The sequence below is a fragment of the Stenotrophomonas sp. YJH_SMC_138 genome (assembly GCF_059369855.1).
The window spans coordinates 567169-681118 of record NZ_JCAFTB010000001.1 but is presented as its reverse complement, the minus strand read 5'-3'; the positions used below and the strand labels follow the sequence as shown (position 1 = coordinate 681118).

The 113950-nt window shown below is 67.2% G+C and carries 93 protein-coding genes and 2 pseudogenes (2 of these 95 running past the window's edge); 48 read left to right on the top strand and 47 right to left on the bottom strand.

The window, feature by feature from the left end; genetic code table 11:
* Positions 1 to 285 carry the 3' portion of a 2-amino-4-hydroxy-6-hydroxymethyldihydropteridine diphosphokinase gene (gene folK, locus AC5P7I_RS02935; RefSeq protein WP_014648428.1) on the top strand. Its footprint begins 201 nt before the window's first position, so 285 of the gene's 486 nt are visible here — the last part of the coding sequence; its start codon lies beyond the left edge, outside the window; its stop codon occupies positions 283 to 285.
* A gap of 65 nt (positions 286 to 350) precedes the next feature.
* Here the strand turns inward: folK and AC5P7I_RS02930 are convergent, their stop codons facing one another.
* Positions 351 to 1088 (bottom strand): pteridine reductase, encoded by a 738-nt coding sequence (locus tag AC5P7I_RS02930; protein ID WP_014648427.1) that lies wholly within the window; start codon positions 1086 to 1088, stop codon positions 351 to 353.
* 59 nt (positions 1089 to 1147) lie between these two features.
* Between AC5P7I_RS02930 and AC5P7I_RS02925 the strand changes: the two genes are divergently transcribed.
* Together AC5P7I_RS02925 and AC5P7I_RS02920 are read left to right on the top strand one after the other, a co-directional pair.
* Positions 1148 to 2332 (top strand): class I SAM-dependent methyltransferase, encoded by a 1185-nt coding sequence (locus tag AC5P7I_RS02925; RefSeq protein WP_014648426.1) that lies wholly within the window; start codon positions 1148 to 1150, stop codon positions 2330 to 2332.
* Positions 2329 to 2721, top strand: a complete 393-nt coding sequence (locus AC5P7I_RS02920) for a VanZ family protein (RefSeq protein ID WP_032960224.1) — start codon at positions 2329 to 2331, stop codon at positions 2719 to 2721. The genes AC5P7I_RS02925 and AC5P7I_RS02920 overlap by 4 nt, the downstream gene beginning before the upstream one ends.
* 117 nt (positions 2722 to 2838) lie before the next feature.
* On the opposite strand, the gene AC5P7I_RS02915 is transcribed toward AC5P7I_RS02920, so the two are convergent.
* The 3 genes from AC5P7I_RS02915 to AC5P7I_RS02905 form a co-directional block, all read right to left on the bottom strand.
* Positions 2839 to 5196, bottom strand: coding sequence for a beta-N-acetylhexosaminidase (locus tag AC5P7I_RS02915; protein WP_197621285.1), 2358 nt, complete (start codon positions 5194 to 5196; stop codon positions 2839 to 2841).
* A 111-nt stretch (positions 5197 to 5307) separates the two neighbouring features.
* Positions 5308 to 7971, bottom strand: a complete 2664-nt coding sequence (locus AC5P7I_RS02910) for a TonB-dependent receptor (protein ID WP_075076091.1) — start codon at positions 7969 to 7971, stop codon at positions 5308 to 5310.
* Between the two features lie 143 nt (positions 7972 to 8114).
* Positions 8115 to 9134, bottom strand: coding sequence for a glucokinase family protein (locus AC5P7I_RS02905; protein WP_100450617.1), 1020 nt, complete (start codon positions 9132 to 9134; stop codon positions 8115 to 8117).
* Positions 9135 to 9510: 376 nt separating this feature from the next.
* On the opposite strand from AC5P7I_RS02905, the gene AC5P7I_RS02900 reads away from it, so the two are divergent.
* The 6 genes from AC5P7I_RS02900 (at position 9511) to AC5P7I_RS02875 (ending at position 18442) form a co-directional block, all read left to right on the top strand.
* Positions 9511 to 10800: a sugar MFS transporter gene (locus tag AC5P7I_RS02900; RefSeq protein WP_014648421.1), complete on the top strand. Its 1290-nt coding sequence runs from the start codon at positions 9511 to 9513 to the stop codon at positions 10798 to 10800.
* Positions 10801 to 10839: 39 nt separating this feature from the next.
* Positions 10840 to 11907, top strand: a complete 1068-nt coding sequence (locus AC5P7I_RS02895; RefSeq protein ID WP_005411045.1) for a LacI family DNA-binding transcriptional regulator — start codon at positions 10840 to 10842, stop codon at positions 11905 to 11907.
* Between the two features lie 7 nt (positions 11908 to 11914).
* The gene (locus tag AC5P7I_RS02890; protein ID WP_014648419.1) at positions 11915 to 12943 is read left to right on the top strand and encodes an SIS domain-containing protein; all 1029 of its coding nucleotides are present in this window, start codon (positions 11915 to 11917) and stop codon (positions 12941 to 12943) included.
* On the top strand, positions 12943 to 14091 hold the full coding sequence (gene nagA, locus AC5P7I_RS02885; RefSeq protein WP_262088148.1) for an N-acetylglucosamine-6-phosphate deacetylase: 1149 nt from the start codon (positions 12943 to 12945) through the stop codon (positions 14089 to 14091). Before AC5P7I_RS02890 ends, nagA begins: the two co-directional genes overlap by 1 nt.
* Positions 14091 to 15158 carry an acyltransferase family protein gene (locus AC5P7I_RS02880; protein WP_262088147.1) on the top strand — a complete coding sequence of 356 codons (1068 nt, stop codon included), beginning with the start codon at positions 14091 to 14093 and terminating at the stop codon, positions 15156 to 15158. Before nagA ends, AC5P7I_RS02880 begins: the two co-directional genes overlap by 1 nt.
* A 257-nt stretch (positions 15159 to 15415) precedes the next feature.
* Positions 15416 to 18442, top strand: a complete 3027-nt coding sequence (locus AC5P7I_RS02875) for an autotransporter family protein (RefSeq protein ID WP_262088146.1) — start codon at positions 15416 to 15418, stop codon at positions 18440 to 18442.
* Here AC5P7I_RS02875 and AC5P7I_RS02870 read toward each other — a convergent pair.
* Positions 18361 to 18783, bottom strand: a complete 423-nt coding sequence (locus tag AC5P7I_RS02870) for a hypothetical protein (protein ID WP_262088145.1) — start codon at positions 18781 to 18783, stop codon at positions 18361 to 18363. The genes AC5P7I_RS02875 and AC5P7I_RS02870 overlap by 82 nt on opposite strands.
* Positions 18784 to 18814: 31 nt before the next feature.
* Entirely contained in the window at positions 18815 to 19249 is a 435-nt protein-coding gene (locus AC5P7I_RS02865; RefSeq protein ID WP_262088144.1) for a hypothetical protein, read from the bottom strand.
* A 372-nt stretch (positions 19250 to 19621) separates the two neighbouring features.
* Here AC5P7I_RS02865 and AC5P7I_RS02860 point away from each other — a divergent pair, with 372 nt between their 5' ends.
* The 3 genes from AC5P7I_RS02860 to AC5P7I_RS02850 are packed head-to-tail and all read left to right on the top strand — an operon-like array spanning position 19622 to position 21478.
* Positions 19622 to 20662, top strand: coding sequence for a S41 family peptidase (locus AC5P7I_RS02860; protein ID WP_425604956.1), 1041 nt, complete (start codon positions 19622 to 19624; stop codon positions 20660 to 20662).
* On the top strand, positions 20659 to 20994 hold the full coding sequence (locus AC5P7I_RS02855; RefSeq protein WP_262088143.1) for a hypothetical protein: 336 nt from the start codon (positions 20659 to 20661) through the stop codon (positions 20992 to 20994). The genes AC5P7I_RS02860 and AC5P7I_RS02855 overlap by 4 nt, the downstream gene beginning before the upstream one ends.
* Positions 20995 to 21043: 49 nt before the next feature.
* The gene (locus tag AC5P7I_RS02850; protein WP_005419309.1) at positions 21044 to 21478 is read left to right on the top strand and encodes an SseB family protein; all 435 of its coding nucleotides are present in this window, start codon (positions 21044 to 21046) and stop codon (positions 21476 to 21478) included.
* A gap of 79 nt (positions 21479 to 21557) precedes the next feature.
* Here the strand turns inward: AC5P7I_RS02850 and AC5P7I_RS02845 are convergent, their stop codons facing one another.
* Together AC5P7I_RS02845 and AC5P7I_RS02840 are read right to left on the bottom strand one after the other, a co-directional pair.
* Positions 21558 to 22778, bottom strand: a complete 1221-nt coding sequence (locus AC5P7I_RS02845; RefSeq protein ID WP_032957329.1) for a multifunctional CCA addition/repair protein — start codon at positions 22776 to 22778, stop codon at positions 21558 to 21560.
* A 206-nt stretch (positions 22779 to 22984) separates the two neighbouring features.
* Entirely contained in the window at positions 22985 to 24970 is a 1986-nt protein-coding gene (locus tag AC5P7I_RS02840; RefSeq protein ID WP_262088142.1) for a transglycosylase SLT domain-containing protein, read from the bottom strand.
* Positions 24971 to 25121: 151 nt separating this feature from the next.
* Here AC5P7I_RS02840 and AC5P7I_RS02835 point away from each other — a divergent pair, with 151 nt between their 5' ends.
* From AC5P7I_RS02835 to AC5P7I_RS02825, 3 genes are all read left to right on the top strand, one after another.
* Positions 25122 to 25529 (top strand): ExbD/TolR family protein, encoded by a 408-nt coding sequence (locus AC5P7I_RS02835; RefSeq protein ID WP_014648410.1) that lies wholly within the window; start codon positions 25122 to 25124, stop codon positions 25527 to 25529.
* A 104-nt stretch (positions 25530 to 25633) separates the two neighbouring features.
* Positions 25634 to 26008: a biopolymer transporter ExbD gene (locus AC5P7I_RS02830; protein ID WP_262088141.1), complete on the top strand. Its 375-nt coding sequence runs from the start codon at positions 25634 to 25636 to the stop codon at positions 26006 to 26008.
* Positions 26009 to 26279: 271 nt separating this feature from the next.
* Positions 26280 to 29141, top strand: coding sequence for a TonB-dependent receptor plug domain-containing protein (locus tag AC5P7I_RS02825; RefSeq protein WP_014648408.1), 2862 nt, complete (start codon positions 26280 to 26282; stop codon positions 29139 to 29141).
* 133 nt (positions 29142 to 29274) lie between these two features.
* Here AC5P7I_RS02825 and fhuE read toward each other — a convergent pair whose 3' ends face one another.
* From fhuE to AC5P7I_RS02810, 3 genes are all read right to left on the bottom strand, one after another.
* Entirely contained in the window at positions 29275 to 31434 is a 2160-nt protein-coding gene (fhuE, locus tag AC5P7I_RS02820; RefSeq protein ID WP_169412203.1) for a ferric-rhodotorulic acid/ferric-coprogen receptor FhuE, read from the bottom strand.
* A gap of 185 nt (positions 31435 to 31619) precedes the next feature.
* Positions 31620 to 32171: a M23 family metallopeptidase gene (locus AC5P7I_RS02815; protein ID WP_169412200.1), complete on the bottom strand. Its 552-nt coding sequence runs from the start codon at positions 32169 to 32171 to the stop codon at positions 31620 to 31622.
* Positions 32172 to 32248: 77 nt separating this feature from the next.
* A complete protein-coding gene (locus AC5P7I_RS02810; RefSeq protein WP_262088140.1) occupies positions 32249 to 32731 on the bottom strand; it encodes an Lrp/AsnC family transcriptional regulator in 483 nt (160 codons plus the stop codon).
* A gap of 72 nt (positions 32732 to 32803) precedes the next feature.
* On the opposite strand from AC5P7I_RS02810, the gene AC5P7I_RS02805 reads away from it, so the two are divergent.
* The gene (locus tag AC5P7I_RS02805; RefSeq protein ID WP_262088139.1) at positions 32804 to 33673 is read left to right on the top strand and encodes an EamA family transporter; all 870 of its coding nucleotides are present in this window, start codon (positions 32804 to 32806) and stop codon (positions 33671 to 33673) included.
* A 69-nt stretch (positions 33674 to 33742) separates the two neighbouring features.
* On the opposite strand, the gene AC5P7I_RS02800 is transcribed toward AC5P7I_RS02805, so the two are convergent.
* The 4 genes from AC5P7I_RS02800 to AC5P7I_RS02785 all read right to left on the bottom strand — a co-directional run bounded on the left by AC5P7I_RS02800 (position 33743) and on the right by AC5P7I_RS02785 (position 37032).
* Positions 33743 to 34480 (bottom strand): endonuclease/exonuclease/phosphatase family protein, encoded by a 738-nt coding sequence (locus AC5P7I_RS02800; protein ID WP_014648403.1) that lies wholly within the window; start codon positions 34478 to 34480, stop codon positions 33743 to 33745.
* Positions 34481 to 34533: 53 nt separating this feature from the next.
* Positions 34534 to 35367, bottom strand: coding sequence for a thiol:disulfide interchange protein DsbA/DsbL (locus AC5P7I_RS02795; protein WP_014648402.1), 834 nt, complete (start codon positions 35365 to 35367; stop codon positions 34534 to 34536).
* A gap of 107 nt (positions 35368 to 35474) precedes the next feature.
* Positions 35475 to 36125, bottom strand: a complete 651-nt coding sequence (locus AC5P7I_RS02790; protein WP_032960695.1) for a thiol:disulfide interchange protein DsbA/DsbL — start codon at positions 36123 to 36125, stop codon at positions 35475 to 35477.
* Positions 36126 to 36231: 106 nt separating this feature from the next.
* Positions 36232 to 37032, bottom strand: a complete 801-nt coding sequence (locus tag AC5P7I_RS02785) for a c-type cytochrome (RefSeq protein ID WP_014648400.1) — start codon at positions 37030 to 37032, stop codon at positions 36232 to 36234.
* Between the two features lie 156 nt (positions 37033 to 37188).
* Between AC5P7I_RS02785 and yihA the strand changes: the two genes are divergently transcribed.
* Positions 37189 to 37791 (top strand): ribosome biogenesis GTP-binding protein YihA/YsxC, encoded by a 603-nt coding sequence (gene yihA, locus AC5P7I_RS02780; protein ID WP_005411022.1) that lies wholly within the window; start codon positions 37189 to 37191, stop codon positions 37789 to 37791.
* 73 nt (positions 37792 to 37864) lie between these two features.
* On the opposite strand, the gene AC5P7I_RS02775 is transcribed toward yihA, so the two are convergent.
* The 3 genes from AC5P7I_RS02775 to AC5P7I_RS02765 all read right to left on the bottom strand — a co-directional run bounded on the left by AC5P7I_RS02775 (position 37865) and on the right by AC5P7I_RS02765 (position 41055).
* On the bottom strand, positions 37865 to 38836 hold the full coding sequence (locus tag AC5P7I_RS02775; RefSeq protein ID WP_014648399.1) for an MBL fold metallo-hydrolase: 972 nt from the start codon (positions 38834 to 38836) through the stop codon (positions 37865 to 37867).
* Between the two features lie 693 nt (positions 38837 to 39529).
* The gene (locus AC5P7I_RS02770; RefSeq protein ID WP_069117884.1) at positions 39530 to 40354 is read right to left on the bottom strand and encodes a helix-turn-helix transcriptional regulator; all 825 of its coding nucleotides are present in this window, start codon (positions 40352 to 40354) and stop codon (positions 39530 to 39532) included.
* The gene (locus tag AC5P7I_RS02765) at positions 40351 to 41055 is read right to left on the bottom strand and encodes a VIT1/CCC1 transporter family protein (RefSeq protein WP_014648397.1); all 705 of its coding nucleotides are present in this window, start codon (positions 41053 to 41055) and stop codon (positions 40351 to 40353) included. The genes AC5P7I_RS02770 and AC5P7I_RS02765 overlap by 4 nt, the downstream gene beginning before the upstream one ends.
* Positions 41056 to 41207: 152 nt before the next feature.
* Between AC5P7I_RS02765 and AC5P7I_RS02760 the strand changes: the two genes are divergently transcribed.
* Positions 41208 to 42572, top strand: coding sequence for a glutamate--cysteine ligase (locus AC5P7I_RS02760; RefSeq protein ID WP_014648396.1), 1365 nt, complete (start codon positions 41208 to 41210; stop codon positions 42570 to 42572).
* Positions 42573 to 42694: 122 nt separating this feature from the next.
* Here the strand turns inward: AC5P7I_RS02760 and AC5P7I_RS02755 are convergent, their stop codons facing one another.
* The gene (locus tag AC5P7I_RS02755; RefSeq protein WP_014648395.1) at positions 42695 to 43753 is read right to left on the bottom strand and encodes an NAD(P)-dependent alcohol dehydrogenase; all 1059 of its coding nucleotides are present in this window, start codon (positions 43751 to 43753) and stop codon (positions 42695 to 42697) included.
* 107 nt (positions 43754 to 43860) lie between these two features.
* On the opposite strand from AC5P7I_RS02755, the gene AC5P7I_RS02750 reads away from it, so the two are divergent.
* Positions 43861 to 44745: a LysR family transcriptional regulator gene (locus AC5P7I_RS02750; RefSeq protein WP_014648394.1), complete on the top strand. Its 885-nt coding sequence runs from the start codon at positions 43861 to 43863 to the stop codon at positions 44743 to 44745.
* A gap of 115 nt (positions 44746 to 44860) precedes the next feature.
* Here the strand turns inward: AC5P7I_RS02750 and AC5P7I_RS02745 are convergent, their stop codons facing one another.
* Entirely contained in the window at positions 44861 to 45523 is a 663-nt protein-coding gene (locus AC5P7I_RS02745; protein WP_046432486.1) for a TetR/AcrR family transcriptional regulator, read from the bottom strand.
* A gap of 75 nt (positions 45524 to 45598) precedes the next feature.
* Here AC5P7I_RS02745 and AC5P7I_RS02740 point away from each other — a divergent pair, with 75 nt between their 5' ends.
* Positions 45599 to 46294 (top strand): DAPG hydrolase family protein, encoded by a 696-nt coding sequence (locus tag AC5P7I_RS02740; protein ID WP_262088138.1) that lies wholly within the window; start codon positions 45599 to 45601, stop codon positions 46292 to 46294.
* A gap of 12 nt (positions 46295 to 46306) precedes the next feature.
* On the opposite strand, the pseudogene AC5P7I_RS02735 reads toward AC5P7I_RS02740, so the two are convergent.
* Positions 46307 to 46723, bottom strand: a pseudogene (locus tag AC5P7I_RS02735) (VOC family protein).
* A gap of 114 nt (positions 46724 to 46837) precedes the next feature.
* On the opposite strand from AC5P7I_RS02735, the gene AC5P7I_RS02730 reads away from it, so the two are divergent.
* Positions 46838 to 47515 (top strand): SMI1/KNR4 family protein, encoded by a 678-nt coding sequence (locus AC5P7I_RS02730; RefSeq protein ID WP_075076355.1) that lies wholly within the window; start codon positions 46838 to 46840, stop codon positions 47513 to 47515.
* A 112-nt stretch (positions 47516 to 47627) separates the two neighbouring features.
* On the opposite strand, the gene AC5P7I_RS02725 is transcribed toward AC5P7I_RS02730, so the two are convergent.
* On the bottom strand, positions 47628 to 48731 hold the full coding sequence (locus tag AC5P7I_RS02725) for an alkene reductase (RefSeq protein WP_049408792.1): 1104 nt from the start codon (positions 48729 to 48731) through the stop codon (positions 47628 to 47630).
* A gap of 129 nt (positions 48732 to 48860) precedes the next feature.
* Between AC5P7I_RS02725 and AC5P7I_RS02720 the strand changes: the two genes are divergently transcribed.
* Positions 48861 to 49766 (top strand): LysR family transcriptional regulator, encoded by a 906-nt coding sequence (locus tag AC5P7I_RS02720; RefSeq protein ID WP_049408783.1) that lies wholly within the window; start codon positions 48861 to 48863, stop codon positions 49764 to 49766.
* 10 nt (positions 49767 to 49776) lie between these two features.
* Here AC5P7I_RS02720 and AC5P7I_RS02715 read toward each other — a convergent pair.
* A pseudogene (locus AC5P7I_RS02715) lies at positions 49777 to 50196 on the bottom strand (Imm70 family immunity protein).
* A gap of 186 nt (positions 50197 to 50382) precedes the next feature.
* Here AC5P7I_RS02715 and frmR point away from each other — a divergent pair.
* From frmR to AC5P7I_RS02690, 5 genes are all read left to right on the top strand, one after another.
* Entirely contained in the window at positions 50383 to 50658 is a 276-nt protein-coding gene (gene frmR, locus AC5P7I_RS02710) for a formaldehyde-responsive transcriptional repressor FrmR (RefSeq protein WP_005411009.1), read from the top strand.
* 58 nt (positions 50659 to 50716) lie between these two features.
* A complete protein-coding gene (locus AC5P7I_RS02705) occupies positions 50717 to 51826 on the top strand; it encodes an S-(hydroxymethyl)glutathione dehydrogenase/class III alcohol dehydrogenase (RefSeq protein WP_049440659.1) in 1110 nt (369 codons plus the stop codon).
* 8 nt (positions 51827 to 51834) lie between these two features.
* Positions 51835 to 52191, top strand: a complete 357-nt coding sequence (locus AC5P7I_RS02700) for a YqcC family protein (RefSeq protein WP_049440658.1) — start codon at positions 51835 to 51837, stop codon at positions 52189 to 52191.
* Positions 52192 to 52254: 63 nt separating this feature from the next.
* On the top strand, positions 52255 to 53085 hold the full coding sequence (fghA, locus tag AC5P7I_RS02695; protein ID WP_262088137.1) for an S-formylglutathione hydrolase: 831 nt from the start codon (positions 52255 to 52257) through the stop codon (positions 53083 to 53085).
* A 159-nt stretch (positions 53086 to 53244) separates the two neighbouring features.
* A complete protein-coding gene (locus tag AC5P7I_RS02690) occupies positions 53245 to 54690 on the top strand; it encodes a GGDEF domain-containing protein (protein WP_049408786.1) in 1446 nt (481 codons plus the stop codon).
* 39 nt (positions 54691 to 54729) lie between these two features.
* Here AC5P7I_RS02690 and AC5P7I_RS02685 read toward each other — a convergent pair whose 3' ends face one another.
* The gene (locus AC5P7I_RS02685; RefSeq protein WP_164077730.1) at positions 54730 to 55200 is read right to left on the bottom strand and encodes a hypothetical protein; all 471 of its coding nucleotides are present in this window, start codon (positions 55198 to 55200) and stop codon (positions 54730 to 54732) included.
* Positions 55201 to 55205: 5 nt separating this feature from the next.
* Positions 55206 to 55652 carry a universal stress protein gene (locus AC5P7I_RS02680; protein WP_046432504.1) on the bottom strand — a complete coding sequence of 149 codons (447 nt, stop codon included), beginning with the start codon at positions 55650 to 55652 and terminating at the stop codon, positions 55206 to 55208.
* Between the two features lie 141 nt (positions 55653 to 55793).
* Here AC5P7I_RS02680 and AC5P7I_RS02675 point away from each other — a divergent pair, with 141 nt between their 5' ends.
* The 4 genes from AC5P7I_RS02675 (at position 55794) to AC5P7I_RS02660 (ending at position 60906) form a co-directional block, all read left to right on the top strand.
* A complete protein-coding gene (locus tag AC5P7I_RS02675) occupies positions 55794 to 56711 on the top strand; it encodes a LysR family transcriptional regulator (protein WP_014648381.1) in 918 nt (305 codons plus the stop codon).
* A 153-nt stretch (positions 56712 to 56864) separates the two neighbouring features.
* Positions 56865 to 58394, top strand: coding sequence for an MFS transporter (locus tag AC5P7I_RS02670; RefSeq protein ID WP_014648380.1), 1530 nt, complete (start codon positions 56865 to 56867; stop codon positions 58392 to 58394).
* Between the two features lie 20 nt (positions 58395 to 58414).
* Complete coding sequence (locus AC5P7I_RS02665) at positions 58415 to 59497, top strand: HlyD family secretion protein (RefSeq protein ID WP_262088136.1); 1083 nt, start codon at positions 58415 to 58417, stop codon at positions 59495 to 59497.
* Entirely contained in the window at positions 59494 to 60906 is a 1413-nt protein-coding gene (locus tag AC5P7I_RS02660) for an efflux transporter outer membrane subunit (protein ID WP_069117890.1), read from the top strand. Before AC5P7I_RS02665 ends, AC5P7I_RS02660 begins: the two co-directional genes overlap by 4 nt.
* Positions 60907 to 60963: 57 nt before the next feature.
* Here the strand turns inward: AC5P7I_RS02660 and AC5P7I_RS02655 are convergent, their stop codons facing one another.
* The 5 genes from AC5P7I_RS02655 to AC5P7I_RS02635 form a co-directional block, all read right to left on the bottom strand.
* The gene (locus tag AC5P7I_RS02655; RefSeq protein ID WP_005410998.1) at positions 60964 to 61302 is read right to left on the bottom strand and encodes a hypothetical protein; all 339 of its coding nucleotides are present in this window, start codon (positions 61300 to 61302) and stop codon (positions 60964 to 60966) included.
* Positions 61303 to 61379: 77 nt separating this feature from the next.
* Positions 61380 to 62321 (bottom strand): DegV family protein, encoded by a 942-nt coding sequence (locus AC5P7I_RS02650; protein ID WP_262088135.1) that lies wholly within the window; start codon positions 62319 to 62321, stop codon positions 61380 to 61382.
* Positions 62322 to 62416: 95 nt separating this feature from the next.
* A complete protein-coding gene (locus AC5P7I_RS02645) occupies positions 62417 to 63049 on the bottom strand; it encodes a 2-hydroxychromene-2-carboxylate isomerase (protein ID WP_262088134.1) in 633 nt (210 codons plus the stop codon).
* Positions 63050 to 63069: 20 nt separating this feature from the next.
* Positions 63070 to 64332 carry an amidohydrolase family protein gene (locus AC5P7I_RS02640; RefSeq protein ID WP_262088133.1) on the bottom strand — a complete coding sequence of 421 codons (1263 nt, stop codon included), beginning with the start codon at positions 64330 to 64332 and terminating at the stop codon, positions 63070 to 63072.
* The gene (locus tag AC5P7I_RS02635; protein WP_142235187.1) at positions 64332 to 65741 is read right to left on the bottom strand and encodes an amidohydrolase; all 1410 of its coding nucleotides are present in this window, start codon (positions 65739 to 65741) and stop codon (positions 64332 to 64334) included. The genes AC5P7I_RS02640 and AC5P7I_RS02635 overlap by 1 nt, the downstream gene beginning before the upstream one ends.
* Positions 65742 to 65996: 255 nt before the next feature.
* Between AC5P7I_RS02635 and AC5P7I_RS02630 the strand changes: the two genes are divergently transcribed.
* The 3 genes from AC5P7I_RS02630 to AC5P7I_RS02620 all read left to right on the top strand — a co-directional run bounded on the left by AC5P7I_RS02630 (position 65997) and on the right by AC5P7I_RS02620 (position 70860).
* Positions 65997 to 69383: an autotransporter domain-containing protein gene (locus tag AC5P7I_RS02630; RefSeq protein ID WP_262088132.1), complete on the top strand. Its 3387-nt coding sequence runs from the start codon at positions 65997 to 65999 to the stop codon at positions 69381 to 69383.
* Positions 69384 to 69500: 117 nt separating this feature from the next.
* Complete coding sequence (locus tag AC5P7I_RS02625) at positions 69501 to 70277, top strand: AMP nucleosidase (protein ID WP_005419211.1); 777 nt, start codon at positions 69501 to 69503, stop codon at positions 70275 to 70277.
* Positions 70278 to 70320: 43 nt separating this feature from the next.
* Positions 70321 to 70860, top strand: a complete 540-nt coding sequence (locus tag AC5P7I_RS02620) for a DUF924 family protein (RefSeq protein WP_014648372.1) — start codon at positions 70321 to 70323, stop codon at positions 70858 to 70860.
* A 119-nt stretch (positions 70861 to 70979) separates the two neighbouring features.
* Here AC5P7I_RS02620 and grxD read toward each other — a convergent pair whose 3' ends face one another.
* Positions 70980 to 71906 carry a Grx4 family monothiol glutaredoxin gene (gene grxD, locus AC5P7I_RS02615; protein WP_032956577.1) on the bottom strand — a complete coding sequence of 309 codons (927 nt, stop codon included), beginning with the start codon at positions 71904 to 71906 and terminating at the stop codon, positions 70980 to 70982.
* Positions 71907 to 71965: 59 nt separating this feature from the next.
* Between grxD and AC5P7I_RS02610 the strand changes: the two genes are divergently transcribed.
* A complete protein-coding gene (locus tag AC5P7I_RS02610) occupies positions 71966 to 72745 on the top strand; it encodes a polysaccharide deacetylase family protein (RefSeq protein ID WP_032956574.1) in 780 nt (259 codons plus the stop codon).
* A gap of 100 nt (positions 72746 to 72845) precedes the next feature.
* Here AC5P7I_RS02610 and AC5P7I_RS02605 read toward each other — a convergent pair whose 3' ends face one another.
* The 3 genes from AC5P7I_RS02605 to AC5P7I_RS02595 are packed head-to-tail and all read right to left on the bottom strand — an operon-like array spanning position 72846 to position 75465.
* A complete protein-coding gene (locus AC5P7I_RS02605) occupies positions 72846 to 73565 on the bottom strand; it encodes a class I SAM-dependent methyltransferase (protein ID WP_262088131.1) in 720 nt (239 codons plus the stop codon).
* Between the two features lie 4 nt (positions 73566 to 73569).
* The gene (locus tag AC5P7I_RS02600; RefSeq protein ID WP_262088130.1) at positions 73570 to 74187 is read right to left on the bottom strand and encodes an SGNH/GDSL hydrolase family protein; all 618 of its coding nucleotides are present in this window, start codon (positions 74185 to 74187) and stop codon (positions 73570 to 73572) included.
* A gap of 3 nt (positions 74188 to 74190) precedes the next feature.
* A complete protein-coding gene (locus tag AC5P7I_RS02595) occupies positions 74191 to 75465 on the bottom strand; it encodes a pyridoxal phosphate-dependent aminotransferase (RefSeq protein ID WP_142235190.1) in 1275 nt (424 codons plus the stop codon).
* A 114-nt stretch (positions 75466 to 75579) separates the two neighbouring features.
* Between AC5P7I_RS02595 and rsgA the strand changes: the two genes are divergently transcribed.
* Together rsgA and AC5P7I_RS02585 are read left to right on the top strand one after the other, a co-directional pair.
* Entirely contained in the window at positions 75580 to 76689 is a 1110-nt protein-coding gene (rsgA, locus tag AC5P7I_RS02590; RefSeq protein WP_262088159.1) for a ribosome small subunit-dependent GTPase A, read from the top strand.
* Positions 76690 to 76899: 210 nt separating this feature from the next.
* The gene (locus AC5P7I_RS02585; RefSeq protein ID WP_075076345.1) at positions 76900 to 78153 is read left to right on the top strand and encodes a flavohemoglobin expression-modulating QEGLA motif protein; all 1254 of its coding nucleotides are present in this window, start codon (positions 76900 to 76902) and stop codon (positions 78151 to 78153) included.
* Positions 78154 to 78466: 313 nt separating this feature from the next.
* Here the strand turns inward: AC5P7I_RS02585 and AC5P7I_RS02580 are convergent, their stop codons facing one another.
* The 4 genes from AC5P7I_RS02580 to AC5P7I_RS02565 all read right to left on the bottom strand — a co-directional run bounded on the left by AC5P7I_RS02580 (position 78467) and on the right by AC5P7I_RS02565 (position 84300).
* Positions 78467 to 80764, bottom strand: coding sequence for a TonB-dependent receptor (locus AC5P7I_RS02580; RefSeq protein WP_262088129.1), 2298 nt, complete (start codon positions 80762 to 80764; stop codon positions 78467 to 78469).
* A gap of 228 nt (positions 80765 to 80992) precedes the next feature.
* Complete coding sequence (gene phbB, locus AC5P7I_RS02575; RefSeq protein WP_005419193.1) at positions 80993 to 81733, bottom strand: acetoacetyl-CoA reductase; 741 nt, start codon at positions 81731 to 81733, stop codon at positions 80993 to 80995.
* Between the two features lie 24 nt (positions 81734 to 81757).
* On the bottom strand, positions 81758 to 83086 hold the full coding sequence (locus tag AC5P7I_RS02570) for a CitMHS family transporter (RefSeq protein WP_005419191.1): 1329 nt from the start codon (positions 83084 to 83086) through the stop codon (positions 81758 to 81760).
* A gap of 74 nt (positions 83087 to 83160) precedes the next feature.
* Positions 83161 to 84300 (bottom strand): OprO/OprP family phosphate-selective porin, encoded by a 1140-nt coding sequence (locus AC5P7I_RS02565; protein ID WP_032956563.1) that lies wholly within the window; start codon positions 84298 to 84300, stop codon positions 83161 to 83163.
* A gap of 244 nt (positions 84301 to 84544) precedes the next feature.
* On the opposite strand from AC5P7I_RS02565, the gene AC5P7I_RS02560 reads away from it, so the two are divergent.
* From AC5P7I_RS02560 to AC5P7I_RS02545, 4 genes are read left to right on the top strand one after another with little or no spacing between them, the layout of a single operon-like run.
* A complete protein-coding gene (locus AC5P7I_RS02560) occupies positions 84545 to 85234 on the top strand; it encodes a response regulator transcription factor (protein WP_072167605.1) in 690 nt (229 codons plus the stop codon).
* On the top strand, positions 85227 to 86618 hold the full coding sequence (locus tag AC5P7I_RS02555) for a sensor histidine kinase N-terminal domain-containing protein (protein ID WP_262088128.1): 1392 nt from the start codon (positions 85227 to 85229) through the stop codon (positions 86616 to 86618). The genes AC5P7I_RS02560 and AC5P7I_RS02555 overlap by 8 nt, the downstream gene beginning before the upstream one ends.
* Positions 86615 to 87670: an ABC transporter substrate-binding protein gene (locus tag AC5P7I_RS02550; protein ID WP_262088127.1), complete on the top strand. Its 1056-nt coding sequence runs from the start codon at positions 86615 to 86617 to the stop codon at positions 87668 to 87670. Before AC5P7I_RS02555 ends, AC5P7I_RS02550 begins: the two co-directional genes overlap by 4 nt.
* Before the next feature lie 28 nt (positions 87671 to 87698).
* A complete protein-coding gene (locus AC5P7I_RS02545) occupies positions 87699 to 88349 on the top strand; it encodes a response regulator (protein WP_014648360.1) in 651 nt (216 codons plus the stop codon).
* Between the two features lie 637 nt (positions 88350 to 88986).
* On the opposite strand, the gene AC5P7I_RS02540 is transcribed toward AC5P7I_RS02545, so the two are convergent.
* Together AC5P7I_RS02540 and AC5P7I_RS02535 are read right to left on the bottom strand one after the other, a co-directional pair.
* Entirely contained in the window at positions 88987 to 91629 is a 2643-nt protein-coding gene (locus tag AC5P7I_RS02540; protein WP_262088126.1) for a hybrid sensor histidine kinase/response regulator, read from the bottom strand.
* Positions 91630 to 91695: 66 nt separating this feature from the next.
* On the bottom strand, positions 91696 to 92865 hold the full coding sequence (locus AC5P7I_RS02535) for an OprO/OprP family phosphate-selective porin (RefSeq protein WP_032959491.1): 1170 nt from the start codon (positions 92863 to 92865) through the stop codon (positions 91696 to 91698).
* Between the two features lie 332 nt (positions 92866 to 93197).
* Here AC5P7I_RS02535 and AC5P7I_RS02530 point away from each other — a divergent pair, with 332 nt between their 5' ends.
* Both AC5P7I_RS02530 and AC5P7I_RS02525 read left to right on the top strand, forming a co-directional pair.
* On the top strand, positions 93198 to 94541 hold the full coding sequence (locus AC5P7I_RS02530) for a dicarboxylate/amino acid:cation symporter (RefSeq protein ID WP_014648357.1): 1344 nt from the start codon (positions 93198 to 93200) through the stop codon (positions 94539 to 94541).
* Between the two features lie 230 nt (positions 94542 to 94771).
* Positions 94772 to 97063, top strand: a complete 2292-nt coding sequence (locus AC5P7I_RS02525) for an NADP-dependent malic enzyme (protein ID WP_032959490.1) — start codon at positions 94772 to 94774, stop codon at positions 97061 to 97063.
* Positions 97064 to 97594: 531 nt separating this feature from the next.
* On the opposite strand, the gene AC5P7I_RS02520 is transcribed toward AC5P7I_RS02525, so the two are convergent.
* Both AC5P7I_RS02520 and AC5P7I_RS02515 read right to left on the bottom strand, forming a co-directional pair.
* On the bottom strand, positions 97595 to 98338 hold the full coding sequence (locus tag AC5P7I_RS02520; protein WP_032959489.1) for a basic secretory protein-like protein: 744 nt from the start codon (positions 98336 to 98338) through the stop codon (positions 97595 to 97597).
* Positions 98335 to 101679 carry a GH92 family glycosyl hydrolase gene (locus AC5P7I_RS02515; RefSeq protein WP_262088125.1) on the bottom strand — a complete coding sequence of 1115 codons (3345 nt, stop codon included), beginning with the start codon at positions 101677 to 101679 and terminating at the stop codon, positions 98335 to 98337. Before AC5P7I_RS02515 ends, AC5P7I_RS02520 begins: the two co-directional genes overlap by 4 nt.
* Before the next feature lie 420 nt (positions 101680 to 102099).
* Here AC5P7I_RS02515 and AC5P7I_RS02510 point away from each other — a divergent pair, with 420 nt between their 5' ends.
* Genes AC5P7I_RS02510 through AC5P7I_RS02500 form a run of 3 tightly spaced genes read left to right on the top strand, consistent with a single transcriptional unit; the run spans position 102100 to position 104740 of the window.
* On the top strand, positions 102100 to 102297 hold the full coding sequence (locus AC5P7I_RS02510) for a zinc-finger domain-containing protein (RefSeq protein WP_005410967.1): 198 nt from the start codon (positions 102100 to 102102) through the stop codon (positions 102295 to 102297).
* A 15-nt stretch (positions 102298 to 102312) separates the two neighbouring features.
* Positions 102313 to 103428: a glycosyltransferase gene (locus AC5P7I_RS02505; RefSeq protein ID WP_014648352.1), complete on the top strand. Its 1116-nt coding sequence runs from the start codon at positions 102313 to 102315 to the stop codon at positions 103426 to 103428.
* Positions 103409 to 104740: an O-antigen ligase family protein gene (locus AC5P7I_RS02500; RefSeq protein WP_262088124.1), complete on the top strand. Its 1332-nt coding sequence runs from the start codon at positions 103409 to 103411 to the stop codon at positions 104738 to 104740. Before AC5P7I_RS02505 ends, AC5P7I_RS02500 begins: the two co-directional genes overlap by 20 nt.
* 97 nt (positions 104741 to 104837) lie before the next feature.
* On the opposite strand, the gene AC5P7I_RS02495 is transcribed toward AC5P7I_RS02500, so the two are convergent.
* Positions 104838 to 105755, bottom strand: coding sequence for an LpxL/LpxP family Kdo(2)-lipid IV(A) lauroyl/palmitoleoyl acyltransferase (locus AC5P7I_RS02495; RefSeq protein ID WP_014648350.1), 918 nt, complete (start codon positions 105753 to 105755; stop codon positions 104838 to 104840).
* Positions 105756 to 105815: 60 nt separating this feature from the next.
* On the opposite strand from AC5P7I_RS02495, the gene waaA reads away from it, so the two are divergent.
* Together waaA and AC5P7I_RS02485 are read left to right on the top strand one after the other, a co-directional pair.
* Positions 105816 to 107114 carry a lipid IV(A) 3-deoxy-D-manno-octulosonic acid transferase gene (gene waaA, locus AC5P7I_RS02490; protein WP_262088123.1) on the top strand — a complete coding sequence of 433 codons (1299 nt, stop codon included), beginning with the start codon at positions 105816 to 105818 and terminating at the stop codon, positions 107112 to 107114.
* A 223-nt stretch (positions 107115 to 107337) separates the two neighbouring features.
* Positions 107338 to 108582 carry an amino acid transporter gene (locus AC5P7I_RS02485; RefSeq protein ID WP_262088122.1) on the top strand — a complete coding sequence of 415 codons (1245 nt, stop codon included), beginning with the start codon at positions 107338 to 107340 and terminating at the stop codon, positions 108580 to 108582.
* Positions 108583 to 108797: 215 nt separating this feature from the next.
* On the opposite strand, the gene gmtX is transcribed toward AC5P7I_RS02485, so the two are convergent.
* The 4 genes from gmtX to AC5P7I_RS02465 all read right to left on the bottom strand — a co-directional run.
* Complete coding sequence (gmtX, locus tag AC5P7I_RS02480; RefSeq protein WP_262088121.1) at positions 108798 to 109478, bottom strand: gamma-mobile-trio protein GmtX; 681 nt, start codon at positions 109476 to 109478, stop codon at positions 108798 to 108800.
* Positions 109475 to 112072: a gamma-mobile-trio integrase GmtZ gene (gene gmtZ, locus AC5P7I_RS02475; protein ID WP_049417539.1), complete on the bottom strand. Its 2598-nt coding sequence runs from the start codon at positions 112070 to 112072 to the stop codon at positions 109475 to 109477. Before gmtZ ends, gmtX begins: the two co-directional genes overlap by 4 nt.
* Positions 112073 to 112074: 2 nt before the next feature.
* Positions 112075 to 113466 carry a gamma-mobile-trio recombinase GmtY gene (gmtY, locus tag AC5P7I_RS02470; protein ID WP_049417540.1) on the bottom strand — a complete coding sequence of 464 codons (1392 nt, stop codon included), beginning with the start codon at positions 113464 to 113466 and terminating at the stop codon, positions 112075 to 112077.
* A gap of 294 nt (positions 113467 to 113760) precedes the next feature.
* Positions 113761 to 113950, bottom strand: partial view of a TolC family outer membrane protein gene (locus tag AC5P7I_RS02465; protein WP_014648347.1) — the 3' portion only. The gene runs 1169 nt beyond the window's last position; only the last 190 of its 1359 coding nucleotides appear in the window; the start codon falls outside the window, past its right edge — the gene reads right to left on this strand; it ends in the stop codon at positions 113761 to 113763.

Genomic DNA, 113950 nt, shown 5'->3' with positions numbered 1-113950 from the left:
GACTGGCTGCACGCGCTGGAAGACGCGCACGGTCGCGACCGCAGCGGGCCGCGCTTCTCCGACCGGACCCTGGACATCGACGTGGTGTTCTATGGCGACCTGGTGCTGGAAGGCCCGGGGCACCTGCGCATCCCGCGGCCGGAGCTGAAGCACGCGTTCGTGCTGAAGCCGCTGGCCGACATCGCGCCGGGCTTCATCGACCCGGTCAGCGGCCAGGACCTGGCCACGCTGTGGCGCGCGCACCCGCAGTTTGGCGAGGCGTTCGAGGTGGTGGATCTGGAGTGACGGGGTCAGATCCCTTTTCCCGCCGGGAAAAGGGATCTGACCCCGTTGTGGACCCCGGCAACCTTTCAGCTGACCGTACGCCCGCCGTCCACGCGCAGGGTGTGGCCGGTGACGAAGCTGGCCTCGGCCACCAGCCAGTACACCGCCTCGGCGATCTCCTCGACGGTGCCGATCCGCGCCAAAGGCGTGCGTGCCAGCAGCGCTTCGCGGGCGAAATCATCCTTGCCCTGTTCCGGCCACAGGATCGCACCCGGCGCTACTGCATTGACCCGCACCTTTGGCGCCAGCTCCAGCGCCAGCGCGCGCGTTGCCATCTCCAGCGCGGCCTTGGCCATGGTGTAGGCGATGTGGTCACGCATCGGGTCGGTGCCGTGCAGGTCGGTGAGGTTGACGATGCAGCCCTGCTGGCGGCGCAGGTAGGGCGCCGCCGCCTGTGACAGCAGCAGCGGCGCACGTGCATTGACCGCATACAGCGCGTCCATCGCCTCGGCGGTGACCTGGCCGAGCGGGGTGGGGAAGAAGTTGGAGGCGTTGTTGACCAGCGCGTCCAGGCGGCCGAAGTGGGTGACGGCCTGTTCGACCAGATCGGCCAGGGCGTCGGCGTCACGCAGGTCGGCCTGCAGGGCCAGCACGCTGCCCGGGCGCACGTTGTCGAAATCGAACGCAGCCTGCTGCAGCTCGGCGCTGGAGGTGTTGGCGTGCAGCACCACCGACCAGCCACAGGCGTGGAACTGGCGGGCGATGGCCGCACCGATCCGGCGCGCGCTGCCGGTGATCAGGACCACGGGGTGGGTATCGCTCATCGAGGGTCCTCCAAGGCTCGGCTATCCTGTGCACCATTGTCACCGCATTCGAAGACGCCATGCAGCCCACCTTCCCCCTGCCCGAAGCCGATGCCCTGGCCCACAGCGACCAGCTGGCCGCTGCCCTGCGCGCCGAAATCCTTGCGCAGGGCGGGGCAATGCCGTTCTCCCGCTTCATGGAGCTGTGCCTGTACACCCCCGGCTGGGGCTATTACAGCGCCGGCGCCAGCAAATTCGGCGGCAGTGGCGACTTCACCACCGCGCCCGAGCTCGGCAGCCTGTTCGCCGGCAGCGTGGCCAACGCGCTGGCGCCGGTGTTCGCCCAGCTGGGTACGCAGGCGCGGATGCTGGAACTGGGCGGTGGTACCGGCGCCTTCGCCGAAGCGGTGCTGCTGCGCCTGGCCGAGCTGGACGCGCTGCCGTCGCGCTACGCCATCCTCGAACCCAGCGCCGACCTGCGCGAGCGCCAGCAGCAACGGCTGCAGCAGAACCTGCCGGCCGAGCTGGCCGCACGCGTGGACTGGGTCGATCGCCCGTTCGAAGAGGACTGGGAGGGCGTGGTGTTTGCCAACGAAGTGATCGACGCGCTGCCGACGCCGCGCTTCCTGATCCGGGATGGCGAGGTCTACGAGGAAACCGTGGAACTGGACGCCGAAGGCAACTTCATCCGTGGTGCGCAGCCGGCCGACATCCTGCTCAACGGTGCGGTGCGCCACATCGAGCGCTACCTGGAGCGCCCCTTCGCCGAGGGCTACCGTTCCGAGGTGCTGCCGCAGCTGCCGTACTGGTTGCAGGCGGTGGCGGGCGGCCTGCAGCGCGGTGCGATGCTGTTCATCGACTACGGTTACAACCGTGGCGAGTTCTACCAGCACGACCGCGATGAGGGCACCGTACGCGCGTTCTACCGCCACCACGTGCACAACGACGTGCACCGCTGGCCGGGGCTGCAGGACATCACCGCGTCGGTGGATTTCACCGCGATGGCCGAGGCCGGCATGCACGGCGGTTTCGAGCTGGCGGGCTACTGCAGCCAGGCCAGCTTCCTGCTCGGCAACGGCCTGGACCAGGTGCTGTCGCTGGCCGAGGAGCGCACCGATGAAGTCGGCCGTATCCAGCTGCGCGACCAGGTGAAGAAGCTGACCCTGCCGACCGAGATGGGGGAGCGCTTCCAGGCGATCGGCCTGCAGCGCGGCGTCGACTTCGAGCCCGCCTTCGAGCTGGGTGACCTGAGCTGGCGCCTGTGAGCGATGCGCTGCCGCTGATCAAGCCGCTGCGGCGGCCGCGGCTGTGGACCGCACTGTGGTTCAGCGCGGTGTTGCTGGTGATCGTGGTCTGCCTGATCCCACCGCCACCGATTCCGTTGCCGGAAAACGGCGACAAGGGTGAGCACTTCCTCGCCTATTTCATCCTGGCTGGCAGCGCGGTACAGCTGTTCCGGCGCGGACGTCCGCTGCTGTGGGTGGGCGTGGGCCTGGTGCTGATGGGGATCGGCATCGAGTTCGCGCAGGGGGCATTGACCGATGACCGCATGGCCGATCCGATGGACGCGCTGGCCAACACGATCGGCGTGCTGGCCGGCCTGGCTACGGCACTGACCCCGCTGCGCGATCTGCTGCTGCGCTGGCGCGGGTAAAGTTCCTGTAGAGCCGAGCCCATGCTCGGCTTCCTCCCAAAGGCAGCCGAGCATGGGCTCGGCTCTACAGTAGATCCACGCCATGCGTGGATCGATTGCGCCAGGACAGGCTTGGGGTCACTTCCCCAGCGTGACCTCATCCAGCACCCACATCGCCGGGCGCGTGTCGCCGGTGAAGTTGATGCACAGGTCACCGGTGCCCTGGGAGCCCTTCGGCAGCGTCGCACGCAGCGTCACGAAGCCATCGGCATCCGGCGTGGCCGGCAGCGGCACTTCGGCCAGCACCTTGCCGCTGCAGTCGCCGCGACGCACCAGCATCTCGCCATGCGCACGCTTGGCCTTCTCGAAGCGACGCTTGGGCTCGTCGTGGGCCAGCTGGAAGTAGTACGGAATACGCCCCGCGCGGACTTCCACGCTGCCGATGCCGTCCAGCTGTGCCTGTGGCCAGCGCCAGCATGGCTGGAAGATGTCCACGTTGAACACTGCGCGGTTTCCCTCGCGCGGGCCATCGTCTTCCAGGCGCAGCACCAGCCCCTTCTTGCCTACGCAGCTGAGCAGTTCGTCACTGCGGCGGCTGAGCAGCGATTGCGCACTGAAGTCCGCGACCGTCGGCTTCGCCGCCAGCATCTGGCCCTGGTAGAACGCGGCGGCCTGCACCGTGGTCGGCAGCGTACTGGTCAGCGGCTGCTGGTACAGCGGCGACTGCGCCGTCACCGGCTGGCCATCGGTGCTGTAGCGCACCTCATAGCCCAGCGGGTTGGCCAGCGACACGGTCACCGTGTTGGCGGCGCGGTTGTCGGTGTAGTCCACGCCCACTTCGAACGGGGTCTGCGCGTAGGCCAGGCCCCAGGCGCGGTAGCGTTGCAGCTGCGCGGGCAGGCGCGCGAGGAAATCGCGGAAGTCGCGATGCTCCGGCCTGCTCCAGCCGGTCTCGGCCACCGCGGCCAGGCGCGGGAACAGGTTGTGCTGCAGGCGCGCATAGGTGCGCGTGTGTTCGGTGAACATGTTGGCCTGCAGGCCGAGGATGTGCCCGCGCTTGTCAGCGGCCAGCTCGGCCGGCACGGGCTCGAAGTTGTACAGCTTGCCGAGGTTGACCTGGGCCGGGCGGCCCGGCGGTTCGTTCGGCGAGGCCGTCTGCAGGTAATCCAGATAGAGGTAGCCCACGGGCGACATGACCACGTCATGGCCAGCACTGGCCGCGGCCAGGCCACCTTCGGTGCCCTGCCAGGACATCACCGTGGCCTGCGGCGGCAGCCCGCCTTCGAGGATTTCATCCCAGCCGATCAGGCGCCGGTCGTGCTCCTCCAGGAAGGTCTCCAGGCGCTTGATGATGTGGCTCTGCATGGCCATTTCATCCTTGATGCCCAGCGCACGCATGCGCTGCTGGACCTGCCTGGAGGCTTCCCACTGGTCCTTGACCGCCTCGTCGCCGCCGACGTGCACGTACTTGGCCGGGAACAGTTCGATCACTTCCTCCAGTACGTTCTCGAGGAAGGTGACAGTACTGTCTTCCACGTTGAACAGGTTCGGGAACACGCCCCATTCGCTGAGCGGCTTCAGCGGGGTATTGATCGAACCCAGTTCCGGGTACGCGGCAATCGCCGCGGTCGCGTGCCCCGGCACATCGATTTCCGGAATCACCTGGATATGCAGCTTCGCGGCATAGGCAATCACTTCGCGGATCTGGTCCTGCGTGTAGAAGCCGCAATACGGATGCTCCTTGCCAGTGCCCGGATCGGTGCCACCGTCGCCGGCCGGCAGGCGGCAGCTGCCCACTCCGGTCAGCTTCGGATAGCGCTTGATCTCCATGCGCCAACCCTGGTCATCGGTCAGGTGCCAATGGAAGGTGTTGAGCTTGTGCGCGGCCATTGCGTCGAGCACGCGCTTGATCTCGTCCAGGCTCTGGAAATGCCGCGCCGAGTCGAGCATGAAACCGCGCCAGCTGAAGCGTGGCGCGTCCTGGATCTGCACCGCTGGCAGCACGCCGTTGCTGCCGCCGGTGGCGAGCTGGGCGAGGGTGGTTGCGCCGTAGAACAGGCCGGTTTCGTTGCCGGCCTGTACCACTACGCCCTGTGCGGTGCTTTCCAGCGTGTAGCCCTCGCCGCTGTCGCGGAAGGTGGGCACGATCTGGAAGCGGATGCCACCGGTCCTGGCCGCCGCCTTGCCCTTGGCCAGCCCCAGGCGCGGGCCGCCACTGCGCGCCAGCAGGTCGGCGAACTGGCTGGCGACGCGCTGTGCGGCCTCGCCTTCGGCCTGCAGCACGGTATCGGCGCGCACGGTGATGCCGCTGCCCTGGCCAGGCTGCACATTGCTGGGGGCGGGAATCAGCATCAGGCTGCCGGCACGCAGCTGCGGGCCGGGTGCCTCAGCGGCCGGCATGGGGTCGGCGGCAAGTGCCGGCAGTGCCGGCAACAGGGCGAGCAGGCTGCCCAGCAGCACTGCGCTGCGCATCCGGGCGCGGGAAGGCTTGACCATCGGTACGACTCCTTGGAACGGTGCGATGAACGCTATACATGAAAAACGCCGGGCCCGGAATGACCCAGGCCCGGCGTGCGTGCACGACTCGGCGATGTTGCCGCCGCTGGATCAGTACTTGAAGCGGAAGTTGAGGTAGTACTGGCGACCGTTGCTGTAGAACGAGGTCGGGATGGCCGCGGTCTGGTAGTACTTGTAGGTCGGGTTGTTGAGGTTCAGGCCATCCAGGGTGATGCTCAGCCAGTCGGTGGCCTTGTAGCTCAGCGACGCCGACAGCGTGCCGAAGTCATCCTGGTAGTACGGATTGGTGCCCGACAGGCTGATCAGGAACGAGGAACGGCGGGTATAGCTGACGCGGGCGCCAAAGCGCTCGTTCTCGAAGTAGGCACCCACGTTGTAGGTGTTCTTCGAGGTGCCCAGCAGGTTGTGCGAGCCGTCCGACCAGGTGTGCGAGGTGGTGCCGTTGGCGTAGGTGTAATTGGCATTGACGCCGAAGTACTCGCCGATCGGCTGTTCGTAGGCCACTTCCACGCCGGTGACCTTGCCGTCGGCATTGATCGGGGTGGAGATCTGGTAGGTCTCAAGCTGGTTGGTCAGTTCGCTGTACAGCTGGCGCGAGACCACGTCGAAGGCGATGTAGTCCTTCAGGTCCATGTGGTACGCGCCCACCGACAGCAGGCCGCGCGGCATGAAGTACCACTCCAGGTTGGCGTCCAGGTTGGTCGACAGGGTCGGCTTGAGGTTCGGATTGCCACCGCCGCCGGTGCGGTTCAGGTCCGAACCGTACGAGGAGGCACCCAGTGCCGAGTAGTCCGGCAGGGTCTGGGTCTGCGAGGCGGCGACGCGCAGCACCAGCGAGTCGTCCAGGTCGAACTTGATGTTGGCGCTGGGCAATACGCGGTTGCGCTTGTTCTGGAAGGCCAGGCGCTCCCACATGCCGAACAGGCTGCTGACATCGGCATCGGCGGCCTTGCTGACGGCGTTGTAGGTGTCGATGTCCTGCTTGATGTTGACGTAGCGCAGGCCGACGTTGCCGCTCCACCAGTCGCCGCGGAAGTTGGCCTGCACGTAGCCGGCGAAGTTCTTTTCCTTCACCTTCCACTCGGCGCCATAGTTGTGGCGACCGGTCGGGCCATCATTGCCGGCCAGCCAGGTGGAGTTGTTGGTCACCGCGTCCTTCAGCGCGCCCGGGGTGAAGTACCAGAGGTTGCGCGGGAAGGTGCCGCCGATGTCACCGGCAAAGCCGCTGGGATAGTTGGCCGTCGCACCGTTCTTCAGCGCGCTCCAGATGTCACCCGGGGTTGCACCTTCCGGCGACAGCGCTTCGCGCTTGTGGTCGGCGAAACGCAGGCCGAAGTCGATCGAGCTCAGCACGCCGCCATCGTTGAAGTACTGGTTGAAATCGAGCGTGGCCCACTTCTCCTTGTCTTCAGCGGTGACCTGCTGGTTGCCCCAGGTGCCGAAGCTGGTCACGCCGTTGGGCGAGATGTCGCCGCCGACGTTCCAGTCGATCGGCGAGCCATTGCCGTGGGTAGCCCAGCTGGCGCCGCCGCCGTTGGCCAGGGTGACCTCGGCGATGTACTGGCGCGGCGTCTCGCCGGTACCCTTGGTGCTGCCGGCCTGGAACTTGGCGGTCAGGCTGTCGCTGATCTGCCAGTCGGCATCGAAGGTGACATAGCTCGACTTGGCCTTCGACTCGCGGTAGATCATGTCGTACACCGCATAGTCGGTGCCGGGCACGCCCTTGTAGTTGGCGTTGGTCAGCACGCCGTCCTTGACCACATAGCCCGGATCCGGCGCCTGCGACTTGGCGAAGCTGTTGCCGAACATCATGAAGTTGCGGTTGTAGTTGTTCGCCTTAAGCTCGGAGCTGAAACCATTGAGGCCGAGGGTGAGGCTGTCGCTCGGCTTGAACTGCAGCGAGACCAGGCCGCCCTTGCGCTCGCGGGTCTGTTCGAACAGGGTCGAACCCAGCAGGCCCGGAACGTTGACGCCGATCAGGTCCGGATTGGTCTTGGCGACCGGATCGTTTGCGCCGATCTTGAAGAAGCCACCCGGGATTTCCTGCGCTTCACGGCGCAGTTCGCGCTTCTGGCTGAAGCCCTGCACCATCACGCCGAAGGTGCCTTCGTCGTTCTTGTAGTTGAACAGCGCCGAATATTGCGGGTCGTTCGACTTGGCCTGGTCCGAGCGCACCAGGCCGATCGAGCCTTCCGCGGTGAACGGCTTGGAGAATTCCAGTGGCTTGCGGGTGATGATGTTGACGGTACCGGTGGTGCCGCCGTCCTGCAGCTTGGCCTGCGAGGACTTGTTCACTTCCACCGAGCTGACCAGTTCGGACGGCAGCAGCGAGTAGCTGACGCTGCGGCCGACGTTGTTGCCCTGGCTGAGCACGAACCAGTCGGCCGAACCGACGGTGTGGCCGTTGATCAGGGTCTGGGTCAGGCTCGGGCTGGTGCCGCGCAGGCTGACACGGTCGGCTTCGTCGAAACCGCCTTCATCGGCGCTGGACGAGCTGATGTTGACGCCCGGCAGGCGCTGCAGGGTGTCGGCGACGTTGTGCGCCGGCAGCTTGCCCACGTCCTCGGCGGTGACCACTTCCACGCGCGCATTGGCTTCGCGCTTGGTGTCCAGCGATTTTTCCATCGAACCACGGATGCCGGTAACGGTCACGGTGTCCAGGTCGGTGGCGGTCGGGGCAGCCTGCTGCGCGTGCGCACTGAAGGCGATGCAGCTGACGATGGCGGCCGAAAGCAGGGTCTTGCGGGTATTCATGATGTCTCTCCTCATCACTCGATTGGATGCCGGCGGCGGTGTTCGATAACGGTTGCGATGACATGCGCGGGGCGGCGGCGAAGTCCCGTGCGTTGGCGTGCCACGTACTGCGTGCTGCGATTGCGTTGAAGCCTGTTGCGGTGTCAGGCGGCCGACTGCTGCTGCAGGTACCAGCTGGCAGCACCGACCACGCCCAGCTGGCCGTGTTCGACGACCTTCACCGGGATGCGTGCCAGTGCTTCGCCCATCGGCCCCTTCTGCAGGTAGCGTTCGACGAAGGTGCTGGCGTGCAGGTATTCGCGGATCTGCGGCAGGATGCCGCCGGCCAGGTAGACGCCACCGTGGGCACCATAGAACAGGGCCATGTCGCCGATGGTGCTGCCGAGCAGGCCGCAGAACACATCCAGCGCCTGGCGCGCGTGCGCATCGGTGTCGGCCATGGCGGCGGCGGTGACCGCATCGGGGCTGGCCAGCGTCGGTGCCTGCCCCTGCAGCGCGCACACCGCGCGGTACAGGTTCATCAGGCCCGGGCCGGAGATCGCATGCTCGATCGACACGTGCGCGCGGTCGCGCTGCATGTGGCGGACGATGGCCATTTCCAGTTCGGTGCTTGCGGCCAGGGTCGGCTGGCCGGCTTCCGTCGGCAGCACCACCGGGCCGTGCGCAGTGGGGATCCATAGCGCGGCGCCGAGGCCGGTGCCGGGACCGACCACCAGGGTCGGGCCACGCGCAGCGGTGTCCGGCCCGCACAGGTGCAGCACGCCACTGGCGTCCACCTGCGCGGCGGCATAGGCCACCGCTTCGAAGTCATTGACGATGTAGACCCGCTGCAGGCCGACATCGGCCTCCACCTGGCGTGCCGACAGCGGCCACGGCAGGTTGGCGGTGATCACCGTGCCGTCCTCGCGGGCGTAGCCGGCGCTGGCGACCACACAATGCGTGGGCCGCGGGCCTTCGCCGAGGAAGTCGGACAGGATCGCGCTGAGGCCGGCATGGTCGGCGTTGCGGTACTTGCGGTATTCCAGCACCTGCACCGGATGGGCGGTGTCACCGCTGGCCTGGACCCGGGCCACGCGCACATGGGTGCCACCGACGTCCGCGGCCAGGAACGAGGGCGCGACGCGGGACAGGACATGCGACGGGGCGGGGTGGCTGGCGGTCACGCGGGCTCCTGCTGCAGGTGGGGCTGGCCCCGGGATCGGGGGCAGCGATTGGGGCGGAGTCTGTAACCGCGCTGACAACGATGTCAACGAGTTCGTGACACTTTCGTTGTTGCGCCGCAACGAATGCGCCACGTGGTAAACGTTTACATGGCGTGAATGCGGGATTCACGCGGGAACCGTTGTGCCATGGGGCTCAAGCCGCTCAGCGCATTCAGCGTGATGCACGACGACTGCCTTGCGCAGTGCAACATGAGGCGCAGGGGGCGTCGGACGGAAGTTGACAAACCGCCGTTGTCCATCGAAAGAATGTGACAACGTTGTTCCCAGCCACTCTCCGACGCCGCGTTCTGCGGCCGTCGCCGCAGGAGCCCTCCTGATGTCCGCCGTCCCCGCTGCAAGCGCGCGCCCGAACGTGGCCACCTCCATCGCCATCGTCGGCGTGCTGTTCTTCCTGATCGGCTTCTTCACCTGGCTCAACGGCCCGTTGATCACCTTCGTCAAGCTCGCCTTCGAGCTCAGCGAGGTCGGCGCCTTCCTGGTGCTGATGGTGTTCTACCTGTCCTACTTCTTCCTGGCGCTGCCCTCGTCGTGGATCCTGCGCCGTACCGGCATGAAGAAGGGCCTGAGCCTGAGCCTGCTGGTGATGGCCGGTGGCGCGGCACTGTTCGGCGAATTCGCCACCCAGCGCTGGTACCCCGGCGCACTGGGCGGCCTGTTCGTGATTGGCAGCGGCCTGGCCCTGCTGCAGACGGCCATCAACCCGTACATCTCGATCCTTGGGCCGATCGAAACGGCGGCGCGGCGCATCGCGTTGATGGGCATCTGCAACAAGATCGCCGGCATCCTGGCGCCGATCCTGATCGGCACGGTGGTGCTGCATGGCATTGGCGATCTGGACGTGCAGGTGCAGGCGGCCGATGCCGCGACCAAAGCCGTGCTGCTGAACCAGTTCGCCGCCAAGATCCATGCCCCGTACCTGGCCATGGCGGCGCTGCTGGTGGTGTTGGCGGTGGCGATCCTGTTCTCGCCGCTGCCGGAAATCAAATCGTCCGAAGCCAACGCTACGCCGGTGGCCGCCGGTGCGGTCGAGCGCCGCAGCATCTTCCAGTTCCCGCACCTGTGGCTGGGCGTGCTGTGCCTGTTCGTGTACGTGGGCGTGGAAGTGATGGCCGGTGATGCCATCGGCACCTACGGCCATGGCTTCAACCTGCCGCTGGACGAGACCAAGATGTTCACCGCCTTCACCCTGGGCGCGATGCTGGTCGGTTACGTGGTCGGCCTGCTGGTGATTCCGCGGGTGGTGTCGCAGTCGCGCTACCTGACCATTTCGGCGGTGCTGGGCGTGGTGTTCTGCCTGGGCGCGTGGGCAACGCACGGCTATGTGTCGGTGGCCTTCGTGGCCCTGCTGGGCTTTGCCAACGCCATGATGTGGCCGGCCATCTTCCCGCTGGCCATCCGCGGCCTGGGGCGCTTCACCGAAACCGGTTCGGCCCTGCTGGTGATGGGCATCGCCGGTGGCGCGATCATTCCGCAGCTGTTCGCCCTGCTCAAGCAGCACATCGATTTCCAGCTGACCTTCGTGCTGCTGATGGTGCCCTGCTACCTGTACATCCTGTTCTATTCGGTGGTGGGCCACCGCGTGGGCCTGCCGCAGGACCGGAGCTGATCGGCGATGATGGACGGCAGCCAACCCCAGGAAAAACCGATGCGCAGAGCGACCATCAAGGACGTTGCCGAAAAGGCCAAGGTCTCGCTGAAGACGGTATCGCGGGTGATCAACAACGAGCCCTCGGTGATGCAGGCCACCCGCGCGCGGGTGCTGCGTGCCATCGCCGAGCTCGATTACGAACCCGATCCGTCCGCGCGCAACCTGCGCAGCGGCACCACCTTCGTGATCGGGCTGGTCTACGACAACCCGAACCCGTACCACATCATCGGCGTGCAGAACGGCGTGCTCGCCGCCTGCCGCGAGACCGGGTTCGGCCTGCAGATCCATCCCTGCGATTCCAGTTCGCCGCTGCTGGCCGATGAACTGGCTGACTGGGTGCAGCGTTCGCGCCTGGCCGGGCTGGTGCTGACCGCACCGATGTCCGAGCGCCGCGACCTGATCCAGGCGCTGACCGCGCGTGGCATCAAGCTGGTGCGCATCATTGCGGCCACCGAAGATCCGGCCGACGGTGCCTGCGTGTTCGTCGACGACCGCGAGGCCGCCTACGAGATCACCGAACACCTGATCCAGCTGGGGCACCAGCGCATCGGCTTCCTCTGGGGCGGCAGCTCGCACCGCTCCTCGGGCGAACGCTATGCCGGCTATGAGGCCGCGTTGAAGGACTACGGCATGACCGTGGACAAGCACCTGGTGGTGCAGGGCGACTACACCTTCGACGACGGTTTCCGTGGCGCGCGCCGCCTGCTGGCGCTGCGCGAACCGCCTACCGCCATCTTCGGTTCCAACGACGAAATCGCTGCCGGCGTGCTGGCCGCCGCCAAGTCGGCCGGCATGAACGTGCCCTACGACCTGTCCATTGCCGGTTTCGAGGACAGCCCGTTCTCGCGCCAGTCGTGGCCGCCGCTGACCACCGCCAAGCAGGCCACCGAAGACATCGCCCGCCATGCCGCGCGCCTGCTGATCGCGCAGCTGCGCAGCGACGCCTACGACGATGCGCCGGCACCGCTGCACAACCAGGGCTTCGTGCCGCAGCTGGTGGTGCGCGGTTCGACCGCGCCGATGCGCCCGGCCGGCGCACGCCCCCTTCCTTCCGATCCTGCCTGAGCCTGCCATGTCGCTGTCAGACCCCACCGCTACCCTGATGTTCGCCGAGGCCGCTGAAGCGGCCGACGTGGTCGCGCGCCAGTTCTCGCGCAACCACGCCACCCTGGAAACCCTGGCCGCCAGCCTGCGTGCCGCGCCGCCGCCGTTCGTGGTTACCTGTGCACGCGGCAGCTCCGACCACGCCGCCACCTATGGCAAGTACCTGCTGGAAACCCAGCTGGGGCTGGTGGTCGCGTCGGCCTCGCCATCGGTGGGCTCGGTCTACGCCGCACCATTGCAGCTGCGCGGCGCACTGTTCATCGTCATCTCGCAGTCGGGCAAGAGCCCGGACCTGCTGCGCAACGCCGAGGCGGCCAAGGCCGCCGGCGCGCGCGTGATCGCGCTGGTCAACGTCGAGGATTCACCGCTGGCGCAGTTGGCCGACACGGTCATCCCGCTGCATGCCGGCCCCGAGAAGAGCGTTGCAGCGACCAAGAGCTACCTGGCCTCGCTGGCCGCATTGCTGCAGCTGGCCGCGTACTGGAAGCAGGACAGCAGCCTGCGTGCGGCGCTGGACCTGCTGCCGGACGCGATGCGTGAAGCCTGGCAGTGCGACTGGAGCGCGGTGACCGAGGGCCTGGTCGAGGCCACCAACCTGTTCGTGCTCGGCCGCGGCCTGGGCCTGGGTGCGGCGCAGGAAGCGGCGCTGAAGTTCAAGGAAACCTGCAGCCTGCACGCCGAAGCCTACAGCTCGGCTGAAGTGAAGCACGGCCCGATGGCGCTGGTCGGCCGTGGCTTCCCGGTGCTGGCCTTCGCCCAGCCGGACGAGACCGGCGCCGGTACCCGTGCAGTGGTCGATGAATTCACCGCACGTGGTGCGCAGGTGTGGATGGCCGGTGCCGGCGGCAACCTGCCGGTGGCGGCCGCGCCGCATCCGCTGTGCGCACCGCTATTGACCGTGCAGAGCTTCTATCGCGCCATCAATGCGCTGGCGCTGCGCCGTGGCTTCAACCCGGACCTGCCGCCGCATCTGAACAAGGTTACGGAGACGGTGTGATGGCGACGGTGCTGCGCAATGCCCGCATCCTGGCCGGCGATGAGTTCCGCGACGACCTGGCGGTGGTGATCGAGGACGGTCGCATCAGCGCGCTGCTGCCCGATGCCGCGCCGCAGCTGGGCCACGCGGCCGAGCAGGTGGACCTGGGGGGCGGCTGGCTGCTGCCCGGCTTCATCGATGTGCAGGTCAATGGCGGCGGCGGCGCGCTGTTCAACAACACGCCGGACGTGGCGACACTGCGCACCATCGCGCAGGCGCACCGCCGCTTCGGTACCACCGCGATGCTGCCGACGCTGATCAGCGATGACGTGGCGGTGATGCGCGAAGCCATCGGTGCAATGCGCGAGGCCATCACGCAGGGCGTGCCGGGCGTGATCGGCATCCATCTGGAGGGGCCGTACATCGCGCCGGCGCGCAAGGGCACGCACGATGCCAGCAAGTTCCGCGTGCCGGACGAAGCGGAGATTGCGCTGGCCGCATCGCTGGATAACGGCGTGACCCTGCTGACGCTGGCGCCGGAGCGCGTGCCGCTGGAGACCATCCGTGCGCTGGTCGAGCGCGGCGTGATCGTCGCTGCTGGGCACACTGCAGGCACCTACGAAGAGATCCGCGCCGGCCTGGATGCCGGCGTGCGCGGCTTCACCCATCTGTACAACGCGATGTCGCCGCTGCAGGGGCGTGAGCCCGGCGCGGTGGGCGCTGCGCTGGAAGATCGCGACAGCTGGATCGGCATCATCGTCGATGGCGTGCATGTGCACCCGGCCAGCCTGCGCGTGGCGTTGGCGGCCAAGCCGTGCGGTCGCCTGCTGCTGGTGACCGATGCGATGCCGCCGGTTGGAGCCGACGATCCCAGCTACGTGCTGTATGGCGAAACCATCACCGCCATCGATGGCGTGGTGCGCAATGCCGCCGGTTCGTTGGCCGGCTCGGCGCTGGACATGGCCACCGCCGTGCGCAATACCGTGCAGCTGCTCGGCCAACCGCTGGCCGAAGCGGCGCGCATGGCGTCGACCTATCCGGCGCAGTTCCTCAACGTCGACGACCGCCTTGGCCACATCGCCGAGGGCTACCAGGCCGACCTGGTGCTGCTGGACGACGCCCTGCAGGTCCGTGGTACCTGGATTGCCGGACAGTACGAGGCCGCCTGATGAACAGTACGCCGCCACGCCGTCTGGGCTCGATCGATGCCCTGCGCGGCATCACCGTGGCGGCGATGCTGCTGGTCAACAATCCGGGCGACTGGAGTGCGGTGTTCGCGCCGCTGCGTCACTCGGAATGGCATGGCTGCACGCCCACCGACCTGGTGTTCCCGTTCTTCCTGTTCCTGGTGGGTGTGTCGATGGCCTTCAGCGTGGCACCGCGCGCGCTGGATGCCGCTGCACGGCCAGCATTGGCGCGCGGGGTGCTGGAGCGTGCACTGCGCATCCTGCTCGCCGGCGCGTTGCTGCACCTGTTGATCTGGTGGGCGCTGCACACCCATCACTTCCGCATCTGGGGCGTGCTGCAGCGGATTGCGGTATGCGCAGCGTTGGTGGGTGTTCTGGCGGTGTATGCGCGGCCGCGCGTGCAGGTGGGCGTGCTGGTCACGCTGCTGGTGGGCTACACCGTGCTGCTGCTGGGCATCGGTGATCTGGCGCCATGGACCAACCCGGCCAGCCGCCTGGACACCACGCTGTTCGCACCGTGGATCTACCAGTGGCACGCCGATACCGGACTGGGCCATGACCCGGAAGGATTGCTGAGCACGCTGGGTGCGCTGGCCAGTACCGTGCTCGGCCTGATTGCCGGTGGCCTGCTGCGCAACGGTCGTGCGGCGGCATTGGCTGGCCTGGGTGTGGCAACCGCCGTGCTGGGGCTGCTGCTGGCCACGGTGCTGCCGTTGAACAAGCAGCTGTGGACGCCCAGCTACGCGCTGTGGACCGGGGGCCTTGCCGCGCTGGCACTGTGGCTGAGCCACGTGCTGATCGACCAGAAGGGATGGCCCGCACTGGGCCGGCGCTTCGGGGTCAATGCAATTACCGCCTATCTTGGCGCATCGGTGATGTCGGTGGCGCTGATGGCGACCGGCGCGTGGGGCTGGATCTGGCAGCAACTGGCCGCCGCGATGCCGCACGCGCTCGAGCTGGCGTCGATGCTGCAGGCGCTGGCGTTCGTCGCGCTGTGGTGGGGCGTGGCGTGGTGGCTGGACCGGCGGAAGATCTATCTGAAGATCTGACGGCTCCGGGTCGGATCCCTTTCCGCAGGAAAGGGCTCTGACCCAACCCGGGAGGCCACCTCCTCCAGGCATGGGCATGACCCCGCAAAGATGAACGATTTCAGGCACGTAGAGGTGGGGTGATGCCCGATCAGGTTCGCATCTGAACTGTGATGATCGGCACGCAAATTCACCTGTCGAAACGGTTCACCATGGCGCAGACTGAGCCCACAGTACCGCATATCCGCAGTTCCTGATCCCCTATCCAGGAGTGCTGTATGTCCCGTGCCGTCCCGCGCGCAGTGCGTATGCGCCGCCTCACTGTTTCCGTACTGCAGGCCCTGGCTGTTCCCTCCGTCATGCTGTTGACCGCCAGCGCCGCCTGGGCCGGCTGTGACAGCGTCGCCCCCGTCGCCGGCCAGACGGTCACCTGCGATGCCAATGCGCCGAACCCGCAGACCGTTCCCGTCACCGCCGATGGCGCCGCCGGCATCACCGTCACTGTCGCCAGCACGGCGCAGCTGCAGCAAAGCGGTGGCAGCAGCGCGATTTCGCTTGTCGGGGCCGGTGGGCACCTGTTGTCCAACCTGGGCACGATCAGTTCGGTGGGCGGCGTGGCGGTGCAGCTCGGTGGCGGCAGCCGCGTCGAGAACTCGGGCAGCATCAGCACCGGCAACAACACCGCCCTGCAGTTCGTCGGCGCGGGCGACAGCGTGCTGGTCAACCGCGGAACGATCAGCGGGCGCACCGGCGTGCAGTTCGGTGCCGGCAATGATCGCCTGGACATGCAGGCTGGCAGCATCAGCGGCAGTGTGCTGCAGGGCGATGGCAATGATGCGCTGCTGCTGGGCAACGGTACGATCGACAGCGTCGACCAGGGCAGTGGCGATGACCAGATGACCGTCACCGGCGGCACCGTCACCGGCGTGGTGGCGCAGGGCAGTGGCCGCGATGATTTCGTCATGAGTGGCGGCACGGTCGGCGCGCTGCAGCAGGGCGACAACATCGATACCTTCCGCATGAGCGGTGGCCGCATCATCGGTGCGTTCGAGGATGGTGACCAGGCGTGGATGACCGCTGGCCGCATCGGCCGGGTCAACATGAAGCTGGACAAGAACCTGTGGGACCAGTCCGGCGGCACCGTGGACGGCAACGTGGTGACCGGCTTCGATACCGACACCATCATCATCTCGGGTACCGCCTACATCGGCGGCAACATCAGCGTCAGCGGCGGCAACGACAGCGTGACCATCACCGACGGCACCGTGCGCGGGCAGGTACTGCTCAGTACCGGCAACGACACCTTCAACTGGAATGGCGGCGGCATCGTCTACGGCGCGATCGACATGGGGCCGGACAGCGACGTCGCCAACCTCGGCAACCTCAACCAGGGCAACCTGGGGGCGGTGCCGCTGTTCGACGGTGGCGGTGGCATCGACCAGCTCAACTTCCACAACGTCAAGACTGCCGGCGTGGGCCGCTTCCAGAACTGGGAGGCGATCAGCCTGGCCAACAGCACCGAGCTGACCTTTGATGGCGACCTGGTGCTGGGCGACAGCGGAACCGGCACCGGCACGCTCACCGTGGACGACACCAGCACCGTCTACGCGGGCAGTGGCGGCCATGCAGTCCGTCCGTTCAACAGTGGTGCACTGGTGGAGATGGTCAATGCCGGGCGCATCGACCTGACCGGCACCGGCGCAGGCGACGTGTTCACCGTGCGTGGCAACTACCGTGGTGACGGCGGTGGCCTGTACCTGCGTACCGTGCTGGGTGCGGACAATTCCAGCAGCGACCGCCTGGTGATCGATGGCGGAACCGCCACCGGTACCACCGGCATCGGCGTGCTCAATGCCGGCGGCAGCGGCGCCGCCACGCTGGCCGATGGCATCCTGGTGGTGCAGGCCTTGAATGGTGGCCGCACTGCGCCGGGCGCGTTCTCGCTGTTCGCACCGGTTGCAGCCGGTGCCTACGAGTACTTCCTGTTCAAGGGTGGTGTCAGCGCCGGCACCAGCGAGAACTGGTACCTGCGATCGACGCTGGTGACCGGACCAACGCCGGCACCCAACGGCGGCGGCACTGCCACGCCACCGCCCCTGACGCCGCCGGTCGCACCGCCGCCGGCGATCACCCCGGCACCGCCGCCGCCGCCTGAAGGCGCTACCGATCCGAACCTGACCGCCGGCGAGGCCGCGCCGCCACCGCCGCCACCGGAACCGGCGCCGGTGGCGCCGCCCAGCGACCCGGCGGTGCCGGACGTGCCGGTGGCCGGCGGTGCGTTGCCCGGTACCGGCACCCCGCCAACGCCGGGTGCACGCCCGGCCGAAGGCGCGGTGGTGCCGCTGTACCGCGTGGAGACCGCCGCCTACGCCGTGGTGCCACCGCTGCTGCGCGAGACCTCGCTGGCCAGCCTCGGTACCTTCCACGAGCGGCAGGGCGAACAGCGCCTGCTGTACAACCAGGGCATATTCCGCACCGCCTGGGGCCGGTTGGTGGGGCAGAGCAGCGAGATCCACTGGAAGGGTGATGCGCAGCCGGGCTTCGATGGCGATGTGATGGGCCTGCAGGCCGGTCTCGACGTGTGGGCTGCGGCGTCTGACAACCACCGCAACCAGATCGGCGTATTCGTTGGCCGCACCCGCGCGCAGGGCAAGACCACGGGTCTGGCACTGGGCTGGGAGAACGTGCAGGTAGGCCAGAACCGCCTGGATGACAAGCACGTGGGCCTGTACTGGACCTTCACCGATAGCAGTGGGGGTTACATCGACGCCGTGGCGATGCAGAGCCGCTACGACGGCCGCGTGCGTTCCTCGCGTGGGCTCGGCTTCGGCCTGAGCGGCGACGGTACCAGCGTGTCGGTGGAGGCGGGCAAGCCGCTGCTGCACTTCGGGCAGTCCGCATGGTGGCTGGAACCGCAGGTGCAGGTGATCTGGCAGCGCACTTCGCTGGATGACCGTCGCGATGAAGTATCGAGTGTGCGCTTCGACAACGACAACGCCTGGACCGGCCGCATCGGCCTGCGCTTGGCGGGCGATTACCAGTTGGCCGACAACGGCTGGCAGCCGTATTTCAAGCTCAATTACTGGCATGGCCGTTCTGGTGAAGACCGCATCCGTTTCGACGACGACGTGATCATCAATTCGCAGCGCTCACGCGCGCTGGAAGCCGGCGTGGGTGTGGTCGGGCGTTTCAACCGAACGATCAGCGCCTATGCCGTGGCCGACTATACGCGCGAGCTGGGTGGCGACCGCAACGAGAAGCGCCGCATCATCGAAGGCAACATCGGCCTGCGTGCGGACTGGTAGCGCCTAGTGCAGATGGCTGACCCGCTCTGGCAGGTGCCGACCTTGGTCGGCACGAATCGCACCCGCGCCATGACGCTGCTCTGGTAGGTGCCGACCTTGGTCGGCGCGAATCCCACCGACGCCATGACGCTGCTCTGGTAGGTGCCGACCTTGGTCGGCACGAATCCCACCGGCGCCATGACGCTGCTCTGGTAGGTGCCGACCTTGGTCGGCACGAATCCCACCGGCGCCATGACGTTGCTCAGGTAGGTGCCGACCTTGGTCGGCACGAATCCCACCGGCGCCATGACACTGCTCTGGTAGGTGCCGACCTTGGTCGGCACGAATCCCACCGGCGCCATGACCTCCGCGCAGCTGAGCATAGGCTCGGCTCTACAGCAGCGGTGCGCACGCATCCGGTTCCACCAGCGCCCCGGCATGATCGGCCAGCACCACCACCGCATGCAGCAGGCCTTCCTCCACCTGCGGCGGACACTGCGCCTGCGCATCATCCATCTCGCGTGCCGACTGCGCCGCCAACAAGATGCCCCCACACGCAGACACCGCCGCCAGGCAGCGCGTCGCCTCGGCCAGGTGCCGGCCGCGCGCCTCGCTGAGTTGCCGTTCGCGCCACGCCTGGCCGTCGGCCGCGTGGCTGTGAGCGATGCCGCGCAACCGGGCGAAGAACGCCGCCGGCGGCGCCTGTTCGTTGGCTTCGGCGAGTGCGTCTTCCAACGCTTCGGCGACGGCAGTGGACAGCTGCAGGCCGGGAAGTGCAGCGCCGAGCAGGGCCTGCAGGCGTGGGTAGGTGGGGTGGGGCGTGTTCATGGCGGCAACCTCACGAGGCGAGGCCACCTGCGAAGCGCAAGGTGGCGGGCGGTGCGGGTTGGCGTGCCGGTCAAAATCAAAGCGAAAAAGCCGACGGATCACGAGGATCCCCACGCACCGCCCACCATGGGCAAGCCGGTGCATTGTCGCGATTGCCGCTGATGCGGCAAATCGATCGCTTCGATGTTTGATTCGGGACGCCAATCCCGGCCAGCGCAACGTACGTTGGCACAGCCAACTTCGCGCTTTCACTCGAACAACGACATGAGCAAAGTTGTAAATCATGCCCTGCATGGGAGTGCCAAAGCCGACACGCAACGGCGGCGGCAAGCGCGTATGCTGCGGTACTTGCTCACGACGAAGGAACGTCGAATGTCTATTGATCTCCGCGTGATGGCCACTGCACTGGGCGCCCTGTTCTGCACCACCGCACAGGCCGTGGCACCAGACGCCATCGACCTGCCGACAGCACAGGCACAGGTCCAGTTGCTGGACATGCTGGAGAAGGAATCGCTGTACCGCGACCGGGTGGACTGGCGGGCCATCCGCACGCGCCTGAAGGCGGCGCAGAACGACCCGGCTGAGGTCCGCGCAGTGCTCCGGCAGGCCATCGGTCGCAGTTCCGGCGGGCACGGCGCTTGGATCAGCGCAAAGCAGCTGCAGGCGAAGGCAGAACGCTTGGAGCGCGCCAATGGCGCAGCGACAGCGGCTCCGAAAGCAACGACGGCCCTGGCCGGAGCACCGGACCCGCGCATCGGCTGGGTGGAGATCGAGGGCTACGGTGTCATGCAGGGCCCGACGGCGCACCAGCAGATGAAGGAGCGTGCCAAGCGCTGGCAGGCGATCATCGATGACCAGGACAACGGCAGCCGCTGCGGCTGGATTGTCGATCTGCGCGACAACACCGGTGGCAACATGTGGCCGATGCTGCTGGGCGTGGCACCGCTGTTGCGGGTCACGCCCAGCGCCGACGAGAACGTGGGTTCCTTCGCTGCCGCAGATGGTCCGTCGCTCTGGCAGCTGACCTCATCCAGTGTGCGTCTTGGCGATCGCGTGCGGATCGATCTTGGTGGGCCCGGCTATCTGCTCAAACATCCGGGCGCGCCGGTCGCCGTGCTGACCGGCCCGCGCACTGCCAGCTCCGGAGAGGCCACCGTACTTTCCTTCCGCGGCCGGCCGCAGACGCGCAGTTTCGGCCAGCCCACCTCGGGGCTGTCCACCGCTAACGTGATGCGGCCGCTGGCTGATGGCAGCGCGCTGCTGCTGACCACCAGCGTGATGCGGGACCGCAATGATCGTGGCGATGGCCTGAAGATCGAACCCGACCAGCGCGTCGAGGGTGACGCGGCCACTGTGGCCGCCGCCCAGGCCTGGCTGCTGGCCCAGCCCGCCTGCCAGGTCAACCGGACATGATCCTGATCGGCCAACAGGAACGGGTGCTGATCGTCGGCCCCACCGAAGCGCACCACTGCCTGCGCTGCCAGACGGAAACCGAGTTCGCCCCGCAGCTGCGCTACAAGATGGCGCGCATCGACCTGCTGTTCGGCTTCACCTACCAGCGCCGCTACGAGCTGGCCTGCACCCGGTGCGGGCACGGCTGGGTGCTGGATACCGAGACCATGGACCAGCAGCTTGGCGGGGTGCCGATCCCGTGGCGGCACCGCTTCGGCCTGCCGTTGATGCTGGTAGGGGTCGCCGCGCTGGCGGTGGCCGGTTGGATGTGGCGGCACGGATACATCGGTTGAGGACCGGGCCTGTTAAAGTCTGCCCTGCAACCACGTACCGGAACCGACCATGGACCACGACACCCCGTTCGAACCCCTCAACGATCTCGAGGTGCGCCTGCTGCAGGCCCAGGACGGCACGCTGACCGCAGCGCAGTTCCTCGACGGCCTGCTGACCTCGACGGCGTTCGTGCTGCTGGACAAGGCCATTGGTGAGGATGGCGCCTGGGACGAGAGCATCTCGCCGCTGGTGCTGACCAGCGAGAGCGGCGAGCCGATGTTCGCGGTGTTCACCGCGCCCGAGCGCGCTGGCTTGTGGCACGAGCAGCTGCCGCAGTTTGCCCATGCCATGCCGATCGCGGTGCACGCGCTGCTGGCCGGTATCGGCGACGGCGTCGGCCTGGTGCTGAACCCGGGCCTGGACGTGGGCATGGAGATGATTCCCGATGCCGTGGCCCAGCTGAAGCAGCGTGCGGCGGCGATTACCCGTGGGATGGCGCACTGAAGCCAGTGATATAGGGGTGCCGGCCAGCGGCCGGCACTACCCATGGGAGTCGGTGCGCGGCCGCCACGGCGGTTGCGGATCAGCGGGCGGCGGCGATGGCTTTCACCCGCGCCTTGGCCAGCGCTTCGCCGATGGCCGGGCCCTTCAGATGCGTGGTATCCAGATCCCGCGCCTGCACTGACAGCGCCGCTTGGTGCAGGCGCTTGAGCGTTTCGCCCTGGGGGTAGTCGGCGTCCTCGAAGCCGAGCCGGCCGCGCTTGTCGGCCTCGCAGCACAGTGCGATGCGGGCCACGCGTTCCGGCCGGCGCAGCGCATCACAGCGGCCCAGCAGTTCCAGCACGGTGGCATCGCGCAGTTCGTCGATGCGGTGCACGTTCAAGTGCTCGCGACACACCGCTTCGGCCAGCTGCTGGTGTTCGGCGGGAATCTTCAACCGCGCACACAGTGCCTTCAAGGGCTTGATGCCGCGCTGCTCGTGCATGATGTGGCGCGGCCACTCCTCCGGCGGGGTCAGGCCCTTGCCCAGGTCATGGGTAAGCGCGGCAAAGCCGACCAGGTCATCGCCCGGCGCCAGCCTGGCAGCCATGTCGCTGACCATTTCCTGGTGGATGCCGGTATCGACCTCGGGGTGGAACTCAGCACGTTGCGGCACGCCATACAGCGCTTCCAGCTCGGGCAGGATCGGGCCCAGTGCCTGCGCATCGTGCAGCGTGCGCAGGAAGGCGGAGGGCCGTTCACTGACCAGCGCCTTGCGCAGCTCCTGCCAGACGCGCTCGGGCACCAGCGCGTCCAGCTCGCCGCTGGCGGCGACCTCGCGCATCAGCGCCATGGTCTCTTCGGCGACGGTGAAGCCCAGCGGTGCGAAGCGCGCCATGAACCGGGCCGCGCGCAGCACGCGCAATGGATCTTCCACGAACGCGGGGCCGACATGGCGCAGCACGCGTTGCTCGATATCGCGCACACCGCCGTAGGGATCGACCAGCGTGCCGGTGTCTTCGTCGCAGGCAATCGCGTTGATGGTGAAGTCGCGGCGCTGCAGGTCTTCTTCCAGCGTCACTGCCGGGTCGGCATCGACCACGAAGCCGCGGTAGCCACGGCCGGATTTGCGCTCGGTGCGCGCCAGCGCGTATTCCTCAGCGGTCTTCGGGTGCAGGAACACCGGGAAATCGCGGCCGACGGCGGTGAAGCCCTGCGCTTCCATCTGCGCGGGCGTGGCGCCGACCACCACCCAGTCATGGTCGCCGGCAGGTCGCTGCAGCAGGCGGTCACGCACGGCGCCGCCGACAAGATAGATCTTCATGGCTGGAATCATCGCATGCCCGGCGCAGATGCACCGGTAGTGCCGGCCGCTGGCCGGCAACCGCAGTCACCCCGAAGCTGCCGGCCAGCGGCCTGCACTACCGATACAGCGTCCAGCCCGATCCAGGCCAGCAGGCTCATCGTTTCCCTCCCCAGCGAGTGGATGCCGGGGAATGCCGGCCAGCGACCGGCAGTACTGTGTTGCGATCAATCGCCGCCCTGGTCGGCGTTGGCGGCGCAGCTGAAGCGCTTGCGCTTGTCCACCAGGCGGCCCATCAGGCGATCGCTCAGCGGCAGCGCATCACCATTGAGGCGCCAGTCGTAGATCACGCTGAAGGCCAGCACGCGGGCCACGTACTCGCGGGTTTCCTTGTAGCTGATGGTCTCGATCCACAGGTCCGGATCAAAGCCCGGGCGCTGGCTCTGCCAGCGTGCGGTCGGGGTCGGGCCGGCGTTGTACGCGGCGATGGTCACGTAGGGCAGGCCGTCGTACTTGTTCATCAGCTGGCGCAGGTAGGCGGTGCCGATGGCGATGTTGGTGTCCGGGTCGTACAGGCTGTCGGCGCCGCCGTAGCCGGTCAGGCCGATCGACTTGGCCACGCCGGCACCGGTGGCTGGCAGCACCTGCATCAGGCCCATGGCGTTGGCAGGCGAGCGCGCACGCGGGGTGAAGGTGCTCTCGGCGCGGATCTCCGCCGCCACCCAGGCCGGGTCGATTGCGTTGCGTGCCGATTCGCGGCGGATGGTGGCGTCGTGGTGCAGCGGGAAGCGCAGGTCGTACAGGCGCTGCTCCTGCGGCTGCTTGCCGAGCGCGAACACGGCGCGGTCGAACCAGCCGTTGTCCTGCGCCACGCGCACGGCGAGGCGACGCTGGGTGTCATCGAAGCGCGACAGTGCACTGTTCCATTCGGCCACGGCCCAGCCAGCGCGATCGATCTGGTACAACGCCATTGCGCGCTGGATGGCCGGGTCGCGCGCGATCACCGCCTGAGCCTGCGCGCTGTCGTTGGGCTGCCACGGGCACAGCGTGTAGCCCTGCTGCAGCTTGTCGGCGGCGAGGAAGCCGTGGAAGGTCGATGCACGCGCGGCCTCGCGGAACAGCGGCTGCGCCTGCTGGGCCTGGCCGGTCTTCTCCAGCATGCGGCCTTCGAAGTAGCGCCAGCGCGGGTCGCTGCGCTGCTTGCTGCCCATCTTGCGGATGGCGGTCAGCGCCGCGGTCCAGTCGCCGCGGGACATCGCTTCGCGCACGCGCCACTCGTGCAGGCGTTCGTCATAGGCCGACTCCGGCACCGCGTTGAGGCGGCGTGCCGAATCGGGCAGGTAGGACGCCACCGTCCACAGCGCGATCTGGTACAGCACCTGGCCCTGCTGGACGGCACTCAGCCCCAGTGCCTGCGCGTACTGCGGCAGCTGCTGTTCGGTGGCGGCCGGGTCGGCCTTGGCCAGCTTGGCCAGGCCATCGGTGGCGATGCGCCGGCTGCGCTCGTTGCGGGGCCAGTTCAGGGCGCTGGCGTTGGGCTTGTCGACGAAGGCGGCGTAAGTGTTGGCCAGTGCCAGGTCAGTGGCAGGCAGGCCGCGGGCCGCGCTGCGCATCACGGCGGGCTGCTGCGCGTCGGCGGCAGCATCGATCCGTTCCCAGCGCAGGGCGTCGCTCAGGCCGCCTTGTGCCTGCAGCACGGTGAACACCGCATCGCAGCTGTCCGGCAGCGGCTTGCCGTTCTTGCGCCACAGCTCCTGTGCTTCGCTGATCCACTGCGGATCGACCTTGCCGGTCACCTGGCGCGCGGTCAGCTGCGCACAGCGCAGGCCGGCGTTGTCGGTGGGCGCCCAGTTGGCCAGCAGGGTCGGCCAGTCCTGGCGGCGGGCGAGCGAGGGCAGCCACACGCTGCGGAACGTGCTGGCCACGGCCTGGCCCTCATAGCGCTTGAGGAAGGCCTGTGCCTGCGCGGTATCGACGGTGTCGATGTTGCGGCGCAGGTTGGCGTACTCCAGCCAGCCATACGCCGGATGGCGGCTGAGCGCAGCGGCCTGGCCAGGATCGAACTGGCCGCGTTCGGCGGCCGCGATCGCGGCTTTCAACTGCGCGTTCTGGGCATCGAGGGACTGGGCATTGGCGCAGCCGATCAGCAGCGTGGTGGCCAAGGGCAGCAGGGACAGGGCGGTCGAAGAGCGTCGGGTCATGGCATGCAGCATAGCGGGCAGTGGCTGAATTCAGTTTCGCATTGCGTGCACGCAATGCGTGGGCAACGATAGCTGAATGACTCCGCACAGGCCCCTGCCGCAGGCGGGCGCAGGCGTCGTAACGTCGGCCTTGGGCGAACGGCCCGGCTGCATGGAGCGGCACATGGCGTTCAGTAGCGCAGGAAGAAGCGGCCCGCTGGCGGACATCAATGTCACGCCACTGGTGGATGTGATGCTGGTGCTGTTGATCATCTTCATCGTAACCGCGCCGATCGTGGCCCGGCCGATTCCCGTGCAGTTGCCACAGGCCACCGATCGCACGATCGATCGCCCCGAACCGCCGCCGCCGATCGAGCTGCGACTGGATGCGTCGAACCAGCTGAGCTGGGATGGCCAGCCGATGGCGATCGGCGATCTGCAGGGGCGCCTGCAGGCGCAGGCCGGCGAGCATGCCGGCAACCTGCCGGAGCTGCGCATCGCCACCGATCCGGCGGCCGAGTACGAAGGCATGGCGCGGATATTGGCTGCGGCCGAAGCCACTGGCATGGAGCGCATTGCCTTCGTGCGGTGAATTTCGTGCGGTGAGTCCGGCAACGGGCGGCCTGCCATCGGCAGGCCGCTCTTCCTGCGAGGGAACGTGGCATGCGATACGGGACACAGCACGCGGCCTCACTGATGGCCGCCCCCAATCTGGCACCGCTGGTGGATGTGTTGCTGGTGTTGCTGGCGCTGGTGATCACCGCGCTGCCGATGGCGCAGGCGACCGGCCTCCTGGCGCTCCATCAGCGCACCTCGTGCCCACCCTGGCCGGCGTCCTCACCCCAGCCGACCCACCTGCGCATCGACGCGGCGGGGGCGATGTTCTGGAATGGCCAGCCGCTCGACGCTGTCGCGTTGCAGCGGCACCTGGTGCAGGCGCAGCAGATGCCGCAGCAGCATCGCCCCTGGGTGCATCTGGCGACCGCCGACGACACCGACTACGAAGACATGGCACGCGTGCTGCTGGCCGTGAGCCAGCATGGGCTGCGCGTCGACGCGCCCGGTCACTAGCGCCTGCACCGACAAGTCCCCTTGATGAGTTGTGGCGGATCTCGGCGCGCGCTGACGCAGCCGGCATCAAAGTGGAGGGCGGTGAACAGTACCGTCCGGTTCTAAACGGTCCTCATCTGACGTAAATGGCTGTCAATTGCGTCAATTCCGCGTGAAAGAGTGTCGATCATCACGCCGTGATTTTTACCGCTTGTTTACAAAGGAGACGCTGCCGCCATGCAGGGGGGAGCGCGGCAGTCCATGTCCCGACATTCCTTTGGAGAGAGAGCGAATGAAGCACCTGCACCACCGCCCGTTGGCGGTTGCCGTCACGCTGTGCGTGATGGCCTTGGCACCCCTGGGTGCCGCTGCACAATCCACCACCAACCTCGACGCGGTGGAAGTCACCGGTACCCGCATCAAGCGCGCTGAAGTAGAGGGCCAGGTCCCGATCCAGACCCTGACCCGTGGCGACATCGAACGCACCGGCCTGACCTCGATCGGCGAAGTGCTGCAGCAGCTCACCGGTTCCGGCTCTGCGCTCAACGCCAAGTTCAACTCGTCCGGCAACTTCGGTTTCCCGCCCGATGGCAGTGGCGTGGGTGCCGGCTCGGCGCAGGTCGATCTGCGCCACCTGGGTGCCAAGCGCGTGCTGGTGCTGGTCGACGGCATCCGCTGGGTCAATGAATCGTCGGCGTCCGGTGTGGGCTCGGCCACCGACCTCAACACCATTCCGCTGGCGATCGTCGAGCGCATCGAGGTGCTGGAGGACGGTGCTTCGTCGCTGTACGGCTCCGATGCCATCGCCGGCGTGGTCAACATCATCACCCGCCGCGATTTCGATGGTGGGCAGGTGACGCTGAACTACGGCGAGTACAGCAAGGGCGACGGCACGCAGAAGGGCGTGGACCTGGCCTGGGGCAAGAGTGGCGATCGCTTCAGCCTGTTCCTGGGCGCCAGCTGGACCAAGCAGGACCCGGTATTCGCCAAGGATCGCGAGCAGTCGCGCTTCCCCATTCCCGGTACCGGCCTGGCGTTCGGCAGCGGTGGTATTCCGCAGGGCCGTTTCATGTTCACCGACCCGAACACCGGTGCGGTGCAGAACATCGTGCCCAATACCGGCGTGAGCAATCCGCGGTACGACGGCAGTGCCGGCTGCAGCCGCACGGATGACTATCACTGCTTCACCACCGCCGACCGCTTCAACTTCGCCGAATACAACATGGTGCTGACGCCGTCGGAGCGCAAAGGCCTGTTCGGCCAGTTCCGCTTTGACATCACCGACAACGTGCAGTGGTACATCAAGGCGCTGGGCAACCGCCGCGAGTCGACCAACCAGGCCGGCCCCGAGCCGCTGTTCTTCGGCCCCGATGGCGCCACCGGCAATCCGTTGGCCGACAACATCGTGGTCTCGCGCCTGAACCCGTACAACCCGTTCGGCTTCGATCTCGTCTCCGGCGACAACATGAGCCTGATCGGTCGTCGCCCGGTGGAGGGCGGTGCGCGCGTGTTCAAGCAGAAAGTGGACACCACCTACTTCGCCACCGGCCTGGTCGGTGACTTCCATGCCGCCGACCGCAGCTGGTACTGGGACGTCAACGGCATGTACAGCAAGAACAAGGCCGAGCAGACCAACTACGGCAGCTATGACATCTACAAGGTGAACATGGCGCTGGGCGATCCCGCGGTGTGCGCGGCCACGCCTGGCTGCGTGCCGTTGAACATCTTCGGTGGCGCCGGTTCGATCACCCCGGACATGCTGAAGTGGATCCAGCCGGTGGTGCGCGACCGCAGCCAGAACGAACTGAGCCTGTTCACCGCCAACCTGTCCAGCGAGCTGTTCTCGCTGCCGGCCGGTCCGGTGTCCTTCGCCACCGGCTTCGAGTACCGCAAGTACAAGGGCGCCTACCAGCCCGATCCGCTGACGGTGATCGGCCACTACAACGGCGTGCCGTCGCAACCGACCTCCGGTTCCTACGACGTCAACGAGGCCTACCTGGAGTTGAGCGTGCCGATCTTCGCCGACTCCTCGTTCGGCAAGAAGCTGGACCTGAGCCTGGCCGGCCGCTATTCGGACTACTCCACCTTCGGCGGCGAGTTCACGCCCAAGTACGGCCTGCGCTGGCAGGTGACCGATGACTTCGTGCTGCGCACCACGTACGCCGAGGGCTTCCGCGCACCGTCCATCGGTGAGCTGTACGGCTCTGCCGCACGTGCCGACCTGCAGCTGTTCGATCCGTGCTCGGTGGGCCTGGGCGGCACGCCGCCGCGTGGCAGCGCGGCCAACTGTGCTGCACTGGGCGTCCCGGCCGGCTTCCAGCAGGCCAACTCGCAGATCTCGGTGACCACCGGCGGCAACCGCGAGCTGGACCCGGAACGCTCGCGCAGCTTCAGCGCGGGCTTCGTGTGGAGCCCGTGGTTCGGCAACAACGCCTCGTGGTCGGAGCGCTTCGATGTGGAAGTCACTTTCTACCGCCATGCCATCGATGGTGCGATCCAGGCCATCAACGCGCAGACCCAGCTGGACCTGTGCGTGGATACACTGGACCCGATCTACTGCAACGGCATCACCCGTGCCAGCACCGGTGCGGTCAGCAGCTTCAACAACCGCCTGACCAACCTGGGTTCGATCAAGACCGACGGTTGGGACGTGGATCTGTTCTGGACGCTGCCGCAGACCTCCATCGGCCAGTTCAAGCTGGCATGGAAGAACACCTTCGTCGGCCGTTACGAGGCCACTGGCGCGGCCGGGCAGAAGCAGCCGCAGAAGCCGGGCGTGGAAGTGGCCGACAGCTCGATCCCGGAGTGGACCAGCAATGCCAGCCTCGGCTGGACGATGGATCGCTGGAGCGCCAACTGGACGGTGCGCCACATCTCCGAGCTGACCGAGAACTGCGGCGATGCGGCGGCCTTCCCGGTGTGCAGCAACCAGGCTGCGGGCACCAACACGCTGTCGGCCACCACCTTCCACGACATGCAGGTGGGCTACAAGATCGACTGGATGAAGGGGTTGCAGCTGACCGCCGGCCTGAACAACGTGTTCGACAAGGATCCGCCGATCTGCCTGTCGTGCTCGTTGAACGGGTATGACGCCTCGACCTACGACATTCCGCGTGGTCGTTACTGGTACCTGCGCGCGGACCTGCGGTTCTGATGTGACGTTGGCAGCGCCGGTCAGTTCCGGCGCTGCCTTGCGGGTGTAGAGCCGAGCCCGCGCTCGGCTGATTCTCTGAGCCGAGCATGGGGCTCGGCTCTACAGGTGCGGGGCGTGCGAACCCCGCGTCTGATCAGAACGCCCAGGTGAACGTCAGCGAGCCATTGCGGCCATCGCCGTAGGCACCGTAGCCGTTGATCTGCGACAGGTACTTCTTGTCCAGCAGGTTGTTGAGGTTGGCCTGCACGCTGAACTCCGGCGAGATGCGGTAACGCACGAAGGCGCTGACCAGCGCGTAGCCGCTCTGTTCGATGCGGCCGTAGGCCGGCACCGGGTAGTAGATGCGGTTCTGCCAGTTGGCGCCGCCGCCGACGGTCAGTGCCTGCAGCGACTGTGGGGTGTAGCTGGTGAACAGTTTCAGCGCGGTCTGTGGCAGGTTGGTGTTGATGTCGGCGCCGTTGATGTCCTTGGCCACATAGCGCGACGCACCGAAGGTCGCATTCCAGCCCGGTGCGAGTTCGCCGTTCACCTCGAACTCGAAGCCGCGGCTGACGGTGCCGCGTGCAGCGCGATAGGCGAACTCGTTCTGGCTGCCCTGCACGGGTTCACCGGTGGCCTGGCCGACGTTGTCCTGTTCGATGCGGAACACGGCCAGCGAGGCGTTCAGGCGGTTGTCGAACCACGCGCCCTTGACGCCCACTTCGTAGCTCTTGCCATCGACCGGATCGAGGTAGCTGCCATTGCGGTCCTTCAGCGTCTGCGGCTGGAAAATCTCGGTGTAGCTGGCATAGGTCGAGTACGTCCCGTTGATGTCGAAGACCAGGCCAGCGTACGGCGTGGTCACCTTGTGCGCGCGGTCGGCGCCTTCGCCCTCGCTCTTCCAGCCGGTGTAGCGTGCGCCGATGATCAGCTTCAGCGGATCGGCCAGCGACAGGCGCGCGGCCGCGTAACCGGCCTTCTGCGTGATGGTGCCCTCGCTGGCCAGGGCCAGCGGGTTCCAGTTCGGCTCACCGATCTTGCCCGTCCAGTTCAGATAGCTGGCGAACGGATCCCAGGTCTGGCCCGGGCCACCGACCTGGTAGTCGCCGTAGTTGGCGTACTCGCGCCTGTTGTAGCTGAGGCCGGCCATCAGCTGGTGCTCGCGGCCGAACAGCTGGAACGGGCCATCCACGTAGCCGTCGACGCCAGTGACCTTGCGCTCGGTGTTGTACAGGCCTGCGGACGGCGAGATGCCCGCGCCAGTGGTCCGGTCGAAGTTCGAGGCGCCCGTGGTCCAGTCGTTGTAGGCGGGGTAGAACAGCTTGTCGTCGGCCCTGGTCTCATCGTGCGTGGCACCCACCTTGAACTTCCAGCCGTTGCTGAAGGCGTGTTGCAGGGTGGCGAAGGCCCGCTTGCTGGTGGTGTCCCAATAGGTCCACTCCGGGCTGGCGTTGAACGATTCGTCGTAGCCGGTGCGCGAGCCATCCGAATACAGCATCGGGAAGCCGCCCCAGGTCGCACCATTGGCGCGCTTCTGCTGGTAGTCGTAGCCCACGCTCAGCTGGGTGTCCGGGGTCAGGTCGGCATCAATGACGGCGTAGCCCAGCGTCTTGCGCTGGTTGTAGCGGTCCATCTGGCCGTCGGTATCCAGGTAGCTGCCGATCACGCGACCGCGCACGCTGCCGCTGGCGTTGAGCGCGCTGCCCACATCCACCGTGGTGCGTGTGCGGCCCCAGCTGCCGACGTTCACCGACACGCTGCCGGTCAGCTCGGCGCTGTCGGCATGCTTGCGGATCAGGTTCACCGACGCCGACGGATTGCCGGCGCCGCTGAGCAGGCCGGTGGCGCCGCGCACCACTTCCACGCGGTCGTACAGCGCCAGATCCAGGCCGGAGTCACCGTAGCTCCAGTTCTGCACCATCTGCGTCGGCAGGCCGTCGAACTGGTAGGCATCGATGTAGAACCCACGCGCGTAGAACTCGGTGCGCTCGCTGTCGGACTGGGTGCTGGTCACGCCGGTGGTGTTGGCCAGCACGTCGATGATGTCGTCGAGCTTCTGATCTTCGATGCGCTGGTGGCTGATGATGCTGACCGACTGCGGGATCTCGCGCGGTGCCAGGTCGAAGCGGGTACCGGCCGAGGTGCGGCGCACCGAATAGCCTTCGGCGCGTTCGCCCTTGACCACGACCTTGTCCAGCGTGGTCGGGTCGGCGGCGGTGTCGGCGAAGGCGGCCGGGGCCAGGGCGCAGAGTGCAACGAGTACGGCAACGGACAGCCGCTGCGGCTGCGGGATACGGAAGGTGGAACAGGTCATGGGGGTCCTGGACGAGCACGCGCGCTCGGCCGGCATCCAGAAGGCGAGGCGCTACGGGTGGGAAACGGGCGGGCAGGCCGTCCTGGCACCACCGGAAACGAAAGAAATGGTAATACGAACTATTCCTATTTACAAATCATGAACGAGGTAGGCGCTCACGCGGGCCGCGACGCAGCGCATGGTGTTCAGCGCAGCAGCGGCAGCGGATCGCGCGCGCCATCGGCGCCGTAGATGCCCCAGTGCAGGTGGGGCGGCGTGCCCTTGGCATTGCCGCTGTCGCCTACATGCCCGAGCAGGTCGCCGGCCTGGACCACCTGGCCGCGCGCCAGGCCCTCGGCCCAGTCGTCCAGATGGGCGTAGTAGTAACGTTCGCGCCCGGGCCCGATCACCCAGACCTGGCGGCCACCGAGGCCGCGCTCGCTGACGTCCGCGATGACGCCGGCAGTGACGCTGCGCACCGCGGTGCCGCGCTTGGCGAAGATGTCGATGCCGGCGTGGGAGCGGTCACGGCCACGTGGTGCGCCGAAGGTGTCGGCGATCTGGCGTGGCCGCACGCCGTCCACCGGCACCGCCAGTTGCGTGGCCGGCGGCATACGAGAGAGTGTCCACAGCAGCTTCGGCGCAGCGGCCCATGGGCTGTTCCACAGCGCCATCGCGGCAATGAGGGCGATGGCCAGCCACAGGCCGCGCAGCAACCAGCGGCGCAGGCGACGGGCGGGGAAGGGCGGTGTACTCATGGTTTCAAAGTGTAGAGTCGAGCCATGCTCGACTGCTGTTGCGTTGCGATCAGGAGGCAGTCGAGCATGGCTCGACTCTACAGGCCTGGCAGCAGCGGCACTTCGAAACTGCGCTTCAACGTCCCCAGCGCGACCGACGTACGGAAGCGCTCGATGTTGTCATCGCCGCCGAACAACCGCTCGGTAATGGCCTCGTACTCTTCCATCGACGCCGCCGAAAGCAGCAGCAGGAAATCGCCATCGCCGGTGATCGAGTAGCACTGCTGCACGGCCGGGTCGTTTTGCACGCGGCGCTTGAACGGCGCCACGCGGTCGCGCTGCTCGCTGACCACGCGCACCTCCACGATGATGGTCAGTGGCCGCCCGACCTTGGCGGCGGCGACCACCGCCACATTGGCCGCGATCACGCCGCTGTCCTGCAGGCGCTTGATGCGGCGCTGCACGGCCGGCGTGGACAGGTGCACGGCCTCGGCGATTTCGCGCTGCGGCAGGGTGTTGTCCCGCTGCAGCAGGTCGAGGATGGCGCGGTCGAAGCTGTCGAGCACGGGGGCGGTGGCCATGGCGAGCAGAAGTTGCACGAACGGGCCGTCAATTGAGCCAAGTGCTCGGCGCTGGCGCAATAGACTTTGCCCATGCAGACCCCACGACTCGCGCCGATGTTGCCGGCGCTGGCGGTGCTTGGCTCGGTCACCTCGCTGGCCATCGGCACCTCCTATGCAAAACACCTGTTCCCGCTGATCGGCGCGCAGGGCACCAGCGCGCTGCGCGTGGGCTTCTCGGCGCTGTTGCTGCTGCTGTTCTGGCGGCCGTGGCGCTGGAAGACCAGCCGCCCGGATGCGATCACCATCCTGCGCTACGGCCTCACCCTGGGCCTGATGAACCTGCTGTTCTACATGGCCCTGCGCACCATTCCCTTCGGCATCGCGGTGGCCATCGAATTCACCGGGCCGCTGACGGTGGCCATGCTGTCGTCGCGACGGCCGATCGATTTCCTCTGGGTGGGCTGTGCGGCGGTGGGGCTGCTGTTGCTGCTGCCGATCGGCGGTGGTCCGGCGCTGGATCCCGCTGGCGTGCTGTATGCGATGGGGGCTGCGGCGTGCTGGGGCCTGTACATCGTGTTCGGCAAGCGTGCCGGCCACCTGCATGCCGGGCATTCGGTGTCGCTGGGGCTGCTGGCGGCATCCCTGGTGGTGGTGCCGGTGGGCGTGGTGCATGCCGGTGCCGCGCTGCTCGACCCGAAGATCCTGGCCGCCGGGCTGCTGGTGGCGCTGGTGTCCAGCGCGATCCCGATGTCACTGGAGATGATGGCGCTCAAGCGCCTTCCGAAGGAGACCTTCGGCATCCTGATCAGCATGGAACCGGCGGTGGCCGCGCTGTGGGCGATGCTGCTGCTGCACGAGCACCTGCATGGGCTGCAGTGGCTGGCGATCGGCTGCACGGTGCTGGCCTCGGTGGGCAGCACGATGACCGCGCGGCGCCTGAAGGCACCGGCCGCCGCCTGAAGAAGGGGACGGAGGGGATTAAGTCGTTTATGCATAAACGACTTAATCCCCTCCGTCCCCTTTTTGGGGTCAGCGCAGGGTGTCGGCCGGGACGTCGATCTGCATCGCCAGGGCGAGGTGATCGGAGAACGCGGCTGGTACGGCTTCCACGGTACGAGTCTGCAGGCCACTGCTGACCAGGATGTGGTCGATGGCGCGGTCGGGGCGCCAGCTGGGGAAGGTCGGCACGATGCAGCCCGGGGGCTGCAGCCGGGTCTTCTGGTACAGCACCTGCATTTCCGGGCGTTCGGCCAGGCAGTTGAAGTCGCCCATCAGCACCGCGTTGGGGTGGTCGGACAGCAGCTCGGCGATGAAGCCCAGCTGCGACATCCGCGAGCCCGCGCCCAATGACAGATGCGCCACCGCCACCGCCAGGCCATCGGTACCATCGCCGAACTTGGCCAGCAGCACGCCGCGCCCGCCGATGCGGCCGGGCAGGGCATGGTCCTGCACTTCCACCGGTTCCAGCTTGCTCAGCAGGCCATTGGCACTGGACGCCACGCCGCCCATGCGCCGGTTCGGCTGGTGGCTCCAGTAGTTGAAGCCGGCGCGCTGGGCCAGGTAGTGGGTCTGGTTGGTGAAGCCCGAGCGCAGGCTGCCCGGGTCGGCCTCCTGCAGGCCGACGATGTCATGGTCGCGCGCCAGGGTGGCGATCGCGTCCAGGCTGCTGCGCTTGCGCCCCGCCGGCAGCGCATGTGACCAGCTGCGGGTCACATAGTCGCTGTAGCGGCGGGTACTTGAGCCGGCCTGGATGTTGGCCGTCAGCAAGCGCAGGGTCCGTGTACGGGGGGAATTCACGGCCGGGAAATGCTTCTCTTGGATCAGTGAGCCTGGGCCGCACCGCGTTCGCGGGCGATCAGGTGGTCGGCGATGCGCAGCATGTCCGGGAAGCTCTTGCCCTTCACCAGATACTTGCCGTTGACGATGATCGACGGGGTGCCGCTGATCTGGCTGCGCTGGGCGAACTGCTTGGCCGAGTTGGTCTTGGCGTTCACCGCGAAGCTGCCCATGGTGGCGGCGAACTGCTTCGGATCCACGCCATAGGCGGCGTAGAACTTGGCGATGTCTTCCACCGAGTCACGGCCGCGCTCGCCCTTCAGGGTCTTCTGCGAGTGGATGGCGGCGTACAGCGCTTCGTGGGTCTTTTCCTGCACGCCCAGGGTCTGCGCGGCGTAGAAGGCACGGGCGTAGTCATCCCAGGTGCCGCCGAACATGGCCGGCACGTAGACGAAGTTCACGTCGCTGGGCAGGCCGGCCTTCCACGGGCCGACCAGCGGCTGGAATGCGGCGCAGGCCGGGCAGACGTAGCCGAAGATCTCGGTCACTTCGATCTTGCCGGCAGCCGGCTGGAACGGCTGGCCGTTCGGGATCACCTGGTAATCGGCGCCTTCCACCGGGGCCGGGCCGGTCAGCGCGGCGGTGGTCGGGGCCGGCGCCGCGGCGGGGGCGGCTTCGGCCGGGGCCTTTTCGCCTTCGGCGGCAGCCGGAGCGGTGCCTTCGCTGCCCGTGGCCGGCGCAGCGGCCGGTTCGGCGGTGGCCGGGGCGGCTGCCGGTGCGGCCGGGGCCGCGGTGGTGTTGGTGCTGCCGTCATCAGCCTTGCAGGCAGCCAGGATCGGCAGCAGCGCTGCGAGGGCGAGGGCGTAACGGATCTTCATGGAAACGTCTCCAGCATCTGGAAAGGTGGGGGCCGGCGCCAGGCGCCAGCCAGGGGGAAATGATGACATGCGGCGGCGACAGCGCCGTGTCGAGGGTGGGCGTTGGTTCAGCGGCCGCGGGCGGCGCGGGCCTGCGCGATCAGCGCCGAGGCGATGCGCAGCTGGTCGTCGAAGCTGTTGCCCCGCACCAGGTACTGGCCGTTGATGATGATGGCCGGGGTGCCCGGGATCTTGGTGCGCTGGGCGAACGCGCGCGCGGCCTCGACCTTCTTCTGCACGGCATCGCCGCGCAGCGCCTGGAGGTAGCGGTCCGGGGTCACGCCGTAGGCCTTGTAGAACGTGGCGAGCTCATCGGCCGAGACGTTCTGCATCGGCAGCGATCCCTGCTCGTGCAGGGCCTTGAACACGGCAGCGTGGCTGCGCTTGGCCACGCCGACTTCGTCGGCGGCGTAGTAGGCCAGTGCCCAGGCATCCCAGGCGCCACCGAAGGCCGCCGGCACCGGGGTGAAACGCACGTCGGCCGGCAGCTTGGCCGCCCAGGCTTCCAGCTGCGGTTCGAAATGGGCGCAGTGCGGGCAGGTATAGCCGAAGACCTCGACCACTTCGATCTTGCCGGCCAGCGGCTGGAACGGGCCTGGCTGGGCGATGCGCTCGTAGTCTTTGCCCTCGACCAGCGGGGCATTGGCGGGGGTGGCGGCGCAGGCTGCCAGCGGCAGCAGCACCAGCACGGACAACAGCAGGCGGGAAATCAACCTCATCGACACGCATCTCCGTTGAAAAAAGCAACGCCGGCGCGGTCGCCGGCGTGAAGGAAACATACCGCAGCCGTGGGCCGGCGTCGCGGCCCGGGCCGACCAGTGGTGGTCAGGGGGCGGCAGCCGGTTGCGTCGGCGTGGCCGCAGCGGCCACATCGTCGGCCTTGTTGTGCAGGCCCTGCAGGTAGCTCGACAGCGCCTGCACCTCCTGCTCGCTGAGCTTCTGCGCGACCGTGGCCATGATCTGGAAGTGCGCCTTGTCGGTCTCGTTGGTCTGGCCGGCCTGGTACTCCTGCAGGCGGCGCGCGACATAGCTGGCGTGCTGCCCACCGAGGTGCGGATAGGCCGGGCCGGGATTGCCGGCACCGCTGGGGCCGTGGCAGGCCATGCAGGCCGGCAGGCCGCGCTTGGCATCGCCGCCGCGGTACAGCTGCTGGCCGATCTCGTAGAACTTCATGCCCTTGTAGGGGCCATCGGTCACTGCCGTGTCATCGGCGATGCCGGCGTTGGCCTTCTGCGTGGCGAAGTAGGCGCCGATATCGCGCATGTCCTGCGGGGTGAGGTTCTGCACGAACGGCACCATCGCCACCGCCGCGCCGGAACTGCGCTGGCCGTTGGCGATCAGGGCCATCTGCTGGGCCACGTAGCGCTCGCTCTGGCCGGCAATGGACGGGTACATCTCCACCGTGGAGTTGCCGTCGGCACCATGGCAGGCCGCGCAGGCCGTCGCCTTGGTCTGGCCGGCCTTGGCATCGCCCCAGTGGGTCTTGCTGAAGTCCACCTCCAGCGAGGCGGTATTGATCGGCCCGTTGTCGGGCAGCGGGGTCAACGTGGTCTGCGCGAACGCAGCAGCGGCAACGACTACAGCAGTGGCAAGGGCGGATACGGCAAGAACGCGAGCGTGGCGCATGCTGAAGCTCCGTATGGACCGGGCCGGACGGTGGCCGCCGGCATCGCCCGGATTATCAACGCCGTTTCCGCGCACGGTCAACGCAGCAGTGCAGCAAAATGGCCGCAGCGGCCGCCGACACGGGCGCGCGGCGCCGCAACATGCGATCCTAGGCACATGTCATTGCTCATCGAACGCGCCCGTTACCACCTTTCGGCCCACAACGTGCGGCAGCTGCCGCCCGACGAAGGGGCTGAAGTGGCCTTCGCCGGCCGCTCCAACGCCGGCAAGTCCAGTGCGCTCAACGCGCTGACCCGCCAGAACGCCCTGGCCCGTGTCTCCAAGACCCCCGGCCGCACCCAGCAGCTGGTGTTCTTCCAGGTCACCCCGGAAGCGCATCTGGTCGACCTGCCCGGTTACGGCTACGCCAAGGTGCCGCTGGACCTGCAGGCGCACTGGCAGGCCTTCATTGACAAGTATTTCCGCACCCGCGAGGCCCTCAAGGGCCTGGTGGTGGTGATGGACATCCGCCACCCCCTGAAGGACTACGACCGGCAGATGCTGTCCTATGCCGTGCAGCGTGGCCTGCCGGCGCACGCGTTGCTGACCAAGGCCGACAAGCTCAGCCGCAGCCAGCAGATGCAGTCCCTGCAGAAGGTGCGCAAGGAGCTGCAATCGGCTTACGGTGACAGCGTCAGCGTGCAGGTGTTCTCCGGCGAAGACCGTACCGGCGTGGACGAAGCCCGCGGCGTGATCGGCGGCTGGCTGGGGCTGGAATAAGGCATTTACGGTCGCCCGGCTGGCAGCCGGGCGCTACCCGATCGGGTGGGTGCCGACCTTGGTCGGCACACCCTCACAACGGCGAATACTCCGCCGGCACCCACGCATAGGCCTGGCCCTCGCCACGCACATGGCCCAGGCCCGGGAACGGCAGGTGCGCACCGGCCACCCACCAACCGTTGGCGGTGGCCTGCTGCAGCAGCCCGCGACGGCTGGCGATGGCCGCCTTGCGGTCCGAATCGGCCTCGAATGCCGCTTCCGGGTGCGCGAACTGCACCGCATGGAAGTGCAGCACATCACCCCACACCAGCAGTGACTGGCCCTGGCTGTCGAACCGGTAGGAGACATGGCCGGGGGTATGGCCGTGGGTGTCCATCGCCACCGCGCCACCGGGCAGGGCATCGCCGGGGCTGAACGTGCGCAGGTGGCCGCTGGCCTGGTAGGGCGCGACCGCGTTGCGTGCCAGCGGGAAGGCGAAGCGCACGCCCTTCGGCGCCGTGGCCTCGCTGGCCGGGCTGAGCCAGTAATCGGCATCGGCCTTGGACAGCCACACCGTGGCATTCGGGTAGGCCGGCTTGCCCTGCGCGTCGAGCACGCCGCACAGATGGTCCGGGTGGGCGTGAGTCAGCAGCACCTCGTCCACCTCGGCCGGGTCCACGCCGGAGGCGCGCAGGTTGCCCAGCACCTGGCCCAGGCCGGGGCCGAAGCACTGCGCGGTGCCGGTATCGACCAGGGTCAGGTGGTTGCCCTGGCGCACCAGGAAGGCGTTGATCGCGGTCTGCAGGCCCTTCTTGTCTTCCGGTACGTAGCGGCCTTCCAACAGGCGGCTGACCAGTGTCGGCGGCACGTTGACCACTTCCTGCCGGCCCAGCGCGACCACGCCGTCGAACAGGGCGGTGACCTGCAGCGCACCAACGCGCTGGTGGTAGACGCCGGGCACCTGCTGGGTGGGAGCGGGCGAGGTGGCTTCGGCCAGTGCAGCCAGCGGCAGGGACGACAGGGCCAGCAGCAGGGCGCCGCGCAGCGGCAGGGGACGCAGGATCATGGCGGTTCTCGGTGGATGACGGGCGGTTCCGTTGTGCCCAGCGTGCCGTGGCCGGCGTGTGCACGGCGCTCAAACCACTGCGCGGAATGCTCAGGGAAGGGGGGGCTGCAGGGCTGCGCCCTGCACCCGCAGAGGCAACGGCAACGGCCGAAGCAACAGCAACAGCGACAGCGGGCTATCTGGGATGGCGGGGTGGGTCCGGTTGCGGGAGACGCCGTAAACCCCGCTCCGCGGTCCGGCCCAGTCGCTGGCGGCTGGGCGTTCGGGCGCTTGCGAAGCAGTGCTTCGCAAGCAAAGCGCCCTCACCCATGGGGGCTTGGCCGCGGCATCCATGCCGCGGACACTCCCGCAACCGGACCCACCCCGCCTTCGACAGTTTTCCGCGATCTGTCAGCTCGCGGGGTCAGATCCGTTTTCCGCAGGAAAACGGATCTGACCCCAGATCGATTTCGATATCTGACAGATGTGTCGACCAAGGTCGACACCTACCAACAGCCGCCGGAATCTGTCGAAGGCGGGGCACTGTGGGTTGGCGGGGTGTGAGCCGCATGGATGCGGCGACCAAGCCCCCATGGACGGGTTTACGGCGTCCCCGCAAACCCACAGTGCCCCGCCATCCCACGGGATGCACGCTATTGCTGTTGCTCTTGCTCTTGCTTCGGCAGGTGCAGGGCGCAGCCCTGCCGAACCCCCTCAAATATCTGTGGGAGCCAGCCCGTACTGCTCGGCGAAGCGCTTGCTGAAACTGGCCGCAGACCGGTAGCCCGCGCGTGCGGCCACGGTCTTCAACGGCAGGTCGGTGGTGTAGAGCAGCTGCATGCCATGTGCCAGCCGGGCCTCGGTGAGCAGCTGGCGCAGGCTGGTGTCCTCGGCCGCCAGGCGACGGCGCAGGGTCGCGCCGCTCAGCGCGAACTGTTCTTCCACATCGCGTGATTGCCAGTCGCGTGCTGGTTCGGCGGCGATGCGGTCGCGGATCTGTTCGCCCAGGCTTGGAGCCTGCGGCAGCAGCAGGTTGCCGTGGCCCTGTCGGCACAGGGTCAGCACCAGCGAGGCCAGGGCCAGCCGCGCGTCGCTGTAACGGCCGTCCTGCAGCGATTGCCGCCACTGGCGCAGCACCGCGCCATGGTCGATCAACGGCAGTCGCGCCATCGCCTGGCCGGGGGCGGGAAGCTCTTCATTCCAGAGCGTACGCGCCGCCGCCAGCACTTCGGTGCAGAGCGGCACGATGGCACTGAGGTAGCGGCCGCTGCAGGGATCGGGGGTGTTGACCACGTCGATGCGGCACCGCTGGGTCAGCAGCAGGATGTCGCCGGGAACGAACGTCAGCGACTGGTGTGCGGTACGTACCTGCTTGCGGCCTTCTAGCAGGATCGCGAACTGCGGTTGCGGAACCTCCACCGAGCTGGCGCCATGCTCGCGGCGTGCGGTGATGCAGGCATAGCCCTCGGCGCGCCCGCAGCCGGCCAGGCTGGCCATCTCGGCCAGCAACGCAGTGGCCGCTGGCAGCATGCCGGTCATGACACCTGGGCACCGAACAGGCGACCGACGCCGGCCGCCGCAGCCATCGCCAGCGCGCCCCAGAACATCACCCGGACCGCGCCGCGTACAGGCGGTGCGCCCCCGGCCTGGGCCGCCACCGCGCCGGTCAGGCACAGGCCGAGCAGGGTGCTGGCCGTGGTCATCAACGCAACCTTGTCGGTCGGCGCGAGCAGGGCGGTCAGCACCGGCAGCGCCGCACCGCAGGTGAACGCACCGGCCGAGGCCAGCGCCGCCTGCAGCGGGCGCGCGCGCAGGGTGTCAGTGATGCCCAGCTCATCGCGGGCGTGGGCACCCAGTGCATCGTGGGCGGTAAGCTGTTCGGCCACCTGCCGGGCCAATGCAGGCTCCAGGCCGCGGTGGCGGTAGATCGCGGCCAGCTCCTCCAGTTCGCTGTGCGGGTCTTCGCGCAGCTCGCGCTTTTCCATTGCCAGGTCGGCCGCTTCGGTGTCGGCCTGGGTCTGCACCGACACATACTCGCCGGCGGCCATCGACATCGCGCCGGCCACGGTGCCGGCCACGCCGGTGGCAAGGATAGTGGTGGCGGAGGCGCCGCTGGCCGCCACGCCGACCACCAGGCCGGCCACCGAGACGATGCCATCGTTGGCCCCCAGCACGGCGGCACGCAACCAGCCGACGCGCTCGGAGCGGTGCAGTTCGGGGTGTCGCGAATGACGGTTCATGACGCCGAGTGTACGAGGGTCAAGAGGGCGTCGGTAGGATGCTGAAACCCGTCACCGTCGCATGACGCAACGGGGTGCCACGCTATAGTGCGCCCTTGCGATGGAAGGCCGCGAGCCCCACATCCCCCGCCACCGTCCAGCGAGCCTTCCCCTTGTCGAGCCCCAGCCACGTCGCCGATACCCCCATTACCGACCGCTCGCAGCTGGTGGAGGTGATCGCCTCCGGCGAAAAGCCCCGCGCGCAGTGGCGCATCGGTACCGAGCACGAGAAATTCGGGTTCCGCCTGGACGACCTGCGCCCGCCGACCTTCGAGGGCGAGCGCGGCATCGAAGCGTTGCTCAACGGGTTGGTCCGCTTCGGCTGGGAGCCGGTGCAGGAAAACGGCAACACGATCGCGCTGCTGCGCGACGGTGCCTCGGTGACGCTGGAACCGGCTGGACAGCTGGAACTGTCCGGCGCGGCGCTGGAGACCATCCACCAGACCTGCGTGGAGACCGGCACCCACCTCAACGAAGTGGCACAGGTGGCCGGCGAACTGCAGCTGGGTTTCCTCGGCATGGGCTTCCAGCCGAAGTGGAAGCGCGATGAAATGCCCTGGATGCCGAAGGGGCGCTACAAGATCATGCGCTCGTACATGCCCAAGGTCGGTTCGCTGGGCCTGGACATGATGACCCGCACCTGCACGGTGCAGGTGAACCTGGACTACGCCACCGAAGCGGACATGGTGAAGAAGTTCCGCGTGTCGCTGGCGCTGCAGCCGATCGCCACCGCGCTGTTCGCCGATTCGCCGTTCACCGAAGGCAAGCCGAACGGCTACCTGAGCTACCGCTCGCACATCTGGACCGACACCGACGCCGACCGCACCGGCATGCTCGACTTCGTGTTCGAGGATGGTTTTGGTTACGAGCGCTATGTCGACTACCTGCTCGACGTGCCGATGTATTTCTCCTACCGCGATGGCATCTACCACGACGCCAGCGGGCAGAGCTTCCGCGATTTCATGCAGGCCAGGCTGCCGGTGCTGCCGGGTGCGCTGCCGACGCTGCGCGACTGGTCGGACCACATGACCACCGCGTTCCCGGAAGTGCGCCTGAAGAAGTACCTGGAAATGCGCGGTGCCGATGGTGGCCCGTGGAGCCGCCTGTGTGCGCTGCCGGCATTCTGGGTGGGCCTGTTGTATGACGACACCGCACTGGATGCCGCCTGGGACCTGGTACGCGATTTCACCCTGGCCGAGCGCCATGCACTGCGCGACGGCGTGCCGAAGCATGCGATGAACCTGCCGTTCCGCAATGGCACGGTGCGCGACCTGGCCCGCGAAGCGGTGAAGATTTCCGTCGAAGGCCTCAGGCGCCGTGCGGCGCGCAATGCCGACGGCCAGGACGAGAGCAAGTTCCTGGACGTGCTGCAGGAGATCGTCGAATCCGGCCTGACCCCGGCCGAGCGCAAGCTGGCGCTGTTCCATGGCCGCTGGCACGGCGACGTCGATCCGGTGTTCCGCGAGTTCGCGTACTGAGTGGATTGCGGTAGTGTCGGGCGCTGGCCGGCAGATGTATGGGGTTGCCGGCCAGCGGCCGGCACTACCAGAAGAAAAACCCCGGCATTGCCGGGTTTTTTCTTTTTCGCATCTGCCCTGGATCAGGCGGCGTTCTGCATCGTCGCCATGTCGATCACGAAGCGGTAGCGCACATCGTTCTTCGCCATGCGTTCCCAGGCTTCGTTGACGTTCTTGATGTCGATGATCTCGACGTCGCTGACGATGCCGTGCTCGGCACAGAAGTCCATCATTTCCTGGGTTTCGGCCATGCCGCCGATTGCCGAGCCGGTCAGGTGCTTGCGGCCGAAGATCACGCTGCCGCCGGTCAGCGGCGGGTCCAGTTCGGTCAGCACGCCGACCAGGCACATGGTGGCCTCGCGCTTGAGCAGGCCCATGTACGGGTTGGTGTCATGGCCGACCGGGATGGTGTTGAGCAGGAAGTCGAAGCTGCCGGCGTGCGCCTTCATCTGCGCGGCATCGCGCGAGACCAGTACCTCATCGGCGCCCAGGCGCTTGGCATCGGCACCCTTTTCCGGCGTGGTGGTGATCATCACGACGTGCGCGCCCAGTGCCTTGGCGAACTTCACGCCCATGTGGCCGAGGCCACCGAGACCGATCACGCCCACCTTCTGCCCCGGGCCGACCTTCCAGTGGCGCAGCGGCGACCAGGTGGTGATGCCGGCGCACAACAGCGGGGCGGCCGCCTTCAGGTCGAGGGTGTCGGACACCTTCACCACGAAGCGCTGCTCGACCACCACGTGGTCGGAATAGCCGCCGTAGGTCGGCGCGCCGGTTTCGCGTTCACGGCCGTTGTAGGTCCAGGTCGCGCCTTCGGCGCAATATTGCTCCAGATCGTGCTCACAGGCGTCGCAGTGGCGGCACGAGTCGACCATGCAGCCGACGCCGGCGTGGTCGCCAACCTTGAAGCGGGTGACGTTGCTGCCGACTTCGGTCACCCGGCCGATGATCTCGTGGCCCGGCACCATCGGGTAGATCGAGCCACCCCAGTCATCGCGGGCCTGGTGCAGGTCGGAATGGCAGATGCCGCTGTAGAGGATCTCGATGCGCACGTCGTCCGGGCCGACCGCGCGGCGTTCGAACTCGTACGGGACCAGCGGGTCGGTATGGGAATGGGCGGCGTAACCACGGGCGAGGGACATGGGGAATCCTTGGCAGGGTTTATCGAAAGGCGTTTTACAATACGCCCCGCAACCAGCAGCAAGAAGCGCGGATATCGGCATGATTCATCAAGTGAAACTGCACAATCGTGGCCACTGACAACCTCTCCCACCTGGCCGCGTTCGCCGCGGTCGCCCGCCACCGCAGCTTCCGCCGTGCCGGCGCCGAGCTGGCGCTGTCGACCTCGGCGGTGAGCTACGCGATCCGCGCGCTGGAGGAACGGTTGGGGGTGGGCCTGTTCCATCGCACCACCCGCAGCGTGGCCCTGACCGAGGCCGGGCAGCGCCTGCTGGAGCGCCTGCAGCCGGCGTTGGGGCAGGTGCACGACGCACTGGAAGAAATGAACCACTTCCGCGCAGCCCCGGCCGGCCTGCTGCGCATCAACGCCACCCGCGCGGCGGTACCGACCCAGTTGGGGCCGAGGCTGGCGCGCTTCCTGCACGCCCATCCCGACGTGCGGGTGGAGCTGACCGAAAATGACGGCCTGGTCGACATCGTCGCCGAGGGCTACGACGCCGGCGTGCGCCTGCATGAGTTCGTGCCGGAGGACATGGTGGCGGTGCCGATGGGGCCGCCACTGCGCGGGCTGATCGTCGGCTCGCCGGACTACCTGCGGCGTCGGCCGGCACCGCAGCATCCGCGCGACCTGGCCGCGCACGAATGCATCCGCTTCCGCTTCGCCAGTGGGCACCTGTACAAGTGGCAGTTCGAGCGCGATGGGCAGGCGCTGGAGATCGACGTGCCCGGGCGGTTGACCCTGTGCGAGCAGGGCACGATCGTGCGCGCCGTTCTGGATGGCATCGGCCTGGCGTACGTGCTGGAAGACACGGCAAGGCCGTACATCGAATCGGGGCAGATGGTGGCGGTGCTGGAAGACTGGAGCGAGCCGTTTGCCGGCTTCGCGCTGTACTACCCGAAGCAGCGGCAGATGCCGGGCGCGTTGCGTGCGTTCGTGGATATGTTGCGCGAGTGAGTTGCGATGGATGACGTGGTGCCGACCAACGGTCGGCACCCACCGGGGCAGGGCGTTGCCGATCAACGAATCGACATCGGCCGGTAGATCCACGCCATGCGTGGATGGCACCACGCTACGGCCCTTGCAACACCGGCGCCAACAACGCCACGCACTCACGCAGATGCATCTCCACCGGCGCATCCTCGGCCACCACGCCGATCACGCGTTCGCGCAGCGGCTCGGCCACGGCCATCGCCAGGATCAGCCGCGCCATGCATGCGGAATCTCCCTCGCGCAGCAGTCCACGCTGCTGCTGACGTGCCAGCCAGTCGGCCAGCAGCGCACGGCCGCGTTCGATGCCGTTGTCGAGGTAGGCCTGCAGCAGCGCGTCCTTGCCGGGGAAATCGGTGGCCAGCAGGCGGAACACCTGCACCGCCTGCGCCGATAGCGCCTGCGTGCACACCGCGTGCAGGATGTCCTGCAGCAACGGCACGACCTCTTGGGCATTGCGCGCATCACGCTGCAGCTTTGGCGCGAAGCCGTCGGTCCACTCACGCACCGCCAACCCGACCAGCTCCTCGCGGTTGCTGGCATGGCGGTAGACGGTCTTCTTCGCCACCCCGGCGTGCGCCGCCACCGCTTCAATGGTGGTGGCCTCGTAACCCTGTGCCAGCAGCAGCTCCAGCGTGGCCTGCAGCACCGCGTGGCGGACTTCGGCTTCCGGTCGCGCAGGGCGGCCACGGCGGCGGGTCGGTGATGTGGGCGCGGGCAGGGTGGTGCTGTTCATTGCGCCCATCTTACCGCATCCGGTTAATTGCGAAACGTAAAGCGTTTCCGTATTTTCGAGTCTCCCAACCCGTAGGAGACCCCCATGGATACCGCTGTGAACGCTCGCCCCTGGCTGGACCACCACGATCTGCTGGACCCGGCGCCGATGCATCTGGAAACCGGCATCCAGCGCCGCGAAGACGGCACGATGCTGGTGGCGGTGCGCACCGATCTGCACGGCTGCAAGGGCCGCATGCTGGACTGGTGGTTCACCTTCTTCGAGACCACCCAGCACATCCGCTGGTGGCATCCGGTCGATCATGTCGAGCATCGCGGCTGGGACGCGGCCTGGCAGCGCGGGCGCAGCTACCACGGCGCCAGCATCCATGCGGTGGAATCGCTCGCTGACATTCCGCCGGTGGCGGCGCGCCTGAAGTTCCATGACCCGCGCACCTTGCTGGTGCCCGAACGCCTGCAGGCGGCACAGGATGCAGGCCATGTATCGGCGGTGATCGCCGCGCGCATCGGCTTCGGTGATCACGTGCGTCTGGATGTACAGGGCGATCCCTGCGATGGGCAGATGCTGCATGTGGCGCGCGATACGCCGTTTGGCTGCGTGCTGCGCAGCCGCTTCGTGCTCGGCCTGGACAGCGCCGATCCGCGTCGCGATGCCGGCGACGCGGTCGGCCTGGGCCTGCTCAGGCACTGCTATACGGAGTTCAGTTTCCTGTCGCGGCTGCTGCCTTCGCTGTACTACGGCGAGCGCGCCAACGGCGAAGCAGTGCCGTTGCCGTGGTGAACGGCGCGCCGGTCATTCAACCAGCGCATCGTAGCCTTCGCCACTGAACTGGATCAGGCAGAAGCCATGCCCGAACGGATCGGCCAGTACGGCGATGCGTCCTCAGCGACGCTCGCGCACGGACTGCTCGAGTGTCGCCCCGGCCGCAACTGCACGTGCCAGCGCGGCTTCAATGTCATCCACCACCCAGTCCAGGTGCAGCGGCGTCCAATGACGCTCGTAGTCGCGCACGTCGCCGTCTTCCGTGGCGGCGCTGCCGGCGTCGTTGTGCAGCAGGTAGAGCGGCGTTGGCCCACCGAGCAGCTCCACGGCGCCCGGGCCGAGACGGCGGCCGATGCGCAGGCCGAAGGCCCGGATGTAGAAGTCTTCGGCGGCGGCCAGGTCGGGCACGTCCATGTTGACGATGAAGCTGTGGGCAGTGGCGTTCATGGTAGCGATGGGCGGCATCCGGTGGTCGCAGTCTAGTCCTGCCGCGTGGTGCTGCCGGTTCATCTCCTGCGCGGATTCGGGCAAGCTGGGCGGTCTCGATCGACAAGGACATCCATGAGCGCGCTATCCGGCATAGAACAGGCCACCGGCCAGACCTTCCCGCCCCTGTTCAAGCAGTTGCATGCAGCGGGTCGGTTGAGCTGGGGTGCTCCCCATCCGGAATGGTCCGAGGTGGTATTCCCGGCGCTGCAGGCAGAACCGCCGGTGCTGCTGTACGCCCAGGATTATGAGCCGTTGGAACACGATGAACTGCTCGAGGCGTGGCAGGAGCTGACCGCGGAGGATCATTACAATCCCCTGCGCACTGACCTGCAGTTGCTGCCCTTTGCGCGGACCGGCGCGGGTGACAGTTACTGTTTCTGGAGCAACGCGCCCGGTTTCAGCGAACCGCCGGTGGTGATGGTGTGGCATGACGACGACCGTGCCGACGTGCTGGCCGCCAGCTACCAGGATTTCGTGTTCCGCAAGATGGTCGAAGCGGTTGCCGACTACCAGCGGCCGTACACACTGCTGTCGCACGGCGAGCTGGCCGGGAATCTGCAGCGCTGGCTGCAGACTCACCATTCCTTCCTGCGCGGCGACCAGTACGCGGCATTGCAGCGGCTGTTCGCCCGCGTTGACGATATTGAAGAAGGGAACTTCAGCGAAGACGAGGCACAGGCCATCGTCGCTGAAGTGATCGGCTTCGAGCGGTTGGACGAGTCGTTCGCCTACGTGCGCGAGGACGCCTGAGGGCTGGGGTCGGATCCGGGCGCAGCGTGGCTCTGACTCCTTGTTCGCCGAACAGGGGTCAGAGCCCTTTCCGTTGGAAGGGGATCCGACCCCGTGCGGGCCCCGTGCGGGATCAGCCTGCGGCCGGGTAATCGAGATAGCCCGCCTCGCCGCCCCCGTAATAGGTGCTGCGGTCGGGCGTGGCCAACGCGATGTTGCGCTGCAGGCGTTCGACCAGATCCGGGTTGGCGATGAACGGCTGGCCGAACGCGGCAAGGTCGATGGTGCCGGCCTCGACCAGCTGCAGGGCGCGTTCGCGGGTCATGCCGCCGGCCAGGATCACGGTGCCACCGTAGGCCTGCTTGAACTGCTGCAGGAAGGCCTCGCCCAGCACCGACTGGCCCGCCTGCTGGTTGTCGTTGAGATGCACATAGGCCAGGCCGCGCTTGCCCAGTTCCTCGGCCAGGTACAGATAGGTGGCCTCGTTGTCGGGGTAGAACGGCATGTCGAAGGTGAGATTGTTCGGTGCCAGGCGCACGCCGATGCGCTGCGCACCGATGCGCTGGGCCATCGCATCGACGGTGTCCAGGATCAAGCGCGCGCGGTTGGGCAGCGAGCCGCCGTAGTGATCTTCGCGCTGGTTGATGACCGGATTGAGGAACTGTTCGAACAGGTAGCCGTTGGCGGCATGCAGTTCGATGCCGTCGAATCCGGCGGCGATGGCGTTCTCTGCGCCGCGCACGAAGTCGTCGACGATGCCGGGGATCTCTGCGGTCTCCAGTGCACGTGCCGGGGTGGGATCGGCGTGGCCGCGGCTGCCATCGTCCAGGTACACGAACGAGGTGTTCTTCGGTGCGCTGGCCACCGGGCGGGTACCGGCGCTGACCGGTTGCCCACCGTCGGGCTGCAGCGAGGAATGCGACATGCGGCCGACGTGCCAGAGCTGGGCGAAGATCGTGCCCTGTGCGGCATGCACCGCCTCGGTGACGAGCTTCCACCCGGCCACCTGCTCGGCCGACCAGATACCCGGGACGTCGATGTAGCCCTGGCCCTGCGGCGAGACCGGGGTGCCTTCACTGATGATCAGGCCGGCGCTGGCGCGCTGCCGGTAGTACTGCGCGGTGAGTTCGTTGGCGACCGCACCGGGGTTGCGGGCGCGGGTCATCGGGGCCATCGCGATGCGGTTGCGCAGGGCGGTGCCTGCCAGATCGAAGGGGCGGAACAGGGCGGCGATCATGTCGGTCATCTCGGTGTGGGGGAAGGCGCCAGCGGCGCGATGCACACAGGATGGAGTTGACATGCGGACGCATAAAGCGCTTCGATCTCCCTGGGCGCGGGACTATTTGTCCCCAATGGAGCGTGATAGATGCTGCCGCTGGAATCGTTGAATGGCCTGGTGACCTTCGTTACCACGGCCCGCTCAGGCAGCTTCACCGAGGCTGCCGACGCGCTGGGCATCTCGCGCTCGGCAGTGGGCAAGGCCATCGCCCGGCTGGAAGCGCGGCTGGGCGTGCGCCTGTTCCACCGCACCACGCGGCGCATCGCGCTGACCACCGATGGCGAGGCGTACTACGCATCGTGTGCGGCGGCGCTGGAAGAAATCTCCGCCGCCGAAGCCTGCCTGGGGTCGGCCGGCCTGCCCAGCGGACGGCTGCGCATCGACATGCCGTCCTCGTTCGGGCGGCTGGTGGTGCTGCCCGTGCTGCTGCGCCTGTGCCGGCAGTACCCGGACCTGCAACTGACGATGACCTTCACCGATCACTTCGTCGATCCGGTCGAAGAGGGCATCGACCTGCTGATCCGCTTCGGCGGGTTGCACCAGGCCGAGCACCTGGTCGCGCGCCGGCTGGGTCGCCAGCGCCTGGTCACCTGCGCATCGCCGGAGTACCTGCAGGCGCATGGCGTGCCAGCGACCGTGGAGGAACTGGCGCAGCATCGCAGCATCGTCGGCTTCCGCCATGGGCAACCGGTGGCGTGGCGGATTGGCAGTGATGACGCCGAGGGAACGTTCATCCCGAACGCGGCCTACCAGCTCAACGATGGTGACGCAGTGATCGATGCGGCCATCGCAGGACTGGGCATCTGCCAGATGCCCATTTCACTGGTACGCCGACATCTGGAATCCGGCGCGCTGCACTCGGTGCTGGATGCGCACATGCAACGGCATATCGACATCCATGCGCTGTGGCCACCGACTCGGCACCTGCGGCCGAAGGTGCGCTATGTGGTGGATGAGCTGGCGCGGCTGGCGGCTCAGGGCCTGTTTGACTGAGCGTAGGGCGTCAGTAGTCGACGATCCGGGCGGACGTGTCTTCGCCTTCCTGAAGTGCTTCAAATACCTCAGCCAGAAGCGCGATCAGATCGCGCCCATGTGAGGTGACGAAGTAGGTCGCCAGGCTGTCGATGTCGCCAGCGATATCGTCTCCCCACGGTGGACGCTGGGTTCGATCCTCGAACGACCAGATGACACGGGCTGGCGGAAGCTCGGCCAGCTCGCGGCGGACCCTATGCAGTTCGGCCAGCGCGTCGGCAGCATCTGATTGCTGCAGTCAGCCGGCGTACAGTTGCCTCATGAGGATAGGGAAACGGCTTCCCCATCCATCCGGTTCCAGATTGCCGGTGATCGTCGAGAAGAACGCGTACAGAAAGTCGCCGCTGCCGATCTCATCGGTGATGCGCCCGAGCTGGATACCAACGCCCATTACCTGTTCCTGATTCTGTAGTTCCCAGAGCATGCCTCATGTGTTGATGGTAGAAGCTGGGTTTCTGTAAATGATTGATCCTAATGAATTCAAGGGCGCCGCTGCGGAGGCGGGAGATGCCATTCCCGTCACCTTGAGAACATCTGTGTATACTATCCCCCAGTATAGTTCCGAGGTGGCCTCGCCATGCCGCACTCCCCCGAAGAGAAGAAGAAGGTCCTGGCCCGCGTGCGCCGCATCCGTGGCCAGTGCGATGCGCTGGACCGCGCGCTGGAAGCTGGCGCCGACTGCGGGCCGGTGCTGCAGCAGATCGCCGCCATCCGTGGCGCGGTCAACGGCCTGATGTCCGAGGTGATGGAGGCCCATCTGCGCGAGGAGTTCGGGCAACCCGCCGCCTCCGACGAACAACGCGCCGAACGCGTGCGCGACATGAGCGCGTTGATCCGTTCGTACCTGAAATAAACGACGGCGCAACATGGCGCCGCCCATCCTGTCATTGCCTGTCTCTGGAGAGTCCACCATGAAGTCCCGTGCCGCCGTCGCCTTTGGTCCCGGCCAGCCGCTGCAGATCGTCGAGATCGACGTCGCCCCGCCGAAGAAGGGCGAAGTGCTGGTGAAGATCACCCACACCGGTGTCTGCCACACCGATGCGTTCACGCTGTCCGGCGATGATCCGGAAGGCCTGTTCCCGGTGGTGCTGGGCCATGAAGGCGCCGGCATCGTGGTTGAAGTGGGCGAGGGCGTGACCAGCGTCAAGCCGGGCGACCACGTGATTCCGCTGTACACCGCCGAGTGCGGCGAGTGCCTGTTCTGCAAGAGCGGCAAGACCAACCTGTGCGTGGCCGTGCGCGCGACCCAGGGCAAGGGCGTGATGCCCGATGGCACCAGCCGCTTCAGCTACAACGGTGAGCCGCTGTACCACTACATGGGTTGCTCGACCTTCAGCGAGTACACCGTGGTGGCCGAAGTGTCGCTGGCGAAGATCAATCCGGAAGCAAACCCGGAACACGTCTGCCTGCTCGGCTGCGGCGTCACCACCGGCATCGGCGCGGTGCACAACACCGCCAAGGTGCAGGAAGGCGACAGCGTGGCGGTGTTCGGCCTCGGCGGCATCGGCCTGGCGGTGATCCAGGGTGCGCGCCAGGCCAAGGCTGGCCGCATCATCGCGGTGGACACCAATCCGTCCAAGTTCGAACTGGCGCGCGAATTCGGCGCCACCGACTGCATCAACCCGAAGGATTTCGATAAGCCGATCCAGCAGGTCATCGTCGAGATGACGACCTGGGGCGTGGACCACAGCTTCGAGTGCATCGGCAACGTCAATGTGATGCGCGCGGCGCTGGAATGCGCGCACCGTGGCTGGGGCCAGAGCGTGGTGATCGGCGTGGCCGGTTCGGGCCAGGAGATCTCCACCCGTCCGTTCCAGCTGGTGACCGGCCGCAAGTGGATGGGCACCGCCTTCGGTGGCGTGAAGGGCCGCAGCCAGCTGCCGGGCATGGTCGAGGATGCGATGAAGGGCGATATCGAACTGGCCCCGTTCGTCACCCACACCATGGAACTGGACAAGATCAACGACGCCTTCGACCTGATGCATGAAGGCAAGTCGATCCGTTCGGTGGTCCACTACTGAGCCGCGGCGTGGGCTGGTTCGACGCCCTGCGCAGGCCGCGTGCGGAGGATCCACGCGCGGCCCTGGTCGACCCGATCGAGCAGGCGCTGCGCGCGCTGGGGTGGGTCGAGGGCGGCGTGGGTCCTCCGCGCGTGGTGGACTCGCCCTTCGGCATTGATGAAATGCCGTTCGAGCACTGGCTGGCACAGGTATTCCTGCCGCGCCTGCACGAAGCCCGCGCCGACGGCCAGTGGCCACCGCGCAGCGACGTGGCGGTGGCGGCGTACCGCAACCTGGACGGCCAGCCTGGCGTCGAATCGTTGCTGCGCCTGCTGGCACAGCTGGATGAACTGATCAACCAAGGCGTCCACGCCGGGCGTGGATAAGCCGACCAAGGTCGGCATCTACCAGAAGCACGCGTGCGCTGACGCGCCGCGCAGGAGAGCACCATGGAACGCATTGAACACCGCGCCTGTTTCGGCGGCTGGCAGGACGTCTACCGCCATCATTCGACCACGCTGGGCTGCGACATGCAGTTCGCCGTGTACCTGCCGCCGCAGGCGGAAACGCAGACGCTGCCGGTGCTGTACTGGCTGAGCGGGCTGACCTGCACCGAGCAGAATTTCATCACCAAGGCGGGCGCGCAGCGCTATGCGGCCGAACACGGCGTGATCATTGTCGCGCCTGATACCAGCCCGCGCGGTGATGACGTGGCCGATGCCGAAGGCTACGACCTGGGCAAGGGCGCAGGGTTCTACCTCAACGCCACCCGTGCACCGTGGGCGAAGCACTTCCGCATGCATGACTATGTAGTGCAGGAATTGCCGGCGCTGATCGAAGCGGAGTTCCCGGCGACCGGCGCACGCGCCATCAGCGGGCACTCGATGGGCGGCCACGGTGCGCTGGTGATCGCGCTGCGCAATCCGGGGCGCTACCGCAGCGTGTCGGCGTTCTCGCCGATCGTCGCGCCCAGCCATGTTCCGTGGGGGCAGAAGGCCTTCCACGCCTACCTTGGCGACAACCCGGCCGACTGGGCGCAATGGGACGCCTGCGCATTGATTGCCGCGGCCAGCGAGCGCCTGCCGTTGCTGGTCGACCAGGGCGAGGCGGACGAGTTCCTGCAGACCCAGCTGCAGCCGCAGCGCCTGCAGGAGGCCTGCGCCGCTGCCGGCCATCCGCTGACCCTGCGCCTGCAGCCCGGCTACGACCACAGCTACTACTTCATTGGCAGCTTCATCGGCGAGCACATCGCCCACCACGCCCGCGCCCTGCAGGGCTGAGCCCCCGGGAAAAAGGGGACGGAGGGGATTAAGTCGCATTTGCCGCTGTGCCGCAAACGACTTAATCCCCTCCGTCCCCTTTTTCAGCGATGGATCACACCCTCGTGGCGCCGCCCCGCGCTATCGTGCGCGTAGACGGCCTTGCGGATCGGGGGATGCATGCCGGTAGTGCTGGCGCTGCTGTATGTGCTGTGCCATGGCCTGGTGCTGGCCTTGTGGCCTGGTCCGGCCGGGGTAGGCTCCTTCGTTTTCCTGACCGGTGCCCCGTTGCTGGCGGCGGCCGCCTGCCTGTGGCGGGCCCGCCGCGACCGCGCGGCACTGGGGTGGCGCGCCACGGCATTGGCGCTGCTGCTGTGGGCCGGCGGCATGGCGTTCAACATGATCGACGCCCTGGGCGCCGGGCGTGCCGATTTCACCCCGCGCGCAAGCCTGTTCCTTTACGTGCTCTACGGTGTGCCCCTGGTGTTCATCCTGGCCAGGGCGCGCCGGGAACGGGTCAGCATCAGCCTGATCGATGCGGCCATGGCGGCGCTGCTGGGCGTGCTGTTCTTCGTGCACGCGCAGTCGTTCGCCGCCCGCGTTGACATCGACGACCACGCGTTGTCCAACATGCAACGCATGTTCGATATCCAGAACCTGTGCATCGCCGTGTTCGCGGTGGTGCGCTGGCTGGCCGGCGACGTTCCCGAGCGGCGTACCTTTTTCCGCGCGCTGGCGATGTATGCGGCGACCTACCTGTTGGTGGCGTATTACATCAACCACTACACCTCCGGTGATGCGTTCGGTGCCTATGCCGATCTGCTGATCGATCTGCCGTTCCTGCTGCTGGCGCTGCTCGCACTCAGCCAGGCACCGGCGCGGGTCCTGACGCCGCATCCGCGGATGGCGCGCACGGTGCAGGCGGCGGGCCCGATGATCCTGCCGCTGCTGCTGCTGGTGGTGGGCACCCTGGTGGTCGACCATGCCCGGCCCCTGGCCGTGAGCGGTTTCGTGGTGGCGACGCTGGGGTTCGGCCTGCGCAGCATCCTGCTGCAGGTGGACCTGATGGAACGGCAGGCCTCGCTGGACCAGCTGGCGCGCCAGGATGGCCTGACAGGCGTGGCCAACCGGCGCGAGTTCGACGCGCTGCTGCTGGCCGAGTGGAATCGCGCACGGCGCAGTGGCACCGAGCTGGGCCTGCTGCTGTTGGATATCGATCATTTCAAGGCCTTCAACGACCGCCACGGCCATCCCGCCGGCGACCGCTGCCTGCAGGCCGTGGCAGCGGTACTGAAGGCGAGCGCCGGTCGCGCCGGTGACAGCGTCGCACGTTATGGCGGCGAGGAATTTGCGGTGATCGTGCCCGGAAGCGCGCTGTCGGGCGTTCTGGCGCTGGCCGAGCGCCTGCGCCAGGCGGTGGAAGCGCTGCCGTTGCCGGAAGGATCGGTCAGCATCAGCATCGGCGTGGGTTACCTGCATCCGCCGGCTCTGGCCAGTGCCGATCAGTTGCTGGCAGACGCCGATGCCGGCCTGTATGCCGCCAAGCGGGCTGGCCGCAACCAGGTGATCCTGCATGCGCACGTGCTGGATGACGAGGGCAGCACGCACGGAACGATGGACTGCTGAGCAGCTCTCTGCATGCGATCACACAGGGGGCGCGACGGCTTATCGCTGCCGCAACCAGCCGGTCGGATCGAGCAGCCTCAGCCCGACCGGTGACAACGAGCGCTGCCGCAACGGCAGGTTTGCCGCCTGCACGGCCATTGCACAGCGCGCCAGCTGCTGGCGCAACGGTGCCAGCGAGTCGTCCTCGCGGGGCCGCGCATGCCGCCATTGCGCGATGCGCAGCAGGCAGACCAGCAGGTCCAGTTCACTGGCGGCAATGAAGGGAGAGCCGGCCGGTAGCAGATCGATCGGAGCGGCGGGGGTGGCCAGCAGCGGCAGCAGGCCGATGAAGGCGTCGCAACCCTCCTGGCCAAGCCCGAGTCCGCTCAGCTGGGCAAGGCCATCGGCCTGCAGATCGGGGTCGCGCAACTGCCGTATCGCGCCCAGCAGCGCCTGTTCGCCCCGGCCGAACTGTCGACCGAAGGTGCGGTAGTTGACCCGGGTGGGAAACAACGGGGAACGGGAGGCCATGGTGGCTAGGGTTGGGGGTCGCGGGTTTCCACCAGCACCGGACAGGGCGCGTGGTCGATGGTCCATTGCCCGATCGAGGGTTCGAACAGGCGTTCCAGCCGGGACAGGTGGCGATGGCCGATCACGATCAGGTCGCACTCCAGGCGCCGGGCCTGCTCGCTGATGACTTCGCCGGGATCGCCGGAGGGGATCTGCGCGATGGCATCGACGCCGCGCTCGCGCAGTTCGGCCAGGGCTTCGGCCAATACTGCCTCGGCGCGGGAGCGCTGGCGGGCGGCTTCCGGATACTCGGTGCGATCGGCTTCGCTGGCATCGGCCGCCAGCGCGAATTCGGGGTCGAGCACGCACAGCAGGTGCAGGCGGCTGTGGGGGCCGGCGATGGCGGCGGCCAGGTCCAGCACGCGTGCGTGCTGGGGGCCACCATCCAGGGCGACCAGCAGGGTAGTGAACATGGATGTCTCCTTGGCAGGACGGGGATGGTCGCCGATGTCACCGCGCGCACCCATGCCGTGCGCGGCAGTCAATGAATGCGTCGAACGCAATCCACGGTGGTCGCAAGTGCCGTAGAGTCACCTGATTTACTGGAGACTGTCATGCCCCTGCCGGACCTGAACCTGTTGCTGGCACTGGACGTGCTGATTGACGAATGCAGCGTGGCCGCCGCCGCGCGCCGGATGAACCTGAGCGCGCCAGCGATGAGCCGCACCCTGGGCCGGATCCGCACTGCGCTGGGTGACCCGGTGCTGGTGCGTGCCGGCCGCGGTCTGGCGCCCACGCCCCGCGCGCTGCAGCTGCGCGAGCAGGTCCGCGATGTGATCGAGCAGGCCCACCGCGTCTTCAACGCTGGTCGTGAAGTGGACATGCGCGTGCTCGAGCGAACCTTCAGCGTGCGCGCCAATGATGTCTTCATCGGTGGATTTGGCGGTCGCCTGCGCGAGATCTTCCGCCAGCAGGCACCGCGCGCGGTGCTGCGCTTCGTGCCCGAGGGCGATACCGACGATGATGCGATGGCGCAGGGCCGGATCGACCTGTACATCAGCACCGCCGGCAAGCATGCGCCCGATACCAAGGTGCAGAACCTGTTCAGTACCTCGTTCATGGGCGCCGCGCGCGAGGACCATCCACTGTTCGACGAGGAGATCAGTGCAGAGCGCTTTGCCGCGTGCGACCACATCGCGGTGTCGCGCCGTGGCCTGCCGCGTGGGCCGATCGATGATGACCTGGCCACGCTCGGCCTGCAGCGCCGCGTGGCGCTGATCAGCCCGACCTTCCACGGTGCGATCTTCGCGGCGGCCGAATCAGACCTGATCCTGCCGCAGATGCCAAGCGTGATGCTGGAGCGGATCGTCAGCATGCGCCTGCCGCTGCGCCTGTTCCCGCTGCCGATCCCGGTGCGTACCGCGGCCATCGTGCAGGCCTGGCATCCGCGGCTGGACAACGATGCCGCGCACCAGTGGCTTCGCCGTTCGATCAAGACCATGTGCGAGCGCGTCGAGGACGCCCACCGCTGAGACCCGCAGGCGTGCGCTGGACGCACGCCTGGGATGCCGGCGACGCCATTTTTCACAGGGTACCGGCTCCCTAGACTGCGCTCCCCGGAGTTTCACTGAGCGCATTCCAATGACCCTCAACATGCCGTGCACTGCACGGATCGGCGCCTGGCGATGAGTGCGCCGGCCGCCGCTGTCCCGGCCGCCGCAGCGCCCCGTCCTGCCGCCGCCCCCGGGCTCGATCGCCGCATTCTGGTCGGCCTGTGTGGCGTGCTGCTGGCGGTGCTGGTGTCCGGCTTCAACGAGAACATCACCAAGGTCGCGCTGGCCGACATCCGTGGCGCGATGGGTTTCAGCGTCGACGACGGCAGCTGGATCGTCGCCCTCTACAGCGCGATGTCGGTCAGCGCGATGGCCTTCGCGCCGTGGTGTGCCGCCACGTTCTCGCTGCGCCGTTTCGCGCTGGCGATGATCGGTGGCTTCATGGTGCTGGGCGTGCTGTGCCCGCTCGCCCCGAACCTGCAGGTGTTCCTGCTGCTGCGTGCATTGCAGGGCCTGTGCGGCGGTGCACTGCCGCCGTTGCTGATGAGCGTGGCGCTGCGCTTCCTGCCGCCTGGCATCAAGCTGTACGGCCTGGCCGGCTACGCGTTGACGGCGACGTTCGGCCCGAGCATGGGCACGCCGCTGGCCGCGTTCTGGGTCGAGCAGGTGGGCTGGCACTGGGCGTTCTGGCAGATCGTGCCGTACTGCCTGGCCGCCATGGCGATGGTCGGCTGGGGCCTGCCACAGGACCCGCTGCGGCTGGAACGCTTCGCCCAGTTCGATGGCGTTGGGCTGCTGCTCGGCCTGCCGGCGCTGGTGCTGCTGGTGCTGGGCCTGGTGCAGGGCCCGCGGCTGAACTGGTTCGATTCGCCGATGATCACGCTGATGATCGGTGGCGGTGCCGGCCTGATGGTGCTGTTCATGATCAACGAATGGTTCCACCCGCTGCCGTTCTTCAAGCTGCAGTTGTTGGCCAACCGCAATCTCAGCTACTCGCTGGTCACGCTGGGTGGCGTGCTGTTCGTGCTGCTGGCGGTGATCTCGATCCCGTCCGGCTTCCTGGCCAGCGTGCAGGGCTACCGGCCGCTGCAGACCGCACCGATGCTGCTGTGGGTGGCACTGCCACAGGTGATCGCGCTGCCGCTGGTGGCGGCCCTGTTGAACATCCGCGCGGTGGACTGCCGCTGGGTGCAGGCCACCGGCCTGGCGATGCTGGCACTGGCCTGCTGGCTGGGCTCGCACCTGGACGTGGCCTGGATCCGCGACAACTTCCTGTGGGTGCAGCTGCTGCAGGTGTTTGCCCAGCCGATGGCGGTGCTGCCGCTGCTGATGCTGGCCACCGGCGGCCTGGCGCCACAGGATGGCCCGTTTGCCTCGGCCTGGTTCAACACGGTCAAGGGCTTCGCTGCGGTGCTCGCCGGTGGCGTACTGGATGCCATCGCCCAGGGCCGCCGTCATTTCCATTCCACCGTGCTGGTCGACCGCCTTGGCGAGCAACCGTGGCTGGCCGATGGCCCGCAGCTGGGCGCGCGCCTGCATGCACAGGTACAGGCGCTGACTTCGGCCGACCTGTACTGGGTGGTCGCACTGGTGGCGTTGGCCTTCATTCCCCTCATTGCCTGGATGCCCACCCGCATCCATCCGCCACGCGCCGTGGCCTGAACCTTTCGCAGGAACCCCTCATGACGATCAATCGAACCCCTCTCAACACCGGCCTGGGCCTGGGCGTGCTGGCCCTTGCCATCGGCGCGTGGCTGCTGCTGCGCGATGGCGGTCACCAGACCACCAACAATGCGTACGTGGCGGCCGACTACACCCTGGTAGCGCCGAAGATTGCCGGCTTCGTCAGTGCCGTGGAGGTAGAGGACAACCAGTCGGTGAAGGCCGGTGACGTGCTTGCCCGCATCGACGACCGCGACTACCAGGTGGCACTGCAGGCTGCGCGTGCCGACCTTGCCAATGCCCGTGCGCAGCTGGCCAATGCGCAGGCCGCACTGGCCCAGCAGGACTCGCTGATCGCGCAGGCCAGGGCCAGCGTCGATGTCAGCCGTTCCGAACTGACCCTGGCCAGTGCCGACCAGCAGCGTTACCGCGAACTGGCCCGTGATGGCGCCGGTACCGTGCAGAACGCGCAGCAGGCGCAGTCGAAGCAGGCCGTGGCCAGTGCGCATCTGCAGCAGGGCCAGGCCGCACTGTCGACCGCACGCCAGCGCACCGACATCCTCAGCGCGGGCGTGCAGGCTGCACAGGCGGCGGTGCAGCGTGCAGAAGCGGCACAGGCACGCGCCGAACTGGATCTGTCGCACACCGTGCTGCGCGCGCCGATCGATGGCATGGTCGGTCGCCGCGCAGTGCGCGTCGGTGCCTACCTGACCCCGGGTACGCCGGTGGCTGCGGTGGTCCCGCTGAAGCGCGCCTTCGTGGTCGCCAACTTCCAGGAAACGCAGATGACCCGCATGCAGGCCGGCCAGCAGGTCGAACTGAAGGTGGACGTATTCCCGGGCACGCCGCTGCGCGGGCACATCGACAGCATTGCACCAGCCACCGGCGTCACCTTTGCTGCAGTCGCACCAGAGAACGCCACCGGCAACTTCACCAAGGTGGTGCAGCGCATTCCGGTGAAGATCGTGCTGGAGCCGGGCCAGCCGCTGCTGGACCAGCTGCGTGCCGGCATGTCGGTGGAAGCCAGCGTTGACCTGGGCAGCCGCGCGCGTGCGCAGAGCATGCAGCACGGACCGGGCCACAAGCGCGGGGAGGGCGCATGAGCGCCATTACCGTTTTCCGCACCTTCGTTGCGGCCAGCCTGTGCACGGCCCTGGCTGCCTGCGCGATGGGCCCGGACTTCGTACGCCCGCAGGCGGAACTGCCCGGCCACTGGCAGGGTGGGGCTGTCGCCGGCAACGCCATCGATCAGGACGCCGCCTGGTGGGCCGGCTTCGACGATCCGCTGCTGGGGCAGCTGGCCCACCAGGTGCTGGCGGCCAACCTGGACCTGCAGCTGGCCGCCAACCGCGTGCAGCAGAGCCGCACCGCGCGCGGCATCACCGCCGCCGATCGCCTGCCCAGCGTCAGCGCGAGCGCCAGTGGCGTGCGTGCACGCAACAGCGAGGTGGGCCTGAATGATCCGTCCGGCAACGGCGGCCGTGATGACTACGGGCTGTTCCAGGCCGGTATCGGCCTGGGCTGGGAACTGGACCTGTGGGGCCGCGTGCGGCGCCAGGTGGAAGCGGCCGACGCGCGCGTGCAGATGGCCGAGGAGGATGCACACGCCGTGCGCATCGCGCTGCTGGCGGAAACCGCGCGTGATTACCTGCAGCTGCGTGCGACGCGGCAGCTGCTGGCGATCACCGAGGACAACCTCAGCATCGCGCATGACATCAAACGGCTGACCGAGGCGCGCCAGAAGCAGGGCGTGGCCAGCACGCTGCAGGTGTCCAGCGCGGCCGCGCAGGTGGCTTCGCTGCAGGCGCGCATCGCGCCGCTGCGGCATCGCGAATCGCAGCTGCGCAATGCGCTGGCGTTCCTGCTGGCACAGCCGCCGCAGGCACTGGACGCGCAGCTGCAGGATGCACGCCGTGACTGGCCGGCGTTGCCAGCGGTGGCGGTGGGTCTGCCGAGTGAACTGGCCGAGCGTCGCCCGGACATCCGTCGTGCCGAGGCGGCACTGCATGCGGCAACGGCCGGCATCGGCGTGGCCAAGGCCAGTTTCCTGCCGCGCATCACCTTGAATGGTGACGCAGGCTTCCAGGCCAAGCAGCTGGATGACCTGGATGGCTGGAACGCGCACCGTTTCAGCATCGGGCCGTCGATCAGCCTGCCGATCTTCCAGGGCGGGCGGCTGAAGGCGAACCTCGCGCTGAGCAGGCTGCAGCAGCAACAGTCGGCCCTGCAGTTCCGCCGTACCGTGTTGCAGGCCTGGCATGAGGTGGACGACGCCATGGACGGCTACAGTGCCGAGCAGCAGCGCACGGTGCAGCTGCACGTGGCGGTGGATGAGAGCGAGACGGCACTGGGGGCGGCGCGCCGGCAGTACCAGGCCGGCGTGGTCGACATGCTGGACGTGCTGACCACCCAGCGCATCGCGCTGGACAACCAGGCCGCGCTGGCCAACAGCCAGGCCGCCGCCGCGATCGCGCGCGTAGAGCTGTACCGCGCGCTGGGCGGTGGCTGGTAGTGCCGGCCGCTGGCCGGCATTTTCATGAGGTGTGTGGATGCCGGCCAGCGGCCGGCACTACCGCACGTCGCGCAGTTCCCAGTGGCTGCCGGCCAGCAGGCGCAGGCGCTGCTTGAACACGTCACTGTCGATGCGGGTGGTGGCGACCAGGTTGATGCGCAGGTCCTTCTGCTCGCCGGTCACGGTGGCCTCCGGGTCGGTCACGCCCCACTGCGGTTCCACCGCATCCGGGTCGGGCTGCTTGGCCTTCCAGCGTTCGAACAGCGTGCCGCTGCGCAGGGCATCCTGCAGCTCTTCGGCGAAACCGGCGGCGCCCTGGGAATGGAAGGACAGGTCAGGGTCGTTGCCGCGGGCCTTGGACGGATCGGGCAGGCTGATGTGGTACTGCGCAGGCATGGAGTTCTCCTTGAAGTGCGGCAAGGCTGGCACAGTCGGGGTGGAATCGATGTGCAGATTCCTGCCGTGGCCAGCGCTCATTCGAACCGATGCGGCCCATCGGCAAATCCCACGGTGACCGCGCCCTTGCCGACGTTGACCATGCCGGTCAGGCTCATCACCGATTCGTACACGGTCACGCCATGGCCGGTGCAGACCTCTTTCATCTGTGCATAGCCGGGCAGGCTGCGCAGCTCGTCCAGTTCGCCGCCGTAGCTGACGCACACCGTCGGCGTCATCAGCCCGGCACGCACGCGCTGGCCGACCACCGCGAACAGCTTCTGCACGGCGCTGTCGAAGCCCTTGATCTTGGCCACCGGCCCGGTCTCGCCACGGTAGCCGTGCAGCACCGGCTTGATGTCCAGTGCACTGCCCAGTGCCGCGCTGAGCAGGCCGACACTGCGGTCGCCCTTGTGCCGCGCGCGTGCGCGCATGTAGTACAGGTCGCGGGTGATCATGTAGCCGTGCACGTTGCCGGCCAGTTCTTCCAGCCGTTCGCGGATCTGCTGCACGCTGGCGCCACTGTCACGCAGGCGGACAGCCTCCACCGCGGTCACGGCCTGCGCGGCGAACAGGTTCTGGGTATCAAGTACGCGCAGCGCGAACGGCGAGTTGTAGCCCGCTGCCTGCCGCACCGGCTTGTAATCGTTGAGGATGGCGAAACTGGCCTGCAGCGCGTTGTCGTGGATCGGGCTGCGGGTCTTGGTGATGGTCATGCAGAACACGTGGTCGTAATCGATCACCAGCTGCTGCAGGAACAGGTCGCGGATCTGGTTGACGCTGAAGGGGATGGTTTCCGCTTCAGCGCCATGTTCGGCCACATGCGCGTGCAGGAAGCTCAGGGTGGCCTGCTCATCGCGATGATCGGCCAGCACAGCTTCGCCGATCCGTACGGTGATCGGCAGCAGCACGATGTTGTGCTCGGCAATGAAGTCCTGCGGCAGGTCGCAGGCCGAGTCGACGACGATTCCGATGCGCATCCGCGGCTCCCCCTCCAGGGCGGTTGTAGGTTCGGAAATGTGAAATCTATCTCAAATTCTGGCGTGGCGCGCGAGGGAAACGCGGCACGCCCTGTTCAGCGACTGCGCTGCACGGCCACCGGAAGCTCGGCCAGGCGCTGCCATTCGGGCTGCCGCAGCAGATCCGGGTCGGCCAGCACCGCCGCCATCAGTGGGTGGGCGTCGTTGCCCCAGAACAGTTCGCCATCGATGGCCAGGGTCGGCACGCCGAACACGCCGGTTGCAATGGCGGCCTCGGTGTTCCTCCGCAGCTGCTCCTTGACCGCGGGAGTCGCGATGGCGCTGGCGACATCCTCGATCCCCAGCCGCGCGGCTGGTTCGCGCAGGGCCTCGGCGCTGTCGGCGGCATTGCCGTCGCGCCAGATCCAGTCGAACAGCACGTCCACCGCCTGCGCGCTGCCACCCGCGGCCAGGCACAGGCGCAGGGCAGACAGCGGATTGAACGGGTGGCCCGGCGGGAACCGCAGCGGTGTGCCTTCGGCCTGCGCGGTCCACAGCAGCTGGCGGTAGATGAAGCGGCGCTTGGCCGGAATCTCGGCCGGCCCGAGGTTGCCCAAGTGATGCAGCACGACACCAAAGGCGATCGGCACCGGCTGGATCCGCGGGAACTCGGGCAGCTGCTTCAGCTTCTGCCAATGCAGGTAGGAGTACGGCGAAACGAAGTCGAAATACCAGCGCAGGGTGGCCATGGTGGTGTCCTTCAATGCGGTCAGGGCTGCGCGTTGCGCAGCAGGTAGCGATCGCGCAGCTCGGTCTGGCGCGAGCGCATCGGCATCGCCCGGCCGCCCAGCCAGACCTGTTCGGCATAGTGCGCCACGTCCAGCGGGTCGCCCTCCCACAGCACCAGGTCGGCACGCTTGCCCGGCTCGATGCTGCCGATCTGGTCGGCCACACCGAACGCCTGCGCCGGCACCCGGGTCAGGCCGGCCAGGCCGTCGGCCCAGGGCAGTCCATTGGCCACGGCATTGCCGGCCAGCTGGCGCATCTTGCGGGCGTTGTGCGAGGCGTCACCACGCTGCACGAGCGAGACCGCCACGCCGGCCCGTTGCAGGCGTGCCGCATTTTCCAGGGTTGCACCGATCTGGTCGAAGCTGGCCGGCAGGTTGGACAGCACGTCGACGAACACCGGCACCTGCGCGGCGGCCAGCTCCGGTGCCAGCTGCCAGGCTTCGCTGCCACCGGCAATGGCGATCTTCACCTTCTCGCGGGCGGCCCAGCGCAGCAGCTGGCGGATGTCCGCCGCACGGTCCACCTCCACCACGATGCGGCCCTGGCCGGCCAGGTAGCGGCCCAGCGTGCGGCGCCCGGCCGGGGTCAGCAGCGCATGCGGTGAGTCCGCGGCGACCTGGCCACGCGCCTCGTCCACCATCTGCTGCAGCAGCATCCATTGCGCCGCACGCGAATGCCCGGTCAGTTCCACTGCGGCCGACCCCAGGCGCAGGAACAGCGCGCGCGGCCCGAGGGGATCGGCGCTGCCGTCCAGCCGCATCACACCGCCCTGGCCAGCGACGAAGCCGCCACCGGTGGCGGCCCCCAGGGCGGTGAAGCCGATGCCGTCCAGGCGCGCCACCGGGATCAGCACCGAGGCCGGGTTGTAGGCCAGGGTGACATCGAATTCGGGGCGCAACGGTTGTTCACCGATCTTCAGCGTGCTGTCGACCGTGCTCGCTTCACCGGAGACTTCTTCGATGCCGATCTCGGTGATGCCCCCGAACAGCGCGGGTGTCAGCGGGCGGCCATCGGCCTCGACGACGTTGGCCCCGGCCGGTGCGGACAGCCCGTTGCCGACTGCGCGGATGATGCCGCCCTGCACCAGTACATCGGCGTGCTGCAGGCTGCCGCGCGCGCTGGCCGTATGTACGGTGGCGTTGCGGACCAGCAGGTCCTGCGCCTGCGCAGCTGCGGAGAGGTAGACCAGCACCATGACCGTAGCGCCGAGCCAAGCCCGGCGACGCTTGTTCAACGCGCCCATCAGTGCACCTCCTGGCCGAGCTGGAAATCGGAACGCGGCGTCGCTGCCGGCGCACTGCGGTCGTACAGGCGGCGGCCGTCGATGAAGACCTGTTCGGCCAGCGCGTAGGAACCGAAGGGGTTGCCGTTCCACACCACTACGTCGGCCATCTTGCCGGCCTCCAGGGTGCCGGTCTGGCCTTCAATGCCCAGCGCTCTGGCGGCATTGGCCGTCATCCAGGTGATGGCATGTTCGGGCGTGATCTCCGGCATGTGCGCGCGGCGCGCGGCGGCGATCACCTTGGCCGCTTCCTGGTTCAGGCGCTGGATGCCTTCGGGCGAATCGGAATGGACGATGGCGCAGCTGTTCTTCGGCCGGTCGACCAGTGCGATGTTCTCCGGAATGCCATCGAAGGCTTCCATCTTGAAGCCCCACCAGTCGGCCCACAGCGCACCGCAGACGCCGTCGGCGGCCAGCCGGTCGGCCAGCTTGTAGGCCTCCACGCCGTGGTGGAAGGCCGCCACCTTGAAGCCGAATTCCTTGGCCAGGTCGAGCATGGTGGCCATCTCGTCGGCGCGGTAGCAGTGGATGTGCACGCGGATGTCGCCTTCGATCGCGCCGGCCAGCGTGTCCAGCTTGAGATCGCGCTTGCCGCCGGCATCACCGGCGCTGTCGCCCTTGTCGCTGCCGAACCAGCCCTTGCGCTTGGCCGGCTTGGGTTTGTTCTTGGCGATGTAGTCGGCAGCATCGATGAAGGCGGCGCGGTAGCCGGCAACGTTGCCCATCCGCGTGGCCGGGGCGACGCCCTTGCCTTCGCCGTAAACCCGTTTCGGGTTCTCGCCGCAGGCCATTTTCAGCCCCCACGGAGCACCCGGGAATTTCATGGCCTGGTAGGTGATGGCCGGCACGTTCTTCAGGGTCACGCCACGGCCACCGACCAGGTTGGCCGAGCCAGGCAGCACCTGCATGCTGGTCACGCCTCCGGCCAGGGCTGTAGCGAAGCCCGGGTCCTGCGGCCACACCGAGTGCTCGGCCCAGACATTGGCGGTGACCGGTGCGGTCATCTCGTTGCCGTCGCTGTGCGCGCCGACGCCCGGGCTGGGGTACACGCCCAGGTGCGAGTGCACGTCGATCAGGCCCGGGGTGACCCACTTGCCCCGCGCATCGATGCGGGTGACCCCGGCATCGGCCTGCAGCTGGCGGCCCACGGCGACGATGCGGCCCTCGCGCAGCAGCACGTCGGCGTTGTCCAGGCGCTGGCCGGTGCCGGTCAGCACGGTGGCGTTCTGGATCAGCACCGGCGCATCGGGATGCGCCCGGTAGGTGCTGGGGTAGGGATCGGCGACGAAGCGCGAGGCGCCCACCGCCGGTGCCGTGCTCAACGAAACCAGCGCCATCCCAAGAGCGGCGCGCAACACCATCGATGCCATGCAGAGATCCCCAACCCACGCGTGAATCCGCCGACGCTATCCGTCGTCGATACCACTTGCCAAGTGACCTTGGGCAGGGGCAGGGGTGGGGATTTTCCTATACAAAAATTCTGAACGAAGCATTAATTTTTTGTGACACCTGCCGCTACCAACGGGTGGGACAGCGAGCGCTGACCCGCCGTGAGGTGTGCTTTCCATTGCTCCATGACGGAGCTGCACCTGAAATATTTCAAGGAATCAAGGACGTAACTGCAGATGATTGTCTTCCCGTCGTATCGCTCCACCGCTTCCCGCCGCTCGATCCTCCCCTCACCCCTGGCCTCGGCCATTGTTGGCTCGCTGCTGATGGCCGCCGCTCTGCCGGCGCTGGCCCAGGACAGCAACGCAGACGCCTTGTCGCGTTACCAGTTCCAGCGCAGCCTGCAGGCCGCGTTTGCCGCACCGGTCCTCACCGCTTCGCCGTCGCTGGCCGTCGCCGCCGCCGATGTGGAAGTCGATCCGGAACCCATCATGGGCAAGCCGGGTGATGCCGCCAGCTGGCGCACCACCGAATTCAACAGCGACTGGGGCCTGCAGGCGATCAACGCCGATGTGGCCTACGCACGCGGACTGACCGGCACCGGCATCCGCCTGGGCGTGTTCGACAGCGGCACCGGCCTGGACCACGACGAGTTCGCCGGCAAGGACCACCGCAGCATCCATCTGGCCGACGTGCTGGCCGATGGCAGCCTGTGCGCGCGCGAAGTGCTGAGTGGCCCGGACGCCTGCTTCGCCAGCGACGGTGACCAGGTGGCCGTGTCCTACCAGCTGCTCGACCCGGACTATGCCGATCTGCTGGAGCGCAATGGCTTCTACGAAGGCCTGAGATACAACGTGCACGGTACCCACGTGTCGGGCACCATCGCCGCCAACCGTGATGGCCACGGCACCCACGGTGTTGCCTTCGGCGCCGACCTGAGCGTGGCCCGCCTGTTCTCCAACAGCGCCACCTACCTGTCGGTGGTGAATATCGGCGGTTCCCTGTATCTGGACGAACAGACCATCGCCGCCATCCAGGCCGACGATTCGATCTACCCGCAGCTGTATGCGCAGATGAACGAGCAGGGTGTGCGCGCCATCAACCACAGCTGGGGCCTGGCCAACGAGCCGACCACAGCGGAAGACCTGGACATGTACCAGTCGCACCCGGTGTTCGCCGCCAGTCTGGCTGCGATGGCCGAAGGTTCGCGCAGCAGCGGCCTGATCCAGGTATGGGCCGCTGGCAACACCGATTCGCCCAACACTTCGCCGGAAGAAGCGCCGATTGCCGGCATGTATGCCTCGCTGCCGCGCGCCGTCGCCGACGTCGAGCCGTACTGGCTGGCCGTGGTCAACGTCAATCAGGACCTGGAGCTGAGCAACCGCTCGATGCGCTGTGGCCTGGCGGCGAACTGGTGCCTCGCCGCGCCCGGCTCGAACATCAACTCGACCGTGTACGGTCCCGATTCGGTGATCGAAGGTGATTTCTACGATGACAATGGCAACCTGGTGGTGGACATCATCAGCCAGACCCCGTCGTCCGATTACGAGGAACTGAGCGGCACGTCCATGGCCGCCCCGCACGTCACCGGCGCGCTGGGCCTGCTGTTCGAGCGCTTCCCGTACCTGGACAGCGCGCAGGTGCGCGACGTGCTGCTGACCACCGCCACCGACCTGGGTGCTGCAGGCGTGGACGATGTCTACGGCTGGGGCCTGATGAACCTGGCTGCGGCCGTCGAAGGCTACGGCTCGCTGCGCGTGGACACCGATGTGGTGATGAACCAGAAGGCCGGCGGCCTGAAGGTGTGGGAAGGTGATGCATGGGACGACTGGACCAATGACATCGGCGGCCCGGGCAAACTGACCAAGAGCGGCATCGGCTGGCTGCGCCTGAGCGGCGACAACAGCTTCAACGGCGCGGTGGTGCGCGAAGGCGTGCTGGAACTGGACGGCGTGAACACGCTGACCAGCGCCGTGGACGTGACCGGCGGAACCTTCCTGCTGAACGGCACCCTGCAGAACACAGCGCTGAACAGCCTGGGCGGCAGCAGCCGCATCACCGCCACCGGTGTGCTGGACGGCTCGGACCTGACCGTCACCGGCGGCGTGGTGTCCTTCAACGGCGTGCAGACCGGCGGCAGCACCTTCGTGGGTGAAAAGGGCACGCTGAAGGGCGTGGGCCAGCTGGGAAACACCACCGTGGCCGGCATCATCGCTCCGGGCAACTCCATCGGCACGCTCACCATCAACGGTGACTATGTGCAGACCGCCACTGGCGTGTACCAGGCCGAGGTGGCCCCGGGCAGCCGCAGCGACCAGCTGCACGTGACCGGCACCGCCACCCTGGGCGGCACCCTGGTGGCGCTGCCGGAACCGGGCACCTACTACCTGGGCGAGCAGTTCAACTTCATCCAGGCCGACGGCGGGGTGAACGGTCGGTTCGCCAGCACCGATTTCAGCGCCTTCTCGCCCTTCCTGCAGTTCGGCCTGGCCTACTCCGCCGCCGGCGCGCGCATTGAAGTGACCCGCGGCAACGCGCTGGCTACCGCGGCCACCACCGCCAACCAGTTGGCCGTGGCCACCGTCGTCGACGGTCTGGCGGTCAACCAGGGCCTGCCGCGTCCGCTGACCATGCTGTTCCCGGAACAGGTGGGCAGCGCACTGGACAGCCTCAGCGGCGAACTGCATGCCGCCACCAGCGCGGCCCTGCTGGAAGGCAGCCGCTACGTGCGTGATGCCGCGCTGGCCCGCCGTGCCGGTGCCGCTGCACCGGGTGCCGAAGGCGGCGACGCCAGCGGTGTGTGGGTGCAGGCCCTGGCCGGCAGCACCACGCTGGACGGCAACACCAACACCGCCCGCACCGAAGCCAACAGCAACGGCCTGCTGGTCGGTGCCGACCGCGAGTTCGGCGGCTGGCAGGTGGGCGTGCTGGCCGGTACCGGCCGCACCGACGTGAAGCAGGGCGAAGGGCGCCGTGCGAGGTCGAAGGTGGACAACACCCACTTCGGCGCCTACGCCAGCCACAACTGGGGCGGTTTCGGCCTGCGTGGCGGCCTGGCATGGAGCGAACACGATGTGGACAGTACCCGTGAGCTGGCGTTCGCCGGTTACAGCGACACCCTGAGCGCCCGCTACGACGCGCGTACCCGCCAGGCCTTCATCGAAGCGGCCTACCGCTTCGGTGGCCGCGAGGCTGGCCTGGAGCCGTACGTGCAGGTGGCCCGCGTGGAAGTGGACACCAAGCACGTGAACGAGCGTGGCGGTGCTGCGGCCCTGCAGGGTTCGGTGGACGACGTGCGCACCACCCTGGCCACGGCCGGCGTGCGCTTCGACAAGGGCCTGAAGGCCTCGTTCCAGCAGGACAGCTGGTTGCACGTGCGCGGCGCGGTGGCGTACCGCCACGCCAGCGGCGACCGCAACCCGTCGGCCCGCCTGGGCTTTGCCACCGGCGGTGACAGCTTCGTGGTCAACGGTGCACCCATCGCCGACAGCGCGGTGGTGGCCGAACTGGGCCTCTCGGCCTGGCTGACCGCCAAGCAGCAGCTGGAACTGGGCTACAGCGGCCAGTTCGGCGACGAAAGCCGCGACCACGGTGCCAACCTGCGCTGGTCGGTGCGTTTCTAAGCCACCGGCTCCCGCAGGGAAACCAGGAGGGGCGGCCGTTGGGCCGCCCCTTCTCTTTGTGTGGCAGGGCAGGCGCAGCGTTGCCTACAATGGCGCCCCTGCAGAACCGGACCGGGCATGAAGAGCAAACAGGAAATCGTCGACAACTGGCTGCCGCGTTACACCGGCGTTCCGCTGGACCAGTTCGGCCAGCATATCCTGCTGACCAATTTCGGCGGCTACCTGCACACCTTCTCCGCGCTGACCGGCGCCCCGGTCATCGGCCTGGACCGGCCGATGGCCAGCGCCACCATCGATGGCATCACCATGATCAACTTCGGCATGGGCAGCCCCAATGCCGCGATCATCATGGACCTGCTGTCGGCGGTGATGCCCAAGGCGGTGCTGTTCCTGGGCAAGTGCGGTGGCCTGAAGCGCAAGAACCAGCTGGGTGACCTGGTGCTGCCGATCGCAGCGATCCGCGGTGAGGGCACTTCGGGCGACTACCTGCCGCCGGAAGTGCCGGCCTTGCCGGCGTTCGCGCTGCAGCGTGCGGTCTCGACCATGATCCGTGATCTCGGCCACGACTACTGGACCGGTACCGTCTACACCACCAACCGCCGGGTCTGGGAGCACGACGAGGCGTTCAAGGAGCGGCTGCGGGCGATGCGCTGCATGGCCATCGACATGGAAACCGCCACCGTGTTCGCCGCTGGCTTCGCCAACCACATTCCCAGCGGCGCACTGCTGTTGGTGTCGGACCAGCCGATGATCCCCGATGGGGTCAAGACCGAGGCCTCCGATGCCAAGGTCAGCTCCCAGTTCGTGGAAAACCATATCCAGATCGGTATCGAGGCGCTTAAGCTTATCCGGCGCAACGGCAAGTCGGTCCGCCACCTGCGCTTCGACGAATGATGATGATGGCCTGGCGCGGCGCGCCGGCCCTGGGGAGTAGGTGATGGACGTTGCCGCGCACGTGGTGGAATTCTGGAAAGAGGCGGGCCCTGCGAAGTGGTTCGCCCGCGATGATGCGTTCGACGCGCAGTTCCGCCAGTTGTTCCTGGATGAGCATTTCGCAGCCGCCTCGCGCGCGCGCGAACACTGGCTGGGCAGTGCCGAGGGCGCACTGGCGCTGATGCTGCTGCTGGACCAGTTCCCGCGCAACTGCTTCCGCGGTAGCGCCCATTCCTACGCCACCGATGGCCTGGCCCGGCACTACGCCATGCGCGCCATTGAGGAAGGCCTGGACCTGCAGCTGGTGCCCAAGCTGCGCGCCTTCATCTACCTGCCGTTCGAGCACTCCGAGGATCCGCTGGACCAGGACCGCTCGGTGGCGATGTTCGACGTGCTGGGCGACAAGGAATACCTGCAGTACGCCGAGCTGCACCGCGACATCATACGCCGCTTCGGTCGCTTCCCCCACCGCAACGCCGTGCTGGGTCGCATTCCCTCACCGGAAGAACTGGACTACCTGGCCGAAGGCGGTTTCGCCGGCTAAGAAAAAGGGGACGGAGGGAATTAAGTCGTTTTTGCCACAAACGACTTAATTCCCTCCGTCCCCTTTTTAGGGGGCAGATCGCCTTTCCGCAGGAAAGGGCTCTGACCCCGGGCCTTCAATCAGTACTTCGGCACGCCGTTGTCGACGTCTTCCGACCAGGCGTTGATGCCGCCGGTGACGTTGAACACCTTGGTGAAGCCCAGGGCGCGGAACTGCTCGGCGGCCTGCGCGCTGCGGCCACCGTGGTGGCACATGAAGGCCAGCGCGGTGTCCTTGGGCAGGGCTTCCAGCGCGGCGCGGCCGTTGCCGTCGAAGGTCTTGAACGGCACGCCCACGGCGGCGATTTCACGCTCGTCGGCCGGGCGCACGTCCACCAGGGTGATGTTGCCGGCACGCACCAGGTCGTCGGCATCGCGCACGCTGATTTCCTGCACCGGCTTGGGCGCATTCGGGTTGTCGATGGCCAGGCCCTTGCCGCGGATGTCGTCCACCCAGTCGATGGTGATGCCGTTGGCGCGACGGGCGCTGGCCAGGTCGAACTGCACGCGCAGGCCGTTGGACTCGGCGGCGATGGCGCCTTCGTCGTGCGGGGCCAGCTGGAAGTTCGGCTGGAAACCGGCGTCGATGGACAGCTGCAGAGCAGCGCCCGGGGCATCGGCCAGCGCGCCCTTGAGCATTTCCACGGCCGCCGGGGTGACGGTGATGCTCGGCGGGGTACGGTCCGGCGCGGCCAGGCCCAGCACGCTGCTCAGCTCGCCGCTGGCAGCCATCTGCAGCACGATGTCGCTGCCGCCGACCAGTTCGCCGTCGATGTACAGCTGCGGAATGGTCGGCCAGTCGCCATAGGCCTTGATGCCTTCACGGATTTCCTGGTCGGCCAGCACGTTGACGTGGGCGAACTCGACGCCGAGGTCCTGCAGGGCGCCCACGGCCTTGGCCGAGAAACCACACTGCGGCATCGACGGCTGGCCCTTCATGAACAGCACGACGCGGTTGGCGTTGAGGATGGATTCGATGCGCGAACGCAGGGCAGGATCGAGGGACATGGACGTCGGGGTTCCGGGAATTCGAATCATCAATTCTACCCCTCATGGCATCATGGGGGATGAGCAACGCAGGAACATTGCATCGCATCCCGACCCGGCCCTGGCGCTGGCTGCCTTGGCTGGTGGCGTCGCAGCTGGCCGTGATCCTGGTCTGGGCCCTGGCCGGCTGGCACTGGGGGCTGCCCGTGATGGTGGCCAGCCACGCACTGTTCCTGGTGCCGGTATTCCTGCCCAACAGCCGCTTCTACGCGCCGGTGCTGAGCCGGATGGGAGAGGCCGGAAACAGCGTCTGGTTGACCATCGATGACGGTCCCGGCCCGGAGACCCGTGCGGTGCTCGACCTGCTGGACCGCTACCAGGCCCGCGCCACCTTCTTCCTGGTGGGCGAGCGTGCGCTGGCACAGCCGGAGCTGGTGCAGGAGATCCTGCGCCGCGGCCACGACCTGGGCAACCACAGCCACAGCCATCCGCAGGCGCGCTTCTGGCGGCTGGGCCCGGCAGCGATGCGTGCCGAGATCGAGGGCTGCCAGCATGCGCTGCAGGCGGTAAGCGGCCGCCCGGTGCGCTGGTACCGTTCGGTGGTGGGCATGACCAATCCGTTCGTGGCGCCGGTGCTGAAGGCGCTGGGACTGGTGCGCGTGGGCTGGAGCGCCCGTGGCTACGACGGTGTCGGCTGCACGCCGGAGGGCGTGCTGTCGCGGCTGCTGCCGGACCTGCGCCCGGGCGCCATCGTGCTGCTGCATGAGGGGGCCGCCCACGGCCACAACCTGGCGATCATCGAACGCGTGCTCCAGGCGCTGGACGAGCGGGGGCTGAAGGCGCGGCTGCCGGTTCCGTAACGCCGGGCCCTGGTGGTGTGGAGCAGCCGAGCATGGGCTCGGCGCTACAAGGGTTGGCGATCATCCTGTAGCGTAGCGCCGGCACATGCTGCACTCGGCGCTACAACGCGGGGCGTTCGGCCACCAGCAACCAGCTGTTGAACGGCGTGCGCCCGTGCAGGGGGCGCGGGGCCGTCACTTTCAATCCAGCCTCGGCCAGTGTCGCCTGCAGCACCTGCGGGTCGGGGTAGTGGCGCGGCCGCGTGCCCATCCAGCCGACCAGCCAGGCCAGCCGGTCCGCCACCCGCGTGGTGCGGTCGCGGCCATCGCCGGTGGCCAGTGGCGTGCGCAGCAGCAGGCGGCCGCCGGGAGCGACCCGCATACTGGCCTCACGCAGCAGTGCCTGCTGTGGGCCCGCGTCCAGGTACTGCAGCACATCCAGCAGCAGCACATGCCCGGCCTGCGCCGGCAGCGGCGCCTGCACGTCCAGGCAGTCGAAGCGCACAGCGGGCAGGCCCGTGGCGGCACGCCGGGCACGGGCGATCTTGCCGGCATCCACGTCCACGCCCAGATAGGGCTGGCAGCCACCGCGCTGGCGCAGCACGTGGGCGAACAGGCCCAGCCCGCAGCCCAGGTCCAGCACGGGTTGCCCGTCGCCAGGCAGGTGCTGCAGCACGCCGTCATACAGCGGGTCGCTGCCCAGCTTGCTGCGGGTGTAGTAGTAGTCGCGGCGGCTGGCCCAGGCGTGTGCGGGGCGGAATGCCTCGGCGATCGCGCGGGCCTGCGCGGCGCTCAAGGGTGTGCAGGGCAGGGGCTGGCCGTTCCGTGGCGTGCCATCCATCGGGTCAGTCCGTTCCGCCGAGCAGGTGGGCGGCGACCGGCAGCGCGCGCGCGCTCCACAGCGCGTACATCCGTGCTGAAGGGTGCAGGCCGTCGTCGGCGATCATCGCCGGGTCGCCACCGTGGTCACGGCTGATGTCGGTGATGTCGACGAAGGCCACGCCCTGCTGGGTGCAGATCACTTCAGCGGCCGCGTTGAATTCGTCGGTCTCGATCTCGATCGCGGCCAGGTCACGGCCGCTGCCGATACCGAACGGGGTTGCACCCCAGTCGGGGAAGGACAGCACCAGCACACGCCCGGGGCGGCCACCGGCAAAGCCGATCGCCCGCTGCAGCAGGGCCTGGAACTGTACGCGGTACTCGTCCAGCGGCCGGCCGCGGTACTGGTTGTTGACGCCGATCAGCAGGCTGACGAAATCGAACGGGCCCTGCGGTACCGCCGCATCGATGCCGGCGTCCAGCTCGTCGGTGGTCCAGCCGGTGGTGGCGATGGTCTGCGGGTCGGCCAGCGCCACATCCTGCGCACGCAGGGCGGCGGCCAGCTGGTGTGGCCAGCGGCCTTCAACGGCAACGGCTTCTCCGATGGTGTACGAATCGCCCAGCGCCAGGTAGGACAGCGCCACGGCTCAGGCCACCGAACGGCGCGGCTTCAACGGTACGACCTTGGTCGCGTCCTCGGCACGGCGGGCCAGCACGCGGTCGATGCGGGCGAACACATCGCGCATCACCGAGGCTTCCGGCAGCAGGGTCACGCGGAAATGATGGCGGTAGGGCACGTTGAAGCTGGAACCCGGTACCACCAGCACGCCTTCATTGTTCATCAGGTCCAGCGCGAAGTTGTGGTCGTCGAAGCCCTTGGCGGCGGCACCGACCACGGCCGGGAACGCGTACAGCGCACCGGCCGGCGCGACCAGCGACAGGTGCTCACTGGCTTCGCAGGCTTCGATCACCGCGCGGCGGGTTTCATACAGGCGGCCGCCCGGGGTACACAGTTCGGAGATGGTGTCCGGGCCGTTCACCGCGGCTTCGATGGCGTACTGGCCCGGCACGTTGGCGCACAGGCGCAGCGCGCCGAGCAGGTCCAGCGCGGCGCGGAAGTCGCCCAGGCGCGCGTCGTCGCCGCTGAGGTGGGCCCAGCCCACGCGCCAGCCGCAGGCACGGTGCACCTTGCTCAGGCCACTGAAGGTCAGGCACGGGTGGTCGCCGGCCAGCGGCGCGACCGGCTCGAATACCGCATCGTCGTACAGGATCTGGTCGTAGATCTCATCGACCAGCAGCAGCAGGTTGTGGCGGCGCGCGATCTCGACCACGCGCTCGAGCAGTTCACGCGGGTAGCTGGCGCCGCTGGGGTTGTTCGGGTTGATCAGCACGATGGCGCGGGTGCGCGAGGACACCAGCGTCTCGATCTCGCTCGGGTCCGGCTGGAAGCCGTTCTCGGCGGCGCAGCGGTAGTACACCGGGCGGCCATCGTTGAGGATGGTCGAGGCCGACCACAGCGGGTAGTCGGGTGAGGGCACCAGCACTTCGTCGCCCGGGTTGAGCAATGCGCGCAGCGACAGGTCGATCAGTTCGCTGACGCCGTTGCCGACGAACACACGGTCGGGGTGCGCATCCGGTGCGCCACGGCGGGCGTAGTACGCCGCGATGGCTTCGCGTGCGACCGGCAGGCCCTGCTGGTGGGTGTATGGATCGGTGCGGCCCATGTCATCGGCGATCGCGCGCTGCAGGTGCTCGGGCGCGCGGAAACCGAAGTTGCCCGGGTTGCCGATGTTGAGCTTGATCAGCTTGCGGCCCTGCGCCTCCAGCTCCCGGGCTCGCCGCGCCAGTTCTCCGCGGATTTCGTAGCGCACTTCGGAAAGGCGCTCGCGGATGGCCAGGGGCTTGGGCGAGATGGTGGACATGGGGGCTGGGCCGTCAAAAGGCATGGGGATTCCATCCTACCGGAATTGCTGCAGTGCATGGCAAGGGTGCCGGGCTTGTCATTGCTGGGCTGGCAGGGCGCCGGCGCAGGTAGAATGGCGGCGATGACCCAGACCCCCGATTTCATCGCCCTGCAGACCATCGGTTGGCCCTGGTCGGGCCCGGCGCAGCAGGCCGACTGGCAGGCCGTGATGGCCGCGCACCCGCAGGCCCGCCCGGCGCGGGTGATCGAACAGCACCGCACCCACTACGTGGTGGCCGATGGCCCGGATGCGTCGATCAAGGCCGAATCGCTGCCGGAATGGCAGCGCCCGCGCTTCCCCAGCCACGAGCGGCCTGCAGTGGGCGACTGGGTGCTGCTGGACGGCATCCGCATTGTCGCGCTGCTGCCACGCCGCACCGCGATCAAGCGTGGCGCCGCCGGCGAGCACTACCACCAGCAGGTGATCGCGGCCAACATCGACACGGTGTTCATCGTCTGCGGCCTGGATGCCGACTTCAATCCGCGCCGCATCGAGCGCTACCTGCTGCTGGTCGGCGGTGGTGGTGCAGAACCGGTGGTGGTGCTGACCAAGGCCGACCAGACCGAGTACAGCGAGGATGCGCTGGCGGTGCTGGAAGAGCTGGAGATGCAGGGCATCGCGCTGCATGCGATCAACGGCCTGGATGCCGACAGTGTGGCGGTGCTGCAACCGTGGCTGGGCCCGGGCCGCACGGTGGTGCTGGTCGGTTCCTCCGGTGCCGGCAAATCCACGTTGACCAACACCCTGCTTGGCGAGCAGCGGATGAAGACCAACGCGGTGCGCGCCAACGATTCGCGTGGCCGCCATACCACCACCCACCGCGCGCTGATGCCGTTGCCGACGGGCGCCTGCCTGATCGACACCCCGGGCATGCGCGAGCTGAAGCCGACCGGCGAAGAGACGCTGTCCGAAGGTGGCTTCGCCGACATCGAGGCGCTGGCCGCACAGTGCCGTTTCAACGACTGCAAGCACCAGCAGGAACCCGGCTGTGCGGTGCGTGCGGCGATCGAGGCGGGCGAGATCGAAGAAAGCCGGTTGCTGAACTACTTCAAGCTGAAGGAAGAAGTGGCTGCCGCTGCCGCCAAGCTGGCGGTACGCCAGGCCGAGACCGCGCAGGAGCGCGGCGGCAAGAAGGGCAAGGGCCAGCAGTTCCGCCCGGCAGGCAAGCCGCGTAGGCGCTGATCGGTACCGCGGGGTCGGATCCCATTGCGCCGCAATGGGCTCTGACCCCTGCAATGAACCCGCCACTGCCTGCTTCGAGCGGGTGCCAACAGCCCGCGCCTGGTAGGTGCCAACCTTGGTTGGCACGGGTGTGTCGGCAAGCCCGCCGTCGGCGGATGCCAACCAAGGTTGGCACCTACCAAAGCAGGGGCAGGGCGTTATAGTCCGCGCATGGAACCGACTGCGACGCTGGACCGTGACGTGGCCCACCATGCAGCGCTCGATGCGCGCCTGGTCGAGGCCGTGGGAGGCATCCGCCTGCTGGGCCTGACCAGCTGGCCGGCAACGCTGCAGGCACCGTTCCTGGACAGCGTGGCGCGTGGCCAGCCGGTGCTGCCGAAGGTGGATTACCCCCGGCTGGACTTCAGCGAAGAACGTCGCGCGCTGGCCGCGATCGCAGCCGACTGCGACGACACTCATCCGCTGGGCCACTACGTGCGGCAGTCAGCGCAGAGCTGGGACCTGGCCGCGCAGCTGCTGGAAGGACTGGGCACCGCCGCCGTTGATACCTGTTCGGTGCAGCTGTTCGGCGCCCCCGAGCAGCCGCTGCCGGGCAATGGCCCGAGCACGCGCGACGCGGCGCGCCACTTCATACAGATTGCCGCCGAACTGGACCACGAATTGCTGGCGCCGGAAGAGCAGGTGCCGGTCTCGGCCATCGCCCTGCAGCTGCAGCTGCAGAATGATCTGGATGCGTTTTTCGAATCGCGCATCATCCAGGTGCAGCTCGACCCGGAACTGGTGTCCAAGGCCGCCGCCGGCCCGACCCGCATCCGCCTGCGCACCAGCGCGCGCTTCAGCGCCTACGACCGGGCGCAGCTGTTCCACCATGAAGCGCTGGTGCATTCGCTGACCGCATTGAATGGCCGCGGCCAGCCGGTACTGCCGAGCCTGGCGTTGTCCTCGCCACGGGTAACGGCGACCCAGGAAGGGTTGGCGACCTTCGCCGAGCAGATCACCGGCAGCATCGACATCGAGCGCCTGAAACGCATCAGCCTGCGTACCGAAGCGATTGCGATGGCACGCGAAGGCGCTGATTTCATCGAAGTGTTCCGCTATTTCTGCGATGCCGGGCAGAACGCGGAAGAGAGTTTCGCCTCGGCCCAGCGCGTGTTCCGTGGCGTGCCGCCGAGCGGCGGCCTGGCCTTCACCAAGGACACGGTGTACCTGCGCGGCCTGGTATCGGTGCATACCTTCTTCCGGCACATGCTGGCCGAGGACCGCCTGCAGGTCTGCCGCTGGTTGTTCGCCGGCAAGATGAGCCTGGCCGATGCGATCGCGTTCGCGCCGCTGTTCGAGGCGGGGGTGCTGAAGCCGCCGCGCTGGCTGCCGCATTGGGTGAGCCGGGCGAACGGCCTGGCCGGCATGCTGGCGTTCTCGCTGTTCGCCAACCGGATACGGATGGACCAGCTGGCGCCGGAATGAAATGCGTTGGCGGATCCTCCTGCGCCTGCCTGCTATCGGCTGGGAGGAGGCGGGGCACCATGGTGCTCGATGGCGCCATCCATGGCGCCAACGGTCCTGACCAGGGTGCCCCGCCTCCTCCAGACAATTTCCTGCGGGCGCGGCAGCAGGTCCACCAGAGGGATTGCGTTTGAAAAGCTTGAAAAGCAAAGCGCCGGTCAATGCCCGGCGCTTTGCTTTTGCTCTAGCTTTCCATTGCCTCCGCGCCGGCGCTGGGAATTGCCTACCTGCGCCATGCAGGAAAACTCAATGCGCCGCAGCGCCCGCTTCTGACTTAGAACTCCGCCGCCACCGTCATGAACAACTGCCGCGGTGCGCTCGCATGGATCGCATAGCGCGTGCCCTTCGGATCGGTCGGTGCGAACGAGCTCAGCTGGCCGGCGTAGCGCTTGTTGGTCAGGTTGGTCGCGTTCAACGACACCCGCACGTTGCCCAGGCCCAGGCCCGGGCCGAAATCGTAGCCCGCACCGGCGTCGAAGGTGGTCACGCCCGGCACCGACTGGTCGTTGGTGTAGGTGTAGTAGCGCTTGCCGGTGTACTTCGCACGCAGGCTGGCGAAGAAGCCGTCGCGGTTCCAGCTGATCTCGCTGGAGGCCATGCGCTGCGGCGTATCCACCGTGATCTTGCCGGCCACCGGAACGATCGCACCGCCCGAGGTGTAGTCATCCTCGTAGGTGGTCTTGTTCCAGGACAGCGCGTTGTACCACTGCAGGCCATCAATCGGCTTGAGGATGAAAGTCAGTTCCGCGCCATGGCTCTTCACCGAACCGACGTTGATGAAGCGCGTCACGCACTCCGGGCGCGTGCCGACTTCGATGCTCGAACACGGGTTCAGCGACAGCAGGCGGTTGTCGAACTTGACGTTGTATGCAGCGATCGAGGCCTGGTACTTCTCGCCGAAGGTACGGAAGCCGGCTTCCAGGCTCTTGGACTTCTCCGGTTCCAGCCCGGCGCTGGCCGCGAACGATTCCGGCGACACCTGCAGCGGGCCGCCGCTGCCACCGCCGACGAAGGCGGCGATGTTCTCGGCGTAGGAGGCGAACAGCTCGTTGTTGGCGTTGAGCTTGAAGCCCAGGCCTACCTGCGGCAGCACCGATTCCTTGGCGGTCAGTGTGCCCGACGCAATGCGGGTTTCAACGCCGGGCTGCGCGGTGGCGCGCATGCGGGTGTTCGGGCTCTTGATGCCCACGTCCACGGTCAGGCGCTGGTCCAGGAAGCGCATGCGGTCCTGCACGTAGAACTGGCGCGTGCGGATGTCGAAGTCCTGGTTGAACAGCAAGCGGTCGGGGTTCTTCAGGTACAGGTCGTCCAGGAACGGGCCGCTGATGTAGTAGAAGTTGCGCGACACGTTATGGTCGTTCTGCTCGTACCACAGGCCGGCTTCCAGCTCGTGGATGCCCACCGTCCACGACAGCGCGGCGGTCAGGCCATCGCGGTTGATCGTGTAGTTGGTGCTGCGGATCGAGATCGGCAGCATCCTGTCGGTACCCGGGTAGGACGGCTGGCCCGGTGCCCACCAGTGGCCCTGGCCACGGTTGTCGTGGTGGTAGGCCAGCAGCTTCAGGCGGCCCTGCTCGCCCAGGCGCAGGTCGGCATCGACCGAGTACAGGTTGTCGTCGCGCAGCGCACGGCTCTGGTAGTACGCATCGTCGATGCTGTTGACGCCGCCGCTGAACTTGCAGCGCGCCTTGTTGTAGGTGCCAGGCGCGCAGTACGCGGCGGCGACGGCGCGATCCCAGTCCGGCGCGTAGATGTTCCAGTCATACCCCAGTCCGCGTGCCAGCATGTCCTTGGACAGGTAGGCATAGTTGGCCTGGCTGGCGCGCGAGGTCGCCACGAACGCACCGAAACGGTGGTCGCCAACGTTCCACACTGCCTTGGCATTGAACTGGCGGGTGGTCTGGTTCTGGTACGGCGCGGCCCACATGTCCTGGTCCTGGTGCACGCCGGACACATAGGCCGAGAAGCCGTTGAGGTCGCCGGTGTCCACGCGCAGGTAGCCGCGGCGCTGGTGGTTGTCGCCGACGGTGACGCTGGCGCGGCCACCGAATTCGGTGGATGGATCCATCGAGAAATACTGGATGGTGCCGCCCAGGTTGCTGGTCGAGGCCACGCCCAGCGAACCAATGCCTTGCGACAGTTCGGCGCCGGCCAGGTTCTCGGCGATGATCGCGCGGGCGATGCTCAGGCCGTTGTAATTGCCGTAGCTGTTGTCGCCCAGCGGGATGCCGTCCAGCGTGTAGCCCAGGCGGCTCTTGTCGAAGCCGCGCAGGCTGATGGTCTGCGATTCCTCGTTGGCGCCAAAGGCATCGTTGGACTGCACCGACACGCCCGGAAGGCGATCGAGGATCTTCTGGCCACTGGTGCCCGGCGGCAGCACCTGCTTGTCCACGGCAGTGATGCGCTGCACCTGGCGGGTCTCGCCCTGGCCGATCACAGAGACGGTATCCAGCGTCTGCGCGCTCAGCGCGGCATCGGTGCTGGCGCCGGTATCGGCGGTGGTGGCGGCATGGGCGCTGGCAGCGGCGGAGAGCACGATCGCTACGGCGATCGTCAGGTGTCGGGTCTGCATGGTGGTCCGTTGCATGGGGGGTGATCACCGGCACGCGTGCGCGGTGCAGGGCCACTATGCGAACGGAACATGAAACCTTCTTTACGGAAAACCAACGAATGGTGCCGGGCACCCGCGCAGGTCCCGCAGCCGGATGAAAAAGGGGGCCGGATTCCCTTCGCAAGCAAAGGTTCACCGGCCCCGCGCACTCCGTGGGGGAGGCGGTCCACGCGCAGCGTGGAGACTGGCTTACCCCATGTACAGGCCACCGTTGACCGGATAGTCGGCGCCGGTCACGTACGAGGCTTCATCCGAGGCCAGCCAGGCGCACAGGCCGGCCACTTCCTCGGGGCGACCCAGGCGGCGCACCGGCACCGAGGCCGCCAGCCGGTCCAGTACATCCGGCGGGAAGCTGCTGATCGCCTGGCTGGCGATGTAGCCCGGCGACAGCGTGTTGACGGTGACGCCGCGCGAAGCCACCTCGGCGGCCAGCGCACGGCTGAAGCCATGCATCGCGGCCTTGGCGGTGGCGTAGTTCACCTGGCCGATCTGGCCCTTGTGGGCGCTGACCGAGCCGATGTTGATGATGCGGCCCCAGCCCCGCGTGGCCATGCCGTCGACCACCTGCTTGGTCAGGTTGAACAGCGCGTTGAGGTTGGAGGCGATCACCGCGTTCCAGTCCTCCACCGTCATCTGCCGGAACAGCAGGTCGCGGCTGCCGCCGGAGTTGTTGACCAGTACATCGACCTCACCCACTTCGGCGCGGACCTTGGCGAACGCGGCGCTGGTCGAGGCCCAGTCGGTCGCGTTGCCTTCGGAGGCGATGAAGTCGAAGCCCTGTTCGCGCTGCTCGCGCAGCCAGTTGGCCTTGCGCGGCGAGTTCGGCGCGCAGCCGGCAACCACGGTGTGGCCGCTGCGGGCCAGGCTCTGGCAGATGGCAGTGCCGACACTGCCCATTCCACTGGTGACGTAAGCGATTCGAAGCGTCATTGCAGAAGGCTCCTTGGCAAAGGGTCAGGCGGCGAGGGGATACAGGCCGAACAGCAGGCTGCCGATCATCAGCAGCATCGAGATGGCGATGGCCCACTTCAGGGTGAACTTCTGGTGGTCGGCGAATTCGACCTTGGCCAGGCCCACCAGCAGGTAGGTGGACGGCACCAGCGGGCTGAGCAGGTGCACCGGCTGGCCGGCCAGCGAGGCGCGCGCCATTTCCACCGGAGTAATGCCGTAGTTGCCGGCGGCCTCGGACAGGATCGGCAGCACGCCGAAGTAGAACGCGTCGTTGGACATGAAGAAGGTGAACGGCATCGACGCCACCGCGGTGATCACCGCCAGGTACGGGCCCCACGACTCCGGAATGACCGCCAGGAAGCTGTGCGACATCGCTTCGACCATGCCGGTGTTGTTGAGGATGCCGGTGAAGATGCCTGCGGCGAAGATCAGCGACACCACCGACAGCACGTTGCCGGCGTGGTTGACCACGCGGCGGCGCTGCTCGGCCAGGTTCGGGTAGTTGATCACCAGGGCGATGGCGAAGCCGACCATGAACAGCACCGGCATCGGCAGCACGCCGATGATCAGCGCGGTCATCAGCGCCACGGTCAGGGCCAGGTTCACCCACAGCAGCTTCGGCCGCTTGATGTCCTCGGCGTCTTCCACGGTCGGCAGCGGATTGCTGTCATCGGACACGCTGTTGTCCATCCAGCTGCCGCCCTTGGGCAGGGTCACCACGCCGAGGCGACGACGTTCCTTCAGGCCCAGGTACCAGGCCAGCAGCAGCACGCCGGCACAGGCGATCACCATCGACGGGATCAGCGGCACGAACACATCGGCCGGGTCCACGTGCAGCGCAGTGGCCGCGCGTGCGGTCGGGCCGCCCCACGGGGTCAGGTTCATCACGCCGCCGGCGAGGATGGTCACGCAGGTCATGTTCAGCGCGTTCATGCCCAGCCGCTGGTACAGCGGCAGCATCGCCGAGACGGTGATCATGTAGGTGGTCGAACCGTCGCCATCGAGCGAGATCAGCATCGCCAGCACGGCGGTGCCAAGCACGATCTTCATCGGATCGCCCTTGACGAAGCGCAGAATCACCCGCACCAGTGGATCGAACAGGCCGGCATCGATCATCACCCCGAAGTAGAGGATGGCGAACATCAGCATCACGCCGGTCGGCGCGATCTTCTTGATGCCCTCCAGCATCATCTCGTCGATGCCGGCACCGAAGCCACCGATCAGCGCGAACAGGATGGGAATGGTGATCAGGGCGACGAGCGGCGACAGGCGCTTGCTCATGATCAAGTACATGAACGTAATGACCATGCCAAAGCCGAGGATGCTCAGCATCATCTGCGGACTCCTTGCGAAAACAGGACGTGGGGAGTGGAAGGGGCCCGGGCGGAATGCCCGGAATGTCGGGCCTAGAAGTCGTACTGCAGGCGGCCGGTGACCGCGCGGGTGCGGTCCACCGTCACCCCGGCCAGGCGGTCGCGGTTGCGGCTTTCGATCACGTTGAGCATGAAGCGCAGGTTGTCGCGCAGGTACCAGTTGCCGCCCAGCGTCCAGGCTTCGGTGCTGCCGCGGCGCAGGTCCGGCGCGCCATCAAGGTGCTGCGCGCCCCACATCTGGTCGTAGCGCAGCGCCACTTCGAATGCACCGGCCTTGTGGCGGATGTCCTTCACCCGCGCGAAGCGCCCGGTCTTGCGGTCATAGGCGCGGCTTTCGCCGGTGACGAACCAGCTGAGCATGCCGTAGGCAGCCATCACATCGCCGCGCTGGGCGCCGTCATCGAAGGTGGCGCCACTGAACTCGCCCTGCCACGACAGCGGGCCGCGCACCTGCGCGTATTCCAGCGACCACTTGTTGACGTCGGTATCGCGGCCGGCGGAGAAGTCGACCAGGGTCAGGCGGCTCTCGTCGGACAGGTGGCCGGCCGGGCGCGGGCGGATGCGCAGGCCGGGCACGCCATTGGCGCCGGGGTTGTCGTACGCCTCGCGGGCCAGCGACAGGCCCAGGTGCAGCACGTCGCCGTCGCTGGGCGAGGGCGCCCAGGTGACGCGACCACCCGCCGCGCGGCCCTTCACCTGCCAGGCGTCGATGCTCTCCAGGCTGTAGAGGCTGGCCGCCCAGGTGAAGTCGCCCGGGTTGGCCTGCCAGGACGCACCCAGGCGGTACAGCGGCGCCAGCGTGGTGCCGGCGTTGCCGCGCTCCAGGAAGCTGCCGTAGTTGGAGCTGGTACGGTCATCCAGCGAGAAATACTGCTTGAACTGGCCCACGGTCAGCTTGCCCGCCTTGCCGAAGCTGCGGGCCAGGTAGACATCCTTGGCCTCGACGCGGTCGCCGGAGAAGTCGGCTTCCAGCTTGTAGTCGACCACGAAGAACTTGCCGGACACATCGACCCATGCACGGCGGATCTCGGTGTCATCCTTGTTCGGCGTTCCGCGGTTGTCGTTGTCGAAGGTGGCGAAGTCCAGGTGCAGGCGGCCACCCAGGGTGGCGGTGACCGGACGGTCGTCTTCGGCGGCGAAGGCCGGCACCGACAGGACAGCCAGCGCCATCATGGCGGCAGGACGCCGCCAGGCAAACGTGAATTCCACAAACCCTCCCAGGTGCGCGCCAGGCGCGCGGCAATCGTGGGCACCGGACGGTGCGCGGCCGCAGTCTGGGTCGGGCAAGCTGTCATCGTCCTGTCAACGGATTGTGCGGTGCAGCGAAAAGCACAGGCCGCTGGGCTCGCCGTGCCGCGCCCGGCGAGCCCAGCGGCGGCATGCGGTAGCATTCGGTTCCCCTCCCACCCGAGTGCCCATGCGCCTGCTGCTGGTCGAAGACAATCCGGATCTGGCCGATGCGATCATCCGCCGGATGCGCCGCAGCGGGCACGCCGTGGACTGGCAGGCCGATGGCCTGGCCGCTGCCAGCGTGCTGCGCTACCAGAGCTTCGACCTGGTGGTGCTGGACATCGGCCTGCCCAAGCTCGATGGCCTGCGCGTGCTGGCCGGCATGCGCGAGCGCGGTGACAGCACGCCGGTGCTGATGCTGACCGCGCGTGACGGCATCGAAGATCGCGTGCAGGCGCTGGATGTGGGGGCCGACGACTACCTGGGCAAGCCGTTTGATTTCCGCGAGTTCGAAGCGCGCTGCCGCGTGCTGCTGCGGCGTGCGCGCGGCCAGGCCAGCGAAGTGGTGCAGATCGGCGGCTTCCAGTTCGACAACGCCGCGCACCGGGTCAGCCTCGACGGGGAGCCGATCGAACTGCCCAACCGCGAATACCGCCTGCTGGAGATCCTGGTCGGCCGTCTTGGCCAGGTGGTCGGCAAGGACGAGATCGGCAACGGCCTGTTTGGTTTCGATGACGAAGCGGGCCCGAATGCCATCGAGTTGTACGTTGGTCGCCTGAGAAGGAAGCTGGCGGGCGCGCCGCTGCGCATCACCACGGTGCGTGGCGTCGGTTACCTGCTGGAAGCCAGCGATACCCATGCCGACGCCGATGGCTGACACGCGTGCTGCGACTGCGGCGCCGGGTTCGCTGCGGCGCACGCTGCTGCTCTACCTCGGCGTGCTGCTGGCGGTGTTCGCGGTGGCCCTGCTGTTCGCCGCACGCGATTACGGCCAGCGCGCCGCCAACCGATCCTACGATCACCTGCTGGTGTCCTCGGCGCTGTCCATTGCCGATTCGGTGGCCCTGGTCGACGGCCAGTGGCAGGTCGATCTGCCCTATGCGGCGCTGGACCTGCTGGCGATGGCCCCGGAGGACCGCGTGTTCTACCGGGTGGCCGACAGCCGCGGCACGCTGATCACCGGCTACGGTGATCTGCCGACACCGCCGCGCAGGCCCGGTACCCAGCCGCAGCTGTTCGACGCCCCTTACAGCGGCGAAACCGTGCGCTTCGTGGTGGTCGGCCGCAGTTTCGCCGCGGCCTCGGCACAGGGCGAGGTGCAGGTGCAGGTGGGCCAGACCCGGCGCGCGCGCGAAGCCGTTGCGCAGGACATGGTCAATCGTGCATTGCTGGCGATCGGTGTGTTGTCCGGGCTGCTGCTGGCGCTGGTGGCGTTCGGCGTGCATCGTGCGTTCCGGCCGCTGGTGCGGGTGGAGCGCGAGCTGTCGCGCCGCGAGCCGTCCGACCTGAAGCCGCTCGATGCCCGCGTGCCACGCGAGATGGACCAGATGGTGGCCGCGTTGAACCGCTTCATGGAGCGCCTGTCCAGCAGCAACGAGACACTGCGCGCGTTCATGGCCGAGGCCGCACACCAGATGCGCACGCCACTGGCGGCATTGCGAGCTCAGGCGCAGTTGGCGCTGGATGATGACGATCCGGAGGACATGCGACGCAGCCTGCAGGCGATCGAGCGCAACGCCACGCATATGAGCCGGCTGCTCAACCAGCTGCTCAGCGATGCCAGCGTGATCCATCGTTCGCACCTGCAACGCTTTGCGGCGGTGGATCTGGCCGAGACCGTGCACCAGGCGTTACATGAAGCACTGCCGCAGGCAAGCCCGGCACCGCGCGTACAACTGGCGATGACTGCCGAGCCGGTGCAGGTGCGTGGCGACGCGCTGCTGCTGCGCGAGGCAATCAAGAACCTGGTCGACAACGCGTTGAAGTACGGCGGCGACGGCCCGTTGCAGATCGCGCTGACCGTGGAAAGCGGGCAGGCCGTGCTGACCATCGCCGACCATGGCGCAGGCATCGCGGCTGCCGATGCCGAACGCGTATTCGAGCGCTTCGCGCGTGGCGAGGGCGCGCGATCCGGCGGTGCCGGGCTGGGCCTGGCCATCGTCAAGCGGGTGGTCGACAGCCACGGCGGCCGCATCGACCTCAGCAACCGCCCGCAGGGCGGGCTGATCGCCACCATCCGTCTGCCACGGAGCAGTCCATGATCCGCCTGTTTGCCACGGCCGTTGCCCTGCTGCTGGCCCTGCCGGTGCTGGCCGCGCCCGGCGATGTGCGTCGTTTTCCCGCACAGGGGGCGGCCACCGCGCAGCTGCGCATTCACGGCACTACCGACATCGAAGTGTTCGCGGTGGTGATTGCCGATTACCAGCGGCTGCACCCGGGCACCGAGGTGGTGTACGAGGACATCATCACCCAGGACCTGTACGCGCGTTACCTGCACGACCGCGGTGGACCGGCATCGCCGGACCTGCTGATCTCCAGCGGCATGGACCTGCAGACCAAGCTGGTCAACGATGGCCACGCGCTGCCACATCGCTCGGCGCTGACCGCTGCGCTGCCAGCCTGGGCGCAGTGGCGCAACGAGGCCTTCGGCATCAGCTACGAGCCGGTGGTGATGGTCTACAACACCGGCGCAATGCCTTCGGCAAAGGTGCCGCACACGCGCCGCCAGCTGCTGGACCGGCTGCGTGCCGAAGGTGCACCGCTGCGCGGCAGGGTCGGCACCTATGACATCGAGCGCAGCAGTGTCGGCTACCTGCTGGCAACCCAGGATGCGCAGCGCGGCAGCATCGCCGGCGCGCTGCTGGGGGCGCTCGGCGACAACGACGTGGTGCGCGAAGAGCGCACCGGCGTGCTGCTGGACAAGGTGGCCAGCGGCGAGCTGTCGCTGGTCTACAACGTGCTTGGTTCCTACGCGCAGGCACGGGTCGATGCCGGCGCGCCACTGGCCATCGTCGAGCCTGAGGACTACACGCTGGTGGTGCTGCGCACTGCGGTGATTCCGCGTACCGGCCCACACCCGGAAGAAGCGCGGCGCTTCCTCGACTACCTGCTGTCGCCCCGTGGCCAGCAGGTGCTGTCGCGCGAGGCGCGGCTGATGCCGATCGTGACCGGCAACGCACGTGGCGACGATGCGCCCGGCCGCAGCCGGCGTCCGATCCAGCTCGGCCCGGGCCTGCTGGTGTACCTGGATGCGCTCAAGCGCCGCCAGTTCCTCGATGCCTGGCGCAGCAGCGTCGAGCCGGCGGGGCGCTGAGGCTCCGGCCTGCCCGTACAATGGCGGCATGAGCGAATACACCATCCTGATCGCCGACGACCACCCGCTGCTGCGTTCGGCGGTGGTGCAGTCCTTGCGGCAGAGCCTGCCGCTGGCGCAGGTGCGCGAGGTGGCCAGTGCCGATGCGCTGGCCGAGGCGCTCGACGCACAGCCGGACGTGGACCTGGTGCTGCTCGACCTGACCATGCCCGGCGCGCACGGTTTTTCCGCGCTGCTGCACGTGCGCGGCTCGCATCCGGACATCCCGGTGGTGATCCTTTCCTCCAACGACCATCCGCGGGTGATCCGCCGTGCCCAGCAGTTCGGCGCCGCCGGTTTCATCCCGAAGTCCGCGCCGGCCGAGACCATCGGCGAGGCCGTGCAGGCAGTACTCGATGGCGGCCTGTGGTTCCCGGCGATGGCCGCCGAGCGTTCCGAGGCCGATGCACTACTGGCCAGCCGCCTGGCCCAGCTGACCCCGCAGCAGTTCCGCGTGCTGCTCTGCCTGGCCGATGGCCTGCTCAACAAGCAGATCGCCTACACCCTGGGGCTGGCCGAGAACACGGTGAAGGTGCACGTCACCGCCATCCTGAAGAAGCTCGAGTGCCACAGCCGCACACAGGCGGCGGTGCTGGTGAAGGCGCTGGAGCCCGAGGGCGACGCCGGCATCGGGCTGTAGTTTCCAGCAAACGGCGCAGCCCCTCGTGGGTGGACACGTAGAGCAGTTCATGGGTGAGGCCGGGCAGGTGGACTGCACAGGGGCCGCTGCAAGTACATCCATGTAAGCTCGGTCGCCGCATCCATGCGGCTCACGCCCCTGCGCAGCCCACCTGCCCGGCCACGGACAGGTTCCGTGCGCATCCACCCACGGAAGAGAAAAGAAGATCAAAAGCAAAGGCAGCCTGACAGGCCGCTTTTTGTAGAGCCGAGCCCACGCTCGGCTGCTTTCTGGCCGGTCCGTGAAGCCGAGCATGGGCTCGGCTCTACACGAGCAAGCGCAGCGCGCGACCCGCTTTTGATCTTATTTTCTTCTCCGTGGGTGCAGGCCACCGAAATCTGTCGGAGGCCGGTCGGGTTGGGTGCGCGGGGGTGTCAGCCGCATGGGCCCGAGGCATGCCTCGGGCGGGTTGGGCAGGACGCCCAACCCGGGTCTTGCCGTGTGCGCAGGACAGCGCACACGAGCAAGCGGCTGCCAAGCCTCCAGGGACGGATTCACGGCGTCCCCCGCGTACCCAACCCGACCGGCCCACCCGCGGCTTCTGCTTTCCGCGACCACCCAGACACCACCCACGAGGGGCTGCGCCGTTGGCTGGAAACTACCCGCGATGGCGGATCAGCAACTGACTCATCAGTGCCCGCAGCGCCGGCGGCTTCACCGGCTTGGCCATCATCCCCCAGCAGCGTTCGGCGGCCATCTCACGCAATCCCGCATCGCGCTCGGCAGTAACCAGCACTACCGGCGGGCGGGCCTGCCACAATTCGGCCAATGTCTCGTACAGCACCGGCCCATGGTGATCGCCCATGCGCACATCCAGCAGCACCAGCTCCGGTACTGCGCCTGTTGCTGCCAGCTGCAGCGCCGCCTGTGGGCCATCGGCCAGCGCCACCTCGCAGCCCCAGCGCTCCAGCAGCGCGCGGCTGGCCGCGCACACGTGCGGATCGTCGTCGATCACCCATACCCGGCGACCGCGAAGCGGGTTGTCCGCTGCCGGTTCCTGCACCAGCACCGGCACAGGAGCAGTAGCGGGAATCGCGCTGGCTTCGCCGAACGGCACGCCCACCGCGAACACGCTGCCCTGGCCCAGCTGCGAGCGCAGCCGGATCGGATGCCCAAGCAGGCGGCCGATGCGATCGACGATGGCCAGGCCAAGGCCGGCGCCGCGCTGCTGGCCGTCGTGCAGGCGGCGGAACTCCTCGAAGATCTCGCCCTGCAACGCGTCGGGAATGCCGGGGCCCTGGTCGTGCACCTCGATCCACAGCATGCCTTCACGGCGACGGCAGCCGAGCAGCACGCGGCCGCGTTCGCTGTAGCGCAGCGCGTTGGACAGGAAGTTCTGCAGGATTCGGCGCAGCAGGGCTTCATCGCTGACCACTACCGCATCGGTATCGACCCAGTCGACCACCAGGCCACGCGACTGTGCGGCGATGCCGAATTCGCGCGCCAGCGTCTGCAGCAAAGGCCCGAGCCGGAACGCCTGCACTCGGGTCGGCAGGCTGCCGGATTCCAGGCGCGCGATATCCAGCAGACTATTGAGGATCGCATCCTGCGCGGCCAGTGCAGCATCGATGTGGTCCGCAGTCTGCTGCTGCGCCGGGTCGCCCAGCTTGCCGCGCAGCACCGAGACGAACATGCGCGCCGCGTTGAGCGGCTGCAGCAGGTCGTGCACGGCCGAGGCGACGAATCGCGTCTTGTAGCGGTTGGCCTGCTCGGCTTCGCGGCGTGCTTCCTCCAGGTCATGTGTGCGCTCGGCGATGCGGTGTTCCAGCGCATCGGCCAGCGAGCGCAGTTCGCGCGCGGCGTTCTTGTAGCTGGTGATGTCGGCATAGCTGGTGACGAAGCCGCCGTCGGGCAGCGGGTTGCCACGGATTTCCAGCACGGTGCCATCGTCTTTTTCGCTCTCGCGCATGTGCGGGCGGCCGCTGCGCAGGTGGTTCAGGCGGCGCTCGATGGCTTCATCGACCGGGCCCGGACCAAGCAGGCCACGGCGTGCGTTGAAGCGGAACAGTTCCTCGATCGGCCGGCCGACGCGAACCAGGTCCTGCGGGAAGCGGAACAGTTCCAGATAGCGCGAATTCCACGCGACCAGGCGCAGCTCGCGGTCGATCACCACCACGCCCTGCGGCAGGTGTTCGAGGCTGCGGCTGAGGCCGCTGTCGGCATCGGTGGCGGCCTGCAGCAGGCCATCCTGCGCGGTACGCAGTTCTTGTGCATGCTGCTTGAGCAGGGTTTCCAGCTCGCGGCGGCTGCGCAGGCGATGCTTGGCCAGGCGCCGGCGCTGCTGCACGAACAGCACCAGGAAGCCCAGCGCCAGCCATGCAGCGCCACCGGTGAGTGCCGCGGCGCGGCCGGCGCCGGTGGCGGCACTGGCATCGTGCAGCAGGTGCAGGTTCCAGCCTTCGGCGGGCAGCGGCAGGCTCTGCCACAGCATCGGCTGCGGCAGCGCCGGGTCCAGCAGGCGCACCATGCGGCCGCCATCGGCCAGCACGTCTTCGGTGCGTGCGCGCAGGGGCTGCAATGCGCGGTCGGCGTACTGGCGGGCGTCCAGCATCTCGCGGCGCTCATCGGCCCCCAGCGGGCGCAGCAGCCGGTAGCGCCAGCTGTCCCGGTTGGCCAGGAACACCACGTCGTGGTCGTCGCTGGCCAGCACCACGTCGGGGCTGCTCAGCCATTCCTGTTCCAGCGCGGACAACTCGACCTTGATCACCACCACGCCCAGCCGCTTGCCGTCTTCTTCGATGGCCTGCGAAAGGTAATAGCCGGGCACGCCGGTGGTCATGCCGATGCCGTAGAAGCGGCCACGGCCCTGCGCCAGCGCCTGGCGGTAGTAGGGGCGGTAGCTGTAGTTCTCGCCGACATTGGTGGTCGGCTGGTCCCAGTTGCTGGCCGCCACCGCCACGCCGTCGTGGCCGACCAGGGTCAGGGTCGAGGCACGGGTGACTTCATTGGCGCGTTGCAGCTTGAGGTTCAGCCGCTGCCGTTCGCTGGGCGAGGGCGGTACGCGCAGCGCATGCAGCAGATCCGGGTCAAGTGCCAGCACCTGCGGCAAGGTGCCGAAGCGGTCGATGCGCTGTTGCAGGCCCTGGCCATACAGCTGCAGCTGGCGTTGCACCTGGCTGCTTTCCTCGCCGAGCGCGCGCCGCCAGGCGTAATGACCGGCGGCGACCGCGCACAGCATGGTACCGCCGACCATCACCAGCAGGGTCAGCAACAGCATCCGGTGGCGGCTGAGCCAGTACATGGCGGCAGTCTACGCAGGGCCGGCGGGCGTGGCGTGCACGCCCGCCGGGTTCTGACGTGGAAGGGGTCAGAAGTGCATCTGCGCGCGCAGTTCGAAGATCTCCGGCGTGCTGTGCACGCCACGACGGCTGGCGTCGACCTTCACGTAGTTGGCCTGGAACTTGAAGTGGCTGGTCAGGTACCAGTTCGCGCCCAGCGTCAGGTCGTGCTGGCGGCCGCCGAGGATGCTGCCATCGTCCAGGTCGAGACGGCTGTATCGGGCCAGCAGTTCGACCGCGCCGTAGTTGTGCGCCGGCTTGATGTTGGCCACCGCGCCGGCGTTGTACGGGCGCGATTCGCCGGTCAGCACCCAGCTGGCCATCGCGTACTGGCCACTGCCGGTGTAGTCGGGCTTGCCGTCATGACGGGTGACCGTAGCGCGCAGCGCTTCGGCCTGCAGCGAGAACGGGCCCCGGATCCAGATGCCTTCCAGGCCGGTGCGGCGGATCTGGTCGGCAGTGACCAGCGCACCGGAATCGACGTAGCGGATGTCGGTCAGGCCGGCTTCCGGGCGCGCGCGCAGGCGGGCGCTGGCCTCGTGATGCACGTCGCGGCCATCGCTGTAGCCACGCGGGTTTTCCTGCGAGTAGGCCAGGCCCAGGTGGATCACATCGCCTGGTGCCTTCACCGGCGTCCACACCGCACGCACCGCCTGGGTGGTGCCGGGGTTGTCGCCCTGCAGGTCCTTGCCGCCATAGGCCCCGGCCTGCAGCAGGTACTGCGGGCGCTCCAGCACCCACTCCACGCCGGTGCGGCGGCCTTCGTAGAAGGCCTGCACCGGCAGCGAGGTTTCCAGGAAGCTGCCGGCACGCGAAGAGGTGTTCGCATCCAGGCCGACCGGGGTCTTCATGTAGCCGAAGCGGAAGCGGCCGACGTCACGGCCGAAGAAGGCCTTGCTCTCGAAGCGCACGAACACGTCCAGCCAGGTATCGGCCTGGAAGTCGTAGTAGACCATCGCATCGTAGACGCCCTTCTTTTTCAGCGTCGCGCCGAATTCCTTGCGGCGCACGGCATCGTCGTCCTCGAGGCCACTGGCCGAGGAGAAGTCGTTGTAGTCGTAGGCGATGTTGGCGGTGGCCGCCAGCTCGGTGCCATCACCGAAGGTGTACTTGGTCGGCCAGTTGTCGAAATCGGCGGCCGAGGCGAAGGCGGGAAGGGCGGCCAGCGACAGGGCCAGCAAGGTGGGATTCGGGCGCATGTTGGGTGCGGCTCTCTCAGATTGCGTGTGGACAGGACATCAACGGCCGCAAGGGCCGGAACTTTCGCAAAGACTCACCCAGCCGTTCAGCCCGGGCCACCAGCCTCCCCAGGATCGGGCGGTGCGGCGCCAGTGTAGGCACCTGTGCTACCTGAACCGGGAGGCTAGTACCAATAGGTTATCTGCGCTGGCGTGCCTGGCGCGTACAAAGGCGTCCATTGGTCGCACCTCCTGTGCGTGCTGCACAGGGCCTGCGAACAGTTTCCACGGTAACGGTTCCCGTGCAGCTCCGGGGCCGTACGTGCCTGAAAACGCCCCTTCCGGAGTCCGCCATGCACATCCCGACCGCAGCACCGGTGCCTGCAAAGCCGTTGCCGATCTATCGCCAGCTGTACTTCCAGGTGATCGTGGCGATCGTCCTGGGCGCCATCCTCGGCCATTACGAGCCGTTGATCGGCGAGAAGATGAAGCCGCTCGGTGATGCCTTCATCAACCTGGTGAAGATGATCATCGCGCCGGTGATCTTCCTCACCATCGTCACCGGCATCGCCAGCATGACCCACCTGCGTACGGTGGGCCGGGTCTTTGCCAAGGCGATGGCGTACTTCCTGTTCTTCTCCACGCTGGCGCTGATCGTCGGCATGATCGTGGCGCACGTGGTGCAGCCCGGCGCCGGCATGAACATCAACCCCGCCGAGCTGGACCAGACCGCGGTGCACAGCTACGTCGAGAAGTCGCACGACCTGACCCTGGTCGGCTTCCTGATGGACATCATCCCGAAGACGCTGCTCAGCGCGTTCGTCGACGGCAACATCCTGCAGGTGCTGTTCGTGGCCGTGCTGTTCGGCATCGCGCTGGCGATGGTGGGCGAGAAGGGCAAGCCGGTGCTGAACTTCCTGGAGGCGCTGGTCGCTCCGGTGTTCAAGCTGGTGCACATCCTGATGAAGGCCGCCCCGATCGGCGCCTTCGGTGCGATCGCCTTCACCATCGGCAAGTACGGCGTCGGCTCGCTGATCAACCTGGCCTGGCTGGTGGGCTCGTTCTACCTCACCGCCTTCCTGTTCGTGGCGGTGATCCTCGGCGTGGTCTGCCGCCTGTGCGGCTTCTCGGTGTTCAAGCTGGCGCGCTACCTGAAGGCCGAACTGCTGCTGGTGCTCGGCACCTCGTCGTCGGAGTCGGCGCTGCCGTCGCTGATGGAGAAGATGGAACGCGCCGGCTGCAGCAAATCGGTGGTGGGCCTGGTGGTCCCGACCGGCTACTCGTTCAACCTGGACGGCACCAACATCTACATGACCCTGGCGGCGCTGTTCATCGCCCAGGCCACCAACACCGAACTGACCCTGGGCCACCAGATCGCCCTGCTGCTGGTCGCCATGCTCAGCTCCAAGGGCGCGGCCGGCGTCACCGGCGCGGGCTTCATCACCCTGGCCGCCACCCTGGCCGTCGTGCCGGAAGTGCCGGTTGCCGGCATGGCGCTGATCCTGGGCGTGGACCGCTTCATGAGCGAATGCCGCTCGCTGACCAACTTCATCGGCAATGCCGTGGCCACCGTGGTGGTCTCGCGCTGGGAAGGCGCGCTGGACCGCAACCGCCTGAAGCTGGCGCTGGATGGCCGCGAAAGCGAACTGCCGCCGCCGGTCGATGCGCTGCCCGAGGCACTGCCGGCCAAGGGCTGATCCAGGTGTGTGGTACTGCGGGGCCGGTCACGACAGTGGTACGGCCCCGCGGCGTTTCAGGGCGTCCCATGGCTGTCATGGGCAACGCCGAAGCTGACATCGCGGTACCGTCGCATACGGCACGGAATTGTGCGGTCGCAGCATGCTTGCGACAGGATAGCGACAGGTCCAGACGCTCCAACGGGGGTATCATCCCCTGTCCCTTCTGCCCATTCATGTAACCCACATCGATGTCCAACGAAGATTTCAAACAGGCCGCCCTCGATTACCACCGGATGTCCCCGCCGGGAAAGATCAAGGTTTCCGCTACCAAGCCCATGCTGACCCAGCGCGACCTGTCGCTGGCGTATTCGCCGGGCGTGGCGTACGCCTGTGAAGCGATCAAGGCCGACCCGCAGCAGGCCAGCGAGCTGACTGCCCGCGGCAACCTGGTGGCGGTGATCTCCAACGGCACCGCGGTGCTGGGCCTGGGCAACATCGGCGCGCTGGCCGGCAAGCCGGTGATGGAAGGCAAGGGCGTGCTGTTCCAGAAGTTCGCCGGCATCGATGTGTTCGACATCGAAGTCGACGAGACCGACCCGGACAAGCTGGTCGACATCATCGCCTCGCTGGAACCGACCTTCGGCGGCATCAACCTGGAAGACATCAAGGCGCCGGAATGCTTCGTGGTCGAGCGCAAGCTGCGCGAGCGCATGAAGATCCCGGTGTTCCATGACGACCAGCACGGCACGGCGATCATCGTCGGCGCGGCGGTGCTCAACGCCATGGCGATCACCGGCAAGAAGATCGAGGACGTGAAGCTGGCCACCACGGGCATGGGCGCAGCCGGCATTTCCTGCGTGAACATGCTGGTGCAGCTGGGCCTGAAGCCGGAAAACATCCTGGCCTTCGACCGCGAGGGCGTGATCCACACCGGCCGTACCGACCTGGACCCGGAAAAGCAGCGCTATGCGCGCGACACCGACAAGCGCACCCTGGCCGAGATCGTCGACGGCGCGGACATCTTCCTGGGCCTGTCGGCGCCGGGCATCCTGACCGCCGACATGGTCAAGACCATGGCGCCGGATCCGGTGATCTTCGCACTGGCCAACCCGACCCCGGAAATCATGCCGGAACTGGCGCGCGCCGCCCGTCCGGACGCGATCATCGGCACCGGCCGTTCGGACTACCCGAACCAGGTCAACAATGTGCTGTGCTTCCCGTACCTGTTCCGTGGTGCGCTGGACGTGGGCGCCACCGCGATCAACGAGGAAATGAAGATCGCCTGCGTGCGTGCCATCGCTGCGCTGGCCCGCCGTGCCGCCACCGACATGGGCTCGGCCTACGGTGGCGAGACGCCGAGCTTCGGCCGTGAATACCTGATCCCGCGCCCGTTCGACCGCCGCCTGCTGGTGGAGCTGTCGGCCGCCGTGGCCCAGGCCGCGATGGACTCGGGCGTGGCCTCGCGCCCGATCGACGACATGGGCGCCTACCGCGACAAGCTGGCCCAGTTCGTCTACCGCACCAGCCTGATGATGAAGCCGGTCTACGACCGCGCGCGCAGCGACAAGCAGCGCGTGGTGTACGCCGAAGGCGAAGAGGAAGTGGTGCTGCAGGCGGTGCAGAACGTGGTCGATGACGGCCTGGCGCACCCGATCCTGATCGGCCGCCCGGAAGTGATCGAATCGCGCATCGAGCGCCTCGGCCTGCGCCTGAAGATCGGCGAGAACGTTGAAGTCACCAACATCAACGATGATCCGCGCTTCAACGAATACTGGCAGTACTACCACGGCCTGACCGGCCGTCGTGGCGTGACCGTGGCCGCGGCGAAGAACCTGATGCGTTCGCGCCCGACCCTGATCGCAGCAGTGATGGTGGCGCGTGGCGAAGCCGATGCAATGCTGACCGGCATCGTCGGCCGCTTCCACAAGAAGCTGGGCTACGTGCGCAGCGTGCTGCCGCTGGAGCCGAAGGTCACCTCGACCTCGGCGATGACCGGCGTGATCAACCAGCAGGGCGTGTTCTTCTTCGTCGATACCCACGTGCAGGAAGACCCGACCGCCGAGCAGCTGTGCGAAGCGACCCTGCAGGCGGCCTACCGCATGAAGTTGTTCGGCATCGAGCCGAAGGTCGCGCTGCTGTCGCATTCCAACTTCGGCAGCCACGATTCCAAGGACGCGCTGAAGATGCGCCAGGTGCGCGAGCTGCTGCTCAAGCGCAACCCGCGCCTGAACGTGGACGGCGAAATGCAGGGCGACACCGCATGGGATGAAGCGCTGCGCCAGAAGCTGCTGCCGGGCTCGACCCTGCAGGGCCGCGCCAACCTGTTCGTGCTGCCGAACCTGGAAGCGGCCAACATCGCCTACAACCTGGTGCGCGTGTTCACCGATGGCGTGGCGATCGGCCCGATCCTGATGGGCGTGAACAAGCCGGTGCACATCCTGACCACCAGCGCCACTTCGCGCCGGATCCTGAACATGACCGCGATCGCGGCGGTCGATGCGCAGATCCGCAAGCAGCTGGAAGCGGAAAAGAAGGCATAAGCCTTCTTTCCCACTTCCGCTGCCCACGCATTCTTCCTCTACCCCCGCCTTCGGCGCGCCCCTTCAACAAGAAGGGGCTCCTGGTCGGAAGAATGATGGCGCTGGCGCGGCTGGACGTCGGCGCAAGTGAAAACACCGGGCATTGCCCGGTGTTTTCATTTGCCGCAACGGCCGCCGAACCTGCCACACGCACTACGCCGCCCGGTCATTTCCCTGCAACGCCGTTGCGGCCCAATACGCCCACGCGGCCCGGCCGTGGGAAGGGACCGGACCGGCCTTCCCACCCTGGGCCCGACCAACTTTCATGGGCGAGGGTGTCATGCGTAATCGAGTCACGCGGCGATATTTCCAGCAGCTGTTCGCGCTGTACGCCGGTTTCGTGCAGTCGCGCTGAGGCGTAGAAAGCAGCGAGGTAGAGTCGACCGTTGGTCGACTATCGCGCGAAGCGCGGGGTTTTCGGTGGCTGTACGAAAGTCAGTCGACTAACAGTCGACTCTACCCAGTCGCCCCAATTCCCAGTTGACCACCCAGTCAGCGCCGCTTGCCGCGGCGTGCAGGGGCCGGCGGCGGTGCATCCGAACGCGGCTTGGCGTACTGGGCCCACAGTGCGGGCAGTGCCTTGCCGGTGTGCTTCTGCCACAGCGCCGGTGCATAGCGGCCATCGCGCAGGGCCGTGTCCAGTGCCAGCACCAGGCCGGGGTGTTCGGCGTCGGCCCATTTCAGGAACGCACCGGTGACCCGGTAGCCGCTGTCGAAGTTCTGGCCCTTCTCGACCTTGCCCGGCAGCGACCAGCCCGCGGCGGCATTGTCCATGCCGTAGCGGTCGCGTGCGTAGTCGGCGATGCCCTCCACCAGCCAACCCGGCACCCGTGCGTCGCCATGGCCCGGATAGCCCTGCACGATGTGCATGGCCTCATGGGTGACCAGGTCGATGTCGTTGGGGTGCTGCGCCAGCCAACCCGGATTGATGGTGATCGTTGCCGCCTGGTCCTTGTCACCGACGAAGGCGATCCCGGTGTAGGCCGGATCGATCACGATGCGCACCATCGATGGCGCGGCCGGGTGGAAGTCCGCACGTTCGCGCAGGTAGGCGAAGTAGAACGTATCGATCACCCGCTTGCGCTGCGGCGCGGCCAGGGCGCCACGGGCGTCCTGGTAGTTCAGCGTCACGCCGTCGCGGGTCAGCTGCGCATCAAAGGCCTGGGTCTGGCCGAAGCTGGAGAAGGAAAGGGCAACAAGGGCCAGAGGCAACAGACGGTAGCGCATAGGGCTCATTGTACGGCGCTGGGCGCCAACAGTTCGATCTCCGCCAGCGGCAGCCGGCCCGGCGCGGCCAGGCGCAGCCGGTACTCGCTGTAACGACCGGGTCTGGCGATGCGGAACGGACGGGTCTGGCGGGCAGACTCGAAGGCTTCGCCGCTGCGCTGGTCGAGCACGGTCCAGTGGCCGTTGCCATTGCGCGCTTCCAGCGTCCATTCGCCGCCCTGGATGCGGCCGTCACCGCTGGTCAGCGTATACATCGTCGGCGTGCCATTGCTCAGGCCGGTCAGTGCGATGGTCGCGCCGCCACCCAGGCCGACGGTGGTGGCCGCATCGTCATCGACCAGCGCCGGCAGGGCGCGGCCATCGGCCAGTGTTGCCTTCGCGCCGCTGCCGAGCAGGTCGTGCAGCAGCTGCGGGCGCTGGCCACGGGCGGTCAGCGAGCGCGGCACGTCATCCACGCCGCTGCCCCAGCGCGACGGCTGCGGGCCCATCACGAAGTCCAGCGTCGCGCCCTTGGCGATCAGCTCGTGCGGCACCCAGGTCTTCGTCCAGGGCGTGCCGTTGATCTTCAGCGACTGCACGTAGACGTTCTCTCGCGAATTGTTGGCCGCGTTCACGGTCAGCACCGCGCCGCCCTGCAGTTCCACCCGCGCGTGGCGGAAGGCCGGCGAACCGATCACATACTCCGGGGCGCCCATGCGCAGCGGGTACAGGCCCAGCGAGGCCAGCACGTACCACGCCGAGGTCTCGCCATTGTCCTCGTCGCCCGGATAGCCCTGGCCGATCTCGCTGCCGACGTACAGCCGCGACAGGATCTCGCGCACGTGCTGCTGGGTCTTCCACGGCTGCCCGGCGTACAGGTACATCCACGGGATGTGGTGCGCCGGCTGGTTGCTGTGCGCGTACATGCCCATGCGCACGTCGCGCGCCTCGGTCATCTCGTGGATGGTGCCGCCGTAGGAACCGGCCAGTGCCGGGTCTGCGGTTTCCGGCGTGGCGAAGAAGGCATCCAGTTTCGCCGCCAGCTTGTCGCGGCCACCGTACAGCGCGGCCAGGCCTTCGCCATCGTGGGCAGCGGTGAAGGCGAAGGTCCAGCCATTGGACTCGGTGTAGTCGTGGCCCCACACGCGCGGGTCGTAGTCCTTCGCGTCCACGCGCCACTGGCCATCGGCAGTGCGGCCCTGGAAGAAGCCGGCGGCCGGATCGAACATCGTCGTGTAGCTGGCGGCGCGATAGCGGAAGTAGTCGGCCTCGGTGCTGTAGCGCTCGCGTGCGGCCGGCGTGGTCGCACGCTTGGCCAGCGCGTCGGCCATGTTGGCGATGCCGAAATCATTGAGTGCGCCTTCCATCGTCCACGACATGCCTTCATGCACGTCCGCGCTGGCGTAGCCACGGAAGGTCGAACGGTCCATGCCCTTGCGGCCGACATGGCGGTCGGGCGGGACCACGGTCGCGTTCTTCAGCGCGGCGGCGTAGGCCTCGGCCGGATCGAAACCGCCGATGCCCTTCAGCCACGCATCGGCGAAGGCCACGTCCGAGCTGGTACCGACCATCAGGTCCGCATAGCCCGGCGACGACCAGCGTGCGATCCAGCCGCCGGCGCGGTACTGCTCGATGAAGCCCTGCACTAGCTGGCCGGCATCGTCGGGCGTGAACAGTGCATAGGCCGGCCAGGTGGTGCGGAAGGTGTCCCAGAAGCCGTTGTTGACGAACACCTTACCATCGCGCACGCCGGCGTAACTGCGGGTCGCGCTGCCTTCGGTGTTGTCATCGCTGGCGCTGGCCTGGTTGGCGTAGCGCCACTCCGGTGCGGCGGCGCTGCCCACGTTCTCGTGGCCGGAATTCGGGTACAGGTACAGCCGGTACAGGCTGGAGTACAGCGTGGTCTTCTGGTCGTCGCTGGCATCGCCGATGTCGAAGCGGGCCAGGCGCGCGTCCCACGCGTCCTGTGCGCGGCCGGCCACGCTCTCCAGCGTATCGGCGGCGGCGATTTCCAGTGCGAGGTTGTGCCGCGCCTGCTCCACCGAGATCAGCGAGGTGGCGATGCGCATCGTCACCCGCCGCTCGCTGCCGGCATCGAACTTGATGTAGCCGGTCGGGCGCCCGGTGTCGAGGCGGCCGCTGCTGCGCCAGGGCTTGTCGAAGCTGGCCACCACGTACATGCGGCTGGCGCCGTTGGAGAGGCCGCTGCGCGTATCGGTGTAGCCCGACAGCGTCTGTGTGGCGGCATCCAGAGTCAGGCCACCACGTGCATCGACGTTGTCGAACAGCAGGTTGGCGTCACCGCCTTCGGGGAAGTCGAAGCGGAACAACGCGGCATGATCGGTCGGCGCGATGGCGGCAGCGATGCCGTTGTCGAAGCGCACGTCGTAGCGGTAGGGGCGCGCGCTTTCATGGCGGCGATCGAACGACAGCGCGCGCTTGCGGCGGTCGGCCTCCGGCACGCCACGGCTGGCCGAGGGCATCACCTGGAAGGTCTGGCGGTCACCCATCCACGGGCTGGGCTGGTGGCTCAGCGCAAGCGCCTGCAGCTGCGGGCGGTTCTGTGCGTCGTTCTGCTCGTTCCAGCGGTACAGCCAGTTCAGTGCGCCGGCATCGGTCACCGGGGTCCAGAAGTTGAAGCCGTGCGGCACCGCCGTGGCCGGGAAATTGTTGCCGCGCGAGAAGGTGCCGTTGGCCTGGGTGCCGCGGGTGGTCAGCACCCAGTCGGAGACGCGCTGTGGCTGCTGCCGCGGCTGTGCGTCCAGGCGCACGTCATCGATCCAGCCAGAGACCGGCGCGCCCTCGGCACTGGCCACCTCCAGCTCGATCGCCACCACGCGGCGGCCCTTCAGCGTGGGTACGTCGCCCAGCCGCACTGCCTTGCGCGCCCACTGTTGCGGGTACAGCGTCTTCGATTCGCCCTGCGCGCGTGCGCCGATCGCCACCCCATGCTGGTCGCGCGCCGCACCGGCCGACACGCGGCTGCCATCGTCCAGCAGCAGGTCCAGCGAGACATAGGTCGAAGCGACGGTGTCCTTGCCGACGATCTCCGGCAGCACCAGCCACGACAGCGTGGTATCGGCCTCGATGGGCAGGTCGGCCTTGAACAGTTCGCGCCGCGCGCTGCCGCCTTCGCTGCTGTAGCGCAGTGCATGCAGGCCGCTGTAGCCGGCGTTGCGCTTGGCCGCGTAAGGCGCCGCAGGGCCGTTGCCGATCGTGACCTGAAGTGCACCCGCGGCCTGCGTCGGGGCAGGTTCGCCGGGCTCGAACGAGGTCTGCAGCCCCTGTGCCAGCACCGGCATCGCAGTGGTCGCACAGGCCAGGGCCAGGGCGAGTGGAAGCAGGGCGCGGCGCGGATCGGACAGGGTCATGCAAGGGTCTCCCGGAAGGGCTGGCGGCGGGCAGAACCCGCATCGGCGGACACCACGGACAGCATCGCTCCGCCCGCCAGGCTGGCAGTGGAAGAGGCGATGCCGGTCCGGTGGGGGCGGGCCATGCGATCGGGTTGGATTGGGTGGGTCGGGGTGCGACCTGGCCCGATCCTGCAACAGCCGTCGCGCGCTGGCAAGTGCCATTTAGTTCGATCCAAATGCGGGAAATATCGCTGGAGTCGATTCTGGCGAGCGAACCTGCCGGAACGACCGCGAAATCCCCGGCGCCGCCGCCGCCCGGCGTGCGGCGGGGAGATGCGAGGCATCGGCGGGAGCGCGCAAAGGCCCGTTGTGGCGCAATGTCGGTGCGGCCCAGATGCTAGAATCACAGGCCTCGCAACCCGTTCACCGACATCCGCCATGAGCCATACCGCCACCGCGCCCGCCAACGCCGAGAAGCGCTACACCGTGCACCGCAGCGATCTGCCGTTGAGCTGCCCGACCCCGGAAATGGCGCTGTGGAACTCGCATCCGCGCGTGTACCTGCCGATCGAAGACGAGCCCAACGGTGAAGCGCAGTGCCCGTACTGCGGTTCCGTGTTCGTGCTGGCCGACTAAACGGCGGCCCCTTCGATGCGCCGATTGACCGTGGTGCAGTTGCTGCCGGCGCTGCACTCCGGCGGTGTCGAGCGCTCGACCCTGGAAATCGCTGCTGCCCTGGTCGCGGCCGGCCATCGTGCACTGGTGGTGTCCGCCGGTGGCCGCCTGGTGCAGCCGCTGCTGGACAGCGGTGCCGAGCACCTCACCCTGGACATCGGCCGCAAGTCGCTGCTGACCCTGCGCCATCTGCCGACCCTGCGCCGCCTGTTTGCCGAGGTCGGTGCGGACATCGTGCACGCCCGTTCGCGGCTGCCGGCCTGGCTGGGCCTGTACGCGATCCGCGCCATGCCCGCCGCACAGCGCCCGCACTGGGTGACCACCGTGCACGGGTTGAATTCGCCCAGCCGCTACAGTGCGGTGATGACCAGTGGCGAACGCGTGATCTGCGTGTCCAATACCGTGCGCGCCTTCGTGCAACGCCACTACCCGACGGTGCCGGAAGAAAAACTGCAGGTCATTCCCCGCGGTGTCGATGTCGGCCAGTTCCCACGCGTAGCACGTGCCGACCGTCGCCCGCGGCTGGCCCTGGCCGCCGATTATCCCTGGCTGGCGCAGGTTGATGGCCCGCTGCTGCTGTTGCCCGGGCGCGGTACCCGGCTGAAGGGCCACGCCCACGCGCTGCAGCTGCTGGCCGACGTGCGTGCCGCCGGCGTGCCTGCGCAGCTGTGGATGCTGGGTACCGAGGAACCCGGGCGTGAGGCCTACGTGGCCGATCTGCGCCGCCAGGCTGCGGCACTGGGCGTGGCCGAGGCCGTACAGATCAGCACGCCTACCGCACGCATCGCCCTGGCCTACGCCGCCAGCGATCTGGTGCTGCAGCTGTCGGACAAGCCGGAAGCCTTTGGCCGCACCGTGGTCGAGGCGCTGTCGGTCGGCCGCCCGGTGCTGGGCTGGGACCACGGTGGCGTCGGCGAACTGCTGCAGCAGCTGCAGCCCGGCGGCGCGGTGCCGCTCGGCGACGCGCGCGCGTTGGGTGAACGTGCGCTGGCCCTGCTGGCGCAGCCGCCATCCTTGCCGACCCGCATCCCGTTTACCCTGCAGGCCATGCAGCGCGATACCCTCCGCCTCTATGCCGATCTCGCCGGCTGACCCCGCTGCCATCGTGCGCGACGACCGCGCTGGGCGCTGGGCGCCCTGGTGGGTGCTGGCGTACGTGGCGATGTGGCCGTTGCCAGGCATCGCCGAAACCGTGCTCGGCCTTGGCGCGCTCTATGCTGCCGCGCGCATGGTCATGCGCCGGCTGCAGCGCCGCCCGCACCTGTTGAGCACGGCGGCGTGGGCCCTGACCTCGATCCTGTTCCTCGGCTACTGGCTGCCACAGGCGTTCTCGGCCATCGATGCGATCGATCCGGCGGCCTCGTGGACCAAGGCTGCCGCCGGACTGCGCTACCTGCCCTTCATGTGGCTGGTGGCGATCGCGGTAGCCACGCCGGAACGGCGGCGGCTGACCTTCGGTGGCCTGGCGCTGATCACCGGCGCGTGGACGCTGGACGCGTTGGTACAGGCGCTGGCCGGCACCAGCCCATGGTTCTGGTCGCTGCAGCACCTGAAGCTGGCCGTAAGTGGCCACGCGCTGTGCCCGGCCGACGAAGCCGCACTGGCCGACCGCCTCAGTGGCGCGCTCGGGCCCTGCAACCTGAAGTTCGGCCAGGTGCTGGCCAGCCTGTCACCCTTCCTGCTGCTGCCGATGGCGCGGCGTTTCGGCAGTGCGGGGTGGTTGCTGGCCGCCGCCGCAGTGGGATGCGTGCTGCTGCTGGCCGGTTCGCGCGCCTCGTGGATCACCTTTGTGCTGGTGCTGGGCTACAGCGGCCTGCGCCAGTTCGGCTGGAAGCGGCTGCTGCTGCTGGCCCTTGTGGCAGCGCTGGGTACGGCCGCACTGACAGCGGGCGTGCCGCAGCTGCGCGAGCGTGTTGCGCGCACGGCACAGGCATGGAACGAAGACGGGCAGGGCGTTGACGAGGCGCTTTCGGGGCGCGCGCGCATCTGGACGGCGGCGGTGTGCATGATCGAGGAACATCCGGTCAACGGTGTCGGTGCGCGCGGCTTCCGTGATGCGTATCCGGCCTGCGTGTCAGACGAGGGCCCCGCCGTGTGGGGCAATCAACCGGCATTGCACGCCCACCAGATCGTGCTGGAAATCCTGGCCGAGACCGGCGTGCTGGGCCTGCTGCTGTGGCTGGCGGCGGTGGCGCAGGCCTGGCGGGCCTGGCGCTATGCACCGCCGGCGGCGCGTGACCGCGCCCGCCCGGCGATGCTGGCGCTGGCGGTTACCGTGTTCCCGCTCAATACGCACCTGGCGTTCTATTCTGCGTTCTGGGGCGGCCTGACCGTGCTGCTGGCGGCCCTGTTCGCCGGCAGTCTGCTGGCCCGCGAATCGGACGAATCTCCGCCGATGCAGTAGTTGCCAACCTTGGTGGGCTCCCCGGGACCGGCCTCGGTTCATCCGGCGCCAACCAAGGTTGGCGCCACGAGGACGCCGGTCCTTCCACCGCATCCGGTTATTTGTAGAAATCACTCCGGCCGCCGGGCTGGCGCTTGAAGCGGCGGTGGATCCACAGGTACTGGTCGGGGGCTTCGCGCACCATCTCTTCGATGGCCTGGTTGACCCGCGTGGTATCGGCTTCCACGTCCTCACTGGGGAAATTCTCCAGCGGTGCGCCGATCTTCAGCACGTACTTCCCGCCTTCGCGGCGGTGGAAGTACGGGATCACTGCACAACCGGTCATCCTTGCCAGCTGGTGGGTGGCGGTGATGGTCGAAGCGGTGTGGCCGAAGAACGGCACGAACACGGTGTCCTTGCCACGCATGTCCTGGTCCGGCGCGTACCAGAGGAAGCCGCCCTTCTTCAGGTGGCGCACGGTCGCGCGGATGTCCTCGTTGGCGAACATCGCCTTGGCATAGCGCAGGCGGCCGAACTTCACCGCCCACTCGTACACCGGGTTCTTGTGCTTGCGGTACATGCCGGACAGGTCGACGTAGTCGCACAGCAGGCGTCCGCACATTTCCAGGGTCATGAAGTGGCCGGAGACCAGCAGCACGCCGCGGCCTTCAGCCTCCATCTGCCGCAGGTGTTCCAGGCCTTCGATCCGTACCTGCGGGCGGATGCGGTCGATGCTGCCCCACCAGGCGCGGATGCACTCGAACACGCCCACGCCCAGCGCATCGAAACTGTCGCGCACCAGGCGCTGGCGCCAGGCTTCGTCCTTCTCGGGGAAGCACAGCTGCAGGTTGACTTCGGCGGCGCGGCGGCGGCTGCCGAGCAGGCGCCAGGTGATCCAGCCGACGCCCCGGCCCAGCGCGCGCTGCAGCATCCACGGCAGGCGGGCGATGGCGAAGGCGCCGAACATGGCGGCGAACATCGGCCAGTTGCGCGGATCGCGCAGCGATGGGCGGACGGCGGTGGAGGCATCTGACATGGGGCCATTCTACCAAGGCGGCCGCGTGTCTTTCCCCGGGGGCTCCCGTATCCTTGCCGCATGCGCAAAGACCCTGTCGAATGGATCCTGCGCGGCCTGTATTCGGTCGTGCTCTACATCCTGCTGCCGATCACCGTGTACCACCTGGTCTGGCGCGGTTTCCGGGTTCGTGAATACTTCCGGCGCTGGGATGAACGCTATGCCTCCTATCCGCAGCCGACCGGGCAGCCGCGGGTCTGGCTGCACGCGGTCTCGGTGGGCGAGGTCAATGCCGCCGCGCCGCTGGTCAATGCCCTGCGCCAGCAGCGCCCGGACATCCGCTGGGTGATCACCACCATCACCCCGACCGGCTCCGAGCGCGTACGCGCGCTGTGGGGCGACGCCCTGGACCATGTCTACCTGCCGTACGACGTGCCGGGCAGCGTCAACCGTTTCCTCGGCCATTTCCAGCCCAGCCTGGCGCTGATCCTGGAAACCGAGCTGTGGCCGAACATGCTGTTCGGCTGCCGTGACCGCGGCATTCCGGTGTACATCCTCAACGCCCGGTTGTCGGCGCGTTCGCTGCGCGGCTACCGGTTGCTGGCGGCACTGATCCGCCGCGCGCTGCGCACCGTCACCTGCGTGGCCGCGCAGTCGCAGGACGATGCCGAGCGCTTCGTGCAGCTGGGGGCGGATCCCGGCCAGGTGCAGGCGCTGGGCAACCTGAAATTCGACATCGCCACGCCGGATGTGCAGGGTTTCGTCGAACAGTTCCACGCGCGGGTACCGGCCGCTCGTCCGGTATGGATCGCCGCCAGTACCCATGATGGCGAGGAGCAGGCGGTGATCGACCTGCACCGGCGCCTGCGCCAGCGGCATCCGGAGCTGCTGCTGCTGTGGGCACCGCGACATCCCGAGCGTTTCCCGAAGGTGGAAGCGCTGGCGCGCGAACAGGGCTGGAGCGTGGCGACCCGCCGCGTGGACCAGTGGCCACAGGCGGCCACCGACGTGTTCGTCATCGACACCCTTGGCGAGCTGATGCCGTTCTATGCCTGCGCCCAGGTCGCCTTCGTCGGCGGCAGCCTGCAGGCCATCGGTGGTCACAACCTGCTGGAGCCGGCCGCGATGGGAACGGCGGCGGTGACCGGCCCGCACCTGCACAACTTCGCGGAAATTTCCCGGCGCATGCGCGAGGCCGGGGCGCTGCTGATCGGCGAGGACGCGCAGGCGGTGGGCGATCTGCTGCAGCACCTGCTCGACGATGCCCAGGCCCGCGAAGACATGGCGCGGGCGGGATGCACGCTGGTCAGCAATGGCCGCGGCGCGCTGCAACGCACGCTTGCCCTGGTGGCGCCGCACCTGCCACCACCGCGCGAGTGATCGCGGCAGCGCGGAGTCAGCGGCGCTGACGAGCATTGTCGTGATCAACTTCATCAATTCTGCTTAGCGACGATTTTTCTGTCGTTGCTGGACCGACCCTGCCGCTGGCAGCGTGCCTGCCATCACATCGTTGCGCACATTCCACCGATTCTGATTCCGCAGGACGACGCAGGCTGCCAGCCTGCTGTCGACCGCGCTTGGGCGGATATCAAGGGAACTTGCGATGGACGGCGACAGGGGCGGGGACGGCACGGGTGGGGCCGGACTGGGGACGGACCATCTGGCGGTGGTGGCGTTGACACTGTTGGTGGGCGGCAGCGTGATCGCACTGGTGGGCCAGCACACGGCGGCACAGGCAGGCCCCGCCATCGTGCTCAGCCTGTTGCTGGCTGCACTGGGGGCCGGCCTGGTGCTGTGCTGCCTGCAGGATCTGGTGCTGCGGTTGCCGGCGGGCGAGGGCCTGCACGGGCTGCTGGCTGCCAGCTGGGGGCCGCGGGTGGCGGGCGTGTTGGGCATGGCCCTGCTGCTGGAGCTGGTGGCGACCACGGCGGGCGTGGCGCAGTCCATGGCCCTCCATCTGCACGCGGTGCTGGCCGCCGAAGGCCTCCAGCCCTGCGACTGGCTGCCGGAACAGGTCACGGCGGCGGTGGGCCTGCTGATGCTGGGCGCGCTGGCATTGCTGCCGCCACGGCGTGTGGTGCTGGTGGCCTGCGCCCTGTTGACGGTGAAGATCGGTGCGGGGGTGTTGCTGCTGGCGCTGGCGGCACGTCATGTGCATTACGCGCACTGGATCCCCTGGCTGCCACCGGCGACCGCGCCGTATCGCTTCGGGCTGGGCGGGGTGCTGGCGGCTGCGGTGCCGCTGCTGGGGGTATTTGCCAGCGTCGGCTTGGCACTGGGCTTTCCTGCGTTGCGCCGCCAGGGCGCGATGTGGCAACCGGCAGTGCTGGCGCTGGTCTCGTTGCTGGCGATGCTGCTGCTGATCGTGCTGGCAGCACTGCAGGCAGGGCTGGTCGAGTTTTCCGCGCTGGCCAGTCCCCGGCCACTGTCGGTGGCGCTGCAGATGCATCCGCAATTGGAGTGGATGCTGCCGTTGTTGCCGCTGGCGGGGGCTACGGGCCTGGCCGCCCTGCAGCTGGTGCTGCTGATGCTGGCCTTGCGGCTGGCAACATCGCTGTGGCCAGGGGCGGGTGATGCAGTGGGACGCTCCCGCGGTGTGATCGTGGCGGCGGTCGGACTGCCGGCGGTGATGCTGGTGCTGTGGCTGCCGTTGGGCACCCTGCCGGCGCTGCCGGGTCCGGCAACCCTGCTGGTGATGGCGGCGCTGTGCCTGGCGGTGCTGCGGCGGCGGAATGACATGAGGCAGGGCGCAACCGGTCGCGAACTGGTGCTGCCGATGCTGGCGCCCTTGGCGGCCGCGCTGTGCGTCCTTGCGGCGTTGGAACGCCTGCGGGCATGGCCGGGCTGAGGGTTCGCGGGGCCACGCAACGGGTAGCTGCGGGCGGATGCACCGCCTGCAAAAAAGCCACCTCTCGCGACTCATACCCTAAATGTACATAGGATGCATGGGTGGCTTCCTATGTCACTGATACGTATACGGATGTACTCGATTGCATTGCTATGTATAGATGCATAGCAATGCATCGTACGGTGGAGGCGCCGACGGTGACGTCGGCGCTTTTTCTATCGGCCTTTGGTGATCGAATCTCCAAGAATCTTGCGGATCGCTCTTGCAAAGCCAACCTCAAGCACGACCCGTCCCCGTTCGTTGATGATTTCTCCGTGAGTTCCTTCCTTCAGGCCCCGCTCTTGCAGGTAGTCTGGTGATATCGCTTTCCTGAGTGCCTCGCGTTCTGATGGTGTGAACTGCTCAGACAGCGTGAATACAGCCAGAGGCGGTGCTACGCCAGTCGCCGAGATCGTGGCGCCCAGGGGGCGGCGATCAACTGTCACTTGCGTGTGGGCCTTCAGCAAATTGAGCTGCGATTTGAGCCTGTCACGTTCGGCGATGATGCCCTGAATGATGGATCGAATAGCCGGATCTTCGATACGCATCAGATATTCATCACTCGCCAAGACCTTCTTGACTCTCGGTAGAGGCGGGCCAGCGTAGGCCGCCCAAGCCTCAATGAGCGACCGGTAGTCGGCGGATGCTGCGTTATAGAGTGCTCGACCTTTTAGCACTCCTTCGGCCTCTGCCAAGCGGCCAATGGTTGAAATCGAGAAGTCTCGCGAGCCGGTGGCGTGCTGATTACTACAGATCTCATGCATCCTAGCCAGATTCGCCTGCCGATTTGAACGCCCTCCTTTTGCCAGCAGTGCGGCAAGCACAGCGTCGGGGTGCACATTCGTTGTGTCGGTCATGCTTTCACTTCTTCCAGAAGAACCCGGTCGACAGGGATTCCTTGCGCCGGATGTTGAGATACAGACAGCAGATGCGAGAGATCGACGTCGAAGTGCTGGCTGAGACGCACACCGGCGTCCATCAAACGGATCACTTCTCGTTGGCCGAGTATTGGATTGGTTGGATCCATCTGCTGAGATAGATGCCGCATGAACGCATTGCCCGCCAGTAGCTGCTCTTGTTCGCTGAGCGTCATGAACAAGGGCGGTCGGCCATCGTTGTAGAGCACGGCATCGAGAAGCTGACTTCGGCGGAATACCGCCTTTCCTGGGTCAAGATCCGGATACATCTCAACGCTATCGCATATGCCCGTCAGCTGTAGGAGTTCTGACTCTGTCTCCTCGAAGACAGCCTGTACATCAACCATTTCGCCAGCGGCAATCAACTGCGTACCGCCTTCTTGCGAATCGCCGAGGGCCAACTTGCAGCGTTCAATTAGACGCCAGCAAGCCACCAGGTCTTCTGCCAGATCACTGAAGCGCTTCATGGCGCTTTCCCACACCCGCTCTGCCTGTCGGTGTGCGTTCAACGCAACAAAGGGATGCCCGCTGTCCTCAGCGTCAGCCTTCTGCCTTTTGATATTCTGAAGTTCTTCTTCGCGCGTGAGGCAAGTGTTGCGCGCTTCGTCAAAGTGATAGGCGAGTGTGTTGAAGTGCGCGGCAAGCGCTGGGAGGTGATGTGGCTCGGTCACAAACCAGCGGCAGCGTACGCAGTTGCGACTGCCGCCGGGGACAGGTCCGTACTTTTGAGACGTTGCTGATCCCAAGTATGCCCCTCCGTTGTAACAGCCACCTATCGCACTATTGCCCTCATTCTCACTGGTATTGCCTCCAACCAGGCACAACCCATGGTGCATTGGCATCCAGCCCACTGGATTGCGTACGGAGGGATGTTGAGGGATGGCCACGGCGAGGCTAGGGACGCTATTGCAGACCGCCTTTTGAAGCAATTCTTCGTGAGCCGTATCGAGAAGGAAATTCTGAATGCTGACTTCCTTTCCTGCCTCAAGCCGTTCCGCAGCGCTATGCAACAACTTGCGAACATGGGTCGGCCCCGGCTTTGTATAGTAGAGGGTCATCAGCAGCCGACTGTGACCGACGAGCTTCTGCAGAACGGGGAACGGAACTTGTCCTTCTAAGGCCAGTGCGGTGATGAGCGAAACGCGTAGGCTATGAAGCGGAAAGAGAGTGGTCAGCCCGCAATTTTGTTCCTCCACAGGCGGAAGGAATTGAATTGGCGCACCGTTAGAGTGAGTCTCGCCTCGCTCAGCAATGCGGATTTGCAGTGCTGACAGGAGGCGGAACCAGCAGCCCTCAAGCTGGCCGGCGCGCTGCAGAGGTAGATTGGAGGATCCATCGCATTCCTCCGGCAATCTAAACAAGAAGCAGGCATCCGGATAACTACTTAGCTGTATCTCGCTTTTTGCTTGGACGTGACGTGCGTCGAGCTCTCCCCAGGCTGTTCGCCTCGAGACAGGATTGTACTTTTCCTGCCAGTTACGCATCTTCTCTAGCCAATAGAAGACGTCTTGATGGATCGGCCCACCTGCGCACCACGGCATTAGGTAGCCTTTGTCCTCACCAGCCTTCGCCATGTCAGCAGTCTTATTGGTGTTGATGTAGAGCACCGCCCCGGAGGACTCACTCTCACCTAGCTGCTGGCTACGTCGAAATACGCCTAGCTGGACGGGGCGTCGCTCACTTCCCCCAGCGAGGGGACTGGGATTCAACGTCCAAGAACCTGCTTCAAAGCGCCAAGTGTCGGCTTCGCCGGAATCAAGGAATCGTACCTGGTGAGTACGCAGTGGCAGGATTAGCTTTACGAGTAGCGCAACCCAGCGCACCGGGCTCCACATCTCCAGAACCTGTCCGCCACGATATCCCGACTTGAGTTTGCGGATACGCCATACGCAATCTGGGTCTGTTCGATCTATTTGCGCCTCTGTTACCTCAAACCAGTCAGGAGCAGTTCTACCGCGCGTACCAGCTTTCGCCCCCAGTGCCTGCTGCGCCCATTGCCAATCGCGGAAGTGTGGTCCAGCAGCAAGAATCTGGCGAAGTTCGTCGATGTATCCATAGGGCAGCGGCGAATGAACACTCTCATCACGCCTGGGTAGACCCTCTCTGGACATACGAGGGACGGGATTGTGAAACGCCGGGGATACAACCAACTGGCCGTTGTCAGTCTCCTCGCTGAACTCCTTTAGCAGCACGTATTGAAGGAAGGAATTGATGTGATTGTTGTTCTTGATGCCGTCAAAAGAGTTCGGACAAGCAGTGAGATAGAAGTTGGGCACGCTCGTGCTACGAGCGAGGAACACGCTAGGTTCGTGGGGCAACCCCTGTCGCGCAATGAAGCGATCGAAGAAGGCTGATAAGGCTCTCAGCCTGCTGGGCAGCCCCCGAGTCTCGCCTTTCAGCCATTCAACTGCCAAGATTCGCCAAGCAGTTAGGTGCGGATGCTCACGATCGAGCCATCCAAGAGATGTGTCCTGCTCGCGTCCTGCCCCCTTCTTCTTGAGGTGTGCATTCGCCCCTTTATTGATCTCAGTCATCCTTAAATTCCAGAACTCAGATTTATGTCAATCACATTGGCCGTGCTGAGTCCCCTATCTCGCATTCGTTGTGCGGCCGCCTCAAGTGCCATCAGCGCTTCACGGGTACTCGGCTGTGTATAGACCTCTTGGCTTGCTTCAGAGGAGTGGTGCATGAAGCGGCGTATATGCGCTTTTTCAACACCTGCGGTACGCAGCCGGAGGCCGTAGGCATGTCGGTGGCCGTGAGGTGTAGTACCTAATGCCTTGCCCACAGTGAGCCCGATACGCTCGCAGGCGGCCGCATGTGCCTTGTTGTACTGGGTCAGCGTGTACATGGCACCCACGGGCTGGCGGATCAGGTTGATAAAGGCGAATGGGTGGTTGCGATCAATGCGAGCGACCTGTTCCAGATAGCGGTGCCACAACTGCAGGAACCATTCGCCATACTCGGGCACAAACCAGTACGCCTGCTTGTAGTAGGCCTGGTCATGCATGCCGCCCTTCCATCCCGCATGGCGCCGATCCATGACCAAGGTGCGAGGCGCCAAGCCGAATTGTTGGGAAAGGTATTCAGCGCGGGTACCTTTACGCACCCTTCCGCGTTCGTCACGCCAGTCACTAGGAGCAGAGCCGTGGCTCGGATGGTGGATGAGCACTTTTGCCCCCTCTAGGTTGCCCGGGTCTGGAAAAACGTCCGAAATGTAGAGGTGGAAGGGTTCCGACTCGCGGAAGCCTGCGCCGTGCAACAGCAAGGTAATGAGCATGCCGCGGTAGTCCTGGCGTCTACCTGCACGAAATCCTCTCGTTAACAATTCCTCGAATCGCTCTTCGGGAAAGGCGGGAGGCTCCCCGCTCTGCACCTTCGGCAGGCGTTGGCTTCGGACACGATGTCCAGTTTCGGTTGGATGTGCATTTGCTGCCCAGGTGTGACCTAAGAACGCTTTGCTGCGGCGGAACTGATAAGCAGCCTCATCTATCTGTCGATCGAAGGCCCCACCTTGATATCGCGGGTTCAGCCGAGCAGCTTCAGGTCGTATCTCGCTTAACCACGCAAAGAAGTCCGTCAAGTGGGTAACGATGTTCGCGGCATCCTGCGGTGCGCGTGGAGCCCAACAAAGACCGCTCGGATCGAGCCCCGTTTTTCGGTCGAAGGTGCCTGTATACAGCCGCTGCGCAAAGTTCTGGAACAAACGATAGGTGTCACGCTCGGCAGGGTTGGAGAGCAGGTACTCCAGGAACAGCCGTACAGAACGGGTGACTTTCGACATCCACGTCAGGCTACGGTCATGGCTACGGTGCAAGCAATAGTCAAGAAGTGGCTCCAGCACCCCTGCAGGAGTTAGCAGTGCGGGCAACTCAGAATAGGCCCCTGTGGCATCTGTATAGATGCGGGCCTTCACGGTCACGAACATAGACCTACGCCATCTGACCGCGCATCCAGTAGATCGCGCTCAGGGACTGATGGAGATCAGGATGCCTGGCTACATCCAACGGCAAGTTGTCGACAGTCATTGGAGCATCTGAACAGGCGCCACAGTCACATACCATGTAATTTTAGGGGAGAAGTTCATGGGGCGCTAGGCGTAAAAAAGCCCCTACGAGAGGGGCTCTGGGGTGTTTCCAGGGGCTAATCCACCCCAACTATGTATCTTTAGCTGGGGGGAATAACTTGCGGGTGGCTTCTTTGTTGCCGGCAGGGCGACGGATCAGTGCGTGGTCGTTGCCGGATTGCCCGCGTCCTGGGTCAGCAGGCGGTTGACGTCCTGCAGCTCTGCCACGTCCAGCGCACCCAGCGACTGGCTCAGCAGCAGGCGGTTCTGCAGGAAGGTGTAGCGGGCCTGGGCGTAGTCCAGCTGCGCCGAGAACAGGATGCGCTGGTTCTGGATCACGTCCAGC

Bases quoted from the DNA above. Each gene is read 5' to 3' on its own strand.
- AC5P7I_RS02640 (WP_262088133.1), bottom strand. From the start codon at position 64,332: ATGGGCGCGTTGAACAAGCGTCGCCGGGCTTGGCTCGGCGCTACGGTC.
- AC5P7I_RS02665 (WP_262088136.1), top strand. From the start codon at position 58,415: ATGACGATCAATCGAACCCCTCTCAACACCGGCCTGGGCCTGGGCGTG.
- AC5P7I_RS02930 (WP_014648427.1), bottom strand. From the start codon at position 1,088: ATGAGCGATACCCACCCCGTGGTCCTGATCACCGGCAGCGCGCGCCGG.
- frmR (WP_005411009.1), top strand. From the start codon at position 50,383: ATGCCGCACTCCCCCGAAGAGAAGAAGAAGGTCCTGGCCCGCGTGCGC.
- AC5P7I_RS02585 (WP_075076345.1), top strand. From the start codon at position 76,900: ATGGAACCGACTGCGACGCTGGACCGTGACGTGGCCCACCATGCAGCG.
- AC5P7I_RS02530 (WP_014648357.1), top strand. From the start codon at position 93,198: ATGCACATCCCGACCGCAGCACCGGTGCCTGCAAAGCCGTTGCCGATC.
- rsgA (WP_262088159.1), top strand. From the start codon at position 75,580: ATGGCGGCGATGACCCAGACCCCCGATTTCATCGCCCTGCAGACCATC.
- AC5P7I_RS02660 (WP_069117890.1), top strand. From the start codon at position 59,494: ATGAGCGCCATTACCGTTTTCCGCACCTTCGTTGCGGCCAGCCTGTGC.
- AC5P7I_RS02790 (WP_032960695.1), bottom strand. From the start codon at position 36,125: ATGAGGTTGATTTCCCGCCTGCTGTTGTCCGTGCTGGTGCTGCTGCCG.
- AC5P7I_RS02705 (WP_049440659.1), top strand. From the start codon at position 50,717: ATGAAGTCCCGTGCCGCCGTCGCCTTTGGTCCCGGCCAGCCGCTGCAG.
- AC5P7I_RS02880 (WP_262088147.1), top strand. From the start codon at position 14,091: ATGAACAGTACGCCGCCACGCCGTCTGGGCTCGATCGATGCCCTGCGC.
- AC5P7I_RS02610 (WP_032956574.1), top strand. From the start codon at position 71,966: ATGAGCAACGCAGGAACATTGCATCGCATCCCGACCCGGCCCTGGCGC.
- yihA (WP_005411022.1), top strand. From the start codon at position 37,189: ATGTCATTGCTCATCGAACGCGCCCGTTACCACCTTTCGGCCCACAAC.
- AC5P7I_RS02910 (WP_075076091.1), bottom strand. From the start codon at position 7,971: ATGAATACCCGCAAGACCCTGCTTTCGGCCGCCATCGTCAGCTGCATC.
- AC5P7I_RS02635 (WP_142235187.1), bottom strand. From the start codon at position 65,741: ATGGCATCGATGGTGTTGCGCGCCGCTCTTGGGATGGCGCTGGTTTCG.
- AC5P7I_RS02680 (WP_046432504.1), bottom strand. From the start codon at position 55,652: ATGTTCACTACCCTGCTGGTCGCCCTGGATGGTGGCCCCCAGCACGCA.
- AC5P7I_RS02505 (WP_014648352.1), top strand. From the start codon at position 102,313: ATGCGCCGATTGACCGTGGTGCAGTTGCTGCCGGCGCTGCACTCCGGC.
- AC5P7I_RS02515 (WP_262088125.1), bottom strand. From the start codon at position 101,679: ATGACCCTGTCCGATCCGCGCCGCGCCCTGCTTCCACTCGCCCTGGCC.
- AC5P7I_RS02730 (WP_075076355.1), top strand. From the start codon at position 46,838: ATGAGCGCGCTATCCGGCATAGAACAGGCCACCGGCCAGACCTTCCCG.
- AC5P7I_RS02550 (WP_262088127.1), top strand. From the start codon at position 86,615: ATGATCCGCCTGTTTGCCACGGCCGTTGCCCTGCTGCTGGCCCTGCCG.
- AC5P7I_RS02525 (WP_032959490.1), top strand. From the start codon at position 94,772: ATGTCCAACGAAGATTTCAAACAGGCCGCCCTCGATTACCACCGGATG.
- AC5P7I_RS02845 (WP_032957329.1), bottom strand. From the start codon at position 22,778: ATGAAGATCTATCTTGTCGGCGGCGCCGTGCGTGACCGCCTGCTGCAG.
- AC5P7I_RS02655 (WP_005410998.1), bottom strand. From the start codon at position 61,302: ATGCCTGCGCAGTACCACATCAGCCTGCCCGATCCGTCCAAGGCCCGC.
- AC5P7I_RS02650 (WP_262088135.1), bottom strand. From the start codon at position 62,321: ATGCGCATCGGAATCGTCGTCGACTCGGCCTGCGACCTGCCGCAGGAC.
- AC5P7I_RS02745 (WP_046432486.1), bottom strand. From the start codon at position 45,523: ATGGGCGCAATGAACAGCACCACCCTGCCCGCGCCCACATCACCGACC.
- AC5P7I_RS02870 (WP_262088145.1), bottom strand. From the start codon at position 18,783: ATGGCGCCGGTGGGATTCGTGCCGACCAAGGTCGGCACCTACCAGAGC.
- AC5P7I_RS02770 (WP_069117884.1), bottom strand. From the start codon at position 40,354: ATGACCGGCATGCTGCCAGCGGCCACTGCGTTGCTGGCCGAGATGGCC.
- AC5P7I_RS02850 (WP_005419309.1), top strand. From the start codon at position 21,044: ATGGACCACGACACCCCGTTCGAACCCCTCAACGATCTCGAGGTGCGC.
- AC5P7I_RS02620 (WP_014648372.1), top strand. From the start codon at position 70,321: ATGGACGTTGCCGCGCACGTGGTGGAATTCTGGAAAGAGGCGGGCCCT.
- AC5P7I_RS02580 (WP_262088129.1), bottom strand. From the start codon at position 80,764: ATGCAGACCCGACACCTGACGATCGCCGTAGCGATCGTGCTCTCCGCC.
- AC5P7I_RS02690 (WP_049408786.1), top strand. From the start codon at position 53,245: ATGCCGGTAGTGCTGGCGCTGCTGTATGTGCTGTGCCATGGCCTGGTG.
- AC5P7I_RS02520 (WP_032959489.1), bottom strand. From the start codon at position 98,338: ATGAGCCCTATGCGCTACCGTCTGTTGCCTCTGGCCCTTGTTGCCCTT.
- gmtX (WP_262088121.1), bottom strand. From the start codon at position 109,478: ATGACCGACACAACGAATGTGCACCCCGACGCTGTGCTTGCCGCACTG.
- AC5P7I_RS02890 (WP_014648419.1), top strand. From the start codon at position 11,915: ATGTCGCTGTCAGACCCCACCGCTACCCTGATGTTCGCCGAGGCCGCT.
- AC5P7I_RS02605 (WP_262088131.1), bottom strand. From the start codon at position 73,565: ATGGATGGCACGCCACGGAACGGCCAGCCCCTGCCCTGCACACCCTTG.
- AC5P7I_RS02755 (WP_014648395.1), bottom strand. From the start codon at position 43,753: ATGTCCCTCGCCCGTGGTTACGCCGCCCATTCCCATACCGACCCGCTG.
- AC5P7I_RS02670 (WP_014648380.1), top strand. From the start codon at position 56,865: ATGAGTGCGCCGGCCGCCGCTGTCCCGGCCGCCGCAGCGCCCCGTCCT.
- AC5P7I_RS02685 (WP_164077730.1), bottom strand. From the start codon at position 55,200: ATGGCCTCCCGTTCCCCGTTGTTTCCCACCCGGGTCAACTACCGCACC.
- AC5P7I_RS02900 (WP_014648421.1), top strand. From the start codon at position 9,511: ATGTCCGCCGTCCCCGCTGCAAGCGCGCGCCCGAACGTGGCCACCTCC.
- AC5P7I_RS02915 (WP_197621285.1), bottom strand. From the start codon at position 5,196: ATGGTCAAGCCTTCCCGCGCCCGGATGCGCAGCGCAGTGCTGCTGGGC.
- AC5P7I_RS02830 (WP_262088141.1), top strand. From the start codon at position 25,634: ATGGCCGCCCCCAATCTGGCACCGCTGGTGGATGTGTTGCTGGTGTTG.
- fghA (WP_262088137.1), top strand. From the start codon at position 52,255: ATGGAACGCATTGAACACCGCGCCTGTTTCGGCGGCTGGCAGGACGTC.
- AC5P7I_RS02535 (WP_032959491.1), bottom strand. From the start codon at position 92,865: ATGCGCCCGAATCCCACCTTGCTGGCCCTGTCGCTGGCCGCCCTTCCC.
- AC5P7I_RS02540 (WP_262088126.1), bottom strand. From the start codon at position 91,629: ATGTACTGGCTCAGCCGCCACCGGATGCTGTTGCTGACCCTGCTGGTG.
- AC5P7I_RS02825 (WP_014648408.1), top strand. From the start codon at position 26,280: ATGAAGCACCTGCACCACCGCCCGTTGGCGGTTGCCGTCACGCTGTGC.
- AC5P7I_RS02555 (WP_262088128.1), top strand. From the start codon at position 85,227: ATGGCTGACACGCGTGCTGCGACTGCGGCGCCGGGTTCGCTGCGGCGC.
- AC5P7I_RS02565 (WP_032956563.1), bottom strand. From the start codon at position 84,300: ATGATGGCGCTGGCTGTCCTGTCGGTGCCGGCCTTCGCCGCCGAAGAC.
- AC5P7I_RS02925 (WP_014648426.1), top strand. From the start codon at position 1,148: ATGCAGCCCACCTTCCCCCTGCCCGAAGCCGATGCCCTGGCCCACAGC.
- AC5P7I_RS02815 (WP_169412200.1), bottom strand. From the start codon at position 32,171: ATGAGTACACCGCCCTTCCCCGCCCGTCGCCTGCGCCGCTGGTTGCTG.
- AC5P7I_RS02860 (WP_425604956.1), top strand. From the start codon at position 19,622: ATGTCTATTGATCTCCGCGTGATGGCCACTGCACTGGGCGCCCTGTTC.
- AC5P7I_RS02675 (WP_014648381.1), top strand. From the start codon at position 55,794: ATGCCCCTGCCGGACCTGAACCTGTTGCTGGCACTGGACGTGCTGATT.
- AC5P7I_RS02560 (WP_072167605.1), top strand. From the start codon at position 84,545: ATGCGCCTGCTGCTGGTCGAAGACAATCCGGATCTGGCCGATGCGATC.
- AC5P7I_RS02570 (WP_005419191.1), bottom strand. From the start codon at position 83,086: ATGCTGAGCATCCTCGGCTTTGGCATGGTCATTACGTTCATGTACTTG.
- AC5P7I_RS02725 (WP_049408792.1), bottom strand. From the start codon at position 48,731: ATGATCGCCGCCCTGTTCCGCCCCTTCGATCTGGCAGGCACCGCCCTG.
- AC5P7I_RS02740 (WP_262088138.1), top strand. From the start codon at position 45,599: ATGGATACCGCTGTGAACGCTCGCCCCTGGCTGGACCACCACGATCTG.
- AC5P7I_RS02495 (WP_014648350.1), bottom strand. From the start codon at position 105,755: ATGTCAGATGCCTCCACCGCCGTCCGCCCATCGCTGCGCGATCCGCGC.
- AC5P7I_RS02865 (WP_262088144.1), bottom strand. From the start codon at position 19,249: ATGAACACGCCCCACCCCACCTACCCACGCCTGCAGGCCCTGCTCGGC.
- fhuE (WP_169412203.1), bottom strand. From the start codon at position 31,434: ATGACCTGTTCCACCTTCCGTATCCCGCAGCCGCAGCGGCTGTCCGTT.
- AC5P7I_RS02485 (WP_262088122.1), top strand. From the start codon at position 107,338: ATGGACGGCGACAGGGGCGGGGACGGCACGGGTGGGGCCGGACTGGGG.
- grxD (WP_032956577.1), bottom strand. From the start codon at position 71,906: ATGTCCCTCGATCCTGCCCTGCGTTCGCGCATCGAATCCATCCTCAAC.
- AC5P7I_RS02775 (WP_014648399.1), bottom strand. From the start codon at position 38,836: ATGATCCTGCGTCCCCTGCCGCTGCGCGGCGCCCTGCTGCTGGCCCTG.
- AC5P7I_RS02810 (WP_262088140.1), bottom strand. From the start codon at position 32,731: ATGGCCACCGCCCCCGTGCTCGACAGCTTCGACCGCGCCATCCTCGAC.
- AC5P7I_RS02795 (WP_014648402.1), bottom strand. From the start codon at position 35,367: ATGAAGATCCGTTACGCCCTCGCCCTCGCAGCGCTGCTGCCGATCCTG.
- AC5P7I_RS02500 (WP_262088124.1), top strand. From the start codon at position 103,409: ATGCCGATCTCGCCGGCTGACCCCGCTGCCATCGTGCGCGACGACCGC.
- AC5P7I_RS02840 (WP_262088142.1), bottom strand. From the start codon at position 24,970: ATGCTGCATGCCATGACCCGACGCTCTTCGACCGCCCTGTCCCTGCTG.
- gmtZ (WP_049417539.1), bottom strand. From the start codon at position 112,072: ATGACTGAGATCAATAAAGGGGCGAATGCACACCTCAAGAAGAAGGGG.
- waaA (WP_262088123.1), top strand. From the start codon at position 105,816: ATGCGCAAAGACCCTGTCGAATGGATCCTGCGCGGCCTGTATTCGGTC.
- AC5P7I_RS02835 (WP_014648410.1), top strand. From the start codon at position 25,122: ATGGCGTTCAGTAGCGCAGGAAGAAGCGGCCCGCTGGCGGACATCAAT.
- AC5P7I_RS02875 (WP_262088146.1), top strand. From the start codon at position 15,416: ATGTCCCGTGCCGTCCCGCGCGCAGTGCGTATGCGCCGCCTCACTGTT.
- AC5P7I_RS02895 (WP_005411045.1), top strand. From the start codon at position 10,840: ATGCGCAGAGCGACCATCAAGGACGTTGCCGAAAAGGCCAAGGTCTCG.
- AC5P7I_RS02720 (WP_049408783.1), top strand. From the start codon at position 48,861: ATGCTGCCGCTGGAATCGTTGAATGGCCTGGTGACCTTCGTTACCACG.
- AC5P7I_RS02510 (WP_005410967.1), top strand. From the start codon at position 102,100: ATGAGCCATACCGCCACCGCGCCCGCCAACGCCGAGAAGCGCTACACC.
- AC5P7I_RS02545 (WP_014648360.1), top strand. From the start codon at position 87,699: ATGAGCGAATACACCATCCTGATCGCCGACGACCACCCGCTGCTGCGT.
- AC5P7I_RS02785 (WP_014648400.1), bottom strand. From the start codon at position 37,032: ATGCGCCACGCTCGCGTTCTTGCCGTATCCGCCCTTGCCACTGCTGTA.
- AC5P7I_RS02855 (WP_262088143.1), top strand. From the start codon at position 20,659: ATGATCCTGATCGGCCAACAGGAACGGGTGCTGATCGTCGGCCCCACC.
- AC5P7I_RS02765 (WP_014648397.1), bottom strand. From the start codon at position 41,055: ATGAACCGTCATTCGCGACACCCCGAACTGCACCGCTCCGAGCGCGTC.
- AC5P7I_RS02595 (WP_142235190.1), bottom strand. From the start codon at position 75,465: ATGTCCACCATCTCGCCCAAGCCCCTGGCCATCCGCGAGCGCCTTTCC.
- AC5P7I_RS02645 (WP_262088134.1), bottom strand. From the start codon at position 63,049: ATGGCCACCCTGCGCTGGTATTTCGACTTCGTTTCGCCGTACTCCTAC.
- phbB (WP_005419193.1), bottom strand. From the start codon at position 81,733: ATGACGCTTCGAATCGCTTACGTCACCAGTGGAATGGGCAGTGTCGGC.
- nagA (WP_262088148.1), top strand. From the start codon at position 12,943: ATGGCGACGGTGCTGCGCAATGCCCGCATCCTGGCCGGCGATGAGTTC.
- gmtY (WP_049417540.1), bottom strand. From the start codon at position 113,466: ATGTTCGTGACCGTGAAGGCCCGCATCTATACAGATGCCACAGGGGCC.
- AC5P7I_RS02625 (WP_005419211.1), top strand. From the start codon at position 69,501: ATGAAGAGCAAACAGGAAATCGTCGACAACTGGCTGCCGCGTTACACC.
- AC5P7I_RS02805 (WP_262088139.1), top strand. From the start codon at position 32,804: ATGCAGACCCCACGACTCGCGCCGATGTTGCCGGCGCTGGCGGTGCTT.
- AC5P7I_RS02630 (WP_262088132.1), top strand. From the start codon at position 65,997: ATGATTGTCTTCCCGTCGTATCGCTCCACCGCTTCCCGCCGCTCGATC.